Below are 87153 nucleotides of genomic sequence, written 5' to 3'. Positions count from 1 at the left end.
GCCGCACCCGCCTTGCTACGGGACGCCAAGATCAGCACGCCTGACGACCTCTCAGCGCTGCCTGCCCTGGGTGCCCTGGAGGCGGACCGCAGAATTCACCTGCGCTTGCAGCATGACAGCGGGCGCGTGCAGGAAGTCGTGCTGGAAGCGCGCCTGGCCATCGAGGACTTCAGCGTACGCAAGCACGCAGCTTTGGCCGGCCTGGGCTTTACCATGCTGCCCGCGCCCCTGTGCCTGGATGAACTGGCCGGCGGCCGGCTGATCCGCCTGCTGCCTGACTGGGCGCTGCCCACCGGCAATCTGCAGGCGGTGTACACCCACAGACGCGGCATGCTGCCAGCCGTGCGCGCCTGGATCGAACATATCAGTGAAGCCTTCAGCCGCTGGGATCAGCCGGTTTAGGGTATTACAGCGGCAGGTAACGACGCAGCAGCTCACCGAACCCATGGCCATCGAGCAGCAACCAGTCAATCCATACCAGCTGATGCGCAGCGATGATCAGCCAAACCACCAGCTGATAGGACAGCTTGCGCGTCATATGTCGAAAGCACTGCTGCGCTACCAGCGCGCCAGACCAGCCGCCCAGCAATTCGAGCAGATGCGGAGCCTTTTCCGGCGTACGCCAGCGGCTAGCCTGAACGCTGGATTTATCCTGCCAGTACTGGGCAAAACTGATCAGGCTGGCCAACGGATAAGCCGCCAACACCCAGACAATCCCCGACTGCAAGAACAGCTGCAAACCGCCCATCACAGGTAGCACACAGAGTACCGCCAGCAGCAACAAACTGAGGCCGAGATGCTGAATAGCCCCACTGTCCCGCGCAGGGTTTACCTGGCGTGACTTGGCTTTGTCAACGGGGGCAACAGCGAGTTTGCCCAGGCGGGGTTTACGGCGAATAGCAGGACGATCAAGCGCGAGTTCGCCGGCTACGCGAATATGTTCTGCGCGAGCACGGCCCTGGGCATCCTTGCCTGCGATATACATGACCCGATCCCCGAAACTGGCCTGCGGTCGCCACGCATGGCGGAGATGTGCGCTAAAAGTTCTGCCCCGCCCTGCTCCGGCTGGATAAAGCCAAACCCCTTGTCGTCATTGCCGTGCGGTCCGCCTTAGGTGAATGTCGTGTGGATGGGCATCCAACACGGCCGCCGGCTCGACAGCTCCCTCCTCGCGCTCCCGGCACTGCGCCCGCAGACAATTATGCATCTGCTCAAACTGCCTTGCGCACTCTCGCGGCGAAACGTCTCGTAGACGTTATCCCAGAGAGGAAATCCCTGCGGCAGCATGCGCCTGGCGCAGCCGGTCCTGAGCACATAGCAGCAGGCATCGAGCATGCTGCGCCGGCCATGCACAGGCGGCACGCCGCGGCGTCCCCTGGGCGAGAACAGATCAGCTACCAGAGCCCACTCGGCGTCGGTCAAACTGCTGGGATAGTTTTTCTCGGCCGTCTGCCGCCGATGCACCTCGGTAGAGCCATAGCGGCGAGGCGGCTTCTCTGGCGCGGTCTGCGCGGCCACGTTGGTCTTGACGAGAATCACACCAGCCGTCTTGAGCGCCTTTCTCAGCGTCGCTGCGTGAACCGCCACATTGTTTTGTCCACACCATCTTAGGCCCCGAAAACACAGAAACCGGGGCAAGCCCGGCTTCTGTAACTGCTGGTTTGAGTCTCAGCTGCCCTGGCAGCCGCTGCCCCTTACCTGATAGCGAACCGTGTGCTGCTCGCCATTGGAGTCCTCGTAGGTTAATTCCGCAGGCACCACATGGCATGCGGCCTGGATCTCGCTATGGGACACCACGCGGGCGATATCCAGGTGCATGCCGTAGTGATAATCGACGGCCGTGTCGGACAACAGCGTGGTCGGTTGATTGGCGGCCATGGCCTGAGTGGTCATCAGCACGCCGAGTACAGAGATCAGGATGGTTTTCATCGGTCTTTCCTCCTCAAGGTTGGATGATTGCGTCAGGGCTGGAAGTCGGTGGACAGGGCCAGGTCTCTCCACTCGGTCAGCTCGCTGGCGACGAAGTGGTTCTTTTCCTCGATGCGTGCCACGGTATCGCTGCCCAGGGGCAGGCGCTGCGGCGGCTTCGGCGCGTTGACCAAGGCCAGCATGGCCTCTGCGAACTTCACCGGGTCGCCCGGTTGCGCGTGGTTGTAGTCCTTGGCAAAGCGGCGCATGGCACCGACGGTGTCGTCGTAGTCCGGCAGTTCAAGCGCGGTCTTCACCAGCGACTGCTCGTCGAGGAAGTCGGTGCGGAAGAATCCTGGCTCGACCACGGTGGCATGGATACCCAGCGGAGCGATTTCCTGGTGCAATGCCTCGGTGATGCCTTCCACCGCGAACTTGGTGGCGCCGTAGACGCCCCAGCCCATGTAGGCCTGGTAACCGCCGATTGAGGAAATGTTGATGATGTGACCGGAGCGCTGGCGACGCATGTGCGGCAGTACCGCGCGGATCACATTGAGTACACCGAATACGTTGGTGGCGAACAAGCGCTCGGTTTCGCTGGCGCTGGTCTCCTCCACCGCGCCGAGCACGCCGAAGCCCGCGTTGTTGACCAGCACATCAATGCGGCCGAAGTGTTTGACACCCTCGGCGACGGCCTGATGGGCCTCGGCCTCGTTGGTCACATCCAGACGCACGGCCAGCAGGTTAGGATGGCTGCCGAGGCGGCCCTCGATTTCTTCAGGTTTGCGAGCGGTGGCAATCACGGCATCACCGGCACGCAGAGCATGTTCTGCGATCAGCGTGCCAAAACCACGGGAAGCTCCAGTAATGAACCAAGTACGCATATCAACTCCTCCTGTCAGTGACCCTGCACCATTGCCGGGCCTTCTCGATGAGTTGACGTCACTCTAAAACCCAACTACTGATGTGATAATCCCAATAAATTCGCATGACTTTGTGAGATTATTTCACATATGAAACCCGTCTCCGCTGCCGACCTTTCGATCTTCCTGTGCATCGCCCATCACCTCAGCTTCAGCCGGGCGGCGGTGGAACTCGGGCTCTCCCCATCGGCGCTGAGTCATGCACTACGTGCGCTGGAAACTCGCCTAGGAGTCCGTCTGTTCAACCGCACCACCCGTAGCGTGGCGTTGACCGAGGCTGGCAAGCGCCTCTATACCCGGGTCAAGCCGGCGTTTCGCGATATCGACGATGCCCTAGAGGACCTCAACACCTTCCGCGATAAACCCTCGGGCAACCTGCGCATCACCGCCGGCCGCCCTGCCGCGCAATTGGTCCTGCTGCCATTGGCTAGTCGATTTCTCGAGGCCTACCCGGACGTGCGCCTGGATATCGTCACCGACGACGCCCTGGTAGACGTCGTCTCTGCCGGCTTCGACGCAGGCGTGCGCTTCGGCGAACGCTTGGAGGCGGATATGGTGTCCCTGGCCATCGGCCCCTACATGCGCTCAGTGGTGGTGGGCTCGCCGGAGTATTTCCAACGCCATGCGGCGCCGCAGAAACCGCAGGATCTGCACGGCCTGCCCTGCATCCGCCATCGTTTCCCCAGCGGCGCCTACTACCGCTGGGAGTTCGCCCGTGGTGGCATCGAGTTGGAAATCGATGTGGAAGGGCCTCTGATCCTCGGCGACGTCGACCTGATGGTCGGGCCTGCGCTGCAGGGGGTGGGTCTGGCCTACGTATTCGAGGACATGGTCAGCGAGCATCTGGCCGCCGGCAGCCTGGTTCAGGTGCTGGAGGACTGGTGCCCCTATTACCCGGGGCTGCACCTCTACTACCCGAGCCGCCGCCACGTCCCCGCTGCGCTCAAGGCCTTCATCGAGTTCACCCGAAGCGCTCTGCAACAGAACTGAGCGGCGTCAGGCTGGTGAATCCTTCCACCTGCGCGTTTACTAGTATGGTAGGTGTAATTCCAGCTAGGCCCGCTGCATGCCCCTTGAAGTTCATCTGCATAATCGGCGCGGTGGCAATGACGTACATTCGGCCCCCCATCAATGCCGGAGCACCACATGCGCCAAGACCACCTGGACGGATTGCTAACCTTTATCGCCGTCGCCGAGGAGAAGGGCTTTTCCGCTGCAGCGGTGAAGCTGGGCGTCTCGCCCTCGGCGGTGAGCCAGAACATTCGCAACCTTGAGCAGCGCCTCGGCCTGGTGCTGTTCAACCGCACTACCCGCAGCGTCAGCCTGACCGAGATCGGAGAGCGTTACTTGGAGCGGGTGCAACCGGCGTTGGAGCAACTGACCTCTGCCTCACGGGAGCTAGGTCGTGAAGCCGATCACCCGGCCGGGCTACTGCGCGTCAATGTCCCGCGCGCCGCTTACCTGATCGTGCTGCAGCCGGTGCTGCGCCGCTTCATGGAGGCCTATCCGGAAATCAACCTGGAGCTGCGCGTGGAAAACCTGCTGGCGGACATCGTCGCTCAGGGGTTCGACGCCGGTATACGCTTCGGCAATCTGGTCGAAAAGGATATGGTCGCGCTGCCGGTCGGGCCGCCACTGCAGGCGCAGATCATCGCCTCCCCCGACTATCTGGCGCGGCGCGGTACGCCTGAACATCCGCGCGACCTGCTCGAACATGACTGCATCGGTTTCCGCCATACCACCAGCGGTCAGATTGAGCGCTGGGCCTTCGCCCGCGACGAGGAGAAATTCGACCTGCTGGTCAAGGGCCGCCTGATCCTCAACGACTCCGAGATCCTCGTGCGTACGGTACTCGAGGGCCTCGGCATCGCGTACATGATCAACGGCTACATCGAGTCCCTGCTCGAACACGGCCGGCTGGTCCGCCTGCTGCCGGAGTGGAGTCCGGACCTGCCTGCACTGCATCTGTACTACCCGAACCGGCGCCGAGTCCCGGCCAAGCTGCGAGCCCTGATCGACTTTCTGCGTAACGAGCGGGGTGCCGTGCCACAACAAATAGAAGCGCCGCTGATTATGTAGCCATCCAGAAAGAGTTGTCAGGCATACCCTCACCCCATCCCTCTCCCAGAGGGAGAGGGTGTACTCAGAGCGCACGGCTCGCGCTAGTTTCGCTGGCCTTCCCCGCCTCCATCCACAGCACCCGGTCCGCCGCCAGTATCGCCGCCGGTCGGTGGGCGATGACGATGCGCGTCTGCTGCGGGCGCAGCGCGGTGATGCTGGCCAGCACCCGGGCCTCGGTCTGCGGATCGAGCGCCGAGGTTGCCTCGTCCAGCAGCAATAGCGGTGCATCCACCAGCAACGCGCGCGCCAGTGCCAGGCGCTGACGTTGGCCGCCGGACAGGCGAGCGCCGTAGGCACCGACCTGGGTGTCGTAGCCCTGGGGCAGTTGCATGATGAAGTCATGTGCGCAGGCGGCCTTGGCCGCGGCTATCACCTCCTCCAGACTGGCCGTCGGCCGCGAATAGCCGATGTTGTCGCGGATCGAGCGGTTCAGCAGCATCGGCTCCTGAGACACCACCGCCACGTGCTGGCGCAAGGCTGCCAGGGGCAACGTGGCGATGTCGTGGCCGTCCAACAGGATGCGTCCGTGACGCGGGCTGTAGAAGCGCTGCAACAGGCGGGCGACGGTGGATTTGCCAGAGCCACTGGCGCCGGCGATGGCCAGCGTTTCCCCAGGGCGAACATAGAGATCGAGACCGTCGAGCACGCGCGACTCCGTCGCTGGGTAGGCGAAGGTCACCCCCTCGAACACCACCTCGCCGCGCCAGGGTGCGGCATGCGGCACCCGGCCAGCGGTCTCCTCGCTGGGCAGTGCGGTCAGCATCAGGGCATCGGCTGCATCCTCCAGGCCCTTCTGCGCCACCCGCAGGTTTTCCCCGAAACCGCGCAGGTAGCCGGCCATCAACAGGAAGGAGGTCACCGCGAAGGCCACGTCGCCGGCGCCCGTCTCTCCGCGCGTCCAGGTGTACAGCGCCACGCCGCTCAACCCGGTGAGCAGCAGCAACAGCAGCAGATTCTGCACCAGGCCGAGGTCGACGAAGCGGCGCCAGGCCATGGCCGAGGACGCGCCCCAGACGCCGGCGACTTCGGCCATGTAGTTGCGCTCGCGCCCCTCGGCGGAGAAGCCCTTGATCGTCACGCTGGCAGACAATACATCGGCCACCAGGCCGCTGAGCTGGCTGTCGGTGGCATTAGCCTGCAGGCTCGCCGGGCGAATCCAGTGCATGCCCACCAGCAGGTTGCTGGCGACAAAGACCATCGCCACCAGCAGTGCAAGCACCCCGGCCAGCGGCTCGCGCCAGCCGATCATCAGGATCAGCCCGAGCAGCACCACCAGCGCCGGCCCCAAGTGAATGGTGACGGCGTCGGTGACCGCATCGTAGCCCTCCATCGCCCGGCGCAGGCGCCGCACGGTATCGCCCGTGGCTTGGGTTGCATGCCAGTCGGCCGGTGCCGACAGCACGTGCTCGAAGCCCTGCAGCAGTACCGCCTGCATGTTGCGAGCAGCCAGAGGAATCCACAGGCGGTGGGCCAGGTTGCGGCTGACGGCGAAGCCGGCGAAAGCTACCAGCAACAGCGTCCAGCTCTGCCACACGGTCGCCCTGTCGGCGCTATCGGCGACGCTTTCGATCAGTTGCGCCGAGGCCCAGGGCAGCAGCAGGTCGAAGCCGGTGGCCGCCAGCGTCAGACTGAGGCCGAGAAAGAAGTAACCGCGACGGCGTAGCCACAGGCTGGCCACGAAACCGAGCACTTGGCGATAGGCTATGGGTCTGACATGCACATCCATCACGGGTTACCTCTTGGGCGAATTTAGACTGGGGTGGCTCCTCTTTTCGGCCCGTGGGCTGTCGCCCGGGGTTGGCGCATGGTCGATGCCGACGCTCGATCAGGCAATACGGGCGGCGCTGTAGAGGCTTTGAAGTGCCGCTTACGAATGCTTCGATTGATCACTTACGCTTCAAGACGCCTGGCCATCTGCACGCCATTTCCCTGCTGGATATTGCCCCTGTACGTCGAGCTGCTACCGACGGCTAATAGCTCACCACGCTGGTTTTGCGGCTGGCTCTACGCGCGCGGCCAGTCGCTTGAGCCGAGCTCAAGCGAGGCTGAGTTCTTGTCGCTTGAGGACCGAGCGCTGCACCGCCTAGCGTGAGCCAACGCAAGCCCTCGGTAATACGGAGCCGCCCATGCAGGCAGCCAAGGCCGGCCTGTCCCCGACCACCATCTTCACCCTGGCCATCTGCTGCGGCCTGTCGGTCGCAACCGTCTACTACAACCAGGCGATGCTGCCGCTGATCGGGCAGAGCTTCGGCATTTCCGCCGTGCATGTCGGGCAGATCGCCATGCTCACCCAGATCGGCTATGCGTTCGGCCTGCTGCTGTTCGTACCACTCGGCGACCGCCTGCAGCGCAAGACTCTGATCTTGGTGATGCTCGCTTTCAATGCGCTGAGCCTGGTCGCCTCCGCACTGGCACCCAGTTTCGTTCTGCTGCTGGTGGCCAGTGCGGCGCTGGGGCTGTCGGCCATCAGCGCACAGATCATCATTCCGGCCGCTACCGTGCTGGCCGCCCCGGCGCAGCGTGGCCAAGTGCTGGGCATGATGGTCAGCGGCCTGTCGGCCGGTGGCTTGCTGGCCCGTGCACTAAGTGGCGTGGTCAGCACCTGGCTGGGCTGGCGCGGCATGTATCTGCTCGCCGCCGGGCTGAACCTGCTGCTGGCGCTGGCGATCTTCGCTCGAATGCCGACCAGCGTGCCATCCAGCCAGCAACGCTACCTGGCGCTGATGCGCTCGTTGTGGGACCTGCTGCGGCAGTACTCGACGCTGCGCTGGTCCGCGCTGATCGGCGCCCTGACCTTCGGCGCGCTGAACGTGTTCTGGGGCGCCATGGCCTCGCTTCTCGCCCAGCCGACCTACGGCTACAGCAGCGCCCAGGCCGGGCTGTTCGGCCTGTCGGCGGTGTTCGGTATCCTCTGCTCCGCCTACCTGGGCAGGCTGACCGCACGCCACGGAATGCGCCTGAGCTACACCGGGGCGCTCGTCTTGCTGATCACTTACGCCGGGCTCTACTTTGCCGGAGAGCTCGGCTGGTGGTGGCTCATTCTGCTGGTCGCCAGCAGCATCGACCTGGGCAACCGGGCCAATCAACTGGCCAGCCAGACCCGCGCCCTCGCTTTGGCACCGGAGGCGGTAAGCCGTCTGAATACGGTGTTCATGGTGGCCTACTTCTGTGGCGGTGCGCTGGGATCGATGCTCGGTTCCGCCGCGGCCGGGCATTACGGCTGGCAGGGGCTTGGGCTGGCCGGGGGCTCGTTCGCGCTGGTCGCGTTGCTGGCGATCTTCGCAGGCAGAAAGGTTCGCTGAGCCGCTCTCGCCAGCGTCCAGCGGCCGGTCGCCGCGAGCCGAACCTGGAAGAACGATCATGGCCAACGCTCCATGAGTTGACTGCAACGCCGAGAGAATCAGGCAAAAAGTCGGCATTTATCAGATAACGCCAATTCATATCCAAAATTAATCTGAACCCATGCAGAGAACGGGACCGCCCCGCTGCAACGGGTACTCAGAGCGACGCCTGTCACACAATGCCCTGACCGCCCCGGATACCAACATTTTGATAACCGGAGTCACCACCATGAAAAAGTTCAGCTTCCTGATCCTCAGCGCCACCCTGATCGCTGCAAGCGCCAATTTACATGCCGCCTATGGCAAGGAACAGCCAATCATCGGAGAGGCTCACGGCAGCCAGAGCAGCCAACCGCTGCCCACCGTCGCCGAGGACGGCTCCTCCCGCACTCCCGGCATGCGCCAGATCGCCGAAGGCGGTTCCGAGCGTACCCCGGGCATGCGCCAGATCGCCGAAGGCGGTTCCGAGCGCACTCCGGGCATCCGCCAGATCGCCGAAGGCGGCTCCGACCGTCTGCGCGAACGCAACCGTGTCGCGTAAGCAGCTCCTGTAACCCAGATGATAGTCGTAATGCTGTTCACTTAAGCATTTGAGTCTCAGCGGGCCGTTTCCCGACAATCCGATGCCAGGACTCTGGCATCGGATTTTTTATGACTTTCCAACAGCATCTGCTCGATCTGGGCGACCTGCTCAACTTTTCCGATCTGTGTACCTTTACTCAGAACATCCCTGTCGGGCGGGTGGAATCCGCGCTGTGTCTTTCCACGCAAGCATCCATACGTCGACGGCGTCTGCCCAGTGATCAGGTGCTTTGGTTGGTGCTCGGTATGGCGTTGTTCCGTGACGAGCCTGTGCATGAAGGTGGCGCGGCGTCTGAACATCTCAGGGGCTGGCCTCTAGCGACCTGCTGGCCAGAAGTGGCGTCACCGCGGCCCGCAAACGGCTTGGCGCCGATCCCGTACACTGGCTGTTCCGCATAACCGGCGGCCAATTTGGGATGCGAGCGCTATTAGGACCGTGATCGCGCTGGTGCCCTTAGGGTGGGTGCCAGGGACTGAGCGTCCAACCAAGTAAGCCTCTCGTTCCATCCCCGCGCACCTACAGTCGCCATCGATCTTTATCTCGTGCCCCATGGCGGAGCGATCCGCGCCGGGCGTTTTCGTTTGCGGGCGAGAATCCGTCGACCTTGCCAGGCGTATGGTCTATACCCAGTATTCACATGCAAAGCCTACCTGGAGAAACCAACCGAAGGACACCTACCACTCCGCCTCTGGGAGGACACCCGATGATCAACGTCGCCACGGCCAGCATGCTCAGCCAGTACAGGCGCTGGGCCGATAAGGTCTTCTTTGACAGCCTCGCCACCCTGCCCGCCGAAGAACTCGGCAAGGAGCGCGCCGGTCCGCTCAAGAGCATGATTGCCACCCTCAACCACGTGCATGTGGTCGACCGTATCTGGCAGGCCCATCTGCAGCGCCGGGAGCACGGCTTCAAGACGCGAATGGAAGTGCCCTACCCGGAGTTCGCCGACCTGCGTCGCGCACAGGAGGAAATCAACGACTGGTTCATCGCGTGGAGCACGCAGCAAACCGATGAATCACTGAACGAACTCATCACCTTCACCTTCGTCTCCGGCGCGCGTAGCGCCATGACGGCCGGCGCCATGTTGTTGCATGTGGTCAACCACGCGAACTATCACCGCGGCTGGGTGGTGCAGATGTACTTCGAGATTCCCGCCAAGCCGCCCATGACCGACCTTTCCGTGTATCTCACGGAGGTCCGTGACGACTCTGCCACGGCCTGTTAGCCGCCGGGCGTCGGCGCGGACATGTGCTCGACGATCTTGCTCCTGAGCCAGCGCTCGGCGGGGTCATTGTCGGTCACCCCGCTCCAGACCATGGACAGGTCGGAGGTGACGATGGGGAATGGCGGGTCGTCGGCACGCAGCCCGGTGCCTTCGATCAGTGCCGCCGCGGCATAGTCGGGCACCGAGGCGAGCAGTTCGGTACCCGCCAGGATGGAGCGCAGCCCACTGAACTGCGGCACCGCCAGCACGACCCGGCGTGAGCGGCCCAACCGGGCCAGGTCGTTGTCGATATTGCCGCTCAGATCGCCGGAGAACGACACCAGCGCATGGGGGCGCGCGCAGTATTCATCCAGGGTCAGCGCACCGGGGCGATCATCCCCGCGCAGGACATTGACGCGCAGGTCGCGTAGCTTCCTGCGCTTGGCATTGGCCGGCAACTCGGTGGTGTAGCTGACACCGACGGAGATCTCCCCCGAGCCCAGCATCGCCGACATCAGCAGGAAGTTGACCCGGCGCACCACGATCACCACCTCGGGCGCCTCTTCGCGCATCTGCTTGAGCAGGGCCGGGAACAGGCCAAACTCGGCATCGTCCGACAGGCCGATACGGAAGGTATCGCGATTGGTCGCGGGGTTGAACTCCCGGGCTCGGCTGACGGCGCAGGAAATGGTATCCATGGCCGGCTGCAACTCCTTGAGGATCGCCAGGGCGCGCGCCGTGGGCTCGAAAACGCGGCCGTTGCGCACCAGCAGGGGATCATCGAACAGATCGCGCAGGCGGGCCAGGGCAGCGCTGACCGCAGGCTGGCCGAGAAACAGCTTCTCCGCGGCACGGGTCAGGTTCTTCTCGAACATCAGGGTTTCGAAAATCACCAGCAGGTTCATGTCGACGCGACGCAGGTCGTTCCTGTTCATCCGAGGCCCCTCGCAGGTTTCAGCGTACTTCAGTAAAGCAGCAAGTCGCATGCCTGTGGCGGGCGCGAAATATATGGAAAAGGTCGCCGAACGACGCCGGCATCCCGCTGGCCCTGTCAGGGCCCACGCAACGCCAGCAAGTCGAGTTTCGCCGGCTCGGCCTTGCTTAGCCCTTTGCCCTTACCAGAGCGGCAGGCTGTAGCTGAGGATCGGCCGGTGCTCGTCGATATCGCTGCCGAAGTTGTTGCGGCTCGTGGCGTTGCTCCACTTCAGCGAGCCGCTCTGGATAACGTAGCCCAGGTCGGTGTTGCGTTCCCACTCCTCGGCCTTGCTCTATCCGGCGCCGGCGTGGCGCAAGTCGCGGTTGAAGTAGAAGTTGCGCAGCTCCAGGCTGGCCTTGGAACCCGCGAGCAGCTCGGCCTGCACCGGTGCGCTGGCCGCCAGCACCATCTCCCCAGAAGGACCAGGACGCAGCGGGACAGTGTGAAACAGGGGCGAACGGAAGGAATAGGGTCGAGCGCTGCGACCCGCTTTGCAGTCGTCATGGAGCGGTACTCTCTTGCTGTTGTGATGGCGTCCGCGGCGAAGCCAAGGAGGCTTCGGAGCGCGTGGCAAGCGATTAAAATGAGCCATTGGCTTGAGTTTTTATCAAGCTTAACTAGAGTAAGATGCGTGCCGTCCGCCGACTCCGACAAGAAGATTGCAATGAAGGACAAACTGCCTCCCCTCAATGCCATACGGGCTTTCGAAGCCGTCGCTCGTCATTTGAGCATCACCGTTGCCGCCGATGAACTGAATGTCACGCCAGGCGCCGTATCGCGGCAGATCCGCAGCCTGGAAGAATTCATGGAGCAGCCGCTGTTTATCCGCGGCCACCGGCAGATCACCCTCACTCCCGCCGGCAAGCAGTACTTCAATGCCGTGGCCCGGATCATCGAGGAGCTGCGCAGCGCCACGCGCAAGCTGAAACGGCCGCCGAAGCGCCGGCAGATCAAGGTACGCGCCTACACCACCTTCGCCATGCAGTGGCTGATCCCGCGTCTGGCCAGCTTCCACCAAGAGCACCCGAAGATCGAGGTGCTGCTGACCGCCTCGCTGGACCCAGTGGACTTCCACAACGAAGACCTGGACGCGGCCATCCGCCTCGGTTCCGGCGACTGGCCCAACTGCAACTGCTACGTGCTCAGCGACAACGTCCTGGCGCCGGTGTGCAGTCCCGCCCTGCTCGATTCGGAGCCGGGCCTGCATGCGCCGGCCGACGTGGCCGAGTACAGCATGCTGCACTCCCTCGCCCGCCCCGACGACTGGACACACTGGCTGGAGGCCACCGGCGTCATCGGCCAGGTGGATGCGCGTGCAGGCATGAGCTACCAGAGTTCGTCGATGGCCTACGCGGCCGCCGTCGGCGGTCAGGGCATCGCCATGGCCCAGCTGTTCCTGGTGGAGAAGGAGCTGCGCGAGGGCACGCTGGTGCGGCCCTTCGCCCAGTCGGTGGACATGGGCGCCTACACCTACTACCTGCTGACGCCCAAGCACAGAGCCGAAAGTGAAGACATGACCACCTTCCGCCTGTGGCTGCTGGAGCAGGCGCGCCTGACCCGCAACGCGAGCTGAACGCCCTGCCACTCAGACCGCTCGGCCGCTCCCCTGAAAAGTACGACGCCGCCCCGGAATATCCGGCGCGGCGTCGTCATTTATGGCTGGAGCTATTAGGAGGCCGCGACAGCCCGCCGCTCGCGCAACGCGCCGCTACTCGCCAGCGCCTCGATCTCGGCGTCGCTGAAGGCGAAGCTCTGCAGCACCGTGCGCGAATGCTCGCCCAGATCCGGCGCCGGCCGGTAGGGTTCGGCCGCCGCCTCGGCGCTGTTCACCGGGAAGCCCACCGTGCGCAGGGTACCGTGCCGGGGGTGCTCGACCGGCGCCAGCACGCCGTTCTCAGCCAGTTGCGGGTGATCGAGCAGGTCGCCGTAGTTGGCCACCTTGGCGCAGAGAATGTCGGCGCCGCGCAACACCTGCAGCCAGTGCGCGGTCGGCTGGGTGACGAACACGTGGTTGAGCGCGGTCTGCATCTCCGCACGGTGTTTCACCCGCTGGCCGGAGCTGACGAAGCGCGGATCCTCCACCCACTCGGCATGGCCGAGCACGCTGCACAGGCGCTCCCAGCGGTTGCCGTTGTAGGCCGCCACCATGATCCAGCCGTCGGCGGTCTGGAACGCCTCGTTGGGCGCCGCATAGGGCGCCGCACTGCCGATGGGGGTCGGTAGTGCGCCATCGCGCAGGTAGCTGGTGATCGACGATTGCTGCAGCGCCAGGGCCGAGTTCATCAGGTTGACGTCCAGATGCCCGCCCTGGCCGTCGCGCTGGCGCGCCTGCAGCTTGGCGAGGATGGCCATGCAGGCCATGTAGCCGGTCACCACGTCCACCACCGGCGCCTGCACCTTGCACGGCGGCGCGCCCGGCAGGCCGATCAGGCTCATCAACCCGGAATCGGCCTGCAGGATGCCGTCGACGCCTGCGCGGTCGGCGTAGGGGCCTTGCTGGCCGTAGGCGGAAATGGAGCAGTAGACCAGTGCCGGATTGAACTCGGCCAGGGCCTCGTAACCCAGGCCGAGCCGGGCCATCACCCCCGGGCGCATGCTCTCGATCAGCACGTCGGCCTCGGCCACCATGCGCTGCACGATGGCCAGGCTGTCCGGGTGCTTGAGATCCAGGCAGACGCCGAGTTTACCGCGATTGAAGCCGTGGTAGAGCGCGCTGTCGGCGCCGACCCAGGCGGGGCCGAGGGTGCGGCCCAGCTCGCCTTCCGGCGGTTCGATCTTGATCACCCGCGCGCCCATGTCGGCCAGCAGCATGGTGCAGGTCGGCCCCGCGGCGATCTGGGTGAAGTCCAGCACCGTCAGGCCTTGCAAGGCATCACGCAGCATGGCGGCGCCCTCCCTGCTTGAAGGTGCCCTGGGCGGTAGCCAGTAGCTCGCCGTCCGCCGTGGCCAGGCTGGCTTCGGCGAAGTACAGGCTGCGTCCCCGGCGGTTGACCCGGCCTCTGGCGATCACGCTGCCTTCGCGGGCCGCGCTGAGGTAGGCGATGTTGAGCATCACGGTCACCCCGTGCACCTCCTCCTCGCCCTCGCCCGCATGCAGCCCGGCGTAACCGCAGGCGGCATCCAGCAGGGTGGCGATCAGCCCGCCATGGAGCATGCCCTGGCGGTTCAGGTGGCGGACCTCGATGGGCATGCGAAACTCGGTTTCGCCGGGCGCCCAGTGGGCCAGCTCGACGCCAAGGCTCTGCAGAAACGGGTTGTGCAAGTGCATGTCTACCTCCAGGGGCTAGCGCCCCCGATAGTCCGGTGAGCGTTTCTCGGCGAACGCGGCCCGCCCTTCCAGGCGATCCTCGGTGTCACGCAGCACGCCCCAGTACAGCTCGGTGAGGCGCTGGGCATCACGTTCAGACAGGTGCGCGGTCTGCGTCGACAGCGCCTGCAGCGCTTGCACCGCCAGCGGCGCGGCGGCGGCGATGTGCTCGGCCAAGGCGAAGGCGCGTTCGTTCAGCGCCGCGTGGCTGTCGGCGACTTCCGAAACCAGGCCGATGGCCGCCGCCTGGCGCGCGTCGAGACGCTGCCCGGTCAGCGCCATCTGCATGGCATGGGCCGCAGGCACCGCCCTGAGTAGCCGGTGTAGACCGGAGACGGCAGGAATCGAACCGACCACCGCCTCCGGCAGGCCGAAGCTGGCATTCGCTGAGGCGATGCGCAGGCTGCACTGCAGGGCCAGCTCCAACCCGCCACCTAGGCAGTGGCCGTTCACCGCCGCGATCAGCGGCTTGCGCAGTTCGAGATCGGTGAGGTCCATCAGGCGGATATACAGGCCCGCATCCGCCGACGGCTCATTGGCGAGGAACAGCGCCTCGGCGTAGGAAGCGGACGAGTCGCGCGTGCTCTTAAGGTCGGCGCCGACGCAGAAGGCCCGCTCGCCGCTCCCGGTGAGGATCGCCGTGCGGATTTCGCGGCGGTCGCGCACCTCGGCCAGATGCGCGCGCAGTTCGCGCAGCGCCTCAAGGTTCAGCGCATTAAGCGCCTCGGGGCGGTCGAGGACGATGCGGGCGACCGCGCCGTGGATTTCCAGAGTTACGGCCATGGCTACCTCCTCACACGCTCGCCGACGACAGGCTACGCCCGCCGCAGACGTAGAGGGTCTGCCCGGTGACGTAGGAACTGGCCGGGTCGAGGAAGAACTCCACCGCGTTAGCGATGTCGTCCGGGGTGCCGATGCGTTTGACTGGCACGGTGTCCTTGAGCCGCGCCTGCACCTCGGGATCGAAGCTCTGGAACAGCGGCGTGTCGACGATGCCGGGGGCAACGGCGTTGACCGTGATGCCCTTGGCGGCGAATTCGATCGCCAGGCTGCGGGTCAGGCTGACCACCCCACCCTTGGCCGCGGAGTAGTTGGCCTGGCCGAAGCCGCCTAGCCAGGCACGCGAGGATAGGTTGACGATACGACCGAACGCGCGCTCCAGCATCAGCGGCAACGCCGCCTTGCAGCAGAGAAACTGCGCGCGAAGGTTGGTATCGACCACCAGGTCCCAGTCTTCCTCGGTCATCTTCAGGAAGCGCTTGTCGCGCACCACGCCGGCGTTGTTCACCAGAAAATCCAGGGCGCCGTGACGTTCGCCGATCTGCGCGAAGGCGCGCTCGACCGCCTCGCCGTCGGTGAGGTCGAGGGCGAGGCCGTGCACCTCCATGCTCAGGTCGCGTAGACGGGTGACGGCGGCGGCCAGCGCCGCCTCGTCGCGATCCAACAGATAGACGGTCACTCCCTGCGCCGCCAGGCGACTGGCGATGCCCAGGCCGATGCCGCGTGCGGCGCCGGTGACGGCCGCGATCTGGCTGCTGTGAAAACGTTGCTTGTTCATCTCACACCCCCAGCACGTGCACGGACGAAGCGGCGTGGTCGACGCCGGCGATGCCGCCGCCGGTGCATTGCGCCACACCGATACGTGGCGCGTTGGCCTGGCGTGCGCCAGCACGGCCCTGCAACTGCCACATCAGCTCGACCATTTGCGCCACACCGGTGGCTCCCAGCGGGTGCCCCTTGGCCAGCAGGCCGCCACTGGGGTTCACCGGCACACGGCCACCGACCTTGGTGGCGCCGGAATGCAGCAGTGCCACCGCTTCGCCCGGCGCAGCCAGGCCGAGGGCCTCGTAGTAGAGCAGCTCGGCGATGGTGAAGGCATCGTGCAGCTCGACCACATCGACGTCACTTGGCTCGACGCCGGCCTGCTCGTAGGCCAGGCGCGCGGCGCGGGCGGTGATCTCGGCGTCGAGGATGTCGTCACGCGGTCCTTCGGCCAGGCCCGAGACCACAATAGAGCCGAGCACGCGTACGTCCTTGGCATGCGGGCCGGAGCGCTTGCCAAGTACCAGCGCCGCGGCGCCATCAACCTGGGACGGGCAGCACTGCAGCAGGGTCAGAGGATCGGCGATCATACGCGAGGCCAACACCTCTTCCAGGGTCACCGCGTTGCGCTGCTGGGCGTATTCGTTGAGCGACCCGTGGAAGCGGTTCTTCACCGCCACGGCGGCGAGGTCGGCAGGCTGGGCGCCGCGCTCGTGGAGGAAGCGCGTGGCGCGCATGGCGTAGACGGCAGGCAAGACCATGCCGGCTGCGGCATAGAGGTCGGTCTTCTCGTCGTTGCGCTGCATCGGGATGGTGCCGCCACCCAGCGCGGTCAGTTGCTCGATGCCGAACACCAGTACGGTGTCGTACTGCTCGGCCAGCAGCGCGTGCTTGGCCAGGTGCACGGCGGTGGCGCCGCTGGCACAGGCATTCTCGATGTTGTAGACGGGGATACCAGCCAGACCGAGGTCGCGTAGGATGACCTGGCCGAGGATCATACCGCCCAGCACGTTGGCGCAGTAGATGGCCTGGATATCCTTGAGCACTAGGCCGGCGTCGGCCACCGCGGCGAGAATCGCCTGCTGCGCCAGTTCAGGGGCCTTGACGCCCACATGCTTGCCGAAGCGGGTCATAGCCCCGCCCATCACGTGCATCTGCTTCATTGCGCATCCTCCGCCAGTTCGAACGCATAGCCATAGGTGGCGTCGGGCACTACCCGACAGACATCGCCGATGGCCGGACGGCGCGTGCCGTTGACTCGGCCGAACAGGCGCGCCGGGCCGAGCAGATCCAGGTAGCCCAGGGCGAAGGGCTGCTGCCCGCTCTTAGAGCCCGGGTGGATGACGGTGAAGCTGTAGAGAGTGCCCTCGCCCTCCAAGAGCAGGCCTTCGTACTGGTCGGCCAGCGGCGAGTGGGCGGAAACCGGCGGGAAAACGATCTCGCCAGATGCACGGTGGCAGGAAGCGAGCAGCCTCGCGGGAGCGCCTTCGCTCCACAGGGACGTATTCATTGTTGGACCTCCAGTTGCAGGTGCCGCGACCACGGCGCCATGGAGGTATGTTCGGCAGCTCACCGCGGGCCGACAAACGATATAAAGACGCCTGTCGATTGAGAAAAACTGAAGCCATAGCCACCGCACAGGCGAACAGTATTAAGCAATGCTTCAAGGGCTATGCGTGTATAGCGGGCAATCCCACGCACGCCCTGGTTAATAATCAGGACTGCCACTCCCTGATCGGAACAGCGAGCCCATGAGCGAGATTGCGAAACTGCTGGAAGCCCTGGACGAACTTGCCGCCACACGTCAGGACGCGGTGCTGGCGACCGTGGTCAAGGTCGAGGGGTCGGCCTATCGGCGCCCCGGCGCGCGCATGCTCATCCCCCAGGTTGGCGCCGCGCTCGGCACGGTGAGCGGTGGTTGTCTGGAGGGTGACCTGGCCAGGAAGGCCTGGTGGCTGACCGAAGCGGGGGTTCCCGTGGTGCGCAGCTACAGCACCGGCGTCGACAGCGACGAGGCCGGGGAAGAGGAGGAACTGGCCTTCGGCCTGGGCTGCAACGGCACGGTGCATATCCTGCTGGAGCGCATTCGCGCCGGGCAGCCCTTCCTGCCGGCGCAACTGCTGCGCCAAGTGCTCTCAGCCAAGTGCCCCGCGGTGTTGGCCACGGTGATCGCCAGCGGCGCCACGGCCGTGCGCCTCGGCGAGCGCGCCGCCGTCGACACCACGGGGGAACTGCACGTCCTGGTCGAGCACCCGTCACTGGTGGCACTGCTGTCGGCCGATCTGCACAAAACGCTGGGACTGCGCCGCTCGGCGATCCAAGGTTATCGCCTGGACAGCGGCGAGGTCGAAGTCCTGTTCGAGTACCTGCCGCCACCGCGCAAGCTGGTAGTCTTCGGCGCCGGCCACGATGCCCAGCCCTTGGTGAGCCTAGCCAGGCAGCAGGGCTGGCAGGTGGCGGTGGTCGACGCGCGCAGCCATTTCGCCCGCCGTGAACGCTTCCCCGAGGCCGAGCAGGTGCTGAACCTCCAGCTCGACCACCCCCATGATCTCGCGGCGCTGGTCGCCGACGCCGCGGTGGTCGTCATGTCCCATAGCTACAGCCAGGATCGTCACTGGCTGGAACAGGCGCTGCGCCAGCAGCCCGCCTATATTGGCCAACTGGGCCCGCGCAGCCGCACCGAACGCCTGCTCGGCGAGATGGCGCCGGACGTTCGTTCGCTATACGCCTGCGCCTGCCTGCATTACCCCATGGGACTGGATATCGGTGGGGACGCGCCGGAAAGCGTGGCGCTGTCGGTGCTGGCGGAGATCACCGCCCATTTCAACGGCCGCGACGGGAGGATGCTCAAGGAACGCGAGGCGCCCATCCATGATTGCGAGCCGGCACTGCACGGCTAACAGGCCGTTATTAACGCAGTATTGGTCACGTAGGTAGTTTTTCTACGGCCTGCTAACCCTGCTCTCCCGCATGTCCGTCAGGGCCGCCGACGCTCGACGCACGCGCCAGCCGCCTGCCCCTCGACAGGTGCAGGCGGTGCTCCCGGTCAGGCTTGGCGGAGCTCTTCGGGGTCGATGGGCAAACTGCGCAGGCGTTTGCCGGTGGCGGCGAATACCGCATTCACCACCGCCGGGGCGATAGTCACGGTCGGCACCTCGCCGAGGCCACCGGGCGACTCGCTGCTCGCCACCACATGGGTCTCGATCACCGGCGTCTCGTTGATCCGTAGCATGCGATAGGTGTCGAAGTTGCCCTGCTCCACCTGGCCATCCTTGAAGGTAATGTTGCCGTAAAGCACCGCAGTCAGGCCGAAGATGGTGCCGCCCTGCATCTGCGCGACCACGCTGTCCGGGTTGATGGCGATGCCACAGTCGACCACCGAGGTGACCTTGTCGACCTTCACCTCGCCATTCGGGCTAACGGTCACTTCGGCCACCTGCGCGGCGAAGGTGCCGAAGCAGTGGGTCAAGGCCAGGCCGCGTCCACGCCCGGGTTCCAGCGGCGTGTCCCATCCAGACTTCTCCCGCAGCAGCTCGAGCACCTTGATCGCCCGCGGGTGCTGCTGCAGCAGCGGGTAACGGTACTCGAACGGGTCGGCCTTGACCTGCTGGATCGCCTCATCGAGCAGCCCCTCGACCATGAAGGCGTTCTGCGTATGCCCCACGCCACGCCAGAAGGCCGGGAGGATGCCGCTCGGTGGTTCGTGGCGCACGTAGTGCACGCTGAGATTGGGGAAGGCGTAGGGGCCGCAGGCATCGCGCACCGCGTCGCCATCGACGCCGTCGATGAAACCCGCAGGCAGCCAGCGCGCCAGGATCGAGCCGCCGGTGACCTTGTGCGTCCAGGCGATAGGGCGATTCTGCTCGTCCAGCCCCACACTCAGATGGTTGTAGTGGAAGGGTCGCAGGGTGCTATGCCGGGTGTCCTCCTCGCGCGACCAGATGACCTTCACCGGATAGTCGACCTGCTTGGCGATCTTCACCGCATCGGCGACGAAATCCACTTCCAGGCGCCGGCCGAAACCGCCGCCGATCAGGTGGTTGTGCACCTGCACGGCCGCCTCCGGCAGGCCGGTCAGTTGCGCCGCCACCGCCTTGGCGCGGGCGGGCACCTGGATGCCCAGCCACAGGTCGCAGGCGTCCTTGCGCACATGCACGGTGCAGTTCACCGGTTCCAGGCAGGCATGGGCCAGGAACGGCACATGGTAGGTCACCTCGAGCTTTTTCGCCGCCTTGGCCAGCGCCTCCTCGACGTTGCCCTCGCTGCGGGCCTGCGCTCCAGGCTGCATCGAGGCGGCCTTGATGTCCTCGAGCATCTGCGCACTGGACACCTTGGCGTTGGCGCCGCCGTTCCACTTGATCTGCAACGCCGCCAACCCTTTGCGCGCGGCCCCCATGTGGTCGGCGACAACGGCCACCGAGTTGTCGGTGCGCACCACCTGGTGCACGCCGCGCACCGCCATAGCCGGTTCTGGATCGACCGAATCGAGGGTGCCGCCGACCACCGGGCAGAGCATGATCGCAGCCACCTTCATGCCCTCGGGGTGCACGTCGATACCGAACACCGCCTTGCCGTTGACCTTGTCCGGCGAGTCGGTGCGCTTGGCGGCGGTGCCGATCAGCTTGAAGTCCTTCGGCTCCTTCAGCGGCAGGCTCTCGGGCAGCGGTAGCTTGGCCGCGGCGTCCGCCAGTTCGCCGTAGCCGAACTTGCGCCCGCTGGTCGGGTGCAACACCTCGCCGCGCTGCGCCTTGCAGCTGTCGGCCGCCACCCCCCATTGTTGCGCTGCGGCCGCCACCAGGAGGATGCGCGCCGCCGCCCCCGCCTCACGCAGGGGCGTCCAGTTGGCCGGCACCGAGGTCGAGCCGCCGGTGACCTGGAAGCCCAGCATAGGGTTGGCGTAGCGCTGATCGTCCGCCGGCGCATGCGCGATGATCACCTGATCGAGGCCGACCTCCAATTCCTCGGCAATCAGTGCCGGCATCGAGGTGTAGGTGCCCTGGCCCATCTCCACCGGCTGAATGGTGAGGAAGATGCGGCCGTCGCGATCGATTCGCACGTAGGCGTTGGGGGCGAAGGCGCCCTCCGTGGCCTGAACACCGCGCATCAGCCCCGGCAGGGCGAAGCTGATCAGCAGACCGCCGCCGACCGCGGCACTTGCCTTGAGGAAAACGCGGCGGCTGAAGCCCAGGGGCTGCGCCATGTGTTGGCTGCCGTTCATGTTCAGCCCTCCGCTCTGGCAACGGGCGACTGGCCGGCGGCGATCTTGATCGCCTCGCGTACCCGCACGTAGGTGCCGCAGCGGCAGATATTGCCGGCCATCGCACCGTCAATGTCGCTGTCGCTGGGGTTGGCGTTGCGCGCCAGCAAGGCGGTGGCGGACATGATCTGTCCGGACTGGCAGTAGCCGCACTGCACGACTTCATGGGCCAGCCAGGCTTCCTGTATGCGCTTGCCAGCCGGCGTTTCGCCGACCGACTCGATGGTAGTGATTTCGGCGCCGACCACGGCACTGACCGGCATGACGCAGGAGCGCACCGCGTTGCCGTTCATGTGCACGGTGCAGGCACCGCACAACGCCATGCCGCAGCCAAACTTGGTACCGGTCATGCCGAGCACGTCGCGCAGCACCCACAATAGGGGCGTGTCGTCGTCCACGTCGACCTGATGCTCGGTGCCGTTGATCTTGAGAACATGAGCCATGAAACCTCCTCGCCAATCCGGTAGGGGTCCGCTTTAATCCCTTTGCTGCTCGCAACGGTGAGCGGGTCGAATCATAGTTATGGCAGTGGTACACACGTCGTTTCGGGCGGTTTGTTTCTAATGATTTGTGCTCAAAAGCCACTCGGCGATGCTGACCAGATCAACATCGCTCAACTAGGTCTGAGGCGGCATAGGCACAGCCCCCATTGCCCTGAGCTACCGTTTTTCATACTGGCACTCAACTGCTCGGCGTTCTTGCTGCCATCGCCGTAGCGCTGGGCGATTTCCTGCCACGACGGTCCTACGATGCGGGTCGCTGGCTGATGGCAGGCCTTACAGGCATTGCTTTGCAGTAGCTGCGCCACATCGGTCTGAGCATGGGCTAGCGATAACGACAACAGACCACATGCGGCCGCTAGAACAGGGATCTGGCGCATGGTCATCTCCTTTCGCTGTCCACCCCAAAGACTAGATAGCCAGCATCCCCCTGAAAACCGCACATTCGTGCAAGAGCCTTGAAGGCAAACTTAATACTCGCCCCCAGACATCAGGGCCGAGTCGAAAATGATTCAGGGGCCGCTCGACCCGGTCCCTCGACCTCAGCCCCACGCAGGTGATCGATGAACAGGCGCAGGCGACTGGAAATGCTCCGGCGATCCGGAAAATAGAGCATGTAAGGGGAAACCGCCCTCTCCCAACCCGCCAACACCCTGACCAGACGCCCCTCCTGCTGCAGGGAGTCAGTGTGGCCGCTGGACAGATAGGCGATACCCAGTCCGTCTAGAGTAGCCTGTAACTGCGCCGCCGAATCGCTGTATACCAGCCGGCTCTTGATACTGAGATGAAGGCTTCCCTGTTCGCTGTCGAACGTCCAGCGCTCAACAACACCGCTTCCCACTTGGCGGTAGCCGATGCAGTCATGCTTTAGCAAGTCGTTCGGGTGAGCAGGTATCCCACGGCGAGCCAGATAGTCGGGTGAGGCTAGCGCAAGCATGCATCGCTCCGGCCCGACGCCGACGGCCACCAGGTCTCGATCGATCTGCCAATCCAGGCCGAGACCTGCATCGAAGCCTTCACGAACCAGATCCACCCTCGATTCGCACAGGATAATCTCCATGTCGATGGCAGGATAACGTTGGAGAAAACGGCCCAGGGCCGGGCGCAGCACCGTCAAATAAGCCGGGGTCGTTGCGACCAGACGCAACACTCCCGAGGGTTCGACAGTGCTATAAGCGATTTCCTCAGTTGCCTGGGCTAGTTCCACGATCAGGGGCTTTACTCGATTAATAAAGCGCTCACCGACCTCAGTTAATTTCACACTGCGTGTAGTGCGTTTGAACAATACAACCCCTAACCGCCCTTCAAGGCTACGTACAACCTGGCTGACAGCCGAGGGCGACACACCCATTTGGTGTGAAGCCAAAGTGAAGCTGCAATGCTCGGCTACATGTACGAAGGTCACTAGGCCATCGAGTTGATCCTGGCGCATGCTATCCCTCTCAAATACTCTGCAACTGACGCTCGCTGAACCAAGTCACTGCAAACTGGCATGAGCTTCAAGCTTGGAACTGCTTGCCCTGAAGTTATATATGCAGCGGGTTAAGCAAGACTCCGTCAGTGCAACTCAAGACGACAAGCGAGGAAAACGAATCATTCATTTGACTTTTAGTCAACTCAAGCCCCTCATCTGCAGAACGCTCTGAGACGAGCCTATACTCACAACGTGATTAGCTGAGCGAACACCGGAAATGGGTAAGACTTCACCGACCTGCCCAGTGGCTGGCCTAGTGCTGGCAGCTGGTTACAGCAGGCGCTTTGGAAGCGACAAACGCAGGAGCGTGCTCGACACTGGCCGTTCACTGCTCGGCACTAGCCTTACGCTACCCTGCACCTTGCTGCAAGAGGTCTGGGTCGTATTAAGGCCGGACGAATCCCCCGGCGGTTTAGAGCTTCCCGCAGCAGTAAAAATTGTTCAGGATCCAGCCACCCCCCTGGGTATGGGCCACAGCATCGCCGCCGGGGCCAGGCGACTTACCTCCGAATCACAAGCTAAGGCAGTAGCCATATTTCTCGCCGATATGCCATTGATCAACCGAGACACCCTCGAAGCCCTACTGGCTAGCGCTGCGCCCGACAGTATTGTCATCCCAAGTTATCGCGGCACTCGCGGGCATCCCGTACTGTTCGGCAAGCACTTTTGGCCGAGCCTCAGCGAACTTTCCGGAGACGGCGGTGCCAGATCGGTTATCGAGAGATTTCCGAAGGCGCTGCATCTGCTCGAACTAAATGACCCAGGCATCCTTCTTGACGTCGACACCCCGCAAGATTGGCACGCGTTGTTACCCTCCCGCGACTGAGGTGGTGCTGCCCGCCAGAGCTGCCCAGTAACTTAGGCTGGACCATGACAGCTCCACTTTATCTGCCCGCTCCTTCTGCTCCATCCAAAACCTGGACCTCCTGTTATGCCTGTCGGCGCTGCCCGAATACTGATCCAGTAACAGTTATTCTACCGGCTAAAACTGACCCATATGCTCAACCGCCCCAACTCAGCTTCCAGGAATAGAACATGGGCCACCAGATGCGAAACCAGCAATCCGCCCTGGGTGAAATTTCAATCGGCAGGGTGGGTCAATTTTCCATCAGCGCCAACACACACGCTCTTTACGTATGCAGCCCAGGGTGGTTTGGAATCACCGCCTGATCGGCGAATCCGTGGGGCCCACCCTCATCACAGATACAGCATGGCAGGCATCCTCCAGATGCTCCGCCTTCGCGGCACACCGACAACTACCTTGAAAAACGCCGCTGGTTGGTGCTATAGATTCAGCAGTTTTTTTAACAGTGGCCAAGGATCCTCTAAGGTACACTCAGTATAACCATTAAACTTAAGCTGCGGCATGTAGCTTGGCAGCGTTCGTTTTAACTCCCCTTCTAGTCTAAGCACCTCACAAAGCGACTTACTTACAGCATGCTCAATGGTCCAACTATACGTATTGAAAAAAGAAAAACGGTTTTCTGGATGTTTATTTGTCGTGTGTCCGACCTTAAAGAACCCCTCCTCACCATTATCCATGTACGCAATATACAACCAAGCATCAACAGCGCCGAGTTCTGGCTCTTGTTTTAACCGGACGTCAGTAACCCCCCCGATTCCTTTACGCTTAAGAAACCCACATTCTGGGCATCCATCACCTCTACTCAAATGTTTAGTTGGCGTTATCTCAAACGAGCCATGCACAGCACAGCTAATTTTAATCTTGGTGTGAGCGTTAATGTAGTCGACCTCCGAATAGTCATACTTCGCACCATGTTTATTCTTGGCCTCAAGAATGAACACGTCATTTTTCTTGTGCGTCATATTCCTTCTTTCATCCCAACATTTTTGACAGCCCATCCCACGAGAGTGCTGGTAAAAATCTTGCGAAAAAAGTCCGTGCTGAGGGCATCCGATTTGCACCTTGTCGCTAGCCTTCCCATCTAACGGCACTAGCGCATAGTCATAAAAGTCTTTATGTTTTTCCCTTGCCCGCTCAATATGAGTGAATATTCCTAACTCACGAACCTTCCCTCTCTGCTCAGCTGCGCACCTTTTACATCCATAACCTGCGAGATGAGAATCTGGACTTTGTTGGAATGGGCCATGCCTTGCGCATTCAATTATCACATTCGTCCTTGCATTAAGGTAATTAACCTGAGCATAGCTATATCTACTTCCATGGATTCGATATGCTCGAGCAACGAACGCGTCCCCACTGGATCTGCACTTGTTAGCGCGTCTACTCACCCCGCAGTCTTTGCAGCCTTGACCGATGAGATGGTTCGAAGGCTCCATCATAAAAAGACCATGTTCGGGACATACAATTGGCACTTTAGAACTGGCTGAATAATTTTCTATTTGATCGTAGCAATACTTATCGCCATGCTTATATTGAGCTTTGGCGATAAAATCACTCACTGATTGCCTGCGCTTTATGGATCTACTTTTTACACCGCAGTCTTTGCACCCGCAGCCCGCCAAGTGGCTAGAGGGTGTTTGCGGGAATGCCCCGTGCACCTCGCAAGAAATGATGACCTTTGTTTTGTTGTCTATATATATGACACTGTCGTAATTATATTTATCCCCATGCCTCTTCCTTGCCCCCTCAATAAAGAGCTGTCTTCGATCCTGCCCAACTGATTTACTCTGCATAGTTTCACCATCGCGTTTTTCTGATGGGAAGTTGATAGACGGGAGATATCTGAATTTGCTCAGACCCTCTCAATTCCTCTTCTCGATTGCTAACAATCAACCGCGATACGCTTCATAACGCCTCTCCCAATCATCAGTCACCACCCTCTGTGGTATAGACCTGTGGCGCGGGGAGAGCCCATTACGGCATTCAACCGGCAGCCATTGGACTGTTTCCAGGTGTAGCTCGCCAATGGATTGATCTTGGCTTAACGCTCAAGCAAGCCGACGATTAGCACTAAATCGTCGGCTGCCATGGGAAGCGTTCACCTAGCAGCCTGGGACGAAAGCCGTTGGCAGCGTGAAAGCGCAAGATCGCGTTCTTGAAGGTACTCGCGCGTTAGGTAAAACCATTCCAAACTGCTTGATTGGGCAATGAAGCCCACCTGTCGGTGTCCCGCTCGAAGAATGGCGATTCAGGGAGACGGCCTGAAAGGTAGGTTTCGAACATGTCATATGCTCCAGAAGGCAAGTATGCGTACTATAGTAGGTGGTACTATAGTAAGCAAGATGGCCTCATCATCTTTTTTGTAGAGATGATGATATGGAGCTAAACGACGCGTTCGCCGAGGCTCTTCGGTCAATGCGCCAGCGTAGAGGGCTGACCCAGGAGGACTTCGTCATGGTCACGAGCCGGGCGTACATGAGTCTTCTGGAGCGTGGGTTGAGATGCCCCACCTTAGAAAAAGTCGAGGAGCTGGCGTCAGTGATGCAGATCCACCCGATAAGTCTGATTGTTGAGTGCTATCTGACTAGGGACCCGGACATAGACCTAAAGGAGATTTTCAAAATGGTCAGGACGGATCTAAAAATCGATCTCCCATAGGTGCGGTCTGCAGGGCCGGCCACTTCAGACCAGGAAGATGCCTGGAGAATCCGGGGCGATTCATCCTTTTGTTTAAAGCCCGCTTGTTCAATGCTCAACTCAGATGATGCCGATAGCTTGGCGAATTGACATCATGCTTATGAGTTGTTGTTCGTCGGGAAGAAGTACAGAACAGCGGGTCACTCCAGACCAGCTCACCTGTACTTGGGCGGCGCATGATGTTGCTGATGTGAACATCGGCATCGCCGCCGACGCGGGCGGCCGTGGCCAGAGTGTACAGCAGCAGGGAAAATCCAGGATGTTGTTCGGCCTTGTGCTGGCCGCGCTCGATCAGCACGGGCAGGTCTTGCTCCATGACCAGTTGCTCACCGTCGCTCAGTTCGTGCAACAGAGCGTCCAGGCGCTGGATGGTGGCGTCCTGGCAGTTAAGCACTTCCAGCCATTCAACTTCGGCCAACCAGTAGAACTCGTCGCCTATTTTCAGCACGTCCTCATCGGAGGGGGCTACGGCACCGAAATCCTGCAGGATGCGCATAACCTGCAGATTGTCGCGCTCGGATTCCCTAGCGGGAAAGTTATGGCCGCAGCCATCCCGGTCAGGCGATAAAGACTGCCGTCTTTCTGAAACAGCATTGCGGAGGAACCTTCGGCAAAAAAGTCCGGCCGCTCATAGAGGCTCCTGACGGCGAAGCCACTCGTAGAAGGGACCCTTGAAAATTGCTGTCGCATCTATCATTAGGCTCCTTACATCCAGGCCTCACATAACGACTCGGCCTGCTCCAGTACCAACTGCGCAGCCTCCTCCTGTTGATCCGGCGGATACTTGTATTTGCGCAAGATGCGTTTGACCAGCAGCCTGAGCTTGGCCCTTACGCTGTCGCGACTGCTCCAGTCGACGCTGACGTTCTTGCGCAGGCTGTCGGTCAGTTCGTGGGCGATCTTGGCCAGGGTTTCATCGCCCAGCTCACGCACCGAGGCTTCGTTGTTGGCCAGGGCATCGTAGAAGGCCAGTTCGTCATCGTTCAGACCCAGGGCATCCCCGCGCTTGCTGGCGGCGGCGAACTTCTTGGCCATTTCGATCAGTTCTTCGATCACCTGGGCGGTTTCGATGGAGCGGTTCTGGTAGCGTTTGATCACGCTGTCGAGCAACTCGGAGAACTTCTTCTCTTGCGCCAGGTTGCTGCTGAAGCGGCTCTTGATTTCCCCTTCGAGCAAGCGCTCCAGCAGCTCCACCGCCAGGTTCTTCTCTGGCAGGTTGCGCACCTCGGCGAGGAAATCCTCATCCAGCAGGCCGATATTGGGCTTGTCCAGGCCAACGGCCTGGAACACATCCACCACCTCGCCGGACACCACCGCATTGCCGATGATCTGGCGGATGGCCAACTCGCGCTCTTCGTCGGTCTTCTTCTGCGCGCTGACTTCACGCTTGATCAGCATCACCTTGATCGCCTGGAAGAACGCCACTTCCTCGCGCACTGCCTTGGCTTCATCCAGGGTGCAGCACAGGGTGAAAGCCTTGCTCATGGCCAGGGCGTTGTCGGCGAAGCGTTTCTTGCCATCCTTCTCGCCCAGTACATGGTTGGCGGCGCCGGCCAGCAGCTTGTGGCCGCCGGTGAGGAATTCGCTGAAGTCGAAGCCATGCAGCAGGCTGCGCAGCACATCGAGCTTTTCTTCCAGCAGCGCATACGCCTCATGGGCATCCACCGTTGGCCGGCCACGGCCCTTGCTGGCGGTGTACTCCTTGAGCGCCGCTTTCAGCTCGTTGGCGATGCCGATGTAATCCACCACCAGTCCGCCCTGCTTGTCCTTGAACACGCGGTTTACCCGGGCGATGGCCTGCATCAGGTTGTGGCCCTTCATCGGCTTGTCGACGTACAGGGTGTGCACGCACGGGGCATCGAAGCCGGTCAGCCACATGTCGCGCACAATCACCAGCCTGAGCGGGTCTTGCGGGTCCTTGAAGCGTTTCTCAAGGCGTTTTTTCACCTGATGGCTGTAGATATGCGGACGCAGTAACGCCTTGTCCGAGGCGCTGCCGGTCATGATCACCTTGATCGCGCCCTTCTCCGGGTCTTCGTCGTGCCAGTCGGGACGCTGGGCGATGATCTCGTTGTACAAGTGCACGCAAATCTCACGACTCATGGCCACCACCATGGCCTTGCCGTGCTGGGCCTGATTGCGCTCTTCAAAGTGCGCGACCAGATCCTTGGCCACGCTCTGAATCCGCGGTTCGGCACCCACTACCTTTTCCAGAGCCGCCCAACGGCTCTTCAGCCGGGACTGCTGGCCTTCCTCCTCGTCTTCGGCCAGCTCATCGACCTCGTCGTCGATATGCGAAAGCTCACTGTCCTTGAGCGATAACTTGGCCAGCCGCGACTCGTAGTAGATGGCCACGGTGGCGCCATCTTCCTTGGCCTGCTGCATGTCGTAGACGTGAATGTACTCACCGAACACCGAGCGCGTGTCACGGTCTTCACTGGATACCGGCGTACCGGTAAAGGCCACGAAGGTGGCATTAGGCAATGCATCGCGCAGATGCTGGGCATAACCGACCTGATAGCGCGCGCTGCTTTCGGCGGCCTGCAAATAACCGCCAGGCGCCAGCTCGGTGGCGTTCTTGTCCTGAGCAGGATCGCCAGCAAGCTGGCTCCTACCTGGGGCCTTCAACTGGGCACCGAAACCATACTGGGTGCGATGGGCCTCGTCGGCGATCACCACGATATTCGAACGGTCGGAGAGCACCGGGAAGCAGTCTTCATCCACTCCCGGCATGAACTTCTGAATAGTGGCGAACACAATGCCGCCGCTCGGACGATTGGCCAGTTTGCTGCGCAAGTCGCCACGGGACTCCACCTGCACCGGCTGCTCGCGCAACAGATCCTGCGACAGGGAAAACACCCCGAACAACTGGCCATCCAGGTCATTGCGGTCGGTGATCACCACAATGGTCGGGTTCTCCATCGCCGCTTCCTGCATCACCCGCGCGGCGAAGCAGGTCATGGTGATGCTCTTGCCGGAGCCCTGGGTATGCCACACCACCCCGCCCTTGTGCGTACCGCCTGGGCGGGAGGCTTTTACCACCTGCTGAATGGCTACTCGTACCGCATGGAACTGGTGGTAACCGGCAATCTTCTTCAGCAGCCGTCCGTCGTCCTCGAACAGCACGAAGTAGCGCAGGTAATCGAGCAGCATCTCAGGCGCCATCACCCCGCGCAGCAGGGTTTCCAGTTCATTGAACTGGCCCAGCGGATCGATGCCGATGCCGTCGATGGTGCGCCAGTTCATGTAGCGCTCACCGTCGGCCGACAGCGAGCCCATGCGCGCCTCGCTGCCGTCGGAGATCACCAGGATCTGGTTGTACTGGAACACATCCGGGATCTGTTCCTTGTACGTCTGGATCTGGTCAAACGCCTTCCAGAGATTGGCATGCACATCCGCCGGGTTCTTCAACTCCAGCAGCACCAGCGGCAGACCGTTGACGAACAGAATGATGTCCGGTCGACGGGTGTGCTTGGGCCCCTGGATGCTGAACTGATTGATCGCCAGCCAGTCGTTGGCCTTGACCTGCACCCAGTCGATCAGGCGGACGAAATCGCCACGGGTCTCGCCATCCTTCTGGTACTGCACCGGCACACCGCCGACCAGCAAGCGATGGAACAAGCGGTTGGCCGACAACTGCACCGGCACGCCCAGTTCCAGCACCTGCTTGAGGGCATCCTCGCGCGCGGCCAGCGGCACCGCCGGGTTGAGCCTGGCAATAGCCGCCCGCAGCCGCCCCGCCAACACCACCTGGCGATAGCTCTCGCGCTCGGGGCTGTCGCCATCGAGGGCGATATCGGGGCCGTACACATGGGTGTAACCCAGCTCGGCGAGCCATTCGAGTGCTTCTTGTTCCAGCTGGTCTTCGGTCATGCCGACTCGTTCCTTGATTCATTTGCCGATGCGTTGCGCTCTGCGCAACCCATCCACTAATTTTTTGCCAGTGCTCGCCTGAATCTATCCACCGATATCCAGAGCTGACTGCGGTGTAAATTCCATCAACAACCGTTCTACTTGATCGCTTACTTGGTCGGTTACTTAGTCGCTCAGCCTGTCAGACCGGTTGAGAACTCAGCATTCCATCTACGCACGCCAAATGCCCAGCACGAGTTAGATCATCCAAACGAGCCTCAAGCACCCCAGAGATTTTCGCTGTCGCACGGCCGAAACCAAGCAGAGACAGCGCTCCAGAAACAGCATCCTCACTCGCCATAGAGAAGCCCAGAGTGACCGTTTCTAGCAGTGCCAGATCCATCTCCTCGGGCGCTACCAGTTCAATCTTGCGCTCACTGGCGTCCAGCTGAGCGCGATTTCTGATTTGCATGGCTTGCCCGTTGACGGAATAGACAAATCCATCACGCTGACGAAACTGTTGCTGCCGGCAACCAAGCCGAATGGCCTCCTGCACCGCCGTGGCAATTCTCGAACCCGCCCGCGCCACCCCAAAAGCTTCCATAAGACGACGCGTGATATCACTCTCGTGGACCGGTGACTCTACCTCGACCACAGAGCTGATCATTCGAATCAACCGCTCGGGCTTTTCCTGATGAAGCTGCAGGCTAGGATCCATCGCCGGACTCAGCCGTGCCTGTATATAGGGTCGGCTCGAACTTGGTAGTTTTTCCTCGGCCGGTTGCCCGCGCACAATTTCATGCTTTTGCTCAGGCGCAGTCACGTCAGGCACCGCCATATCTCGCTGCTCCGCAAGTTTCTGCCGTGCAGCCTCAATAGCCGCTACGGCACGGGTAATTTCCTGCTGCGGGTTACGGAACCAGTCCGTGCTCCAGATTCGATGGAAATTCCAACCAAGCCCTTCAAGCACGCCCTGACGCAAACGGTCACGGTCACGGGCGGAGCGCGAGCTATGGTAAGCAGCACCATCGCACTCGATCGCCAGCACATAACGTCCCGGGTACTCTGGGTCTTTGACGGCGATATCGATGAAGTAACCCGCCGTACCCACCTGCGGCTCAATCACATAGTTGCGCTCACGCAGCGCTTCGATCACCTCAAGCTCAAAAGGCGAATCCGCCGCTTTCCCAGTTTCCTTGGCCACCGCTAACTCGCCGGTTTCGGCAAATTTGAGGAAATTACGCAGTGCCCTCAACCCGTGGCTTGCATCAGCATCCAGCTCCAGCTCATCGGCCCTGAAGTTACAGAACACTCGCATGGCCATTTTCGCGCGAGTGATCAGAACATTAAGCCGGCGATGCCCGCCTTTGGAGTTCAACGGGCCAAAGTTCTTGGCGATACGGCCGGACTCATTCCGACCGTAACCAACACTGATAAAAATCACATCGCGCTCATCACCCTGGATGTTTTCAAGGTTTTTAGTGAAGAAGGGCTCGCTGCTTTCGCTTGTGAAGAACACCTCGGCCTCTGGCGTTTTCCGGCGCAGCAACTCGACTTCGACTTGGATTAAATCCCGCTGCGCCACGCTGAATGCGGCAACCCCCAAAGACAGCTCAGGGGTAAGGATGGCGTGCTCCATCACTGCGCGAGCGACTGCCTTGGCTTCGTCTTTGTTTGTCCGCGTGCGGCCACGATCGAAAAGCGCCGTCGGTAGATAGTCAAGGCTCACGCCCTTAGCATGTGGATGCTGACCCGCAGACGGGAACACCACCAACTTACTGTCGTAAAACTCGACGTTGGAAACGGCAATCAATGATTCATGCCGGCTGCGGTAGTGCCAGCGCAAGTAGCGCTCCTGACTACCCGCGGCCTTGAACATGGTCAGAATGCTTTCGATATCACCCGTGGCACTGTCTTCATCATCCATTTCGACTTCACGGCTGAAAAAGTCGGTAGGGGGCATCTGCCGAGTATCGCCGACCACTACGACCTGTTTGCCACGCATGATCGCGCCAAACGCATCAACCGCCTTAACCTGCGAGGCTTCGTCGAACACCACCACATCGAACTCCAGCTTGCCCGGCGGCAGGAAGTTGGCAATCGACATCGGGCTCATCATAAACACCGGCTTGATCTGCTGAATCGCGCGACCAGCCTTCTCGATCAACTGGCGAATCGGCATATGCCGCCGCTTCTTGTTCAGCTCACCACGCAAGATGGCCATCTCGCCCGGCTGATTGATATTCGGCATGCTTTCCCAAACCTGCTTAGCCAGGCTGGTTTGCGCATGGCGTAAAGAGGCGAGGTCAAGATTGCGGAAACGACTGATCTGATGCTCATGCTTGATTCGATCAAACTGCTGCAAAGCAGGCTTATCGGCATAGACCCGCTGCACCAGCCCTGAGTACCAGGAAAGATCGAGAATATCGGTCAATAGCGCCGGCTCATCGCTGACCTTAGCAAGCTGCAGGAGCTCATCGAGACGTTCAGCGCGCAGTTGCCCTGCAAGAACGTTCCAACGGGACATTTGGTAAAGCGCTGTCAGGTTATCCAACCACTGCGCTAACCGTGTCCCAAGGGCTTCGAGGCCCAGCGCCCGGATACTGTCTTGGTCTTTCTGCGACTGCATTCCGGTGACATCCAGCGAACTGCGTAGTGCCTGGTCCAAGCCGACCACATGTTTCTCGATGCCAGCGACAGCATCGCCAAGCCCACTGGCATCCGCATGACCGGCCAGGAAGCTAATGATCCCCTGCGGGATATCACCATTGCCTAAATCGTCATGCAGCTTGATAACCCAACTGCTCAACCGTTCGAGCACGGCCCAATCAGATTTTTGCCGCTGCCACTGGGCGCCGAACAGAGCGCTGCCCAACGCCTCATGCTGATCGTAAATTTTCTTGCCCTGCTGGTAGGTCAATACCGAATCCACCAGCGCCAACAGCTCGGGGTTGGTTTTCGGTAGAGCCTCTCGAGCCAAGCCCTGCAGGCGTGTACGCGCTGCACGGAAACGCCCGGAGAACACTTTCCACCACTTATCGCCGTAAGCCAGTAAACACTGGCGAACCTCCAGCAGATCCTGCTCCCAAGCCGCATCGATCAGCACACTGTCATGCTGGTTACGACAGGTCGACATCTGCTCCCCGGCCTGTAGCAACTCACGAATGACATCGCGGCGCACTTGCCAGTCGCCGGTAGACAACTGCACCCCTTCCAGGCGCGGTGCCTCTGCAGCGCGGCGAGCCGCGCGGCAAATAACGTCTACATCCGCCAGAGTCGCCGGGTGGGTCAGCATTAATCGTTGAGAAAGAGCACTGGCCGCTGACTGCAAGGCGGCCAAATGGGCACTCGCCTGCTGCAACGCATCGGTAGCGCTATTTTGCTCGATGGGTGAAAAGTAGGTGCGCTCCGTCCCCCAGAACACACTTTGATCGGGGCGGCCCATCTCCTCGAGATGCAGCACCAACTCCTTCACGAGCTCACGGCGCCTCAACTGCTCGGCATGGCTCCAGGTGGCCATGGGCGCAAAAGCTAAAACCGGCAAGCCAGGCTTGGTGCGCTTCAGCTTCAGGTAACTGCCCAGCACCTCGACAAAAACCAATCCGCTGGCACCGGCCAGCGAACTGACTGCCTCGCAGTAAAGGTTCAAGCCATCTTGCAGCTCTTTCAAGCTGGCCAGGTCTTCCACGCCTACCTTGGTCAGTGGCCGGCCCTGATCAAGCGTACGTGCCAGCTCTTTAAGCACCGACTGTTTGGTCGACTTGTGGCTGTGCAACTCAAACACCGCGTCGCCTAGGTGGCACTCATCCAGGCGCCGCTTAACCACCTCAAGGGCGGCCATTTTTTCAGCGACAAACAACACGGTCTTCTTCTGGCCAATCAACTCCGCGATCACGTTGGTGATGGTCTGGGATTTACCCGTACCCGGCGGCCCCTGGATCACCAGGTTCGAGCCGGCACGTATTTCCAGAATCGCTTCGGTCTGGCTGCTGTCGGCATCCTTCACAAAGCGTACATCGCCGGGGTTGATCACTGAGTCGATGTTGACCTCTTCCGGATAAGCACTGCGCTGGTCGCCAAAACCGCCACCCAGCAAACGCTTCATCACCCCATGCTCGCCAGGCTGCTTTTCTTCTGGCCAGCTCTTTGGGTCGAGGTCCTTGAACATCAAGAATTTGCCAAACGAGAAAAACCCCAGGGCCATTTCATTGGGTACGATCTTCCAGCGCTTTTGCTTGCTGATAACATCGCCGACATCGGCAAAGAACGCACTCAGGGCTTCGCCTTCGGTGGCATCCGCCACCTCTGCCAAGCTGCATGCCGACATATCCAGGCCAAAATCAGTTTTAAGCTTGGCCACCAGCGACAGGTTATCCACCAGGTCATCGCCTGAATACTTCAGTGCAAAGCCGTCTTTAGCCCCGCCACGCTCCATGCTTACCGGCAGCAATAACAAGGGGGCTTTGCGCAGCATGTCCGAGCTGTCGGCTTCGTACCAATGCAAAAAACCCAGGGCCAGAAACAGGGTATTAACCCCCTGCTCCTCGATAAAACCCTTGGCCTCGGCATGTATTTTCAACAACTGCAGAAATAGCCGTTCGTCATCCAACGCAGTCTGTAGCCGAGTGTCGAGGTGGCGGCGTGCTTTACCGCTAGCAGTATCCGCATCGTCATCGGCGGCACCAGACCAATCCAGGCTGTCCAGCTCGTGCAGCAGCTGTTCATCGCTCGCCGACTCGTCATCCTCAAACGCATCCGGATTGACCGACTTGGCCATTTCCGCCAGTTTTTTCCGGGCCATTGGCGCGAAGGTCATCGCCTTTTCCTGGCGATAGAGAATATTGAAAACCTCCTCCGACAGCTCATCCACCACCACCAGGGTTTTGGCTGTCTTGCGGAAGTTGAGCATGTTGTTGCGAAGCCCGATATCCAGCAGCTCTTTGCGGCTGCTTTGCAGCTTCTGGCTGATCCCTGCGCTCATAGGTCTCTCTTCATAGTTGGCAAAACGTCAGACGCCCTTAACTTGCCTGACGCAAGGTATCTTTGCTCAGAGGCAATCCCAAGAGCTCCACGCCATAGAGGCGTTCTTCATCCAAATCAAAAGGCAACACCCACAGCCGTAATTGATCGCTGAACTGGAACAGTGGCAAAGCCTGTTTGAACTTCGCCCAACGTGGGTAGATCAGCACCATCTCACCCTTCCCACCCAGATACTTCTGACCGTATGCAAACAACTGGTAGAAATCGCTCTGACTGAGGCCGTATTTGCTCTGGCGGTCCAGCTCATCCAATCGCTTCCACTTGGTATCCAATACAAACGTTGCATCGCCCTGCCGCACCAGGAAGTCAGGCTCAAGCTGGAAAATTGGCTTGTTCATATGCTGGCAGAGAGACTGACTTCTGGCAGGTGCTGCAAGTGTGACACTCGCTTGCAGATTGCGGCGCAGCCAATCCCCAACATAGCGTTCGAACAGCTTTTCCATGGGGAACAGCAGACTCATGCCCTGCCACTCACCCGTCACGGCAATCGGCATTTGTTGATTGAGAACCAGCTCGCACCATGGCTTCACTGCCTGGTAATGCGTCATCAACCGATCCTGACTCCAAGACTTGAAATCGGCCACGACCTGCCGACTAGCTGGTACTTCCGCCAGCAGCGAACGCAATTCATTGGCCAATCGCCAATTCGCTGCATCCTGAGTTGCCTTGGCTACCTGCTCCAACGCCAGTTTAAGCAAGCGGTTCTCCGCCCGATCGGGCAAAAAAACATCGTGACGAATTTGAAAGTGGTGCTGCCGTCCAGGCGGCTGGCGTATTTGCGCCACCACATTGAGTTGTCCGCGCAGGAAGCGCTGCTCTTCCTCGATACGTTGATAGTCAAAGCGAATACCGCGCTTGACCAGATGATCGAGCTCATTGAGGAACTGCCCCATTACCCATTCGGTAAGCGGAGCATCAAACAACTCCAAGCCAGTCACAGACACCAGCCGCGGCTTGAGAGACAGAGCAGCTTGAATCAGTTTGCGCAGTAGAGCTCGACTTTTGCGCTCGCACTCCCCTTGCTCAAAGTGCTTAGGCAAAATTTCCAGGCGCGTACCACAGGGAGTTTCTACCACCCCCACATAGCTGTCCCATTTAAGGGAACGTTGACCTTCAACTTGCAAGAGGGTTGCTCCCCCGCAGTTGAAGCTGGCACTCAGATCGCACAACCAGTCGAACGCACTTGCCGACACCTGTGCCTGATCAAGTGAGGGCGCCACCGCCTCTGTAGTGAGGAGGGCATACTCGCGGATGGTGATCAGCGACTTCACGCCGGCTCAACTAGAAGTTGTGTGATCAATTGGCGCCCTAAGGCACGGGTATTCAGCGCGTTACCCTGTGCGTTGAGTGGGCTCATTCCCAGTACACTCGCGACTGTCCGCAGCAGCGGCTTGCTCGGCACCTGCCGTACCCCGGCTCGCCATATCTCGACAGTGCCACTGACTAGCTCACGCAGCGTCAGATCACCATGAACCGCCTCACGTTTGACCGCCGCCATGCTGCTCGTCTGCTGATGGTCGATCACCCCCAGATAAGCCTCTAGACGATCAAATGCCTCCTCGCTCACATGCCAGGTCTGGCCACTCGGCCCAATATTCACCTCAGCTCCGAACAGCGTCTGCAGATTGTTCGACTGCTGGCATAGAAAACGGTCAACATCCGCCTTGCGGTGGTCATTGAGCACCCACTGTATGCGCTGCCAATCCTCGAAAAAATACTCCTGCAACAGAGGCAGCACCTGGTTACGGAAGATCAGCGCCAACCGCTCCAGCGTCGGCGTTTCCTTGAGCGGCATGAAGTAGGCATGCCCCAGACAATGATCACGATTTAGCAACACTTCGATGCGCTGGTTCATCACTCGCAACAGCTGGCCCACATCGATAGCATCCTCAACCATCACACCGTCTAGCAGGTCAGGACGCGGTGGCATTTCGTGGAAGGTAAAACGCCGTCGCAAGGCGATATCCAACCCCGCCAGCGAACGGTCAGCAGTGTTCATGGTGCCGAGCAGATACACATTGTCAGGCACGCTGAAAGGCTTCTTCGAATACGGCAGCTTCAGGCTCAGTGCCTCGGCGGCACCCTCGCGCTTGGAGGGCTCGATCAGGGTGATCAACTCACCGAAGATGCGCGAAACGTTGCCACGGTTGATCTCATCAATGATCAGTACATAGGGTTTTCGCTCGGCAGAAGGCGCAACTGCCGGCTCGACCGGTTGAGCACCCTGCTGCTGCAAATAAGCCAGCAGATCCGCCCACGAGAAGCGCTTCATGGCATAGACCGTCTTCAGGGTGAACTGCCGGTTATCGTTCAGCGGCAGAATCGACAGGTCGATGTCCCGGTATAACCAGCGCACAGGGCGCACATGCTGGTAATCCCCAATGACGCCGAAGGGCACCTTTTCCTCGTAGCGATAATCGCCGGTCACCACGCCAACGGCACCGATCAGGTCGGCGGACTGAATGCACAGCAGAATATCGCCCACCGTCACCTGCTCGGCGAAATAGCTCAGCGTGCCTTTATCTCCAGAACCGAGTGCCTCGTAGTAGCTGTCCTGCTCAGACGACTCGCGCAGGTCGCCTGTTTCCCCCCAGCCGACTCGCGCCTCACCATGTTCCAGGCAGTAGTTCTTGGTCGAAGACGGGCCCGTACCGTTGATGGAAATTTTCCAGATGCGTGGGTTAGCGCGAATACCACTTTCAACCTGCGCGCCGCTCGATCGCGCATCATCGCAGAGTTGCTTGAACACTCCAGGCTCCACGCGGTACTCGATCTGCCCGCTCTCGCCATCGCTGTCGGCGCGCAAACCCTCGACGAAGTCCTCATAGCTGAAGCTTTGATGGAAGGTGGCAAAACGCACACGATCTTCCTTCACCAACTCGTCATAGCGGTCCTTGAGTCGCCTGCGCGTAACTACGTCTTCGCCAGGGCAATCAGCCAGCAATTGTGGATCTAGAATGGCCAACGCATGGTTGATGGTGTTGTAGGTTTTGCCGGTGCCCGGCGGGCCATACAGAATGAGATTGAGCGGAGAATCAAATGGCGTCTCGTTCATGTCAGAACTCAAATAATCAGCTGGCATATCCGTCTCCTCCGTGGCGGGGACGCCTGCATAGCCAGGTGGAAAAAGCCCCGAGCCACTCATCTGAATCCCTTCGCGCTCCATCCCTACCTTAATGCCATCCAGCCACTCATCCAGCTCGTGAAAATCAGGATTATCTCTAGAGTTGACGCGGCGCACGGCCACATGCGGCCAACAGGCATCGGTGATGTACTTGTCACTTGCCAGGACGCAAATAGCACTATCCCGTATCCATATCAGGAAGAAGGGTTTTCCTTTTTTGGCAGAAGCGCTTCTGACGCCTATGCGCAGGTCAATATAGTTTTTATCAAAGCCGCCAGTGACATAGTGATCCGCCTCCGGAAAGCGCTGATGAATAGCCTCGATAACATGCCAAGTCCATTCGCGTTGCTCATCGTTAATAAATCGTCTGAACAGTTCTTGAACTTCAGGGCTTTGATAATTTTCACGCATGACGCTGATTCCTTTCATTTAACTCAGCAGGCTTGGTCGCCGTACTGGAAACTCAGGTGCGGGTGACCAGTCACGCCAGGTCATCCTCTATGGCCGCTAAAGCTTCCGGCAGGCGCAGTTGGCCGGAAATTAGGCGGGGTAATAGAGAGTCGCGCAATTGAGTGAGGGTCTTGACCTTGTTTTCGTTCAAAGCAATCTGACTTTTAAGCGGCATAACCACTTCATCAAACGCACTCAATACTGGAGCTAGCGGGACAAGGATCGATAGATCGCCAAGCTTTGACTTTGAGAGTTCTGTCTGACCTGTTGAGCCTTCGCCCATAGCTTCAATATCCGGCTGCTTTCGCGCCATCCATTGCCCCAAATAAGGCCAGCTCAATGTAGAGCCAGCTCGTACTACCGTGACATGAGAGTCCACAATGACCTGTTCTGGAAGCTCCAGTATCTGAGCTACCCGCCCAAGAGTTCCAACCCCCGTTGAGTTAACAAGAACATCGCCGACTGCTAAAAAACGACCATCGATGTTGCGTTGAGATGAGTCGTGTCTACGAGCCTTCGCGTAGTCAACCGAGAAGTCCCGTATGCACTTCTGGTTGATTACCAATACCCCTCCTAAATCAACGTATTTGGGTGACACTCCACGACTGAGATAACCACTTACAGCGCTCAATTTTGAAATGCACCACCCCTTTGGCACCAACCCCAGCTCGGACTCTTCGAAGCTGTCGGGGAACAGGGCGGCGGTGGTGGCGTCCATGGCTTGTGGTTCTAGCCCTTCGGCCTTGGCGCGCACGGGGTCGAAATCGACGAACCAGGATTTGAACAGCGCCTGGGCGATGGCTTCCAGGGTGGCGTTGGTTTCGCGTAACAGGGTGATACGGTCGTCAAGTAGGCTCAGAAGCCCTGCAATATGCTTTTGCTCTTTAAGGGGAGGTAGTAACAACTTGTGCTTTTTTAGTTGCCCTAGATTGAAGCCAGGCACGGAGCTACCAATCCCGTTATCCAGAATTTCCGCCTGTTTTTCTGGACCTGAAAATACGTAATAAATGAAAAGACTATCCGTTTTTTTGAGATCTACGGACAGCTTCATCTGCTTATTGGATACCACGTACTCTGCAAACCGTGACCGTTTATCTATCAGCCCGACCTGATTAATTGTTCCCCAGCACGTGAAAACCAGATCACCTCTGCGAACAATTGATCGTTGAAATTCAGCTGCTTTCTCGGGCGAGATAAATACCAGCCCATCATCTATCAAACGCACAGAAGTATTAGCAGTCAGATTTGAGCCGCGAATTACGGGAAAACCACTATCAACAAAGTATTTAGAACTGATGCTTGAACCAAAAGGCCCCGTTGCCAATGCGAATGGCTGAGAAGCAGCAATTTCCTCAACTGTAACCTCCGACCATTCAGAACTCATACCCCAGCCCTCCCAGCTTCTGCCGGATCATCTGATCGAGTTCCGCGCCCTTGGCCATCTGCTCGCCAAGCAGCGCGGTGAGCTTCTGCATCTTGTCGACAAAGGCTTCGTCGTCATCTTCCACCGCTTCGGCACCGACATAGCGGCCCGGGGTTAGCACATGGCCGTGTTCGGCGATTTCGCCGAGTTTGACGCTGCGGCAGAAGCCGGCGATGTCCTGGTACTCGGCAATCTCGCCGCCCACATCCAGCGGTTCGCCGCGCCAGTTGGCCACGGTTTGGGCGATGCGTTCGATGTCGCTGTCGAGCAGCTCGATCTGCACGCGGCTGACGTTGCTGCCGAGTTTGCGCGCGTCGATAAACAGCACTTCACCGGGGCGGGCGACTTTCTGTTTGGCCAAAAACCACAGGCAGGCGGGAATCTGGGTGTTGAAGAACAGCTGGCCGGGTAGCGCCACCATCACTTCCACCACGTCGGCCTCGACCATGGCGCGGCGGATGTCGCCCTCGCTGTTCTGGCTGGAGCTCATCGAGCCGTTGGCCAGCACGATGCCGGCGCGGCCGCTGGGTTTGAGGTGATAGAGCATGTGTTGCAGCCAGGCGTAGTTGGCGTTGCCCTGCGGCGGGTTGCCGTAGACCCAGCGCGGGTCGCCTTCCAGGCTGCCGTGCCACCAGTCGCTGATATTGAAGGGCGGGTTGGCCAGCACGAAGTCGGCGCGCAGATCGCTGTGCTGGTTACGGATAAAGCTGTCGGCCGGCTCTTTGCCCAGGTTGAAGTCGATGCCGCGAATCGCCAGGTTCATCGCCGCCAGGCGCCAGGTGGTGGGGTTGGACTCCTGGCCGTAGATGGACACATCGCCGAGCTTGCCGCCGTGGGCTTCGATGAACTTCTCGGACTGCACGAACATGCCGCCCGAGCCGCAGCACGGGTCATAGACTTTGCCGTGGTGCGGGTTGAGCACTGCCACCAAGGTCTTGACGATGCTGGCGGGCGTGTAGAACTGCCCGCCTTTTTTGCCTTCGGCGCTGGCGAACTGGCCGAGGAAGTATTCGTAGACCTGGCCGAGCAGGTCGCGGGCCTTGCTGGCGTCGCCGCCAAAGCCGATGGTGGAGATCAAATCCACCAACTCGCCAAGCTTGCCGTCCGGCAACTGGGCGCGGGCGTAGCGTTTGTCGAGGATGTTTTTCAGCCGTGGGTTTTCCGCTTCGATGGCGCTCAGGGCCTCGTCGATGCGTTTGCCGATATCCACCTGTTTGGCGGCGGCGCGCAACGATTCCCAACGGGCCACGGCCGGCACCCAGAACACGTTGACCTCTTTGTAGTAGTCGCGGTCTTCCAGCTCGGCATTGATCTGCTCTGGGTCATTGCTGCCCAGGTAGTAGTCGTCGTGCTCGTCGCTGAGCTTGCGTTCCAGCTCGGTACGGCGGCCGGCGAAGCTGTCGGAGATGTACTTGAGGAAGATCAGCCCGAGCACGATGTGCTTGTACTCGGCGGCGTCCATGTTGGCGCGCATTTTATCGGCGGTGGCCCAGAGGGTTTTCGCCAGGTCTTGCAGGGTGCTGCTGGCCTGCTGCTTGGCCGGGCTGCGCACGGCGGCTACGGCCTCCGCCAGGTATGTGCCGGAGACTTCAGCCACGCCTGCCGGCTCAAACCGCTCGCGGGCTTTATTCAGGGTTTGCTGCGCCAGGCTCAGGCTGGCGCCCTCCTCGGCCTGGGTGCGCTTGACCGCACCGCCGCGACCGCGGCCCTTGGCCAGTTCGCCGGCTTCGATCAGCGCGTCACGCGCCGTCCAGAACTGATCCTCGCTCAACTGCGGAAACTGGCCGCGCAAGCGCTCCAGCAACGACTGATTGCCGATACTGCCGGCAGCAGGTACGGCCGCGAGCAGGGCCTGAGATAACAGGGCCGGATCACTCATGCATAACTCCTCAATGCGGCCCACATACGGCGGACACGCAGCTACTCAAACGAAGATGGCGACATTGGCTTGCTGGAAACCGAGGGAGACATTGCGACGGGCACTTGCCAAGCGGTAAGTACAGGCGCAGAGCCGTCCCTGGAATACCGCGGCCTGCAGTGCTGTGATGCTCGTCACCTTATCCACTGGCCGGGCATGGGTAAAGCAATGCCCGGTGTATTTTGCCAGCAGGGTCAGTTAACACAGCCACCCCGCGGCGATTGCCGAGCCGGATCACCAGGACGCTCAGCGTGTCGCCCTGGATCTCGCAAATCACCCGGAAGTCGCTAACAGACCGCCCAGCGGACCCGTGAGTACCTTTCCGGTACTACGCGGTTCACAGCAGCCGGCGACACGCTCACCCATGAAATCGAGGGGATGTGCCGATGCGTTTTCAAACGTCGATGCGAGTGGCCGATCAACCCACGCCGCGATGGCGGCTAGTGCACGGAAAATGAGGCAACAAATTTCGAGTAGCGACTACGCGACCGGATACTAAGCTTTGGAGTCCTACGATTTCGCACTGACTATTTATCGGTTACTGGAACGGTTATTTGCTTGCTATTTCTTCATCTATTCAAACGAGTAGCTAACGTAGCACTGATAACGATACCTTTTGCAAAATATAATATCTGGTCGATTTCCTCAAGACACTGATTACATTGAAGATTACCGAAAATATCCCGAACAGGCTCGCGAGGGTTTTGCCTGGCAAACAAGTCACTAAGCCAAACAAGAATACTTAGGGACTTAGCGCTGGAGAGATTTCAATGAGCGTTATTTTCACTTGGAGATCTCTCTTTTTTTCAGCCTCTCTTTCTCATATAAATAAATTATTAAATAATAAATATATATACTAAATAGTAGCTATAACGTAGAGGGTCACGACTTAGCCCTGCGGGCGCAGCCGAGCCCTTCCTGCCGGTTCCTTGCGAGCAGCCTAAACCTTCGGCCAGCTCTTCAGCCGGCCGTTGTTTCGTTCGTACTTCAGCCCTAGCTTGCGGTTAGGGCTTCGTCGCGTTCATAGCTCACCTTCAGGGGCAATGAGCTTCTGCACCCTCTGCATGGTGGACTTGGCGCAGCCGCACACCGTTGCTATTTTTCTGATCGGCATGCCCACATCGAGGCACAACTTGATCCGAGCATGCAGCTCGGCGTCTATCGGGCGGCCTTTGTACTTGCCTTCGGCCTTTGCCCTCTTGATTCCTTGCAGCCTTCGCAGCTGGCCCTCTTCGGTCATGTGTTACTCCCTGTGCCTGTGCCAGTGCCAGTGCCAGTGCCAGTGCCAGTGCGAGTGCGAGTGCTGGCTATCCGGCATGCTGCCAGCTCGCGGTAGACGGTGGCCTGGCCCACGCCTACCTGACGGGCAATCTCGGCCTTAGTCACGCCATCGCCCGCCAGGCGCAGAATGGCCGCGCGTTTATCCTCGTGGATCGGCTTGCGCCCCTTGTACTTGCCGGCCTTCTGCGCCTTGTCGATCCCCTCGCGCTGCCGTTCCAGCATCATCTCCCGCTCAAACTGGGCAATCCCCCCCAGCACGGTCAGGATCAGCTTGCCGGTGGGCGTGCTGGTGTCCAGCCCCAGATTGAGGATCTTGACCTCAACCTTCTTCAGCTCCAGACGACGCAGGGTCTGCAGCAGGTCGGTGATCGAGCGGGCCAGCCGGTCGAGCTTAGTGACCACGAAAGTATCCCCCACGCGGGCAAACTCAATGGCCGCTTCCAGTTGGGCACGCTGGGCCACGGACGACACCTGCTCTTTAAAAACCTTTTCACAGCCGCACCGCTCCAGCTCGCGCAACTGGGCCTCAAAGCCGGCCTCTTGCTCAATGGTTGAGGTACGGGCATAGCCTATATCCATGGGTTTTCTCCCATATACGTTTATGACTCTGTGATAGCGCCCCTCCCAAAAAGGAAACCCCACTCAAATGGGAGGATTAGCCCGGGTTTCGCCTGCTATCACAGGGGCCAGCTCTATTGGGAGATCACCTAGAACCTCCCAACTTGGATTACCGGAAAATCGCAGATAAATACAGACATATAAATTTATATACAGATCCACAACAACACACCACGCCACTAACTAAATTCGCAAGATTATTTTGAAATATCTGCAGCGACGATCCCCCAATAAAACTCACACAAAAATTGACCCACTCCACCACCCCCGCCCACACTTTTTTTTACAAATACACTCCCACACCACTCAAACAGAGTTCCTCACCATACTTCTCACCTTGGAAAAACCATCGGTACACAGCACAACACTCAATGGGGAGGACCAATCAACCTGAAAGCATCTCCATGACTAATACAAAACTTAGATTTTCACGCACGATACATCGCGGAAAAACCAAAACAATCCAAAAGGCACACCGTCTCAGGTTACCTACGATTTTTAGAACTCAGCCTCTCCATCAAATAATCTACACGCGAGAAACTACGCCCCAGAGAATGGCCGGACGTTTCCTAACCCACTTAGCAGGCTGTTGAGGTATGCAATTATCTGAAGCAAACGACGCACCTTTGGACGAGGTCAGCGCGGTTTGCCTACCGCCTCTCGGGGTGTCAAATGAGACAAATCCTGGATTCGCTACGTGTCGGGCGCACTTCAGCCGCACGTTCGCGGCCAATCTGTTCGACCAGCCTGTTCTGCTCCATCTGCCGCTGCGCCGCGTCGATTGACTGCGCGGTGGGCGGGTGCCCGAGTGGATCGACTGGCTGGAGCTGGCGTCGCGCCTGACCCAGCGCTTGCGAGTCTGGCTCGAAGGCTTACTGCAACTGCTTCTCCAGCCATGTCGGGCGCCTGGCCAGTCGGCACTGGCACACCTTCAAGACGCTCGGCAAGCGTCGCTGGTGGCGACTGTCGGGGCCTTTGAGACAGGCGAAGGCAGCGACTGGTGATGGTGAGTCCCCATGCATACCAGTGTCCTGGAGGCGTGAACAACCACATCAAGGTGATCAAGCGCATGGCCTATGGCTTTGGGGGGACTCGGGTTGCTTCTTCCTGAAAATCAAGGCCGCATTCTCCGGAAGCGCGCTGAAAAAAAAAATATAAAAAATTAAGCCACCCCAACCTTGAGGGCGTGAGAAACCGCATCAAAGTGATCAAGCACAAGGCTTACAGGTTACGGGGCTCCGACCACTCTTGCTTAAGAATCAAAGCAACATTCCCCGGGAAAGCGCGATGGATCTATGTCTTCTATCGGCAGATTCTAAAAAGTCGGCTCATACTGAAATCAGGCAGTAGACGCGTGCAGTCATAACCGAGTGGAGTAGATACATGGATAGCAAAGACGAATATGTTAAAAAACCAGAATGGGCTACTGACGATTTCGAGTACATAGTCATCGAGACTGACACCCCCAGCTACGACCACATGACGAGCGAGGCTGGTGGTCGAGGCCAGCAGCTTCGCAAATCCACCGTTCTCTACGACTCCTTGGCCTTGACATACAACCGGATGGCTCCCGGGGATCTGCTGGTGGTGGCGCTGCCAAATCGCCCTTCCACCAGCAACCTGCGTAAGACCATCGAGAATCGAGGGCTCCAGGAAAAAGACTACCGCCTTTTCAGCCCTACGTTCGACAAACATGGCCAGCGCTACCCCAAACACAAACGTCCTCTGGCCTTGCAACGCATTTCCCACCAAAAAATGCGAACTGTTCATACATTCACTGCTCTGGCTGAAAGCATTGCGAAGGAAGCCGAACAACGTGGTATCTCGAACAATTTTTCGTATCCTGAAAGCCCCGTAGATCCCGGACCTATTTAACAGTTATGGAAAAAAATACAGAAGCTTATAGAGCCTGACACCGGGGGAATCGAAGGCTTTATTACAAGTAACCGCTCCGTAAAGAAAGAGCGAAACTCAAATTTAACCCCAACTCACTGTGGGCTTCTGCTCCAGCCCTCCAAAACTACACAAACTTCAATTTATGGGGACTATCTGCACGCGTTACAAATAATAATAGCTCTATATCTGCCCCCCAAAACACCGCCGAAGAACACCAGGCATATACGCTCCGCATGCCCGGAACCTCTTCGCGGCACAATTTTATCTCACCAATTTCGTTGGCCACTTGCATAACACCGCATTCGACCGGCTCGTCAATTGCTCCTCTATCTGCGACCGATAAATATCAACCAGGACAAGAGACTGCCTCCTGCTGGAGTTAACTACGGGCCACATAAAAATTATTAAGTCGAGAAGGATACAATATGTATTACTACTATCAGCGCTCTGAGCATGATGCATGGACACCTCTGTCCAGTAACAACGGCGAAGACCCGGTGGCGCTGGCCAAGGCCGCAGGGGCAAAGAAGCTCACGATCCTGGCGCTGAACCAAATGGTCGCCGACGGCACCGATCCCGAGGTGCCGCGCAACCGCGACAAGCTGGGCTACCGGGGGCCGCTGTACTTCGACATCGACTGCAAGGACGACCTGCCGCTGGCCATCGCCAGCGGCAAGGAACTGGTCGACAAGCTGGTCAAGATGGGTGTACCGAAGTACGTGATCCAGGTCTACTTGTCCGGTTCCAAGGGCCTGCATGTGCTGGTCCCGGAAAGCCTGTTCACCAGCTACCGGTTCACTCTGCGCCTGCCGGAAATCTACAAGGAGATGGCACGCGAGCTGTTCGTCCTGGGTCTCGACTTCGCAGTGTACTGTGGCGGCCGGGGCAACAGCTTCCGCATTGCCAACCTGCAGCGCGCCGATGGCAACTACCGCGTGCCGGTGACCGTCGACGAGCTGGATACCCTGGACGAGGCGACCTACCGCGAATGGGTGAAAGGTCCGCGCAACGTCGAATTCGACAACCCGCAAGGGCTGGTGGTGCATGAGCTGAAGGCCATATTTGATGAGTCCAAGAAGCGCGTCAACACCAAGCCCAAGGTAATGATCATCGCCAGCTCGTCTGACATTGAGAAAATCCGCGAGCCGGTGCCGGCCTGTGTCCAGGCGATCTGCGACAACAAGGACGTGAAGGGCGACGCCAGCTTCAACCAGCAGGCCACCCAACTCGCCACCTACATCGTCCGCGCCGGGGTCTCGCAGAGCGTCGCCGACAGCCTGGCCTCGCGCCTGGCCAGCAGCGCCAAGAGCAGCAAATACAACACGCCGAAGGCCCGGCGCGACCACATCGAGGCGCAGATTCGCTACGTCGAGCACACGCCGAGTTTCAGCTTCGGTTGCAACGCGATCCGCGCCCTGCTGAGCAAGCGCCCCTGCGAAGGCTGCGCGATTGAGGGCGGGGGCGGGCAGGACGGTGGCCTCGACCTGAACATCACCGCCGAAGCCCTGCATGACGGCTACTACGTGAAGTTCGGCGATGGTAAGCGGCGCATCAGTGACTTCACCCTGCAGCCGTTGGACGTGTTCATCGACGTGCCGCAGGACGGCACCAGTCCGCGTCGGGTCGGCACCCGTATGACCGTGCTGAGAGGGGGCATCGAGGTTGGCAATATTCTGTTCAAGGAATCGTCATTCGCCGGCCGCGCTGCGTTCCTGCGTGAGATCGAGGGTCTTTCCGACCTGACGTTCCACGGCACCGATCTCGACGTGCAGCGGATCAAGAAAGCGGTTTATCAGGGGGATCAGGACGTGGGAGAAGTCTTCCAGGTTTATACCTGTGGGGTCCACCTGGACTTCATCGACAACAACGCGGTGTTCACCTACGTCGAGCCCGACATGAGCATCAACTCGGTGAAGGTTCAGGGCACCCACCAGTACCTCGGCAACCTGCAGGCGCGACCGTTCCTGGCCCACACGCCGATGTGCGAGCGGGCCGATGTGGAGGTGGACAAGGCGCTCTACCACCTGCTGCGGATCAACCAGAAATATGAGGTCGGGGTTATGATCGGCTGGTCTGTCGCCGCCCACTTCAAGACCCACCTGATGTACCTGTACAAACAGTTCCCGATCCTCTCCCTGTGGGGCAGCGCCGGCTCCGGCAAGTCGATGACGGCGGGTCTGATCACCTGGCTGAACGGCACCGACTACATGCAGCTGGACAGTGGCGTCAGCGCCCCGTCGACCTCGCACTACGGCATGCTCGACTACCTCGCCGGTACCACCACCGTGCCGCGCATCGTCGAAGAGTTCAACCGCTCGAAGATGACCAACGCCGGCTACAAGGACATCGGCGAACGGATCAAGTCGGCGTGGAATGCTGAGGCCACCCTCAAGGGCCGCCCGAACGGCGGCCGGGGCATGGGCCGGGTCGGCGCCGAAGCCATCGCCATCCCGGTCAGCGCCCCGGTGATCGTCATCTCCGAGCAGGAGATCGAGATGCCAGCGATTCAGGAGCGCAGCCTGCGCCTGCACCTCACCAAGGTGAAGCGCGGCCAGTGCCGCGACGATTTCCGCCTCGCCAGCAAGTCCCGCCAGCAGCTGCGCCGGCTCGGCAAGACGATCATGGCCAGTGCGCTGACCACCACCCTGGACGATATCGAGCACCTGATGGGCAAGGCTTCCAAGTTGCTCCCGGAGCACATGGACGACCGCCCGCGCTACTCGCTGCTGATCGTCCTGGTGGGGCTTTGGAAGCTCCTCGAAATCTGTGCGCAGCTGCGTCTGTCACGGTCGCTGACGATCCTCGAAACGGTGATCAAGGCGGTAACCGACCGTTTGGCCAATGACGGTGACGGCTACGTGCAGTCCGAGATCGACCTAGTCATGCAGAAGATCGCGGTGATCATCGCCATTTCGCGCAGCGCCGACGAGGCCAAGGTCGGCCATGTGTACCTGCACGAAGGCCTGCAGTATGCGGTGACCCCGGAGTACCTGGTGCTCGATCCGGTGCTGACCCACGCCAGTTACGCGCGCTATTGCAACGTCGATGAACGCACCACCCCGGTCATCGCCAGCGCCGCGCAGTTCATCAAACTGATCCAAGAGGAACCGTATTTTGTGAAGACTGAGCCCTATGCTGACATGGCCGGCGGGCGCCCGATGCTCTTCCTGTCGCTCAAGCAGCTGATGGAGAAGAACGTGGATATCAGCCTGCTAGGCCACGGGGGTGCGATATGAATACTATTTTCCTACTGATGGCCCAGTACAACGGGCAGGCCATCATCCCACTTGAGCGAGTCTGCGCTGACTACTTCAGCCACCTGACGCCGGAGAAAATGAAGCTCAAGGTCGCCTCTGGCCAGATAGACCTGACCCTGGTACCTATGGAGAGCAGCCAGAAGTCAGCGCGGGGCGTCCACCTGTATGACCTAGCTGCGTACCTTGATGCCCAGCACAGCAAGGCCAAAGCCGAGCACGACAAGCTGATGGGCCGCGGCATACGCCGAGCCTCCTAACCTGACACGGCCCCTATAACGGGGCCAGTTACTACCTTTTCCAACCATGGCCAATCCTTGTAAGGATCACCGTTCGCCCGCAGGTGCGTGTAGCGCCGCATCGAGTTCCAATCCCGATGCCCCGACACACTGGCTACCTTCGGAATATCCCATCCCATTTCAAATAGCCGACTCACACCATCGTGGCGCAGGTCGTGAAAATGCAGGTCGTCAATCTCCAGAAAGTTGCAGGCGCGGGTAAAGGATGCCGACACGGACCGACAGTTATAGGGGAACACCTCAGCGGCAATGCGGGGCATTGACTGGATTACTTGCCACGCTTCATCTGGAACCAGGCACCACACATCATTGCCGTGCTTCTGGCCCGGATTCTTCATGTCGGTGATCAGTACCCGCTGCCCCGTCTCATCCATGGCATCCCAGCGAATGCGCGTTATCTCTTCTTGGCGGCGCGTCGAGAACAGCGCGAACACCATCACCCGCGCCATATCAATCTGTTGCTTGCGGCGTTCGCGCATTTCGAAAAAGTAGGTCAGCAGCTTGTCCAACTCGGTAAGCGTTGGTCGGCGACTCCTTTCCCTACTCTTGGTCACAGCCCCCATGTTGCGCAGTACACGGCGCGCATCAGGCATTGCCATCGGATCAATGTCGAACCCCCATGCCGGCCTTGCTACAGAGAACACGGCGCCCAGGTGAGCCAGATCATTACCGAGCGTCTGAGCCTGAATACCATCCTCCTGCATCCGACGATTGCCGTACTCGACCAGCTGTTGGCTGGTGATTTGAGAGTCTTTAAGGTCTCCAAGCCATGTCTGGCTAATGGCCCTTAGCGTGGCGCGCTTGGTCTTGCCCAACGGCCTGATCTTTTCGTACTCATCGAGGTAGCACTCGATCATTTCCTTGACCGTCACACCCTTGCGATTTGCCTTGGCAATGGCACCTGGTTCAGCCAGCTCAGTCTCGCGCCGCTTGATCCAGGCCTGCGCCGTGGCCTTACGGTCGAACGTCTGGCTTTCCTGATAAACTGTCACGCCCTGCTGCATGATCCTGATTTGCGCGGTATACCGTGCAGACCCGTCCTTGCGCTTGCGGATAGTGATAGAGCCCATAATTTTGCTACACGACGAAACTGTCTTGCTACATTGTAGCAAAGCACATTCAGAAACAAGCAAAAACAAGCGGAAACGGTAGCAAATGAGCGAAACAGAAACCCCCACTAAATCAGGCTCAACGCCAGCAAAACCACGGCCTGAGCCAAGCAGGAGGTTTTCTGTTGCCCCGATGATGGACTGGACGGACAGGCACTGCCGATTTTTCCTGCGTCAGTTGTCGCGGCATGCGCTGCTGTATACCGAGATGGTCACCACGGGTGCGCTGCTGCATGGCGATAGCGCGCGCTTTCTACGCCATAGCACCGCGGAATACCCACTGGCGCTGCAGCTGGGTGGCAGCGTGCCGGCCGAACTGGCGGCCTGCGCCAAGCTGGCTGAAGCGGCAGGCTACGACGAGGTCAACCTGAATGTCGGCTGCCCCAGCGACCGGGTGCAGAACAATATGATCGGCGCCTGCCTGATGGCCCATCCGGCGCTGGTCGCCGAATGCGTCAAGGCGATGGGCGATGCGGTGAGCATTCCGGTGACCGTCAAGCACCGTATCGGCATCGACGGCCGCGACAGCTATGCGGAACTGTGCGATTTCATCGGCCAGGTGCGCGACGCCGGCTGCCAGAGCTTCACCGTGCATGCGCGCATCGCCATTCTTTCCGGGCTGTCACCCAAGGAAAACCGCGAAGTACCGCCACTGCGCTATGACTTGGCGGCGCAGGTCAAACGCGACTTCCCGGATTTGCAGATCATCCTCAACGGCGGCATCAAGACCCTGGAGGAATGCCAGACCCACCTGCAGACCTTCGATGGCGTGATGCTCGGTCGCGAGGCGTATCACAATCCCTACCTGCTGGCACAGGTCGATCAACAGCTGTTCGGCTCGACGGCACCGGTACTCAGCCGCTTCGAGGCGATGCAATCGATGCGTGGTTATATTGCCGAGCACCTGGCCGAGGGCGGCAGCATGCACCACATCACCCGCCACATGCTTGGCCTGGCCCAGGGCTTCAACGGCGCCCGGCGCTTCCGCCAGCTCTTGTCGGTGGATATTCACAAGACCGCCGAGCCCCTGGTGCTGTTCGATCAGGCGGCGCAATTGCTGCAAGGGCGCTGACTCGGGTAAGGTCATGGCATCAGTAACGATAAGGCAGGACCATGACTTCCAAGCTGGATCAACTCAAGCAGTTCACCACTGTGGTCGCCGATACCGGCGACCTCGACGCCATCGCCCGCATGCAACCGGTCGACGCCACCACCAATCCGTCACTGCTGCTTAAAGCCGCCGCCATGCCGCGCTACGCCGAGCTACTGAAAAATGCCGTCAGCGCCAGCCAGGGTGACCTGGGCCTGGCCTGCGACCGCTTCGGCGTGACGGTCGGCCAGGAAATTCTCAAGATCATTCCGGGGCGTATTTCCACCGAAGTCGATGCGCGCCTGTCCTTCGATACTCAGGCCACCTTGCGCCGTGCCGAACGCCTGATCGACCTGTATGGCCAGGCTGGCATCGGCCGCGAGCGGGTCCTGATCAAGATCGCCTCGACCTGGGAAGGTATCCGCGCCGCCGAACAACTGGAAAAAGCCGGCATCCAGTGCAACCTCACACTGCTGTTTTCCTTTGCCCAGGCCCAGGCCTGCGCCGATGCCGGGGTGTTCCTGATCTCACCGTTCGTGGGCCGGATCTACGACTGGTACAAGAAAGCCGAAGGGCGTGATTTCGTCGGCGCAGAGGATCCGGGCGTGCAGTCGGTGACGCGCATCTACAACTACTACAAGGCCAATGGCTACGCGACCGTAGTGATGGGCGCCAGCTTCCGCAACATTGGCCAGATCGAGCAGTTGGCCGGTTGCGACCGTCTGACCATCAGCCCGGAACTGCTGCAGCAACTGGCCGATGACCAGTCCCCGCTCGAGCGCAAGCTGAGCAGCGGCCAGCCCGCCGAAGCGCGGCAAAGCCTAGAGCAAAGCCAGTTCCGCTGGGCGATGAACGAGGATCCGATGGCTACGGAAAAGCTTGCCGAAGGCATTCGCCAATTCGCTCGCGACCAGGAAAAACTGGAAACGCTGCTCGCCGACCTCGCCTGAATGCAACGCGGGGCGCCGATGCTCATCGCGCGCCCCGCATCTATTGAAGACAGCAGCCTATCAGTGATGCTCTAGCGCATTGACCAGATCGTGGAAGGCTTCGCGATTGGAGTCGTTCAGATCCATCAAGATGCGGTGAGCTTCCAGCACTTTGGCCCGCACCACTTCTTCCGATTGATCCTGCGAGGGTAGATCGTCCAGGCACTCTGGACAGGGAATTGGCGTATCGACGATGTTGAACACCTGATCGAAGCCCATCGACTGCAACAGCCGCGTGATGTCGGGATGGGTGGTCACCACGGTTGGCAGCAGACCGATCTTCTGCCGCGAGAGAATCGATAGCTTGGCCAGCAAGCCCAGGGTGGTGCTGTCGATGCTGCGCGTTTCGGTCAGGTCGATGACGATGGCGGTGAAATTCAGCGCAGTAAAAATCTTTTCAATGGTGGAATCCAGCGCCGAACACAGGGTCAGGCGCACTTCACCAACAAACTTCAGTACGAAGGTACCGTCTTGTTCGGCGAACTGGATTCTACCGGGGCTCATCCCAGGATTCATGCAAGGTTCCTGCTTAACACCAGCAAGGCAATATCATCCGGCATATCCGCCAGATTGGCCAGCCCAAACACTTGACGCAAACCATCCAGGGTTCCGCCTGCCGAACTGACCAAACGGGGCAGCGCGAGTTCTTTTTCCTGCAGGGTATCGCCTGGCAGCAGATCGAGAATACCGTCAGATAGCAGCGTCAAGCTGAACGATTCCGGCAATTTCAGCACATGATCGCTGTATTCGGCCTCATCGAACAAGCCAACCGGTAAACCACGCCCGGTCAGGTAATGCGCTTCACCTTCGCTGTAAAGCACTGGCAGCGGCAGATGGCCGCCGATGCTGTAAGTCAGCTGGCCCAGCTGCGCATCGATGACCCCGCCCAGCATGGTCACGTGCTTGCCCAGCTTGCAATTGATCAGGCCACGGTTGATATGGCCGAGGACTTCCGAAGGCTTGAACGCGGGAAAGCTGCCATTGCGCCGCAATTCATAGAGCAAGCGGGTAGTCATGAACTTCAGCAGCACGGTGACGAATGCCGAAGAGGCGCCATGCCCGGACACGTCCGCGAGGTAAAAGGCGATGCGGCGCTCATCGACGCGGAAGTAATCGACGAAGTCCCCGGACAGATAGAGCGACGGAATGATCTGGTGGGCGAATTGCAGACCATCGGCTTTCCAGGGCGTGACCGGCAGCATGTTCATCTGCACTTGCCGACCGGCATTCTGGTCTTCCTGCAACAGATGCAGGCTGGCTTGCAGCTCGATGTTGGCTGCCTCCAGTTGTTCCCGATAGCGCTGGTTCTCCTGGCGCAGATGCGAGCGATCCAGCGCGCGGCGCACCGAATGTTCGAGCACCGCGAGATCTTCCAGGGGCTTGATCAGGTAATCGGCGGCGCCCAGGCGCAAGGCCTCGACCGCGTCGTTCATCACGCCGGCGCCCGATACCACGATAACCGGGGTTTCCACCTGCAGCTCGTTGATCCGCCGGATCAGCTCGAGGCCATCGACCTGCGGCATACGCAAATCGCAGATCACGACATCCGGCTGTTCGCGCTGGAACACCTCGAAGCCTTCCAGGCCATTACAGGCTTGCAGAACGTTGAAGCCGCTGTCTTCCAAGTAGGCCGCAAGACTCGCGCGCACCACTTCGTCGTCATCGATAATCAGCAGCGTGGCACTGGTTTTGTGCATTGGGTATCCAGGCAAACTGCGCCGGGGCAAGGCTAGGCGTAAGCACCAGGCCATCGGCCTGCGCACGTGTACTCGGTTCGTCTCAAGGCGCTGACGGTACTCCCATACGCACCTCGATTCAAGCATGCGCCAGTCATCGCTACGCGACTTTACACCGCAAATCGGCGAAGGTTATAAGGGCCACAGGAGAACCCTACAACAAAGAGGATAGCGTCCATGAGCCAAAGTAATCACGATTACAGCGAAAAACGCGATTACATCCGCATGCGACTGGAAGCACCGGTCACCCTGCAGCATGGCGGAAAGGAAATTCCCGCACTGTGCCTCGACCTGTCGAGTACCGGCATGCAGCTCGAAGTCGAGTGTGCGCTGAAGCTGGGTGACAAGATCAAGGTGCATATCGCCTCCGACCATAACCAGCTCAAAGGGCTGGTGGCCGAAGCCGAGGTGGTACGCGTCAGCGACCTGGACAATGGCCGCCAGACCCTGGGCCTGACGATTCTGTCGATGAGTTGAAATCGGCAGCACTCAAAACGCAAAAAAGGCGGCCTGGTATGGCCGCCTTTTTTGCATGAAATGCCTGAAGGCAGGACGCTAGAAATCGTCCTCGACATCACCGTCGCGCACCTTGAACTCACGGTTCTGCAGGTAGGCGTTGCGGATGAAGATGTACTTGTCGCCACTGACCATCCGCTCGGCCGACAGCAAACTGGCACGGGTATCGATAACATTCACACCGCGCGTGAGGTTACGGGTCGGCACATGGTCCATATACCGGTAAGGCTGGAGCAGGCTGTCCGGCGCTTTGCTGAACGTATCGCGCACCGTACTCGGACCGAGCAGCGGCAGCACCACATAGGGTCCACTGCCCAGGCCCCAAGCGCCGAAAGTCTGACCGAAGTCTTCGTCGCTGCGCTGCAGGCCCATTTCTCGGGCCACATCGAAGAAGCCCAGTACGCCAAAGGTGGTGTTGAAGATCACCCGACTGGTGTCCACACCGGCATCGTGCAGCTTGCCTTGCAGCACGTTGTTGGCCAGGTTGCCAACATCGCCGATATTGCCGAAGACGTTATGCACGCCGTCTTCGAGAAACTGTGGGGTTACCGCCTGATAGCCCTGCGCCAACGGCTTGAGCGCATAGGTGTCGAGGGTGTCGTTGAAGCGGAAGATCGCCCGATTGAAGCCTTCCCACGGGTCATCTTCAGCGGCCTGAGCCACCAACGGAAGCAGTACCAGACTGGCACAGGCGCACAATCGGCCCAGACGATCGATCCAGTTCGCACCGATTACAGGCATTAGGGTCTCTCCTTGAGAAAAATTGTCGGCCGGCCCCAGGGCGACCATAGAGGCCCGGCAGTATAAAGCCTGATGCAGCCAAATAGGCAGTCGAGGGGACCAGCAAACTGCAGGAAAAAACCTTACTCAATATCCCTCCCCCTCGTCAGGTGGGACATGGGCAATCATCATGGGCGTCGACTGATCGGACACCAGCCCCCCGCCATACGGATCGAGCGTCTTTGCCGCTAGCCGTCACATAAGCTTCATCTTGTCGTCATCAGCAGCCCGCACACTGGACCTGATAACTTCAAGGATGACCAGCATGCCAGTCACCCCTCCCGCCTTCACTGCCTTGCTTTTTGGTTTATCCGGTTGCCTGGTGGACTTTGGTGCACGCACATTGCCCACGGCCATGCAACGCCTGTATCCACGACACGGTGGCGAACAGCTCAATGCCGTACCTGGTGCCCTGGAGCAACGGCTTGGCCGCACGCCCAGCGCTGGCGAGCGACAGGCCTTCGAGCAGGCCTTGAGCGAAGCAGCCTGCGAACACGCCGAACTCACTCCGGGCGCCCTGCAGCAGTTGCAACAACTGCACCAGCAGAAAGTGCCCTGTGCCTGGCTCGATGAACTGCCGCGTGATGCCAGCATCGCCCTGGCGACCCCGCTGCCCGACTGGCTCCCTGCCACCCCGAGCCGAGTCGGCCGCGCCTGGCCGGCGCCGGATGCCTGCTGGCAGGCACTGGCGGACTTGCAGGTCGAGCAACTCGATGGCTGCGTGCTGATCAGCGGCGAACCGCGCCTGCTCCAGGCCGGCCTCAATGCCGGGCTGTGGACCATCGGCCTGGCGGCCTGCGGACCACTCTGTGGCCAGGCGCCAGCAGACTGGCAAACTCTCGCAGCAGCCGAGCGCGACCGCCTGCGCACCCAGGCGACCTTGACTCTATATCGCCTCGGCGTGCACGCGGTAATAGATCAATTGAGCGAACTCGGTCCCTGCCTGGCCGACCTCGGCTCACGCCGACAGAAGGGGGAAAAACCCTGAGCGGTTGCGCAAAAACTCTCGCCGATTGCGACCGTCTCCATACGCCCGACGCCCCAACCAGCTCAAGCAATAGATTTGATCCCGGGCAAGCAAAGCCGCGCCGCTTGGATTACCCTAGCAAGCATGCAAGGGCCTCCGCGAAGGCGCAGGGTCAATGTTTTGCCTATCAATAAAGGGAGAGATTTATGCCTGCAAACCGTCTGCAGCAACAGCTGGAAGAGCTGCGCGAACAGTTGGCTCAGGATCCGCCACTGACTGAAGAAGAACGGGCATCGCTATTTGTCCTGACCCAGGAAATCGAACTCCAGCTGGCCCGCCAAGCGGCGGCCGCACCGGATGCCACCCTGATTGATGGCGTCAACCTGGCAGTGGAACGTTTCGAAGCCAGTCATCCGACCCTGGCCGGCACCTTGCGCAACATCGTGCAGAGCCTGGCCAACATGGGGATCTGAGAGGCAGCGGCAAGCTGCCCTGGTGTGCGCAAGCTCTTGCTTGACGCTTCCAGCTTGCCGCCTCCTCCCCGTTACTGGCGCACCAAGCGCCGGTTGTCCGGCGCTATCGCCGCCGTACTGCGGTAGGGATTGATATCCAGGCCGCCGCGACGTACGTAACGGGCATACACCGTCAGGTACTCGGGCTGGAGCAGGTGCTGCAGATCGAGAAAGATCCGCTCCACGCACTGCTCGTGGAAATCCGCATGCTGGCGAAAGCTCACCAGATAGGCCAGCAAACTGGCGTGATCCAGCGCCGCGCCGCGGTACTGCACCACCACGCTGCCCCAATCCGGCTGGCCGGTGACCGGGCAGTTGGACTTCAACAGGTGGCTGTGCAGACTTTCCTCGACTAGCCGCTGCGGCTCGCAACGCAGCAGTTCCGGCTGCGGTCGGGCGTAGTTGCTGATGACCACATCCAGGTCATCGATGCACTGCCCGGGCAGCGTCGCCACCCCTTCGGCCGTCACCTCGGCCAAACTGCGCACGCGTACACCCACCGACTTGCCGGCGACCGCCGACAAATCCCGGCGCAACACTTCCTGCAATTCGGCGATGTCGGCGAACGCCGTCTGATTCAACGAGTTGAGGTACAGCTTGAAGGATTTCGACTCGATGATATTCGGCGAATCCGCCGGGATGGCGAACTCGCCGATGGCCACCACCGGCTTACCCGAAGGCAATAGCCAGGACAGCTCGAAGCAGTTCCAGAAATCCACCCCCTGATACGGCAGAGTCTCGGCCGTCAGGCCCAGCTCGGCCCACTTGGCGGCGCGCGCAATCGGGAACAGCAGCGACGGCGTGTAGGTAGCGATGTATTCGCTGGACTTACCCAGTGGCGAATCTTCGGCGGCGGGATGCATGGCAAGAACCTGACTGAGTCGAATTGAGCGACTGTAATTGTTGACGGGCTATCAGGCCAGCTCGGCCACGACCGCCGCCAAGGCCTGTGCCGGATCGCTGGCCTGACTGATCGGCCGGCCGATGACCAGATAATCGGAACCGACATCCAGCGCCTGGCGCGGAGTCAGAATACGCCGTTGATCGTCCTGGGCGCTGCCCGCCGGACGAATGCCGGGAGTGACCAGCTGCAACGCCGGATAAGCGGCCTTGAGCGCCTGGGCTTCCTGGGCGGAACACACCAGACCATCCAGCCCGGCTTGCGCGGCCAGACCCGCCAGACGCAAGACTTGCGCCTGGGGTTCGATATCCAGGCCGATGCCGGCCAGGTCCTCGCGTTCCATGCTGGTCAGCACGGTGACGCCGATCAATAGCGGTTTGGCGCCGGCCAGCTTGTCCAGGGTCTCGCGGCAAGCCGCCATCATGCGCAGGCCGCCCGAGCAGTGCACGTTGACCATCCACACGCCCAGCTCGGCCGCGGCCTTGACCGCCATCGCCGTGGTGTTGGGAATGTCATGGAATTTCAGATCGAGGAACACCTCGAAACCCTTGCCAGCCAGGGCACCGACGATATCCGGGCCGCAGCGGGTGAAGAGTTCCTTGCCGACCTTGACCCGGCACAACCCGGGGTCGAGCCGATCGGCCAGCGCCAGGGCGGCATCACGGGTCGGGAAATCCAGGGCAACGATGATCGGGGTCTGACAGGCGGACATGGTGGGCTCTCGGGCAAGACAAATTCGCCGCGCATTGTAGCGGAAGCCGTAGCCGATTGCCGACTCGCGGTCTCAGCCGAGATACCCACGCAGACGTGCGGCGATGCCGCTCGTGCAGTTGAGCGCTACGCGCTCCAGCCCCAACCAACCAGCCAAGGCCCGCAGGTTGAGCGCCAGCGCCGCCAAACCCGGTTCATCCAGCCCTGGCGTTTCCACATGCACAGCATGCACGGCCAGACAGCCATGAGCGCGTTCGGCGCGCAGATCCAGCCGCGCCGCCAGACGCTCCTTATGCAGAAACGGCAACACGTAGTAGCCATACACCCGCTTGTGCGGCGGGGTGTAGATCTCCAGGCGATAGCGGAAGTCGAATAAGCGCTCGGTACGCGCCCGCTCCCAGATCAGCGAGTCGAAGGGCGAAAGCAAGGCGCTGGCCTCGACCTTGCGCGGAATGGTCGGCGCGCCCCGGCAATACGCGGGCTGCGCCCAATCCTGCACCCGCAGCTGCTGGAGTTCACCGGCTTCGAGCAGTTCGGCCAGCCGCGCCTGGATGTCGCGAGCCTCCAGGCGGTAGTAGTCGCGCAGGTCCTTCTCCGTGGCCACGCCCAACGCCTCGGCCGCGTGCAACAGCAAGCGGCGCTGGGCCTCGGCGCTATCCAGCTCGGGCGCATTCAGCACCGCCGTCGGCAATACCCGTTCCGGCAGATCATATAAACGCTCGAAACCGCGGCGTCCGGCGACGGTCACCTCGCCGGTGGCGAACAACCATTCCAGCGCATGCTTTTCCGCGCTCCAGCCCCACCAGGCGCTGCTGCCGGCGGTTTTCTGCCCCAGGCTGCCGGCGCCCAAAGCACCTTGCTCGCGGACCGCCTGCAACACCCGCCGAATCAATGGCTGCTGCTCGCGGCCGAAATGCGCCAGCTGTTTATAGATGCCTTCGCCATCGCGCGCTTGCTGCATGCGCCAGCGCAGCAGCGGATAGAACGACAGCGGCAGCAACGAGGCTTCATGGCCCCAGTATTCGAACAAGCCGCGACGACGCCCCTGACTCCAGGCCGCTTGTTCCAATAGCGTTCGATCGTAAGCGCCGAGGCGGGAGAACAGCGGCAGGTAATGCGAACGCACCAAGGCGTTCACCGAATCGATCTGCAACACGCCGAGCCGGGCGATCTGTGCCAGCAGTTGGCGGTGACCGACCGCGCCCGGCAGCGCGCGGCCGAAGCCCTGGGCCCGCAGCGCCAGACGCCGGGCTTGGGCGAGGGTCAGTGTCTGGGGCGAAGTCATAGCCTGTGCGAATTCACTCAGTCACCGTCGAGGCCATCGCCGCAACCGGCATATCCGCAGGCGCAAACGCCTGGCGAAAACTGAACGCCTGCGCAGTCGACCCAAGCTCGCGGAGCAATTGCAGGCGTTCGGCAGCCTCGCCGACGCTGGGCAGATGGCCGGCCGGCACCCACCAGAGCACCATATGCGCCTCGCCCATGCGCGCGAACCATTCGTTGCGGCGCTTGAGCATTTCCGCGTGGGCGGATTTGTAGACATAGTCCTTGAGCGCCTCGACATCTCGCCACAACGACAGATTGACCAGCACTTCTTCGCCAAAGGGGCGCAGCGCGGTGGCATCGCCCGCCTCGTCCTGCAAACGCCAGACGAACCCCGGCGAGGCCTCGGCCAGCGCATTGATGCGCTCCAGATTGGCGACGAAATCCGCCATACCGGGGGACTCCAGCGGCTCCTTCATGCTGGCGATATTCAACTGCGCGAGCTGATAAGCGGACATGCTTTCTCCTTGTCTCTATCGTTCGGCATAGCGCCAGAGACTGAGGCGCCTGCTGACCCAGGCATGATTGCTGACCAGGACGATACCGAGCAACACCAGCGCCGCGCCAGCGACGAAATTCAGGCTCAGGGGCTCATCGAGAATCAGCACGCCGAAGCTCACACCGAACAGCGGCGCCATAAACGAGAACACCGCCATATTCGACGCCAGCTGGCGGCGCAGCAGCACCACCAGCTGGAACAGCAATACATCGGTGCCCTTGCGCGCGAAGTCATGCGGACAGACTTCCTGTGACAAGCATAAATCCTCCTGAAGCTGGCTACTTCGCCAGCGGATCGTCCCAGAACGGCCGCTCGGTTTCCTGCATCACATCCGCCCGGCTCAGGCCGAGATCCTTGAGCGCCGCATCATTGAGCGCCGCCAGTTGCCGACGCTGCCAGGCCAGCTCATGCCAGCGCTTGAGCTGATGCCACACCGCCCTGGCCAGAGCACCCAGGCTCACCGCTTGGCGTGGCCACACACTTGCTATTGCATAACCTTTTTGACCTTTCATCTCGTCGCCCTCCTGTGGGGTTGGCGACAGTCTCGCGCTGGGCTTATGATCAATCCAACGAATGTTTCTGATGCACCCCATCTCGGAGATTGATGAATGGCCAGCTACCCGAGCATCGACAGCGAACTGCTGCGGACCTTTGTCGCCATTGCCGACAACGGTGGCTTTACCCGAGCCGCGGAGATGGTCAACCGCACCCAGTCGGCGGTCAGCATGCAGATGAAACGCCTGGAAGAGGATGTGATCCAGCGCCCGCTGTTCCAGCGCGACGGCCGCCAGGTCAGCCTGACCGCCGAAGGCCAGGTACTGCTCGGCTACGCCCGGCGCATCCTCAAGCTGCATGGCGAGGTGATGAACACCATGCGCGAGCCGCACATGGTCGGCTCGGTGCGCATCGGCACCCCGGATGACTACGTGATGCGTTTTATGCCGGGCATCCTCTCGCGCTTCGCCCAGGCCTACCCGCTGGTACAGGTGGAGTTGCACTGCGAGCCGTCGTACAACCTGTTGCAGCGCCAGGACCTGGACCTGACCATCGTCACCCGCGAGCCGGGCACCGAAATCGGTCAGCTGTTGCGCCAGGAACGCATCGTCTGGGCCGAAGCCCAGGGTTTCAGCCCCCACGAACAGGAGCCGCTGCCGCTGGCGATGTTCAATGCCGAGTGCTTCTGCCGCTCCTGGGCCTGCAATGCGCTGGACGCCATGGAGCGTCAATACCGCATCGCCTACACCAGCCCCAGCCTCTCGGGAATCATGGCGGTGGTCAGCGCCGGCCTGGCAATCACCGCGCAATTGCAAAGCCTGATCACCCCCGACCTGCGCATCATCGGCGAAGCCGAAGGCCTGCCCAGCATGCCCTCGGCCAGCATCGTGCTGCTGCGCAATGCGCGCACCCAGTCGCCGGTGACCGAAACCCTGGCCGAGCACATCATCGAAGGCTTCAGGCTCTAAGGCCGAGCAACAGCGCACAGAGCAGCAGGAAGCCGGCGAACAGCGCACGCAACAGCCGCTCGGGCAAGGCGTGGGCAAGCCGCACGCCCCAACTGATGCTGAGCAACCCGCCCAGCGCCAGGGGCAGCGCCAGCGCCCAGTCGACATGCTCGTGCAGTGCATAGGTCACCAGGGTCGCCGCCGTACTCGGCGCCGCCAGGGCCAGCGCCAGACCCTGGGCCATCAACTGGGTGGTGCCGAACACGCCGGTCAGCACCGGCACGGCCAGCACCGCACCACCGACCCCGAACAAGCCGCCGAGCAAACCGGCAGCACTGCCCAGAACGGCCAGCCAGGGCCAGGGCTGACGCAGTTCGCTGCAGCCCGCCACCGGGCGCCAATACACGCGCGACAGGTTGTAGAGCGCCAGCGCCAGGAGAAAACCGACGAAGGCCAGGCGCATGCGTTCGGCATCCACCGTCACCGCCCAACCCGCCCCGAGCAAGGCGCACACGAAACCGCTGAGCGCCAGGGCCAGCGCATGGCGCAGGTCGATGCGGTTGCGCTGGTGATAGCGCCACAGTGCCAGCAGCACATTCGGCACCACCATCACCAGGGCTGTGCCCTGGGCCAACTGCTGGTCGAGCCCGAACAGCACGCCTAGAGCCGGAATCGCGATCAGGCCGCCGCCGATGCCGAACAGGCCCCCCAGCGTCCCCAGCAGCACGCCGAGGATTAGGTTCAGGGCAAAGTCGATCGGGTTCATCGGTGGCTCCGTTGGCGTCCTGCGCATGCTAGCCGGCCAGGACTGGCCCGGAAACGCACAGCAGCGCACAATCGCTGTGCTGATAACGCACAAGCGAGCCATGCATGAACCCCGACGCCCTGACCGACCAACTCAGCCTGTTTCTCGACGTGCTGGAAAGCGGCAGCTTCTCCGCCGCCGCCCGGCGCCATCCGCTCACCCCTTCTGCCGTGGCGCGACGGATCGATGCCCTGGAGCGCTCGCTCGGCAGCAGCCTGTTCAGTCGCAGCACTCACGCGGTACGCGCCACCCCGGCCGGGCAGGCCTTTGCCGAGCGCGCCAGGCGCATCCTCGCGGAGCTGAACCTGGCCCGTGCCGAGGCCGTATCCCTGAGCAGCGCGCCGGAGGGCTTGATTCGCATCGACGCACCGGCGCCCTTTGGCAGGCGCCACCTGGCACCGGCGATTGCCGAATTTCTCATCGCCTATCCGGGGCTGGATGTGCAACTGCGCCTGATCGACAGCTTCATCGACCTGCACGGCGCCCACCTCGGCGAAGTCGACCTGGTGCTGCGCATCGGCCCGCTGGCCGACACCCGCCTGGTCGCCACCGCCCTCGCGCCGCTGGTGCGGGTGGTCTGTGCCAGCCCGGATTACCTGGCGCGGCGCGGCGTGCCGCGCTCGCCCAGCGCACTGATCGAGCACGATGGCCTCGACTGGGACAGCCTGGCGCCACCCTACGCCTGGCGCTTCGAGGTCGACGGCAAGCTGCAGATCTGCCGACCGAAACGCCTGCGCATGACCGCCAACAACGCCGAAACCCTGCTGTTCGGCGCCCTCGCCGGCCTGGGCATCGCCCACCTGCCGACCTGGCTGATCAGCGATTACCTGCTGCGCGGCGAATTGCTGCCGCTGTTCTGCGAAGCTGGCCTGCCGGTTCCGGAACCGAGCGGCATCTACGCCCTGCGCCTGGAGCGCGAAACCGGCTCGCGCAGCTGCCTGCTGCTGGAATTCCTCAAGGCCCGCTTCGGCCCGGCACCGCCCTGGGACCTGGCCCTGCAACGCGGCCTGAACCGCAACTAAGGGTTGGGGCCGTTTCCCGCTGACGGGTTGGTAGCCATTCCAGCGACTCAGCGGCTGTGAAAATATCGAGCGGCAGCAACAGGCGAGCGTTTTTTTTCACAACCGCTCACTCCTGGGCCTTGGGCAGCACGATGTTGTAGACCTTCATCCAGCGGTAGATGGTCGGCCGCGACAACGACAGCTCGCGCGCCGCGGCGCTGATATTCCAGCGGTGCCGGCGCAGGGTTGCCTCCAGCTGCGCAGCCGGATCGGCGCTCAGCGTGCGCGCCGGTTCTGTCGGCGCAGGCAGGCGCGGCCCGGGGCTGGGCAGGCACTGCTCGGGCAGGTCGTCGACAGTGATCTCCTCGCCTTCGCAGGTGGCCAGGGCGTACTGCAGCGCGTTGCGCAGTTCGCGGATATTGCCCGGCCACGCATAGCCCAGCAGCGCACTCATGGCATCGCCGCGCAGGCGGGGCGGACGCTGGCGCGGCTCGCTCAACTCCATGAACAGCCGCTCGATCAGGTAGCCCTTGTCGGCCCGCTCGCGCAGCGCCGGCAGTTTCAGGGTGGCACCGTTGAGGCGGTAGTAGAGGTCCTCGCGAAACTGGCCGGCCTCGATCATCTGGCGAATGTCGCGGTGGCTGGCGGCGATCACCCGGATGTCCACCTTGATCGGCTTGTCCGCGCCCAGCGGCATCACTTCCTGCTCGGCCAGCACCCGCAGCAGACGGGTCTGCAGGTGCAGCGGCATGTCGCCGATCTCGTCGAGAAACAGGGTGCCGCCATCGGCCTGCTGGATCAGCCCGCGCATGCCCTTGCCGCGCGCGCCGGTGAAGCTGCCCGGCTGGTAGCCGAACAGCTCGCTCTCGATCAGCGACTCGGGCATGGCCGCGCAATTGATCGCGACAAAGGCGGCCGTGCTGCGATTGCCGCTCTCGTGCAGGGCGCGGGCCAGGCGTTCCTTGCCGGTACCGGTCTCGCCATTGAGCAGGACGTTGAGGGGTTCGCTGCACAGGCGCTTGGCGCGGGCCAGCATCTTGCGCATCAAGGGGTCGTCGTCGGCCAGTTCGTCCAGGGCGCAGCGCGGCAGTGCGTGGCTGCTGGCCAGCACTTGCACAGGCGCACGGCGCGGCTCCATCAGGGCGGCGAAATACAGCGCATTCTGCCGATGGGTGCGGAAGGCGCGCACATGGTCGGCGCTGGCATAGGGGATATTGAAAACATCCTCCAGCTCGCAATCGAACAGCTGTTGCACGCCGACCTTGGGGGCCAGCGCCGAGGGCCGCAGCGGCAGCTCCAGGGCGCACTCGGCGAGCAGTTGCCGGCCGGCGGTGTTGGCCGCCAGCAGGCTGCCATCCTCGGCCATCGCCAGCAGGTAATGACGGTTGATCAGGACGAACTCGCGCGAGCTGTCCAGGCAAAGGATGTGCGTGTCGCGGTAGCGCCTGAGGAAGTAGGCATCCTCGATCATCCGCGCGTACTGCTTGACCAGTTGCAGGGCAAAGGTCTGCGAGTCTTTCGAGGGCGGCGACTGCAGGGCGGAGATGTCCAGCACGGCGAGCAGCTGGCCCTGGGGGTTGAAGATCGGCACCGCGGTGCAGGTGAGGCTGACATGGTGGGCACTGAAGTGGTCATGGTGGTGACAGGTCAGCGCCTGCTGCTCCTTGATGCAGGTGCCCACCGCGCAGGTGCCGGCATGATCCTCGCTCCAGTCGGCACCGAGGTAGAGGCCGGTCTTGCGGTGCGAGGCCTTGTCGTCCGGGTCGCCGAGGAACTGCACGGTGATCCCGCGGTTGTCGGTGAGCAGCACCACGTAACCCAGCTCAGCGATATGCCGGTACAGCTGTTCGACGCCGGCGCGGGCCACGTTGATCAGTTCGTCGGCCTGATCCTGGTGATCGAGCAGCACCTGGCGCGGGACGAAACGCGGTGGTGCCGGCTTGGCCGGATCCAGACCGTAGTCCTGAATGCAGCGTTGCCAGGAGCGCGAGATCAGCGGGTCGAAACCTTGCCCCAGCGGTGCCAGTGCAGGGTTGGCAGCATGGGACAACACCGTGTCGATATGCACACTGCTGGGCGGGATGATGCGCATGCAGCCTCCTCGGACGCGCGACGCAGCATGCTCAGGCAGCACGCGCCGGGGTCCGCTGTGACGATCTTGTTCTTGTTGCGCCCGCCTGCTCGCTGGCAAACCGGGCGCATCCGTCTATGGACCAGAGTCTACTCCCCCGCCGCCTGCCCTGCGAAGCCTGTAATACCTGTAACGACGGGCATTACAGCTGTAAGCGGCGTGACAGTCGGCGGCCTTCAGCCGGCCGCTACAGGTTTTTACCATCACCCCAAAAACCATTAAAAATCAAACAACTGCAGTCACAGCCAAACACCGCAACGGGGTTGGCATGGGTCCTGCCATCTAGTCGATGAGCCCGGCCACGGGCCCCATAACAACAAGACGAGGATGCAGCATGCCCGCCATTACCCCGATGCCTTTTACCGATACCACCCGCAACACCGAGAGCCAGCCCTGGCCATTGCTTTGCCGTCCCGGCGTGCCGCTGGGCCAGCAAGTGGCGCGGCGATTACCGCGCCGCTGACCCCTGCCCGCTTCGCACTATCCCAGTCGACCGATGTTGCAGGCGCGCAAGCCTGCGGCCGGCGACCGCTTGCCCATCCTGTACCAGGAGTATCGCCATGACTTTCCGAGCAGCAATCCACCTGTTGCGCCATTTCATCCTCACCCTCGCCGCTGCAGTGCTGTCGCCATTGGCGCTGGCCGGTGGACTTCCCGGCATGCAGGGCCTGCAGCACATCGGCATCACCGCTCCCAGCCTGCGCCAGGCGACGGATTTCTTCGTCGAGGTACTCGGCTGCGAAGCCTACTTCACCTTCGGCGAGTTCAAGTTCGCGGACGACTGGATGGAGCGCCACCTCAACGTGCATCCGCGCGCCGTGATCAAGGACTTCCAGATGGTCCGCTGCGGCAACGGCACCAACCTGGAAATCTTCGAGTACAGCGCGCCGGATCAGAACCGCCGGTTGCCGCGCAACAGCGACATCGGCGGCCACCACCTGGCGTTCTACGTGGACGACATGGACGCGGCAATCGCCTACCTGAAGTCGAAGCAGGTGCGGGTGCTCGATACGCCCAGCACCTTCAGCGAAGGCCCGGCAGCCGGCCTGACCTGGGTGTACTTCCTGGCGCCCTGGGGCCTGCAGCTGGAGCTAGTGAGTTTCCCGCGCGGCATGCAGTACGAGCAGGGGCTGGATCGGCTGCTGTGGGATCCACGCCATCCGCAGCAATAACCCCGGCAGCCCAGCTGCCGGCGATACCTGCACCGCTCACATCAAACAAGAAAACGAGGAAGCAAGATGCTGCCAAATACGCCAATGCCGCTGCGCCCCGGCGCCCGGCAAGTCGATGCAAAAGTCTGGATAGCGCTGTGGGGCTTGCTGCTGTTGGGCGCGCTGATGTCCTGGGGCAGGCCCGCGCAAGCCCTGGACCTGGATGCCGGCGACTATGTGCCCGCTGCCGCCGACACCACCCTGGGGCTGCTCTACCTGCAGTACGCGGAGCGCGACCATCTCTATCGGGACGGCCACAAGCAGGCCGGCTCGGCCGGGCTGGATTCGCAGATCGGCATCCTGCGTCTGGTGCACTACACCGACCTGGGCGGCTACCGCATCGCACCACAGATCCTGCTGCCATTCGGCCGCCTCGACGGTCGTCACGATAGCGGCGCCCTGGGCGACAGCAGCGGCCTGGCCGACCCGATCCTGGCGATGCCGATCTGGCTGCTCAACCAGCCGGAGCGGCGGCGCTACTTCGGCATCACGCCCTATCTGTTCATCCCGCTCGGCAGTTACGACCACGACCGGGTGCTGAATCTCGGCGAGAATCGCTGGAAGTTCAACCTGCAAGCCGGCTATGTCATCGGGCTCGGCGACAAGCTGGCGCTGGATCTGGCGGCCGATGTGACCTTCTACGGGCGCAACCACAGCTATGGCGCGCACAAGTGGAGCCATCGGCAGAAACCCAGCTACCAGTACCAGGGCTTTCTGCGCTATCCGCTGCGCGACAACCTCGACCTGCGCGTCGGCCTGTCCCACCAGACCGGCGGAGAGAACCGCATGGAACAGAGCTGGCTGGACGACAGCCAGCGCAGCAGCAAGTGGTCGGCGGGTTTCGCCTGGTTCTTCCTGCCCGGCACCCAGCTGGCGGCCACTGTCGGCCGGGATATCGCAGTGGAGCACGGCTTTCGCGAGGACAGCCGGCTGAATATCCGGCTGCTTCAGGTGTTCTGAGAGGCGCCGCATTGGGTGGCCGGTGCGAAGCATATGCGTTCAGGCCAAAGCCGAACGTCGCCCGGCCATCCCCCCGCCTACGCCACGACCTTGGCCGCCTTCAGCTCGGCGATCCGCTCGGCCGAATAGCCCAGCTCGCGCAGCACCTCCTCGGTGTGTGCACCCAGCGCGGCGCCAATATGCCTGGGCTCGGGCAAACCGGCGGAAAACTTGAGCGGACAGGCCATCTGCCGCTGCGGTTCGCCGCCTGCACGCGGCACCTCGGCGACCAGCTGGCGCGCCTTGAGCTGCGGGTGCTCGACCGCCTCGGCCAGGCTCAGCATGGGTTCGACGCAGGCATCCAGGCCGGCGAACAGCTGGCTCCACTCAGCGAAATCGCGCTTCTCGAATTCGATCTCGATCTCGTGCTTGAGCGCCTGCTGGTCTTGCGCGCTGGGCGACAGGCCGCGCGCGGCCAACTCCGGGCGGCCGAGGGCAGTGCAGAACTGCTGCATGAATTGCGGTTCCAGGCTGCCGACCGAGAACCAGCGGCCATCGCGGGTGCGGTAGTAGTCGTAGAAGCTGCCGCCGTTGAGCGCCTGATTCTCCATCTGCGGCTCGACCCCGGCGGCCAGGAAGCCAGCGCCGGCCATGCCGTGCAGGCTGAAGGCGCAATCGGTCATGCTAACATCGACCTGCTGGCCTTCGCCCGTGACCTGGCGCTGGATCACCGCCGCCAGCAGGCCGATCACCCCGTGCAGCGAACCGCCGGCGATGTCCGCCAGTTGCACGCCGAGCGGCAGCGGCCCGCGGTCGCGGCGCCCGGTGTAGCTGGCGATCCCGGCCAGGGCCAGGTAGTTGATGTCGTGGCCGGCGCGGTCCTTGTACGGCCCGGTCTGACCATAACCGGTGATCGACACATAGATCAGCCTGGGGTTGATCGCCTTGAGCGCCTCATAGCCAACCCCGAGCTTGTCCATCACCCCGGGGCGGAACTGCTCCAGGACGATGTCGTACTCGGCCACCAACTGCTTGACCAGCGCCACCGCCTCGGCCTGTTTCAGGTCCAAGGCGATGCAGCGCTTGTTGCGGTTGAGGTAGGCATGGCTGGCCGATACGCCGCCGTCATGCGGCGGCAGCACGCGGAGCAGATCCATGCGGCTGGGCGATTCGACGCGCAACACCTCGGCGCCCATGTCGGCGAGCAGCAGCGAGGCGAACGGCCCCGGCAACAGGGTGGAGAAATCCAGCACTTTCAGCGAGGACAGCGGGCCTTTCATGACGGCTCCTTGTGTGCGGATTGGACAACGCGTGGCGTGTTGCCCGGATGCAATCCGGGAGAAATCGACCACCATCCCCCGGATTGCATCCGGGCTACGCAAAGCCTCGTTGCAAGACCGGCGTTCACAGCTTGAACACCCGCCGGGCGTTGTCGTGGAGGAACTTGGCCTGCACCTCGGCGCTCCGCACCAGCTCCTTGAGCTGATTCATGCAACGTCCGTGCGCCCGGATGGCGGGTTGCACCGCCCTACAACTGCATACCGCGACTGATGATCTCTTTCATGATCTCCGAGGTGCCGGCGAAGATCCGCTGGATGCGTGCGTTCGCATACATCTTGCAGATCGGGTACTCCCACATATAACCCCAGCCACCGTGCAACTGCACCCCTTCATCGACCACCTTGCCGAGCAGTTCGGTGGTGAACAGCTTGGCTTCGGCGGCCACTTCCGGGGTGAGTTTCTTCTGATTGTGATCCATCACGCAGCGGTCGACGAACACCTGGGCGACGTCGATCTGGGTGCGCATCTCGGCCAGCTTGAAACGGGTGTTCTGGAAGTGCGAGATTGGCCGGTCAAAGGCCTTGCGCTCCCTCACATAATCGAGGGTCACCTGCAACGCCGCTTCGGCCCCGGCCACCGCACCGCAGGCGTTGGTCAGGCGTTCCTGGGCGAGCATGTTCATCAGGTAGTAGAAGCCGCCCTTGGCATCACCCAGCAGGTTGGCCTTGGGCACCTTGACCTCGTTGAAGAACAGCTCGGCGGTGTCCTGGCTGTGCATGCCGAGTTTCTTCAGCTTGGCGCCGCGCTCGAACCCCGGCATGCCGCGCTCGACCAGGAACAGGCCCATGGCGTGCTTGTTGGCCGGGTCGGTCTTGGCCGCGACTATCACCACATCGGCCAGCAGGCCGTTGGAGATGAACACCTTGGAGCCGTTGAGGACGTAGTGGTCGCCCTTGTCCACCGCCGTGGTACGCATGCCGGCCAGGTCGGAGCCCGCGCTCGGCTCGGTCATCGCCACCGCCAGGATCAGCTCGCCGCGGATGATCCCGGGCATGAAGCGCGCCTTCTGTTCGGCGTTGCCGTACTCGGCGATATAGGGGCCACAGAGCGCCGAGTGCAGCGGCAGCATGAAGCCTGCCTCGTTAATCTTCGCCAGTTCCTCGCACATGATCTGCTCATAGCGGAAATCCTTGAGCCCGGAACCGCCGTACTCCTCATCGGCCCAGGGCAGCAGGAAGCCCATCTCGCCGGCCTTGCGCCACACCTCGCGACTGACCATGCCGGCTTCTTCCCACGCGTCCTGATGGGGCACTACCTCCTTGTTCAGAAAGGCGCTGAACGCGTCGCGAAACAGGCTGTGCTCGGTTTCGAAGATTATGCGCTGCATGCGGAGGTGCTCCCTGGCTGAAGTCGTTACGCAGGGTAGGCGCCGCGGCCCCATCGCCTCAATGACCCAAGCGCTCAGCGCCGATTGACCCAATCAACCATGGGTTACGACTTACGCCCACGTTCTCAGCGCACGCGCGATTGGCTATAGTCGCAACCAACCTTACGCAGACTGCGGTTATTACCTGGACAGCGCGGATTGCCGCATGCAGCAATAGCCCAACACCAAGCCCCACCAGGGCAACCTTGTCCCCGCCAACGGCAGACCACGCATGCACGATCCGTTGCTCGCTACCGGCCACCGCACGACCAGATACAGTCGCTGCACCTATCTGCTGCTGGGCAGTCTGACCTTGCTGTTGCTGAGCATCTGGCTGCTACCCCAGTCAGCCGAACTGAAGCAGAGCCATGGCTGGTTTCCAACCTGGCTGCATACCACCACCGAGTTCTTCGCCATCGTGGTCGCCATGCTGGTGTTCAGCGTCACCTGGCACAGCTACCGGGTGGAACGCGCCGGCAACCTGCTGATCCTGGCCTGCGGCTTTCTCGCGGTAGGTCTGCTGGACTTCGCCCATGTACTGTCGTATCGCGGCATGCCCAACTTCATCACCCCGGCCAGCCCGGAAAAGGCCATCGACTTCTGGCTCGCGGCCCGCCTGAGCGCCGCCATCTGCCTGCTGATAGTGGCCTTGCGGCCCTGGACAGCACTGCGCAAGGCGACAACCCGCTATTACCTGCTGGCCGCGGCACTGCTGGTGACGGCATTGTTCAGCTACCTGCAGCTCTGGCATCCTGCCCTGTTCCCCCGCACCTTTATCGATGGCGTGGGCCTGACGCCACTGAAGATCATCGTCGAATGGCTAGTAATCTCCGTGCTCATCGCCGCCGCCCTGTGCTTCTGGCGCGACAGTCGGCGCGCGCACGCCTACGACGCCCGGGGCCTGTTTCTGGCGGTGGCCCTGTCGATTCTTTCCGAGCTGTGTTTCACCGCCTACAGCAATGTCAACGACATCTACAGCCTGCTCGGCCACCTCTACAAAGTGCTCTCCTACTGGTTCATTTACCGTGTGGTGTTCATTTCCAGCGTGCGCGAGCCCTACCTGCGCCTGGCGGCGGAAGTCAGCGAACGCCAGGCTGCCGAACAGAAAATCGAGACCCTGGCCTTCTACGACACCTTGACCGGCTTGCCCAACCTCGAGCTGTTGCGCGACCGCACCAACCAGTCCCTTGCGGCCAACCACCGCAACCACAAGCACGTGGCGCTGCTGTTCATGGACATCGACGCCTTCAAGACCGTCAATGACTCACTCGGCCACTCCTACGGCGATGCCCTGCTGGTCGCGCTGGCCGAGCGGCTGCGTCTGCTGCTCAGGCACAGCGACACGCTCTGCCGACCTGGTGGCGACGAGTTCCTGATCCTCCTGCCCGATCTGGAGAGTGCCGACGATGCCGCCGCCATTGCGCAGAAGATCATGGCGCTGCAGCGGCAGCCCTTCTCCCTGTTTGGCCGCACTATCAGCAGTTCGCTGTCCCTCGGCGTGGCGGTCGCACCCAGCGATGGCGACTGCTTCGAAAGCCTGCGGCGCAATGCCGAAACCGCCATGTACAAGGCCAAACAGGCTGGCCGCCAGACCTGGCGCTTCTTCGATGCGACCATGAACAGCGAAGCCCTGGAGCACCTCAACCTGCTCAACGGTCTGCGCCAGGCCATCGAGGGCGATGAACTGCTGTTGCACTATCAGCCGCAAATCGACCTGCGCGATGGCACGCTGATCGGTGTCGAAGCCCTGGTGCGCTGGCAGCATCCCGAATGGGGCCTGGTCGCGCCGGGACGCTTCATCCCTGCCGCAGAAGAAAGCCGCCTGATCGTGCCCATGGGCGAGTGGATACTGCAGCACGCCTGCGCCCAGGCGGCCGCCTGGCACCGCGCCGGCCTGGTCATCCCGCAGATTGCGGTCAATCTTTCGGCCATCCAGTTGCAGCATGGCAACGTCGAACGGCTGGTGCTGCAAGCCCTGGCCAGCTCACAACTGCCCGCCCATATGCTGGAACTGGAAATCACCGAATCCAGCCTGCTCGACAATACCGCCCAGGTCCTGGAAACCCTCAAGCGGATCAAGGCCATGGGCGTCAGACTGTCCATCGACGACTTCGGCACCGGCTATTCCAGCCTGGCCTATCTGCGCAACCTGGCGGTGGACAAGCTGAAGATCGACCAGTCCTTTGTCCGCGACCTGACGACTGGCAGCGACAGTCGCGCGATCATCACCGCCATCGTGCAAATGGCCCGTTCACTGGGCCTGGAAACCATCGCCGAGGGTGTCGAGGACGCGCCAACGGCCAACGCGCTCTACCGCTTGGGCTGCCTGCAGGCCCAGGGCTATCTGTATGCCCGCCCGCTGCCTGCCGAACAGTTGGCACAGTTTGTCCGCGAACAAATCCCTCTGCCTTGCGCGGTACTCAATCATGAGCTGAGCGTCTAGCAGACGCCTGCTCGTTGCGCACGCCCCGGCTGGCTGGCAGGCCATTTCCAACGCCCCCACTTTTATCGAGAAGGGGCCACGTAGGTGGTTTTTCAACGGCCTGCTAACATCGACCGGCCTTACTCACGAGCCCAGCCAATGCGCGAACGCACCATCGCCAGCCATTTCGTCCGCGCGGCCCTGCGCGGCGCCGAGCGCCAGGGCCATGACTGCACGTCGCTGCTGCGTCAGGTGAACATCCAGCCGGCGCTGCTCGACGAGCCGCGCGCGCGCATTGCCCCGGAGCAATTCACCCGCCTGTTGCAACTGCTGTGGGAGACCCTGGACGACGAATACATGGGCTTTGGCCGTATCCGCAGCAAGCGTGGCACCTTCGCCATGATGTGTTACGCGATCATCCACTGCCGCACCCTGGAAAAGGCCCTGAGCCGTGGCGCGCTGTTCTACAGCCTGTTCCCCGAGGCGCCGGGCATCCGCCTCGAACGCGAGGGCGACCGGGTCAGGCTGAGCGTGGATGACAGCAGCCTATGGGATCCGGATCATTTTTTGCTGGAAAGCCTGCTGGTGATCTGGCACCGCCTCGGCAGTTGGCTGATCGGCCAGCGCATCCGCCTGCAGGAAGCCACCTTCAGTTACCCCGAGCCGGCCCACAGCGGCGAATACGACCTGCTGTTTCCCTGCCCGCGGCGCTATGCGGCCGACAACACCAGCCTGCTGTTCCAGGCGCGCTACCTGGCCATGCCCCTGCTGCAGGACGAACGCACGCTCAAGCAGTTCCTTGAACACTCGCCGGCCGATCTGCTCGCCCGCCCGGATGGCGGCGACAGCCTGATCAGCCAGATCCGCCGCCTGCTCGGCCGCGATTGCAGCGCCTGGCCGGATCTGGAAGCGGTTGCCCAGCAACTGCACATGAGTCCGCAAACCCTGCGCCGTCATCTGCGCGAGGAAGGCTCGAGCTTTCAGGAGTTGAAGGATCACCTGCGCCGCGACCTGGCGATCTATCACCTGGGCCGCGACGACCTGCCGATCCAGGACATCGCCGAGCAGCTCGGTTTTTCCGAGCCCTCGGCCTTTCACCGCGCGTTCAAGAAATGGACCGGGCTGACCCCGGGCGCCTATCGCGCCCAGGAAAGCTGACCCGGCGCGGGCGTAGATCCTATGGTGATGCGCAAGCCTCGCAGGACGTAGAAATCGTAGGAGCGGCGGGGGCGCCTAGCCCATGCCCGCGATGCTTTTTTGCAAGCCCGGATGCAATCCGGGAAACCTTACAAGCGTCTCGCCCAGCATCCCGCCAACACGAACAAACTGGCCAACACCGCCAGCAACGGCAACCAGCCGGCATGTTCCCAGACATAGCCACCGGCATAGCCGACCACGCTGGAGCCCAGGTAATAGGCGCACAGATACAGCGCCGAGGCCTGCGCCTTGGCGCCTTTGGCGTGCTGACCGACCTGGCCGCTGGCCACCGCATGGGCGGCGAAGAAACCCAGGGTGAACAACGCCAGGCCCAGCACCACGGCGCTCAGCCAGGGCGTGGCACAGAGTGCGACGCCGAGCAGCATGATGCCGATACCGCCCTGCAGCACCTGGCGCGCACCGAAATGCGGCACCAGGCGCCCGGCCCAGCCGGCACTGAAAATCCCGACCAGATACACCGTGAACAGCAAACCGATCAGCGTCGACGACAAACTGAACGGCGCCGCCGCCAGGCGAAAGCCGACATAGTTGAACAGCGCAACGAAGCCGCCCATCAGCAGGAACGCCAGCAGAAACAGCGCGCGCAGCTGCGGGTTGCCTAGGTGTTGGGCGAAGTTGCCGAGCAACCCGCGCAGCGACAACGGCTGCGCACGAAAATGCCGCGACGGCGGCAACAGCCAGATAAACAACGCCAAGGCCAGCAGCCCCATCCCGGCGATGCCGCCCAATGCCAACGGCCAACCGCCGATGTCGCTGAGCAGACCGGCGAGCAAACGCCCAAGCAGACCGCCCAGCGCCGTACCGCCGATGTACAGGCCCATTGCCGCCGGCAACGCTTCGGGATCGAACTCCTCGCCGACATAGGCCATGGCCAGTGCCGGCAAACCACTCAGCGCCAGGCCGAGCAAGGCGCGCAGCAGCAATAGGGAATCCCAGGTGTCGACCAACGCACAGGCGATACCGAGTACACCGGCCAGGCCCAAGGCCGCGACCATCACCGGCTTGCGTCCCCAGCTCTCGGCCAACGCGCCTGATACCAGCAGGCACAGCGCCAGACTCAGGGTGGTCAGCGACAGCGCCAGACTGCTACCGGCCGCCGACACCGAGAAGTGTGCGGCCAACAGCGGCAACAGCGGTTGCACGCAATAGAGCAAAGCGAAGGTGGCGAAACCGGCGCAGAACAGCGCCAAGGTGGCGCGCCGGTAGGCGGGGGTGCCGCGCTTGAGGTGGGTACTGACAGCAGAGGAAGACATCGACGGCACTCGCATAAGGCCCGAACAGGCCGGCACAAAGCCTAGCACGCGCTCTAGCCCGCCGGCTCACGCCGCAGCGCACAAGTGTTATGCGCCTGGCGAACAAGCAGAGGGGACAGGCCGTTCCCCGTCCCGCCAGCCCCCTCCCGAAACACGCCACGCTCACCTTACCGGACAAGCCGTAGGTTCTTGCGTAACGACATTGCCGCACCCTGGCATTCAAGTCCGGCCAAGAAAATCCATCTTGCCGATATCCAGGCCGTTGTGGCGCAGGATCGCGTAGGCGGTTGTCAGGTGAAAATAGAAGTTTGGCAGGACGAAATGCAGCAAGTACTCCTGCCCCGTGAACTTCAACTCCGTACCCGGAAAATTCAGGGTGATCGACTTGCCTTCGCTGCCCTCAAGCTGCGCCGCGGTAACGCTGCCGAGAAATGCCTGGGTCTTGGCGATACGCGCCTGCAACTCGGCAAAACTGCTTTCGCTGTCGGCATAGCTGGGGATGTCGATGCCGGCCAGTCGCGCGGCACAGCCCTTGACGCCATCGCTGGCGATCTGCACCTGGCGCACCAGCGGATACATATCCGGCGCCAGGCGCGCATTGAGCAGCACCCCTGGCTCGATCTTGCGCTCAGCGGCGTAAGCCTCGGCCTTGTGCAGGATCGCCGACAGGTTGCCAAGCATACGGATGAAAAGCGGAAGCGAAGCGTCATACATGGACAGTGACATAAGGAAATCTCCATCGGAGCTAAAGGTTGGGCCAACACTCTGCTAGCTTAGCTAGAGAACCCGCAGCAAGGCTCGATGCACATGAAACAACAGGAAATAGCGGCTTTTTGCCTGCAACTGCCCGGTGCCCGTGAAGACTTCAAGTGGGGCAACAACCAGGTATTTTCCGTGGCGGGCAACAAGATGTTCGCCATCCTCAATTTTCTCGGCCATGAGCTGGCGTTCAAGGTCGACAGTGATTTGTTTCTCGGTTACGTCGACCGCCCCGGCATCCGCCCGGCACCCTATCTGGCACGGGCGCACTGGATCAGCATGAGCTGCGCGCATCCGCCCCTCGGTGACGACGAACTCTGGCAACTGCTGACCCGCTCGCACCAATTGGTGGTACGCAGGCTGCCCAAACGTCTGCAAGCGGGCCTGCTGCTCGACCTTTGACCATTAGCGCTGCAGATAGGCGCGCAGCACTTCGCCGAAATAGGCGCCGTCCAGCAGCAGCCAATCGACCCAGAACGCCTGGTGCGCCGCGACAATCGTCCAGAACACCCACTGATAAGACGCCTTGCGGGTTTTATGGCGAAAGTGCTGCTGAGCCAGCAAGGCACCGGGCCAGCCACCCAGCAACTCGACCAGGTGCAGACTGTTCTCCGGGGTGCGCCGGCCGCCGTTCTGCGCACGGGTTTTGTCATGCCAGTATTGCCCGAAGCTGATCAGGCTGGCGGCGGCATACCCCAGCAGTGGCCAGTTCAAGCCCGAGTTCACCAGCAGCTGCAGCGCGCCGAACAACGGCAGCCCGCACAATGCGGCAAACAGCAGCACCTTCAGGCCGAGATGCTGAATCGCCGGCGAAGCCTCACTTCCTACCTTTGCCTGAGTGGATTGGCGCCCCACCGCGCCGGTCGACTGGGCGGACCGCGGCTTGTGCCGGATGGCCGGCTGATCGAGGGCCAAATCGCCCGCCAGGCGTATATGCTCGGCACGCGCACGCCCGTGTCGGTACTTGCCGGCGATATACAGCACCTGGTCGCCAGCCACGGGACGCCGATCGCCACGCATCGCCGAGATATGCGCAAACACCTCCGGCCCACCCTGCTGCGGCTGGATAAAGCCGAAGCCCTTGTCATCGTCCCAATTGCGCAACAGCCCGCGCTGCTCCATGGCGGCCAGTCCTTAACTGAAAAAACCTATTCTAGCGGGCTCAAGCGCTGTAATGCCGCCGGAGAAACGCCAGCAATAGCCGATTCACCTCGGCGGCCTGCTCGTTCTGGATCCAGTGGCCGCAATCGCTCAGCAGGTGCTGTTCCAGGTTGGCGATGCGTTTGGGCATCTGCTTGAGGGTATAGGCTTCCAGGGTGCCGACCGGGTCCTTGTCACCGAGCAGGAACAACGCCGGCTGTTCGATGTGCTTGTCAGCCAACGCCTCGGTGCGCTGCCAGTTGCGCTCGAAGTTGCGGTACCAGTTGAGTGCGCCATGGAAACCGCGCCCGGTGAAGGTCTCCAGGTAGTGGCGGAACGCCTCGGCATCGCACCAAGCCGGCAATGTGCCCGGGTCCTGCATGCCGTCGAACAACCCGGCACCGGCCGGTTTTTCCTGAAGAAAGAAGTCCTTGGGTACGGCGGCAGAGGTGTTGTGCATCATCATGCGCAGGGTGCGCGGGATATCGGCGTCCATTTCCCGCTCGGCAACCCCGGGTTGCTGGAAGTGCAGGATGTAATGGAAGCGTTCGGCATAGTGCTGACGCATCATGTCGATCGCAGGCTGCCTGGGCCGCCCGCCGAAGGGTACGGCCATGCCAACCACCGCCTTTACCCGCTGCGGCGCCAATAACGCCAGATGCCAGGCAACCGGTGCGCCCCAGTCATGGCCGACCACGCACGCCGCGCTGTGCCCGAGCAGGTCCATGGCTGCCTGGATATCGCCACACAGGGTAATCAGGTCATAAGCCGCTGGCTCACGCGGCGCGCTGCTTTGCCCATAGCCACGCATTTCCGGGATCGACACCCGATAACCGGCCGCCGCCAAGGGGCCGATCTGCTGACGCCAGGAGTGCCAGCATTCGGGGAAGCCGTGCAGCAACCACAGCGGGCGACCATCGGCAGGCCCCGCGCTGTAGAGACTGAGAGTGATGCCGTTGACGTCGAGCAGTTGGTGTTCCAGCGAATTCATAACGCCTCCATGAGCGGGCTTCACTATGACAAAGGCGCGCCAAGCAGCGCGCCTTTTATCAATCCGCCGAATGCAGCCTCACACGCTCAACCTTGGGCGGTACTCCAGTCGATCAGATGCAGTTGCCAGGTCGCCAGAATCAGCACACCGAAACCGATGCGATACCAGGCGAAGACCGCATAACTGTGGTTGCCGATGAACTTGAGCAGGGCGCGCACGGCAATCATGGCGAAGATGAACGAGGTCACGAAACCGATGGCGAACACCGGCAAATCCGCTGGCAGGAATAGCTCGCGGTACTTGTAGCCGGAATACACCGCCGCGCCAACCATGGTCGGCATCGCCAGAAAGAAGGAGAACTCGGTAGCCGCCTTGCGTGACATGCCGAACAACAAGCCGCCGATAATAGTCGCGCCGGAACGCGAGGTACCCGGAATCATCGCCAGACACTGGGCAAGGCCGACTTTCAGGGCATCCTTCCAGTTCATATCGTCGACGCTTTCGGCATGGATAACATGCTCCCGCCGCTCGGCCCAGAGCATGACTATGCCGCCCACTATCAACGCGGCAGCCACGGTAATCGGGTTGAACAGGTATTGGTGGATCAGGTCGGCGAAGCTCACACCGAGAATCACCGCAGGCAGGAAGGCAATTAACAGGTTAGCGGTGAAACGCTGCGCCTCAGGCACCCGTGGCAGTCCGACCACCACCTCGATGATCTTGCGCCTGAACTCCCAAACCACCGCCAGGATGGCGCCCAACTGGATAATGATATTGAAAGCCCTAGCCCGTTCACCGGAAAAATCGATGAGATCGGCAACTATGATTTGATGACCCGTACTGGAAATCGGCAAAAATTCGGTAATACCCTCGACAATACCCAAAACCAACGACTGCACGGCGATCCAAAGATCCATTAACGCTCCTAAGGCGCGCGGCATGTTCCGCACGAACTACATAAATGTATGAATAACCAACAACACTGCCGCGTCTTATTGACTCAGGCTCTACGCTCAGACGCCAATGACGCAGAAAAAAGCTGGGGGTAAACCTCAGGTTTTTGCCCCGGGGGCCGAAATGCTATCAGAGACACAGGCTCTATTGCTGTATTAGAGCCAACTCATGCACATCCGAGTGAATCGCGACGTCGACCAGTGCCTCGCTTCAATTGCTGAATGATCTAGAACCGCAAGTGACGCCTTCCGTATATTCCGGGACGCGCCCCGCCCCCAGAACGAAAACCGAGAGAGCACTTCTATGAACAGCCTACGCAGCCTATCCATCAGCCGTCGCTTGTGGCTTATTCTCGTTGTCGCCATCGTCATGCTGTTCATTCTCGGTGCGGTTATGCTGCAACAGATTCATCACGACCTGTATGCCGCCAAAGAGGAGAAAACCCAGCACCTGGTGCAGGGCGCGGCCGGCATTCTCGCCCATTACCACAGCCTCGAGACAGCCACTACGCTCAGTCGTGAGGAGGCGCAGCTGCAGGCCAAGGAAGTGATCCGTGGCCTGCGCTACGACGGCCAGGAGTATTTCTGGATCAATGACCAGACCCCAACCATGGTCATGCACCCAACCAACCCCAAGCTCGAGGGGCAGAATCTTTCCGGCCTCAAGGATCCGGACGGCAAGGAACTGTTCAATGAAATGGTGCAGATCAGCAAAACCAAGGGCGCCGGTCTGATTAATTATCGTTGGCCCAAGCCGGGTTCGAGCGACCCGATAGCCAAGGTTTCCTACGTCAGCCTGTTCCAACCCTGGGGCTGGATCATCGGTTCAGGCGTGTACGTCGATGACGTGCAGGCGCAATTCCAGGCGCAAGCCTTGCGTGCACTCGCTATCGGTATCGCGATCGCCCTGCTGATGACCCTGCTGGTAACCCTGATCTCACGCAGTATTGCCCGGCCCCTGCAGGAGGCGGTCAACGCCATGGCCAACATCGCCAGCGGTGAAGGCGATCTTACCCAATCCCTGGATACTAACGGCAATGACGAACTGACTGCTCTGGCCAAGCACTTCAACGCCTTTACCGAAAAATTGCGCCGCGTGATCCACCAGTCACTCGACTCCGCCGGTGCCCTCGATCAAGCGGCACGCTCGCTCGGCGCAATTGCCCGCGAGGCCCAGCAGCACGGTCAGCAGCAATCCCAGCAGATGGAACTCGTGGCCACCGCGATCAACCAGGTTACCTATGGCGTACAGGACGTCGCGAAAAATGCCGAACATGCGTCGAGTGAAGTACATGCCGCCGAAGCCCAGGCGAGCCAAGGCCAGCAGAACATCGATGCCAGCCTGCGGCAGATCAGCCAACTGTCCGGCACTATCAATCAGGCTGTGGAGGTGATTCAAAAGCTGGCCCTGGAAAGCACGCAGATAGGCAGCGTTTTGGAAGTAATTCGCTCGATTGCCGAACAGACCAATCTCCTCGCCCTCAATGCTGCGATCGAAGCCGCCCGCGCTGGCGAGCAAGGTCGCGGATTTGCCGTGGTCGCCGACGAAGTGCGTTTGCTGGCTCAACGCACCCAGCAATCGACCGCTGAAATTCAGGGTATGATCGAGCGCTTGCAAGGCAACTCAGAAGCCGCAGTGAAAGTTATCAACGATAGTAGCCGCGCCTCACAACTCACCGTCGAGCAAGCCAGCCAGGCTGGTGAGAGCCTGGGACAAATTGCCCAGTCGCTGCGCAACCTGACCGGTTTGAATGCCTCGATCGCCAGTGCCACACTGCAACAGTCGCAGGTGGTCGAAGATATCAACCAGAATGTCACCCAGGCTGCCGGTTTAGCCCACAGCAATGCACTGGCAGCCGAACAGTCCAGCGAGGCCAGTCAACGTCTTGGCCAACTGGCTGAGCAGCTCAATCGATTACTGGGCCAGTTTCGCGTATGAGGTATAAATGAGCGGCATGGAACATCAGGAAGTTGACCTCGACCGGCCACAGAACCAGGATTTGATCTGGGATCTGGATACCATGGCCCGTCGCGAGCTGGCTGAGCGCTTCATCAAGCTGTTCGAAAACCGCTTGTGCGTCTATTCCGAATCCGTTCGCCAGCTCTATACCAACTACAACCTGCACTTCCCCCATGACCAGGGACGCAAGATGGTGGTGCTACCCAACCCCTATGCATTCCATGACACCCTGCACGGAATCGAGGCGCACGCCGTGCGCAAAACCGGACTCTGCGTACTGCCGGGCGTGGTGCTGGGGAAACCGGGTCTGCTGTTGACCACCCAGATAAAAGACGGTGGCCCCGCACCTAAAACCATGCCGTTCAAACGCGCGCTGGCACAGATCATCAGCAACCAGAAGAAAGCCGGTGATGTCTTTCTACCGGTCATGATGAAGGGCGATCTGCGCGAGTTCGATCAGCAGATGCCGTATATCCACCTGCACCGTTTGCAAGTAACCCGCCTCAGCCGGCTGTCCTCGTTCGAGCGCGACGATATTCAACAGACCATCACCCGCAAACTGTTGATGCTCTATCGTCAGGCGGACAGCCTGGCGTGTTAGCGTCAGGTCCGCTCGCGCAACCATCGATACCGGCTCATCCAGCTAGAACTCAACAATCATTCTAATGACCATGAGCAGTACCTCAGGACCGGCGTTTGGCCAGCCTGGACAACGCTCTCTGGGATTACCCTGTGACTAGGAGCAACGACTCGAGTCGCGCGGGTATGCATCAGTGAAGGACTGAACTCATGCGACCAGCACACTGGCCCAGGCCAATAACAAGCTGAGTGATACGCCCACGGTTAACGGCATACGCAGACTCGAATACCAGCGAGGAGCCAGCCCCAACTTGACCGCATGCACATCAGCAAAATGAAGGCCTACGAACGCGACCAGAAGTGTCGGCAAAGCCAACCCCATCGGCAACCCTGCAGAAATAGCTAACCAGCCAAGCAATGGCGGAATCACCGACAAGCCTAACTGAATTTGCGCTTGCTCATCGTTCTCCTCGGCCCGCATCGCCAGGCCCCAATGGATCGCCCCCATAAAAGCCAGGATCAAGGCTGCAAAATCCAGTAATGCCTCTAGCACGAAGGGACGCCACCCCAATGGAATCACCCAGATCCCCAGCGCCCCACTGACAAAGGGAAGCAACCCGGCATAACCGAGCAAAATTGCCAACCGCGGTGGTTCTTCGGCCTCGAAGGGGTGCATTGCCTACTCCTTATTTTCGATTTAATGCCACGACAGCCTGCTACTTATTCACGTATTGGGCAAAGGTCATGGATTAGAAATGCAACAGCTTATACTTTTCAGCCAACGGAACTCCTCTGAGAAATAATAAGTGAAGGCAGCTTGCCATCAGCTCTCCAGCTTGGCATAAAGTCAGAAAACAAGAATGCAACAAGGAAGTGTCTGATGCGTATGCTTCGTGTAGTGGCCGCCGGATCCCTGGTGATTCTCGTTTTCGCTCTGGCCCTGGGGGTCTACTTCATTGCCTATCCCAACCTGCCCAGCTACCAGAAACCGGACAAGCTCCACTACCTCGAACAATGGAGCGACGAGCAGCGCCAGACGTATTACTACACGCCTCAGGGTACGCAAGTTAAAGGCTTGCGTTATGACTGGTTCAGCGCCCTTGAGTTGCCCCTGAGTAGAGACAAATTTGCTGCGCCAGAATATCTGGCGCGCTTTGGTTTTCTGATCGACCCCGAACAGCAGCCGACAGCCCACAACCCGGCCAATCTACCGGTCGGCTTTGTCCGCCATGAAGACAGCGAGACGTCCACTCATTACCTGGATATAAGCTGTGCGGCCTGCCACACCGGCGAGTTGCGCTACCAAGGACAGGCCGTGCGCATCGACGGAGGCGCAGCGCTGCATTCACTCGCCTCGACCGTGCCAACCCTGAGGGGCGGCAGCTTTGGCCAGTCACTCGGTATGAGCATGGCCTTCACTTACTATAATCCCTTGAAATTCAGGCGTTTTGCCAAAACTGTACTCGGCGCACACTATCAGCAAGGCCGCGATCAACTGCGCCAGGACTTCAAAGTCGTCCTCGACCGGTTGCTCGGCACAGCATTCAACGACTGGCATCGCGGTCTCTACCCGACCGAGGAAGGCTTTGGCCGTACCGATGCCTTTGGCCGTATCGCCAACAGTGTCTTCGGTGATGCTATCGACGCCAGTAACTACAGGGTCGCCAACGCTCCGGTCAGCTACCCGCAAGTCTGGGATATCTGGAAATTCGACTGGGTGCAGTGGAATGGCTCAGCCATGCAGCCCATGGCTCGCAATATCGGCGAAGCACTGGGGGTAGGCGCAACCTTGCAGCTACTGCAAGCCGACGGACATCCTGTGCCAGAAGCCGAGCGATACTCGTCAAGCGTACGCCCGCACGACCTGTACGTTCTGGAGGAAACCCTCAAGAAGCTGAAGCCGCCAACTTGGCCCGAGGAAATCTTCGGCAAGATCGACCTGCCACTGGCCAGCCAAGGCCGCGCCCTGTTCGCCGAGAACTGCGCCTACTGTCACGCCCCCGAGCCCAAGCCGCGCGCCGAACGCCTGGCGCCGGCACGCGATCCCGAATGGCGCATGCGCATCGTGCCAACCGACATAATCGGCACAGATCCAACCACCGCCGACAATATTGCCGATCACCGCTTCGATATAAGCAAACTCGGCTGGACTAAAGCCGAACTCAGCAAGCTGGATGTCCGCCTCTTTGGCACGAGTCTGGATGACGTTGATCTGCGCAGCATCTCCAGCGCCAAGGGCCTGGCTTATCTCACCGCCTACGTCGAAAACCGCGCCTACGAGAACGCAGGTATCCAGCCTCGCGAACGCTGGCGCATGAACGGCTACGGGCTGCCCATTGGCGTGCAAGAAAAACGTGGTTACAAGGCCCGGCCACTGCACGGCATATGGGCCACCCCGCCGTTCTTGCACAACGGCTCGGTTCCTACGTTGTTCCAACTACTATCACCCCTTTCAGAGCGGCAAACTCAATTCTGGGTCGGCAGCTTCGAGTACAACCCAAAGCACCTCGGCTTCGACAGCGATGAATTCCCGGGCGGCTTCTTATTCGATGCCAGCATCAGCGGCAACAGCAACCGTGGCCATGAATTTCGCGAAGGCTGTCGCCAGGACGGCGTGATCGGCCGTGCGCTGCAGCCTGAAGAGCGCTGGGCGCTGCTCGAATACCTCAAGGTACTGGGCAACCCAGAGTTCGAAGCCCGGCTGCAACCGATCAAAGCAAAACCCTGGAACCCTGGGCCCAAGTGCCAGGCTTGACCCATTACAAGCGCCAGAAACGGCAGAGTCGGTAGCTGCCAACAGGAATCACAATAACGAACAAGGATTAGCGCCATGCTCAATCGACTCTGGCTCTGGTTTGGCCGCTGGCTCGGTAAGCTCTTGTTGCTGCTACTGATCGTCGGCCTGAGCGCCTGGGGCATGGGTACCGCGTACTACAGCTGGAAATTCTCTGGCCCGGTTTCCAGCGAGGAACAAATCCCGCCAGGTGAAGCAGCGCTTACCCAGGGCATCATCGAAGATGCTATCCGAGTGGTCGAACAACACCGCGATAACACCCGTGTCCTTCGCGATGCCCATGCCAAGGCCCACGGCTGTGTAAAGGCACAAGTAACAGTGCTCAGTGACCTCGATAGCAGTCTTCGTCATGGCGTACTCAGCGAACCAGGAAAAACCTGGCAAGCCTGGGTGCGCTTATCCAACGGCAACGCCTACCCGCAATTCGACCGTGCCCGCGATGCCCGAGGCATGGCCCTCAAACTGCTCGATGTGCCAGGTGAAAAACTCTTGAGCAGCCCTGCGCACACGAGCGAACAAGATTTTGTCATGTTCAATCACCCTGCATTCTTCGTCCGTGATGTAGCCGAGTACAAAAGCAACTTCGCCGCTCAAGCCGAGGGCAAGAAAGCACTGGCATTCTTCCCGGATTGGGATCCCCGGAACTGGGAAATTCGTCATCTGATCATTGCCCTGAAGACCTTGGCGCCCGCTCCGCAGAGCCCGGTTGCGACCACCTACAATTCCATCGCTCCATTCAAGCTTGGCCCGCACAACATCAAGTATCGCGTAATCCCGACACCGGAAAGCTGCCCGGACTATGCGCTGCCTACGCCAAACAAGGATCTGCCCAACTTCCTGCGCAGCGCACTCTACCAACAGCTCTCGCTTGACCGCACTCCTGCCTGCTTTGCGTTGCAGGTTCAGCGACAGAACCCTGCGTACTACATGCCAATCGAAGATCCTAGCGTCGAGTGGGACGAATCGATCACGCCATTCGAGACAGTCGCCAAGATCGAACTCCCGGCACAAGACTTCGATAGCCGCGAGCAAAATCTGTTTTGCGACAATCTGTCATTCAATCCCTGGCACTCACTACCGGAGCATCGCCCCATAGGCGGGATCAACCGACTGAGGAAGGCGGTATATGAAGCTGTCAGCGTTTATCGGCAGGAGAGAAACCGGCAAAATGCAACCAAGTAGCGTTGCAGCACTGCTGAGGCAGCCTGGTGCACCTGTACGACCAGCACAGGGCAGCACCGCGACGTTAGCCAAGCAGAGCTGGTAATATCACCCTTTATCGGAGCGGTGCGTGCAACCGCGTATTTTCAGAGAGACAACCCGTGGAACTGTTCAAAGAGTTTATTTTCGAAGCGGCCCACCGCCTTCCCCATGTACCCGAGGGGCATAAATGTGGGCGCCTGCATGGCCATTCCTTCCGCGTTGCCGTCTATATCGAAGGCGAGATCGACCCTTACACCGGCTGGATTCGGGATTTTTCTGAGATCAAAGCGATCTTCAAGCCACTCTACGAGCAACTCGACCATAACTATCTGAACGATATTCCCGGTCTGGAAAACCCCACCAGCGAAATTATCGCCAAATGGATCTGGCAACAACTCAAACCTCTCCTTCCCGAGCTGTCCCGCATCCGGATCCACGAAACCTGCACCAGTGGCTGCGAATACCGCGGAGACTGATCGAGCCACAACAATTAAAAAGCCACCTGCAGGTGGCTTTTTAATGCTTGTTGTAAATCCCGCGCAAAGACAAACCCCCCACCTGCTTACGCAGATGGGGGGTTTGGAATATAAGCTTGACGATGACCTACTCTCACATGGGGAAACCCCACACTACCATCGGCGATGCATCGTTTCACTACT

General features: G+C 61.0%; 77 protein-coding genes and 7 pseudogenes. 34 read left to right on the top strand and 50 right to left on the bottom strand.

Features of this window, described 5'->3' with window-relative positions:
• Positions 1-402: LysR substrate-binding domain-containing protein (locus tag G9C89_RS21410; protein WP_256674351.1), on the top strand; the 402-nt coding region annotated here is incomplete at its 5' end.
• Positions 403-406: 4 nt separating this feature from the next.
• Here the strand turns inward: G9C89_RS21410 and G9C89_RS21405 are convergent.
• From G9C89_RS21405 to G9C89_RS21390, 4 genes and pseudogenes are all read right to left on the bottom strand, one after another.
• Positions 407-1071, bottom strand: a pseudogene (locus G9C89_RS21405) (DUF1294 domain-containing protein).
• Between the two features lie 39 nt (positions 1072-1110).
• The gene (locus tag G9C89_RS21400) at positions 1111-1362 is read right to left on the bottom strand and encodes a transposase (protein ID WP_390623855.1); all 252 of its coding nucleotides are present in this window, start codon (positions 1360-1362) and stop codon (positions 1111-1113) included.
• Positions 1363-1668: 306 nt separating this feature from the next.
• Positions 1669-1929, bottom strand: coding sequence for a DUF2790 domain-containing protein (locus tag G9C89_RS21395; protein ID WP_172151998.1), 261 nt, complete (start codon positions 1927-1929; stop codon positions 1669-1671).
• A gap of 32 nt (positions 1930-1961) precedes the next feature.
• Positions 1962-2792 carry an oxidoreductase gene (locus G9C89_RS21390; RefSeq protein WP_172151996.1) on the bottom strand — a complete coding sequence of 277 codons (831 nt, stop codon included), beginning with the start codon at positions 2790-2792 and terminating at the stop codon, positions 1962-1964.
• 129 nt (positions 2793-2921) lie between these two features.
• Here G9C89_RS21390 and G9C89_RS21385 point away from each other — a divergent pair, with 129 nt between their 5' ends.
• Together G9C89_RS21385 and G9C89_RS21380 are read left to right on the top strand one after the other, a co-directional pair.
• Entirely contained in the window at positions 2922-3821 is a 900-nt protein-coding gene (locus G9C89_RS21385; protein WP_172151994.1) for a LysR family transcriptional regulator, read from the top strand.
• Positions 3822-3977: 156 nt separating this feature from the next.
• Positions 3978-4910, top strand: a complete 933-nt coding sequence (locus G9C89_RS21380) for a LysR family transcriptional regulator (RefSeq protein ID WP_172151992.1) — start codon at positions 3978-3980, stop codon at positions 4908-4910.
• A 64-nt stretch (positions 4911-4974) separates the two neighbouring features.
• Here G9C89_RS21380 and G9C89_RS21375 read toward each other — a convergent pair whose 3' ends face one another.
• Entirely contained in the window at positions 4975-6678 is a 1704-nt protein-coding gene (locus G9C89_RS21375) for an ABC transporter ATP-binding protein (protein ID WP_256674352.1), read from the bottom strand.
• A gap of 400 nt (positions 6679-7078) precedes the next feature.
• Here G9C89_RS21375 and G9C89_RS21370 point away from each other — a divergent pair, with 400 nt between their 5' ends.
• From G9C89_RS21370 to G9C89_RS21355, 4 genes and pseudogenes are all read left to right on the top strand, one after another.
• Positions 7079-8254 carry an MFS transporter gene (locus tag G9C89_RS21370; RefSeq protein ID WP_172151988.1) on the top strand — a complete coding sequence of 392 codons (1176 nt, stop codon included), beginning with the start codon at positions 7079-7081 and terminating at the stop codon, positions 8252-8254.
• Between the two features lie 268 nt (positions 8255-8522).
• Positions 8523-8834, top strand: a complete 312-nt coding sequence (locus G9C89_RS21365) for a hypothetical protein (RefSeq protein WP_172151986.1) — start codon at positions 8523-8525, stop codon at positions 8832-8834.
• Positions 8835-8944: 110 nt separating this feature from the next.
• A pseudogene (locus G9C89_RS21360) lies at positions 8945-9291 on the top strand (transposase domain-containing protein); the annotation flags it as partial.
• A 288-nt stretch (positions 9292-9579) separates the two neighbouring features.
• The gene (locus tag G9C89_RS21355) at positions 9580-10101 is read left to right on the top strand and encodes a DinB family protein (protein ID WP_172151984.1); all 522 of its coding nucleotides are present in this window, start codon (positions 9580-9582) and stop codon (positions 10099-10101) included.
• Here the strand turns inward: G9C89_RS21355 and G9C89_RS21350 are convergent.
• The 3 genes and pseudogenes from G9C89_RS21350 to G9C89_RS25055 all read right to left on the bottom strand — a co-directional run bounded on the left by G9C89_RS21350 (position 10098) and on the right by G9C89_RS25055 (position 11465).
• A complete protein-coding gene (locus G9C89_RS21350; protein WP_172151982.1) occupies positions 10098-11015 on the bottom strand; it encodes a LysR family transcriptional regulator in 918 nt (305 codons plus the stop codon). The two genes, G9C89_RS21355 and G9C89_RS21350, sit on opposite strands and share 4 nt — an antisense overlap.
• Positions 11016-11195: 180 nt before the next feature.
• Positions 11196-11339 (bottom strand): annotated as a pseudogene (locus tag G9C89_RS21345) (OprD family outer membrane porin); the annotation flags it as partial.
• Between the two features lie 9 nt (positions 11340-11348).
• Positions 11349-11465, bottom strand: coding sequence for an OprD family porin (locus G9C89_RS25055; RefSeq protein WP_218575957.1), 117 nt, complete (start codon positions 11463-11465; stop codon positions 11349-11351).
• 255 nt (positions 11466-11720) lie between these two features.
• Here G9C89_RS25055 and gcvA point away from each other — a divergent pair, with 255 nt between their 5' ends.
• Positions 11721-12629, top strand: a complete 909-nt coding sequence (gene gcvA / locus G9C89_RS21340) for a transcriptional regulator GcvA (protein WP_172151980.1) — start codon at positions 11721-11723, stop codon at positions 12627-12629.
• A 95-nt stretch (positions 12630-12724) separates the two neighbouring features.
• Here gcvA and G9C89_RS21335 read toward each other — a convergent pair whose 3' ends face one another.
• Genes G9C89_RS21335 through G9C89_RS21310 form a run of 6 tightly spaced genes read right to left on the bottom strand, consistent with a single transcriptional unit; the run spans position 12725 to position 17415 of the window.
• Positions 12725-13939, bottom strand: a complete 1215-nt coding sequence (locus G9C89_RS21335) for a CaiB/BaiF CoA transferase family protein (protein ID WP_172151978.1) — start codon at positions 13937-13939, stop codon at positions 12725-12727.
• Positions 13929-14324, bottom strand: coding sequence for a PaaI family thioesterase (locus tag G9C89_RS21330; protein ID WP_172151976.1), 396 nt, complete (start codon positions 14322-14324; stop codon positions 13929-13931). Before G9C89_RS21330 ends, G9C89_RS21335 begins: the two co-directional genes overlap by 11 nt.
• 15 nt (positions 14325-14339) lie before the next feature.
• Positions 14340-15146: an enoyl-CoA hydratase/isomerase family protein gene (locus tag G9C89_RS21325; protein WP_172151974.1), complete on the bottom strand. Its 807-nt coding sequence runs from the start codon at positions 15144-15146 to the stop codon at positions 14340-14342.
• A gap of 10 nt (positions 15147-15156) precedes the next feature.
• On the bottom strand, positions 15157-15921 hold the full coding sequence (locus G9C89_RS21320) for an SDR family NAD(P)-dependent oxidoreductase (RefSeq protein ID WP_172151972.1): 765 nt from the start codon (positions 15919-15921) through the stop codon (positions 15157-15159).
• 1 nt (position 15922) lies between these two features.
• Positions 15923-17068, bottom strand: coding sequence for a thiolase family protein (locus G9C89_RS21315; RefSeq protein ID WP_172151970.1), 1146 nt, complete (start codon positions 17066-17068; stop codon positions 15923-15925).
• Entirely contained in the window at positions 17065-17415 is a 351-nt protein-coding gene (locus G9C89_RS21310) for a Zn-ribbon domain-containing OB-fold protein (protein WP_172151968.1), read from the bottom strand. Before G9C89_RS21310 ends, G9C89_RS21315 begins: the two co-directional genes overlap by 4 nt.
• 241 nt (positions 17416-17656) lie before the next feature.
• Here G9C89_RS21310 and G9C89_RS21305 point away from each other — a divergent pair, with 241 nt between their 5' ends.
• A complete protein-coding gene (locus G9C89_RS21305; RefSeq protein ID WP_172151959.1) occupies positions 17657-18805 on the top strand; it encodes an XdhC family protein in 1149 nt (382 codons plus the stop codon).
• 146 nt (positions 18806-18951) lie between these two features.
• On the opposite strand, the gene G9C89_RS21300 is transcribed toward G9C89_RS21305, so the two are convergent.
• The 4 genes from G9C89_RS21300 to G9C89_RS21285 form a co-directional block, all read right to left on the bottom strand.
• Entirely contained in the window at positions 18952-21123 is a 2172-nt protein-coding gene (locus G9C89_RS21300; protein WP_172151957.1) for a xanthine dehydrogenase family protein molybdopterin-binding subunit, read from the bottom strand.
• Positions 21124-21125: 2 nt separating this feature from the next.
• A complete protein-coding gene (locus G9C89_RS21295; protein ID WP_172151955.1) occupies positions 21126-21605 on the bottom strand; it encodes a (2Fe-2S)-binding protein in 480 nt (159 codons plus the stop codon).
• 170 nt (positions 21606-21775) lie between these two features.
• Complete coding sequence (locus G9C89_RS21290) at positions 21776-22042, bottom strand: c-type cytochrome (protein WP_218575956.1); 267 nt, start codon at positions 22040-22042, stop codon at positions 21776-21778.
• A gap of 110 nt (positions 22043-22152) precedes the next feature.
• Positions 22153-23094, bottom strand: a complete 942-nt coding sequence (locus G9C89_RS21285) for a LysR family transcriptional regulator (protein WP_172151952.1) — start codon at positions 23092-23094, stop codon at positions 22153-22155.
• Positions 23095-23353: 259 nt separating this feature from the next.
• On the opposite strand from G9C89_RS21285, the gene G9C89_RS21280 reads away from it, so the two are divergent.
• Entirely contained in the window at positions 23354-23962 is a 609-nt protein-coding gene (locus G9C89_RS21280; protein ID WP_172151949.1) for a nucleotidyltransferase family protein, read from the top strand.
• A 458-nt stretch (positions 23963-24420) separates the two neighbouring features.
• On the opposite strand, the gene G9C89_RS21275 is transcribed toward G9C89_RS21280, so the two are convergent.
• Entirely contained in the window at positions 24421-25560 is a 1140-nt protein-coding gene (locus G9C89_RS21275; RefSeq protein ID WP_172151947.1) for a hypothetical protein, read from the bottom strand.
• A gap of 817 nt (positions 25561-26377) precedes the next feature.
• Between G9C89_RS21275 and G9C89_RS21270 the strand changes: the two genes are divergently transcribed.
• On the top strand, positions 26378-26659 hold the full coding sequence (locus G9C89_RS21270) for a helix-turn-helix domain-containing protein (protein ID WP_172151945.1): 282 nt from the start codon (positions 26378-26380) through the stop codon (positions 26657-26659).
• Between the two features lie 94 nt (positions 26660-26753).
• Here the strand turns inward: G9C89_RS21270 and G9C89_RS21265 are convergent, their stop codons facing one another.
• The 9 genes from G9C89_RS21265 to G9C89_RS21225 form a co-directional block, all read right to left on the bottom strand.
• On the bottom strand, positions 26754-27194 hold the full coding sequence (locus G9C89_RS21265) for a hypothetical protein (protein ID WP_172151943.1): 441 nt from the start codon (positions 27192-27194) through the stop codon (positions 26754-26756).
• Positions 27195-27403: 209 nt separating this feature from the next.
• Entirely contained in the window at positions 27404-30571 is a 3168-nt protein-coding gene (locus tag G9C89_RS21260; protein ID WP_172151941.1) for a type I restriction endonuclease subunit R, read from the bottom strand.
• A 181-nt stretch (positions 30572-30752) separates the two neighbouring features.
• The gene (locus G9C89_RS21255) at positions 30753-35531 is read right to left on the bottom strand and encodes a DUF3320 domain-containing protein (protein ID WP_172151939.1); all 4779 of its coding nucleotides are present in this window, start codon (positions 35529-35531) and stop codon (positions 30753-30755) included.
• A gap of 37 nt (positions 35532-35568) precedes the next feature.
• A complete protein-coding gene (locus G9C89_RS21250; protein ID WP_172151937.1) occupies positions 35569-36861 on the bottom strand; it encodes an McrC family protein in 1293 nt (430 codons plus the stop codon).
• Positions 36858-38645, bottom strand: coding sequence for an AAA family ATPase (locus G9C89_RS21245; protein ID WP_172152006.1), 1788 nt, complete (start codon positions 38643-38645; stop codon positions 36858-36860). Before G9C89_RS21245 ends, G9C89_RS21250 begins: the two co-directional genes overlap by 4 nt.
• Before the next feature lie 550 nt (positions 38646-39195).
• Positions 39196-40548 (bottom strand): restriction endonuclease subunit S, encoded by a 1353-nt coding sequence (locus G9C89_RS21240; protein WP_172151934.1) that lies wholly within the window; start codon positions 40546-40548, stop codon positions 39196-39198.
• Positions 40538-42466 (bottom strand): class I SAM-dependent DNA methyltransferase, encoded by a 1929-nt coding sequence (locus G9C89_RS21235; protein WP_172151932.1) that lies wholly within the window; start codon positions 42464-42466, stop codon positions 40538-40540. Before G9C89_RS21235 ends, G9C89_RS21240 begins: the two co-directional genes overlap by 11 nt.
• A 1060-nt stretch (positions 42467-43526) precedes the next feature.
• The gene (locus G9C89_RS21230) at positions 43527-43745 is read right to left on the bottom strand and encodes a hypothetical protein (protein ID WP_172151929.1); all 219 of its coding nucleotides are present in this window, start codon (positions 43743-43745) and stop codon (positions 43527-43529) included.
• Positions 43742-44365 carry a recombinase family protein gene (locus tag G9C89_RS21225; RefSeq protein WP_172151927.1) on the bottom strand — a complete coding sequence of 208 codons (624 nt, stop codon included), beginning with the start codon at positions 44363-44365 and terminating at the stop codon, positions 43742-43744. Before G9C89_RS21225 ends, G9C89_RS21230 begins: the two co-directional genes overlap by 4 nt.
• Before the next feature lie 770 nt (positions 44366-45135).
• Between G9C89_RS21225 and G9C89_RS25700 the strand changes: the two are divergent.
• The 5 genes and pseudogenes from G9C89_RS25700 to G9C89_RS21210 all read left to right on the top strand — a co-directional run.
• Positions 45136-45358 (top strand): annotated as a pseudogene (locus tag G9C89_RS25700) (ISL3 family transposase); the annotation flags it as partial.
• Positions 45359-45417: 59 nt separating this feature from the next.
• Positions 45418-45562: pseudogene (locus G9C89_RS25625) on the top strand (transposase); the annotation flags it as partial.
• Positions 45563-45787: 225 nt separating this feature from the next.
• Positions 45788-46279 (top strand): hypothetical protein, encoded by a 492-nt coding sequence (locus G9C89_RS21220; RefSeq protein ID WP_172151925.1) that lies wholly within the window; start codon positions 45788-45790, stop codon positions 46277-46279.
• A 446-nt stretch (positions 46280-46725) separates the two neighbouring features.
• A complete protein-coding gene (locus G9C89_RS21215) occupies positions 46726-49536 on the top strand; it encodes a hypothetical protein (RefSeq protein ID WP_172151924.1) in 2811 nt (936 codons plus the stop codon).
• Entirely contained in the window at positions 49533-49814 is a 282-nt protein-coding gene (locus G9C89_RS21210; RefSeq protein ID WP_172151922.1) for a pyocin activator PrtN family protein, read from the top strand. Before G9C89_RS21215 ends, G9C89_RS21210 begins: the two co-directional genes overlap by 4 nt.
• Here the strand turns inward: G9C89_RS21210 and G9C89_RS21205 are convergent.
• Positions 49811-50923 carry a tyrosine-type recombinase/integrase gene (locus G9C89_RS21205; RefSeq protein ID WP_172151920.1) on the bottom strand — a complete coding sequence of 371 codons (1113 nt, stop codon included), beginning with the start codon at positions 50921-50923 and terminating at the stop codon, positions 49811-49813. The two genes, G9C89_RS21210 and G9C89_RS21205, sit on opposite strands and share 4 nt — an antisense overlap.
• A gap of 85 nt (positions 50924-51008) precedes the next feature.
• Between G9C89_RS21205 and dusA the strand changes: the two genes are divergently transcribed.
• A complete protein-coding gene (gene dusA / locus G9C89_RS21200) occupies positions 51009-52034 on the top strand; it encodes a tRNA dihydrouridine(20/20a) synthase DusA (RefSeq protein WP_172151918.1) in 1026 nt (341 codons plus the stop codon).
• Positions 52035-52075: 41 nt separating this feature from the next.
• A complete protein-coding gene (gene tal, locus G9C89_RS21195) occupies positions 52076-53002 on the top strand; it encodes a transaldolase (protein WP_172151916.1) in 927 nt (308 codons plus the stop codon).
• Between the two features lie 60 nt (positions 53003-53062).
• Here the strand turns inward: tal and rssC are convergent, their stop codons facing one another.
• Both rssC and rssB read right to left on the bottom strand, forming a co-directional pair.
• Positions 53063-53545: an anti-sigma factor antagonist RssC gene (gene rssC, locus G9C89_RS21190; protein ID WP_172151914.1), complete on the bottom strand. Its 483-nt coding sequence runs from the start codon at positions 53543-53545 to the stop codon at positions 53063-53065.
• Between the two features lie 8 nt (positions 53546-53553).
• Positions 53554-54738: a two-component system response regulator RssB gene (gene rssB / locus G9C89_RS21185; RefSeq protein ID WP_172151912.1), complete on the bottom strand. Its 1185-nt coding sequence runs from the start codon at positions 54736-54738 to the stop codon at positions 53554-53556.
• A 216-nt stretch (positions 54739-54954) separates the two neighbouring features.
• Between rssB and G9C89_RS21180 the strand changes: the two genes are divergently transcribed.
• Positions 54955-55254, top strand: a complete 300-nt coding sequence (locus G9C89_RS21180) for a PilZ domain-containing protein (RefSeq protein WP_172151910.1) — start codon at positions 54955-54957, stop codon at positions 55252-55254.
• A gap of 78 nt (positions 55255-55332) precedes the next feature.
• On the opposite strand, the gene G9C89_RS21175 is transcribed toward G9C89_RS21180, so the two are convergent.
• The gene (locus G9C89_RS21175; protein WP_172151908.1) at positions 55333-56034 is read right to left on the bottom strand and encodes an MlaA family lipoprotein; all 702 of its coding nucleotides are present in this window, start codon (positions 56032-56034) and stop codon (positions 55333-55335) included.
• A gap of 304 nt (positions 56035-56338) precedes the next feature.
• On the opposite strand from G9C89_RS21175, the gene G9C89_RS21170 reads away from it, so the two are divergent.
• Together G9C89_RS21170 and G9C89_RS21165 are read left to right on the top strand one after the other, a co-directional pair.
• On the top strand, positions 56339-57061 hold the full coding sequence (locus tag G9C89_RS21170; protein ID WP_172151906.1) for an HAD family phosphatase: 723 nt from the start codon (positions 56339-56341) through the stop codon (positions 57059-57061).
• Between the two features lie 185 nt (positions 57062-57246).
• Positions 57247-57513: a DUF4404 family protein gene (locus tag G9C89_RS21165; protein ID WP_172151904.1), complete on the top strand. Its 267-nt coding sequence runs from the start codon at positions 57247-57249 to the stop codon at positions 57511-57513.
• A 71-nt stretch (positions 57514-57584) separates the two neighbouring features.
• On the opposite strand, the gene queF is transcribed toward G9C89_RS21165, so the two are convergent.
• The 7 genes and pseudogenes from queF to G9C89_RS25695 all read right to left on the bottom strand — a co-directional run.
• Entirely contained in the window at positions 57585-58415 is an 831-nt protein-coding gene (queF, locus tag G9C89_RS21160; RefSeq protein WP_172151902.1) for an NADPH-dependent 7-cyano-7-deazaguanine reductase QueF, read from the bottom strand.
• Between the two features lie 51 nt (positions 58416-58466).
• On the bottom strand, positions 58467-59165 hold the full coding sequence (gene pyrF / locus G9C89_RS21155; RefSeq protein ID WP_172151900.1) for an orotidine-5'-phosphate decarboxylase: 699 nt from the start codon (positions 59163-59165) through the stop codon (positions 58467-58469).
• A gap of 72 nt (positions 59166-59237) precedes the next feature.
• Entirely contained in the window at positions 59238-60449 is a 1212-nt protein-coding gene (locus G9C89_RS21150; RefSeq protein ID WP_172151898.1) for a winged helix-turn-helix domain-containing protein, read from the bottom strand.
• Positions 60450-60462: 13 nt separating this feature from the next.
• Positions 60463-60945, bottom strand: coding sequence for a DUF3291 domain-containing protein (locus G9C89_RS21145; RefSeq protein ID WP_172151896.1), 483 nt, complete (start codon positions 60943-60945; stop codon positions 60463-60465).
• A 15-nt stretch (positions 60946-60960) separates the two neighbouring features.
• Positions 60961-61170: pseudogene (locus G9C89_RS21140) on the bottom strand (EamA family transporter); the annotation flags it as partial.
• Positions 61171-61264: 94 nt separating this feature from the next.
• Positions 61265-61498 carry a DUF1127 domain-containing protein gene (locus G9C89_RS21135; RefSeq protein WP_172151894.1) on the bottom strand — a complete coding sequence of 78 codons (234 nt, stop codon included), beginning with the start codon at positions 61496-61498 and terminating at the stop codon, positions 61265-61267.
• A 49-nt stretch (positions 61499-61547) separates the two neighbouring features.
• Positions 61548-61613: pseudogene (locus G9C89_RS25695) on the bottom strand (hypothetical protein); the annotation flags it as partial.
• Here G9C89_RS25695 and G9C89_RS21130 point away from each other — a divergent pair.
• Positions 61595-62449 carry a LysR substrate-binding domain-containing protein gene (locus tag G9C89_RS21130; RefSeq protein WP_172151892.1) on the top strand — a complete coding sequence of 285 codons (855 nt, stop codon included), beginning with the start codon at positions 61595-61597 and terminating at the stop codon, positions 62447-62449. The pseudogene G9C89_RS25695 and the gene G9C89_RS21130 overlap by 19 nt on opposite strands.
• Here the strand turns inward: G9C89_RS21130 and G9C89_RS21125 are convergent.
• Positions 62439-63194, bottom strand: a complete 756-nt coding sequence (locus G9C89_RS21125) for a sulfite exporter TauE/SafE family protein (RefSeq protein WP_172151890.1) — start codon at positions 63192-63194, stop codon at positions 62439-62441. The genes G9C89_RS21130 and G9C89_RS21125 overlap by 11 nt on opposite strands.
• Positions 63195-63298: 104 nt before the next feature.
• Here G9C89_RS21125 and G9C89_RS21120 point away from each other — a divergent pair, with 104 nt between their 5' ends.
• Entirely contained in the window at positions 63299-64255 is a 957-nt protein-coding gene (locus G9C89_RS21120) for a LysR family transcriptional regulator (RefSeq protein ID WP_172151889.1), read from the top strand.
• A gap of 106 nt (positions 64256-64361) precedes the next feature.
• Here G9C89_RS21120 and G9C89_RS21115 read toward each other — a convergent pair whose 3' ends face one another.
• The gene (locus G9C89_RS21115) at positions 64362-66326 is read right to left on the bottom strand and encodes a sigma-54-dependent Fis family transcriptional regulator (RefSeq protein ID WP_172151887.1); all 1965 of its coding nucleotides are present in this window, start codon (positions 66324-66326) and stop codon (positions 64362-64364) included.
• 373 nt (positions 66327-66699) lie between these two features.
• Between G9C89_RS21115 and G9C89_RS25310 the strand changes: the two genes are divergently transcribed.
• From G9C89_RS25310 to G9C89_RS21105, 3 genes are all read left to right on the top strand, one after another.
• Positions 66700-66828, top strand: coding sequence for a hypothetical protein (locus G9C89_RS25310; protein ID WP_256674350.1), 129 nt, complete (start codon positions 66700-66702; stop codon positions 66826-66828).
• Positions 66829-66925: 97 nt separating this feature from the next.
• Positions 66926-67537: a VOC family protein gene (locus G9C89_RS21110; RefSeq protein WP_172151885.1), complete on the top strand. Its 612-nt coding sequence runs from the start codon at positions 66926-66928 to the stop codon at positions 67535-67537.
• 66 nt (positions 67538-67603) lie between these two features.
• Positions 67604-68536, top strand: coding sequence for a transporter (locus tag G9C89_RS21105; RefSeq protein ID WP_256674349.1), 933 nt, complete (start codon positions 67604-67606; stop codon positions 68534-68536).
• A gap of 77 nt (positions 68537-68613) precedes the next feature.
• Here the strand turns inward: G9C89_RS21105 and G9C89_RS21100 are convergent, their stop codons facing one another.
• The 3 genes from G9C89_RS21100 to G9C89_RS21095 all read right to left on the bottom strand — a co-directional run bounded on the left by G9C89_RS21100 (position 68614) and on the right by G9C89_RS21095 (position 71183).
• Positions 68614-69795, bottom strand: a complete 1182-nt coding sequence (locus G9C89_RS21100) for a CaiB/BaiF CoA transferase family protein (RefSeq protein ID WP_172151883.1) — start codon at positions 69793-69795, stop codon at positions 68614-68616.
• A 124-nt stretch (positions 69796-69919) separates the two neighbouring features.
• Positions 69920-70039, bottom strand: coding sequence for an amidohydrolase (locus G9C89_RS25050; RefSeq protein WP_218575955.1), 120 nt, complete (start codon positions 70037-70039; stop codon positions 69920-69922).
• A 4-nt stretch (positions 70040-70043) separates the two neighbouring features.
• Positions 70044-71183 (bottom strand): acyl-CoA dehydrogenase family protein, encoded by a 1140-nt coding sequence (locus tag G9C89_RS21095; protein WP_172151881.1) that lies wholly within the window; start codon positions 71181-71183, stop codon positions 70044-70046.
• Between the two features lie 271 nt (positions 71184-71454).
• Between G9C89_RS21095 and G9C89_RS21090 the strand changes: the two genes are divergently transcribed.
• Positions 71455-73665 carry a putative bifunctional diguanylate cyclase/phosphodiesterase gene (locus tag G9C89_RS21090; protein ID WP_172151879.1) on the top strand — a complete coding sequence of 737 codons (2211 nt, stop codon included), beginning with the start codon at positions 71455-71457 and terminating at the stop codon, positions 73663-73665.
• 138 nt (positions 73666-73803) lie between these two features.
• Positions 73804-74802: an AraC family transcriptional regulator gene (locus tag G9C89_RS21085; RefSeq protein ID WP_172151877.1), complete on the top strand. Its 999-nt coding sequence runs from the start codon at positions 73804-73806 to the stop codon at positions 74800-74802.
• Between the two features lie 128 nt (positions 74803-74930).
• Here G9C89_RS21085 and G9C89_RS21080 read toward each other — a convergent pair whose 3' ends face one another.
• Complete coding sequence (locus G9C89_RS21080) at positions 74931-76115, bottom strand: MFS transporter (RefSeq protein ID WP_172151875.1); 1185 nt, start codon at positions 76113-76115, stop codon at positions 74931-74933.
• A 219-nt stretch (positions 76116-76334) separates the two neighbouring features.
• The gene (locus G9C89_RS21075) at positions 76335-76841 is read right to left on the bottom strand and encodes a DUF1993 domain-containing protein (RefSeq protein WP_172151873.1); all 507 of its coding nucleotides are present in this window, start codon (positions 76839-76841) and stop codon (positions 76335-76337) included.
• An 81-nt stretch (positions 76842-76922) separates the two neighbouring features.
• Here G9C89_RS21075 and G9C89_RS21070 point away from each other — a divergent pair, with 81 nt between their 5' ends.
• On the top strand, positions 76923-77276 hold the full coding sequence (locus G9C89_RS21070; protein ID WP_172152002.1) for an MmcQ/YjbR family DNA-binding protein: 354 nt from the start codon (positions 76923-76925) through the stop codon (positions 77274-77276).
• A gap of 3 nt (positions 77277-77279) precedes the next feature.
• Here the strand turns inward: G9C89_RS21070 and G9C89_RS21065 are convergent, their stop codons facing one another.
• The 3 genes from G9C89_RS21065 to G9C89_RS21055 all read right to left on the bottom strand — a co-directional run bounded on the left by G9C89_RS21065 (position 77280) and on the right by G9C89_RS21055 (position 79922).
• Positions 77280-77996, bottom strand: coding sequence for a DUF1294 domain-containing protein (locus G9C89_RS21065; protein WP_172151871.1), 717 nt, complete (start codon positions 77994-77996; stop codon positions 77280-77282).
• A gap of 40 nt (positions 77997-78036) precedes the next feature.
• Positions 78037-79005 (bottom strand): alpha/beta fold hydrolase, encoded by a 969-nt coding sequence (locus G9C89_RS21060; protein WP_172151869.1) that lies wholly within the window; start codon positions 79003-79005, stop codon positions 78037-78039.
• Between the two features lie 86 nt (positions 79006-79091).
• Positions 79092-79922, bottom strand: a complete 831-nt coding sequence (locus tag G9C89_RS21055) for an undecaprenyl-diphosphate phosphatase (RefSeq protein ID WP_172151867.1) — start codon at positions 79920-79922, stop codon at positions 79092-79094.
• Positions 79923-80262: 340 nt separating this feature from the next.
• On the opposite strand from G9C89_RS21055, the gene G9C89_RS21050 reads away from it, so the two are divergent.
• Positions 80263-81897 (top strand): methyl-accepting chemotaxis protein, encoded by a 1635-nt coding sequence (locus G9C89_RS21050; RefSeq protein ID WP_172151865.1) that lies wholly within the window; start codon positions 80263-80265, stop codon positions 81895-81897.
• A gap of 7 nt (positions 81898-81904) precedes the next feature.
• Positions 81905-82519: a hypothetical protein gene (locus G9C89_RS21045; protein WP_172151863.1), complete on the top strand. Its 615-nt coding sequence runs from the start codon at positions 81905-81907 to the stop codon at positions 82517-82519.
• 186 nt (positions 82520-82705) lie between these two features.
• Here G9C89_RS21045 and G9C89_RS21040 read toward each other — a convergent pair whose 3' ends face one another.
• Complete coding sequence (locus tag G9C89_RS21040) at positions 82706-83173, bottom strand: DUF3429 domain-containing protein (RefSeq protein WP_172151861.1); 468 nt, start codon at positions 83171-83173, stop codon at positions 82706-82708.
• Between the two features lie 204 nt (positions 83174-83377).
• Between G9C89_RS21040 and G9C89_RS21035 the strand changes: the two genes are divergently transcribed.
• The 3 genes from G9C89_RS21035 (at position 83378) to queD (ending at position 86970) form a co-directional block, all read left to right on the top strand.
• Positions 83378-85252, top strand: a complete 1875-nt coding sequence (locus G9C89_RS21035) for a di-heme-cytochrome C peroxidase (RefSeq protein ID WP_172151859.1) — start codon at positions 83378-83380, stop codon at positions 85250-85252.
• A 75-nt stretch (positions 85253-85327) separates the two neighbouring features.
• Positions 85328-86473, top strand: a complete 1146-nt coding sequence (locus G9C89_RS21030; protein WP_172151857.1) for a catalase family protein — start codon at positions 85328-85330, stop codon at positions 86471-86473.
• Between the two features lie 140 nt (positions 86474-86613).
• A complete protein-coding gene (queD, locus tag G9C89_RS21025; RefSeq protein WP_172151855.1) occupies positions 86614-86970 on the top strand; it encodes a 6-carboxytetrahydropterin synthase QueD in 357 nt (118 codons plus the stop codon).
• Positions 86971-87153: the final 183 nt, after the last annotated feature.

The sequence above is a fragment of the Pseudomonas tumuqii genome, from assembly GCF_013184545.1.
Taxonomy (GTDB): domain Bacteria; phylum Pseudomonadota; class Gammaproteobacteria; order Pseudomonadales; family Pseudomonadaceae; genus Aquipseudomonas; species Aquipseudomonas tumuqii.
This window is presented reverse-complemented; position numbering and strand designations above follow the sequence as displayed.

Excerpts from the sequence above, each read along its gene's own strand:
- tal (WP_172151916.1), top strand. The coding sequence starts at position 52,076 with ATGACTTCCAAGCTGGATCAACTCAAGCAGTTCACCACTGTGGTCGCC.
- G9C89_RS21290 (WP_218575956.1), bottom strand. The coding sequence starts at position 22,042 with ATGCGCCAGATCCCTGTTCTAGCGGCCGCATGTGGTCTGTTGTCGTTA.
- G9C89_RS21130 (WP_172151892.1), top strand. The coding sequence starts at position 61,595 with ATGGCCAGCTACCCGAGCATCGACAGCGAACTGCTGCGGACCTTTGTC.
- G9C89_RS21055 (WP_172151867.1), bottom strand. The coding sequence starts at position 79,922 with ATGGATCTTTGGATCGCCGTGCAGTCGTTGGTTTTGGGTATTGTCGAG.
- G9C89_RS21225 (WP_172151927.1), bottom strand. The coding sequence starts at position 44,365 with ATGGATATAGGCTATGCCCGTACCTCAACCATTGAGCAAGAGGCCGGC.
- G9C89_RS21145 (WP_172151896.1), bottom strand. The coding sequence starts at position 60,945 with ATGTCCGCTTATCAGCTCGCGCAGTTGAATATCGCCAGCATGAAGGAG.
- dusA (WP_172151918.1), top strand. The coding sequence starts at position 51,009 with ATGAGCGAAACAGAAACCCCCACTAAATCAGGCTCAACGCCAGCAAAA.
- G9C89_RS21265 (WP_172151943.1), bottom strand. The coding sequence starts at position 27,194 with ATGCGCATCCTGCAGGATTTCGGTGCCGTAGCCCCCTCCGATGAGGAC.
- G9C89_RS21220 (WP_172151925.1), top strand. The coding sequence starts at position 45,788 with ATGGATAGCAAAGACGAATATGTTAAAAAACCAGAATGGGCTACTGAC.
- G9C89_RS21295 (WP_172151955.1), bottom strand. The coding sequence starts at position 21,605 with ATGGCTCATGTTCTCAAGATCAACGGCACCGAGCATCAGGTCGACGTG.
- G9C89_RS21370 (WP_172151988.1), top strand. The coding sequence starts at position 7,079 with ATGCAGGCAGCCAAGGCCGGCCTGTCCCCGACCACCATCTTCACCCTG.
- G9C89_RS21365 (WP_172151986.1), top strand. The coding sequence starts at position 8,523 with ATGAAAAAGTTCAGCTTCCTGATCCTCAGCGCCACCCTGATCGCTGCA.
- G9C89_RS21065 (WP_172151871.1), bottom strand. The coding sequence starts at position 77,996 with ATGGAGCAGCGCGGGCTGTTGCGCAATTGGGACGATGACAAGGGCTTC.
- G9C89_RS21355 (WP_172151984.1), top strand. The coding sequence starts at position 9,580 with ATGATCAACGTCGCCACGGCCAGCATGCTCAGCCAGTACAGGCGCTGG.
- G9C89_RS21045 (WP_172151863.1), top strand. The coding sequence starts at position 81,905 with ATGAGCGGCATGGAACATCAGGAAGTTGACCTCGACCGGCCACAGAAC.
- G9C89_RS21380 (WP_172151992.1), top strand. The coding sequence starts at position 3,978 with ATGCGCCAAGACCACCTGGACGGATTGCTAACCTTTATCGCCGTCGCC.
- G9C89_RS21375 (WP_256674352.1), bottom strand. The coding sequence starts at position 6,678 with ATGGATGTGCATGTCAGACCCATAGCCTATCGCCAAGTGCTCGGTTTC.
- G9C89_RS21095 (WP_172151881.1), bottom strand. The coding sequence starts at position 71,183 with ATGCAGCGCATAATCTTCGAAACCGAGCACAGCCTGTTTCGCGACGCG.
- G9C89_RS21050 (WP_172151865.1), top strand. The coding sequence starts at position 80,263 with ATGAACAGCCTACGCAGCCTATCCATCAGCCGTCGCTTGTGGCTTATT.
- G9C89_RS21030 (WP_172151857.1), top strand. The coding sequence starts at position 85,328 with ATGCTCAATCGACTCTGGCTCTGGTTTGGCCGCTGGCTCGGTAAGCTC.
- G9C89_RS21350 (WP_172151982.1), bottom strand. The coding sequence starts at position 11,015 with ATGAACAGGAACGACCTGCGTCGCGTCGACATGAACCTGCTGGTGATT.
- G9C89_RS21315 (WP_172151970.1), bottom strand. The coding sequence starts at position 17,068 with ATGAAGCAGATGCACGTGATGGGCGGGGCTATGACCCGCTTCGGCAAG.
- G9C89_RS21330 (WP_172151976.1), bottom strand. The coding sequence starts at position 14,324 with ATGCACTTGCACAACCCGTTTCTGCAGAGCCTTGGCGTCGAGCTGGCC.
- G9C89_RS21135 (WP_172151894.1), bottom strand. The coding sequence starts at position 61,498 with ATGAAAGGTCAAAAAGGTTATGCAATAGCAAGTGTGTGGCCACGCCAA.
- G9C89_RS21230 (WP_172151929.1), bottom strand. The coding sequence starts at position 43,745 with ATGACCGAAGAGGGCCAGCTGCGAAGGCTGCAAGGAATCAAGAGGGCA.
- gcvA (WP_172151980.1), top strand. The coding sequence starts at position 11,721 with ATGAAGGACAAACTGCCTCCCCTCAATGCCATACGGGCTTTCGAAGCC.
- G9C89_RS21120 (WP_172151889.1), top strand. The coding sequence starts at position 63,299 with ATGAACCCCGACGCCCTGACCGACCAACTCAGCCTGTTTCTCGACGTG.
- G9C89_RS21175 (WP_172151908.1), bottom strand. The coding sequence starts at position 56,034 with ATGCCTGTAATCGGTGCGAACTGGATCGATCGTCTGGGCCGATTGTGC.
- G9C89_RS21150 (WP_172151898.1), bottom strand. The coding sequence starts at position 60,449 with ATGACTTCGCCCCAGACACTGACCCTCGCCCAAGCCCGGCGTCTGGCG.
- G9C89_RS21040 (WP_172151861.1), bottom strand. The coding sequence starts at position 83,173 with ATGCACCCCTTCGAGGCCGAAGAACCACCGCGGTTGGCAATTTTGCTC.
- G9C89_RS21180 (WP_172151910.1), top strand. The coding sequence starts at position 54,955 with ATGAGCCAAAGTAATCACGATTACAGCGAAAAACGCGATTACATCCGC.
- G9C89_RS21205 (WP_172151920.1), bottom strand. The coding sequence starts at position 50,923 with ATGGGCTCTATCACTATCCGCAAGCGCAAGGACGGGTCTGCACGGTAT.
- G9C89_RS21165 (WP_172151904.1), top strand. The coding sequence starts at position 57,247 with ATGCCTGCAAACCGTCTGCAGCAACAGCTGGAAGAGCTGCGCGAACAG.
- G9C89_RS21300 (WP_172151957.1), bottom strand. The coding sequence starts at position 21,123 with ATGAACGGCAGCCAACACATGGCGCAGCCCCTGGGCTTCAGCCGCCGC.
- G9C89_RS25310 (WP_256674350.1), top strand. The coding sequence starts at position 66,700 with ATGCCCGCCATTACCCCGATGCCTTTTACCGATACCACCCGCAACACC.
- G9C89_RS21105 (WP_256674349.1), top strand. The coding sequence starts at position 67,604 with ATGCTGCCAAATACGCCAATGCCGCTGCGCCCCGGCGCCCGGCAAGTC.
- G9C89_RS21285 (WP_172151952.1), bottom strand. The coding sequence starts at position 23,094 with ATGCGCCAGGATCAACTCGATGGCCTAGTGACCTTCGTACATGTAGCC.
- G9C89_RS25055 (WP_218575957.1), bottom strand. The coding sequence starts at position 11,465 with ATGGTGCTGGCGGCCAGCGCACCGGTGCAGGCCGAGCTGCTCGCGGGT.
- G9C89_RS21170 (WP_172151906.1), top strand. The coding sequence starts at position 56,339 with ATGCCAGTCACCCCTCCCGCCTTCACTGCCTTGCTTTTTGGTTTATCC.
- G9C89_RS21240 (WP_172151934.1), bottom strand. The coding sequence starts at position 40,548 with ATGAGTTCTGAATGGTCGGAGGTTACAGTTGAGGAAATTGCTGCTTCT.
- G9C89_RS21035 (WP_172151859.1), top strand. The coding sequence starts at position 83,378 with ATGCGTATGCTTCGTGTAGTGGCCGCCGGATCCCTGGTGATTCTCGTT.
- G9C89_RS21115 (WP_172151887.1), bottom strand. The coding sequence starts at position 66,326 with ATGCGCATCATCCCGCCCAGCAGTGTGCATATCGACACGGTGTTGTCC.
- G9C89_RS21385 (WP_172151994.1), top strand. The coding sequence starts at position 2,922 with ATGAAACCCGTCTCCGCTGCCGACCTTTCGATCTTCCTGTGCATCGCC.
- G9C89_RS21245 (WP_172152006.1), bottom strand. The coding sequence starts at position 38,645 with ATGAACGAGACGCCATTTGATTCTCCGCTCAATCTCATTCTGTATGGC.
- G9C89_RS21210 (WP_172151922.1), top strand. The coding sequence starts at position 49,533 with ATGAATACTATTTTCCTACTGATGGCCCAGTACAACGGGCAGGCCATC.
- G9C89_RS21305 (WP_172151959.1), top strand. The coding sequence starts at position 17,657 with ATGAGCGAGATTGCGAAACTGCTGGAAGCCCTGGACGAACTTGCCGCC.
- G9C89_RS21395 (WP_172151998.1), bottom strand. The coding sequence starts at position 1,929 with ATGAAAACCATCCTGATCTCTGTACTCGGCGTGCTGATGACCACTCAG.
- G9C89_RS21060 (WP_172151869.1), bottom strand. The coding sequence starts at position 79,005 with ATGAATTCGCTGGAACACCAACTGCTCGACGTCAACGGCATCACTCTC.
- G9C89_RS21390 (WP_172151996.1), bottom strand. The coding sequence starts at position 2,792 with ATGCGTACTTGGTTCATTACTGGAGCTTCCCGTGGTTTTGGCACGCTG.
- G9C89_RS21075 (WP_172151873.1), bottom strand. The coding sequence starts at position 76,841 with ATGTCACTGTCCATGTATGACGCTTCGCTTCCGCTTTTCATCCGTATG.
- G9C89_RS21320 (WP_172151972.1), bottom strand. The coding sequence starts at position 15,921 with ATGAACAAGCAACGTTTTCACAGCAGCCAGATCGCGGCCGTCACCGGC.
- G9C89_RS21125 (WP_172151890.1), bottom strand. The coding sequence starts at position 63,194 with ATGAACCCGATCGACTTTGCCCTGAACCTAATCCTCGGCGTGCTGCTG.
- G9C89_RS21215 (WP_172151924.1), top strand. The coding sequence starts at position 46,726 with ATGTATTACTACTATCAGCGCTCTGAGCATGATGCATGGACACCTCTG.
- G9C89_RS21325 (WP_172151974.1), bottom strand. The coding sequence starts at position 15,146 with ATGGCCGTAACTCTGGAAATCCACGGCGCGGTCGCCCGCATCGTCCTC.
- G9C89_RS21070 (WP_172152002.1), top strand. The coding sequence starts at position 76,923 with ATGAAACAACAGGAAATAGCGGCTTTTTGCCTGCAACTGCCCGGTGCC.
- pyrF (WP_172151900.1), bottom strand. The coding sequence starts at position 59,165 with ATGTCCGCCTGTCAGACCCCGATCATCGTTGCCCTGGATTTCCCGACC.
- G9C89_RS21085 (WP_172151877.1), top strand. The coding sequence starts at position 73,804 with ATGCGCGAACGCACCATCGCCAGCCATTTCGTCCGCGCGGCCCTGCGC.
- G9C89_RS21270 (WP_172151945.1), top strand. The coding sequence starts at position 26,378 with ATGGAGCTAAACGACGCGTTCGCCGAGGCTCTTCGGTCAATGCGCCAG.
- G9C89_RS21110 (WP_172151885.1), top strand. The coding sequence starts at position 66,926 with ATGACTTTCCGAGCAGCAATCCACCTGTTGCGCCATTTCATCCTCACC.
- G9C89_RS21335 (WP_172151978.1), bottom strand. The coding sequence starts at position 13,939 with ATGCTGCGTGATGCCTTGCAAGGCCTGACGGTGCTGGACTTCACCCAG.
- rssB (WP_172151912.1), bottom strand. The coding sequence starts at position 54,738 with ATGCACAAAACCAGTGCCACGCTGCTGATTATCGATGACGACGAAGTG.
- G9C89_RS21235 (WP_172151932.1), bottom strand. The coding sequence starts at position 42,466 with ATGAGTGATCCGGCCCTGTTATCTCAGGCCCTGCTCGCGGCCGTACCT.
- G9C89_RS21100 (WP_172151883.1), bottom strand. The coding sequence starts at position 69,795 with ATGAAAGGCCCGCTGTCCTCGCTGAAAGTGCTGGATTTCTCCACCCTG.
- rssC (WP_172151914.1), bottom strand. The coding sequence starts at position 53,545 with ATGAGCCCCGGTAGAATCCAGTTCGCCGAACAAGACGGTACCTTCGTA.
- G9C89_RS21080 (WP_172151875.1), bottom strand. The coding sequence starts at position 76,115 with ATGTCTTCCTCTGCTGTCAGTACCCACCTCAAGCGCGGCACCCCCGCC.
- G9C89_RS21255 (WP_172151939.1), bottom strand. The coding sequence starts at position 35,531 with ATGAGCGCAGGGATCAGCCAGAAGCTGCAAAGCAGCCGCAAAGAGCTG.
- G9C89_RS21090 (WP_172151879.1), top strand. The coding sequence starts at position 71,455 with ATGCACGATCCGTTGCTCGCTACCGGCCACCGCACGACCAGATACAGT.
- G9C89_RS21260 (WP_172151941.1), bottom strand. The coding sequence starts at position 30,571 with ATGACCGAAGACCAGCTGGAACAAGAAGCACTCGAATGGCTCGCCGAG.
- G9C89_RS21280 (WP_172151949.1), top strand. The coding sequence starts at position 23,354 with ATGGGTAAGACTTCACCGACCTGCCCAGTGGCTGGCCTAGTGCTGGCA.
- G9C89_RS21310 (WP_172151968.1), bottom strand. The coding sequence starts at position 17,415 with ATGAATACGTCCCTGTGGAGCGAAGGCGCTCCCGCGAGGCTGCTCGCT.
- queF (WP_172151902.1), bottom strand. The coding sequence starts at position 58,415 with ATGCATCCCGCCGCCGAAGATTCGCCACTGGGTAAGTCCAGCGAATAC.